Annotated in this window: 75 protein-coding genes, 8 tRNA genes, 1 other RNA gene and 1 pseudogene; 62 read left to right on the forward strand and 23 right to left on the reverse strand. The window is 32.5% G+C overall.

Features of this window, described 5'->3' with window-relative positions; all coding sequences use genetic code 11:
• The 3 genes and pseudogenes from QZU90_RS03715 to QZU90_RS03725 all read left to right on the forward strand — a co-directional run.
• A pseudogene (locus QZU90_RS03715) lies at window positions 1–150 on the forward strand (coenzyme F420 hydrogenase subunit beta); the annotation flags it as partial.
• Window positions 151–447: 297 nt separating this feature from the next.
• On the forward strand, window positions 448–4,575 hold the full coding sequence (locus QZU90_RS03720; RefSeq protein WP_296855623.1) for a right-handed parallel beta-helix repeat-containing protein: 4,128 nt from the start codon (window positions 448–450) through the stop codon (window positions 4,573–4,575).
• Between the two features lie 286 nt (window positions 4,576–4,861).
• Window positions 4,862–9,223, forward strand: a complete 4,362-nt coding sequence (locus tag QZU90_RS03725; RefSeq protein WP_296855625.1) for an Ig-like domain repeat protein — start codon at window positions 4,862–4,864, stop codon at window positions 9,221–9,223.
• A gap of 317 nt (window positions 9,224–9,540) precedes the next feature.
• Here QZU90_RS03725 and map read toward each other — a convergent pair whose 3' ends face one another.
• Window positions 9,541–10,470, reverse strand: a complete 930-nt coding sequence (map, locus tag QZU90_RS03730; protein ID WP_296855627.1) for a type II methionyl aminopeptidase — start codon at window positions 10,468–10,470, stop codon at window positions 9,541–9,543.
• A gap of 248 nt (window positions 10,471–10,718) precedes the next feature.
• Between map and QZU90_RS03735 the strand changes: the two genes are divergently transcribed.
• The 8 genes from QZU90_RS03735 (at window position 10,719) to rnpB (ending at window position 22,013) form a co-directional block, all read left to right on the forward strand.
• Window positions 10,719–11,120: a hypothetical protein gene (locus tag QZU90_RS03735; protein ID WP_296855628.1), complete on the forward strand. Its 402-nt coding sequence runs from the start codon at window positions 10,719–10,721 to the stop codon at window positions 11,118–11,120.
• An 80-nt stretch (window positions 11,121–11,200) separates the two neighbouring features.
• Entirely contained in the window at window positions 11,201–11,719 is a 519-nt protein-coding gene (locus tag QZU90_RS03740) for a hypothetical protein (RefSeq protein WP_296855630.1), read from the forward strand.
• Between the two features lie 160 nt (window positions 11,720–11,879).
• Window positions 11,880–11,954, forward strand: a tRNA-Met gene (locus QZU90_RS03745).
• A 337-nt stretch (window positions 11,955–12,291) separates the two neighbouring features.
• The gene (locus QZU90_RS03750; protein WP_296855632.1) at window positions 12,292–15,753 is read left to right on the forward strand and encodes a right-handed parallel beta-helix repeat-containing protein; all 3,462 of its coding nucleotides are present in this window, start codon (window positions 12,292–12,294) and stop codon (window positions 15,751–15,753) included.
• 339 nt (window positions 15,754–16,092) lie between these two features.
• Window positions 16,093–20,214, forward strand: coding sequence for an Ig-like domain-containing protein (locus QZU90_RS03755; RefSeq protein WP_296855633.1), 4,122 nt, complete (start codon window positions 16,093–16,095; stop codon window positions 20,212–20,214).
• 95 nt (window positions 20,215–20,309) lie between these two features.
• A complete protein-coding gene (locus tag QZU90_RS03760; RefSeq protein WP_296855634.1) occupies window positions 20,310–21,053 on the forward strand; it encodes a MotA/TolQ/ExbB proton channel family protein in 744 nt (247 codons plus the stop codon).
• Between the two features lie 182 nt (window positions 21,054–21,235).
• Window positions 21,236–21,586, forward strand: a complete 351-nt coding sequence (locus QZU90_RS03765) for a DUF2149 domain-containing protein (RefSeq protein ID WP_295608361.1) — start codon at window positions 21,236–21,238, stop codon at window positions 21,584–21,586.
• A 146-nt stretch (window positions 21,587–21,732) separates the two neighbouring features.
• Window positions 21,733–22,013, forward strand: an RNA gene (rnpB, locus tag QZU90_RS03770) — RNase P RNA component.
• 47 nt (window positions 22,014–22,060) lie between these two features.
• On the opposite strand, the gene QZU90_RS03775 is transcribed toward rnpB, so the two are convergent.
• From QZU90_RS03775 to QZU90_RS03795, 5 genes are all read right to left on the reverse strand, one after another.
• Complete coding sequence (locus QZU90_RS03775; protein ID WP_296855636.1) at window positions 22,061–23,272, reverse strand: aminotransferase class I/II-fold pyridoxal phosphate-dependent enzyme; 1,212 nt, start codon at window positions 23,270–23,272, stop codon at window positions 22,061–22,063.
• Between the two features lie 17 nt (window positions 23,273–23,289).
• Window positions 23,290–24,075 (reverse strand): 6-carboxyhexanoate--CoA ligase, encoded by a 786-nt coding sequence (locus QZU90_RS03780; RefSeq protein WP_296855638.1) that lies wholly within the window; start codon window positions 24,073–24,075, stop codon window positions 23,290–23,292.
• Between the two features lie 368 nt (window positions 24,076–24,443).
• Window positions 24,444–25,607, reverse strand: a complete 1,164-nt coding sequence (dnaJ, locus tag QZU90_RS03785) for a molecular chaperone DnaJ (RefSeq protein WP_296855639.1) — start codon at window positions 25,605–25,607, stop codon at window positions 24,444–24,446.
• 498 nt (window positions 25,608–26,105) lie between these two features.
• Window positions 26,106–28,004, reverse strand: coding sequence for a molecular chaperone DnaK (dnaK, locus tag QZU90_RS03790; protein ID WP_296855641.1), 1,899 nt, complete (start codon window positions 28,002–28,004; stop codon window positions 26,106–26,108).
• A gap of 192 nt (window positions 28,005–28,196) precedes the next feature.
• A complete protein-coding gene (locus tag QZU90_RS03795) occupies window positions 28,197–28,832 on the reverse strand; it encodes a nucleotide exchange factor GrpE (RefSeq protein ID WP_296855643.1) in 636 nt (211 codons plus the stop codon).
• Window positions 28,833–29,470: 638 nt separating this feature from the next.
• Here QZU90_RS03795 and QZU90_RS03800 point away from each other — a divergent pair.
• On the forward strand, window positions 29,471–29,980 hold the full coding sequence (locus QZU90_RS03800) for an ArsR family transcriptional regulator (RefSeq protein WP_296855645.1): 510 nt from the start codon (window positions 29,471–29,473) through the stop codon (window positions 29,978–29,980).
• A 226-nt stretch (window positions 29,981–30,206) separates the two neighbouring features.
• Here the strand turns inward: QZU90_RS03800 and hypF are convergent, their stop codons facing one another.
• Window positions 30,207–32,603 (reverse strand): carbamoyltransferase HypF, encoded by a 2,397-nt coding sequence (gene hypF, locus QZU90_RS03805; protein ID WP_296855646.1) that lies wholly within the window; start codon window positions 32,601–32,603, stop codon window positions 30,207–30,209.
• A gap of 239 nt (window positions 32,604–32,842) precedes the next feature.
• Between hypF and larB the strand changes: the two genes are divergently transcribed.
• A complete protein-coding gene (gene larB / locus QZU90_RS03810; RefSeq protein WP_296855648.1) occupies window positions 32,843–33,673 on the forward strand; it encodes a nickel pincer cofactor biosynthesis protein LarB in 831 nt (276 codons plus the stop codon).
• Between the two features lie 118 nt (window positions 33,674–33,791).
• Entirely contained in the window at window positions 33,792–34,424 is a 633-nt protein-coding gene (locus tag QZU90_RS03815) for a GNAT family N-acetyltransferase (protein ID WP_296855649.1), read from the forward strand.
• Window positions 34,425–34,518: 94 nt separating this feature from the next.
• Here QZU90_RS03815 and hisE read toward each other — a convergent pair whose 3' ends face one another.
• The 4 genes from hisE to QZU90_RS03835 form a co-directional block, all read right to left on the reverse strand.
• Entirely contained in the window at window positions 34,519–34,809 is a 291-nt protein-coding gene (hisE, locus tag QZU90_RS03820; protein WP_295608690.1) for a phosphoribosyl-ATP diphosphatase, read from the reverse strand.
• 19 nt (window positions 34,810–34,828) lie between these two features.
• The gene (locus QZU90_RS03825; protein WP_295608692.1) at window positions 34,829–35,635 is read right to left on the reverse strand and encodes a CBS domain-containing protein; all 807 of its coding nucleotides are present in this window, start codon (window positions 35,633–35,635) and stop codon (window positions 34,829–34,831) included.
• A gap of 59 nt (window positions 35,636–35,694) precedes the next feature.
• Window positions 35,695–37,050 carry an Asp-tRNA(Asn)/Glu-tRNA(Gln) amidotransferase subunit GatB gene (gene gatB / locus QZU90_RS03830; RefSeq protein WP_296855652.1) on the reverse strand — a complete coding sequence of 452 codons (1,356 nt, stop codon included), beginning with the start codon at window positions 37,048–37,050 and terminating at the stop codon, window positions 35,695–35,697.
• A gap of 257 nt (window positions 37,051–37,307) precedes the next feature.
• Window positions 37,308–38,303, reverse strand: a complete 996-nt coding sequence (locus QZU90_RS03835; RefSeq protein WP_296855653.1) for a radical SAM protein — start codon at window positions 38,301–38,303, stop codon at window positions 37,308–37,310.
• Between the two features lie 245 nt (window positions 38,304–38,548).
• Here QZU90_RS03835 and QZU90_RS03840 point away from each other — a divergent pair.
• From QZU90_RS03840 to QZU90_RS03880, 9 genes are all read left to right on the forward strand, one after another.
• A tRNA-Asn gene (locus tag QZU90_RS03840) sits at window positions 38,549–38,621 on the forward strand.
• Window positions 38,622–38,626: 5 nt separating this feature from the next.
• Window positions 38,627–38,700, forward strand: a tRNA-Ile gene (locus QZU90_RS03845).
• Window positions 38,701–38,735: 35 nt separating this feature from the next.
• A tRNA-Glu gene (locus QZU90_RS03850) sits at window positions 38,736–38,810 on the forward strand.
• 48 nt (window positions 38,811–38,858) lie between these two features.
• Window positions 38,859–38,941 (forward strand) — tRNA-Leu (locus QZU90_RS03855).
• A 46-nt stretch (window positions 38,942–38,987) separates the two neighbouring features.
• A tRNA-His gene (locus QZU90_RS03860) sits at window positions 38,988–39,063 on the forward strand.
• A gap of 282 nt (window positions 39,064–39,345) precedes the next feature.
• Window positions 39,346–39,753, forward strand: coding sequence for a Holliday junction resolvase Hjc (hjc, locus tag QZU90_RS03865; protein ID WP_296855655.1), 408 nt, complete (start codon window positions 39,346–39,348; stop codon window positions 39,751–39,753).
• Between the two features lie 144 nt (window positions 39,754–39,897).
• Window positions 39,898–39,969, forward strand: a tRNA-Cys gene (locus tag QZU90_RS03870).
• Between the two features lie 38 nt (window positions 39,970–40,007).
• Window positions 40,008–40,163 (forward strand) — tRNA-Trp (locus QZU90_RS03875).
• Window positions 40,164–40,410: 247 nt separating this feature from the next.
• Window positions 40,411–41,058 carry an MBL fold metallo-hydrolase gene (locus QZU90_RS03880; protein ID WP_394350200.1) on the forward strand — a complete coding sequence of 216 codons (648 nt, stop codon included), beginning with the start codon at window positions 40,411–40,413 and terminating at the stop codon, window positions 41,056–41,058.
• A gap of 93 nt (window positions 41,059–41,151) precedes the next feature.
• Here QZU90_RS03880 and QZU90_RS03885 read toward each other — a convergent pair whose 3' ends face one another.
• Together QZU90_RS03885 and QZU90_RS03890 are read right to left on the reverse strand one after the other, a co-directional pair.
• Window positions 41,152–41,826, reverse strand: coding sequence for a TrkA family potassium uptake protein (locus QZU90_RS03885; protein WP_296855656.1), 675 nt, complete (start codon window positions 41,824–41,826; stop codon window positions 41,152–41,154).
• A 255-nt stretch (window positions 41,827–42,081) separates the two neighbouring features.
• On the reverse strand, window positions 42,082–43,560 hold the full coding sequence (locus QZU90_RS03890) for a TrkH family potassium uptake protein (protein ID WP_296855658.1): 1,479 nt from the start codon (window positions 43,558–43,560) through the stop codon (window positions 42,082–42,084).
• Window positions 43,561–43,819: 259 nt separating this feature from the next.
• Between QZU90_RS03890 and QZU90_RS03895 the strand changes: the two genes are divergently transcribed.
• Window positions 43,820–45,037, forward strand: a complete 1,218-nt coding sequence (locus tag QZU90_RS03895) for a UPF0104 family protein (RefSeq protein WP_296855659.1) — start codon at window positions 43,820–43,822, stop codon at window positions 45,035–45,037.
• 77 nt (window positions 45,038–45,114) lie between these two features.
• Here QZU90_RS03895 and QZU90_RS03900 read toward each other — a convergent pair whose 3' ends face one another.
• The gene (locus QZU90_RS03900; protein WP_296855660.1) at window positions 45,115–45,504 is read right to left on the reverse strand and encodes a hypothetical protein; all 390 of its coding nucleotides are present in this window, start codon (window positions 45,502–45,504) and stop codon (window positions 45,115–45,117) included.
• Between the two features lie 244 nt (window positions 45,505–45,748).
• On the opposite strand from QZU90_RS03900, the gene fhcD reads away from it, so the two are divergent.
• Together fhcD and QZU90_RS03910 are read left to right on the forward strand one after the other, a co-directional pair.
• Window positions 45,749–46,642 (forward strand): formylmethanofuran--tetrahydromethanopterin N-formyltransferase, encoded by an 894-nt coding sequence (gene fhcD / locus QZU90_RS03905; protein ID WP_296855662.1) that lies wholly within the window; start codon window positions 45,749–45,751, stop codon window positions 46,640–46,642.
• Between the two features lie 186 nt (window positions 46,643–46,828).
• Window positions 46,829–47,401 (forward strand): transglutaminase family protein, encoded by a 573-nt coding sequence (locus QZU90_RS03910; RefSeq protein WP_295608495.1) that lies wholly within the window; start codon window positions 46,829–46,831, stop codon window positions 47,399–47,401.
• A gap of 32 nt (window positions 47,402–47,433) precedes the next feature.
• Here the strand turns inward: QZU90_RS03910 and QZU90_RS03915 are convergent, their stop codons facing one another.
• A complete protein-coding gene (locus QZU90_RS03915) occupies window positions 47,434–48,564 on the reverse strand; it encodes an NAD-binding protein (RefSeq protein WP_295608493.1) in 1,131 nt (376 codons plus the stop codon).
• A 227-nt stretch (window positions 48,565–48,791) separates the two neighbouring features.
• Here QZU90_RS03915 and QZU90_RS03920 point away from each other — a divergent pair, with 227 nt between their 5' ends.
• Window positions 48,792–50,363: an NAD(P)H-hydrate dehydratase gene (locus tag QZU90_RS03920; RefSeq protein WP_295608491.1), complete on the forward strand. Its 1,572-nt coding sequence runs from the start codon at window positions 48,792–48,794 to the stop codon at window positions 50,361–50,363.
• A gap of 93 nt (window positions 50,364–50,456) precedes the next feature.
• Entirely contained in the window at window positions 50,457–51,164 is a 708-nt protein-coding gene (gene sfsA / locus QZU90_RS03925) for a DNA/RNA nuclease SfsA (RefSeq protein ID WP_296855663.1), read from the forward strand.
• Window positions 51,165–51,560: 396 nt separating this feature from the next.
• Here the strand turns inward: sfsA and QZU90_RS03930 are convergent, their stop codons facing one another.
• Window positions 51,561–52,736: an argininosuccinate synthase gene (locus QZU90_RS03930; protein ID WP_296855665.1), complete on the reverse strand. Its 1,176-nt coding sequence runs from the start codon at window positions 52,734–52,736 to the stop codon at window positions 51,561–51,563.
• Window positions 52,737–52,992: 256 nt separating this feature from the next.
• On the opposite strand from QZU90_RS03930, the gene QZU90_RS03935 reads away from it, so the two are divergent.
• The 21 genes from QZU90_RS03935 to QZU90_RS04035 all read left to right on the forward strand — a co-directional run bounded on the left by QZU90_RS03935 (window position 52,993) and on the right by QZU90_RS04035 (window position 66,918).
• Entirely contained in the window at window positions 52,993–53,742 is a 750-nt protein-coding gene (locus QZU90_RS03935; RefSeq protein WP_295608484.1) for a succinylglutamate desuccinylase/aspartoacylase family protein, read from the forward strand.
• A 254-nt stretch (window positions 53,743–53,996) separates the two neighbouring features.
• Complete coding sequence (locus tag QZU90_RS03940; RefSeq protein ID WP_394350201.1) at window positions 53,997–54,695, forward strand: metal-dependent hydrolase; 699 nt, start codon at window positions 53,997–53,999, stop codon at window positions 54,693–54,695.
• 376 nt (window positions 54,696–55,071) lie between these two features.
• The gene (locus QZU90_RS03945) at window positions 55,072–55,386 is read left to right on the forward strand and encodes a Na+/H+ antiporter subunit E (RefSeq protein WP_292786605.1); all 315 of its coding nucleotides are present in this window, start codon (window positions 55,072–55,074) and stop codon (window positions 55,384–55,386) included.
• Between the two features lie 121 nt (window positions 55,387–55,507).
• A complete protein-coding gene (locus QZU90_RS03950; protein WP_296855667.1) occupies window positions 55,508–55,768 on the forward strand; it encodes a monovalent cation/H+ antiporter complex subunit F in 261 nt (86 codons plus the stop codon).
• Window positions 55,769–56,218, forward strand: coding sequence for a cation:proton antiporter (locus QZU90_RS03955; protein ID WP_295608476.1), 450 nt, complete (start codon window positions 55,769–55,771; stop codon window positions 56,216–56,218).
• A complete protein-coding gene (locus QZU90_RS03960) occupies window positions 56,211–56,444 on the forward strand; it encodes a DUF4040 domain-containing protein (RefSeq protein WP_394349909.1) in 234 nt (77 codons plus the stop codon). Before QZU90_RS03955 ends, QZU90_RS03960 begins: the two co-directional genes overlap by 8 nt.
• A gap of 2 nt (window positions 56,445–56,446) precedes the next feature.
• Complete coding sequence (locus tag QZU90_RS03965; RefSeq protein WP_295608474.1) at window positions 56,447–56,812, forward strand: cation:proton antiporter subunit C; 366 nt, start codon at window positions 56,447–56,449, stop codon at window positions 56,810–56,812.
• The gene (gene ehbF, locus QZU90_RS03970; protein WP_295608472.1) at window positions 56,809–58,290 is read left to right on the forward strand and encodes an energy conserving hydrogenase EhbF; all 1,482 of its coding nucleotides are present in this window, start codon (window positions 56,809–56,811) and stop codon (window positions 58,288–58,290) included. The genes QZU90_RS03965 and ehbF overlap by 4 nt, the downstream gene beginning before the upstream one ends.
• Window positions 58,290–58,625 (forward strand): energy-converting hydrogenase B subunit G EhbG, encoded by a 336-nt coding sequence (locus QZU90_RS03975; protein WP_295608469.1) that lies wholly within the window; start codon window positions 58,290–58,292, stop codon window positions 58,623–58,625. Before ehbF ends, QZU90_RS03975 begins: the two co-directional genes overlap by 1 nt.
• Window positions 58,618–58,935, forward strand: a complete 318-nt coding sequence (locus QZU90_RS03980; protein ID WP_295608467.1) for an EhbH — start codon at window positions 58,618–58,620, stop codon at window positions 58,933–58,935. Before QZU90_RS03975 ends, QZU90_RS03980 begins: the two co-directional genes overlap by 8 nt.
• Complete coding sequence (locus QZU90_RS03985) at window positions 58,932–59,444, forward strand: MnhB domain-containing protein (RefSeq protein ID WP_295608465.1); 513 nt, start codon at window positions 58,932–58,934, stop codon at window positions 59,442–59,444. Before QZU90_RS03980 ends, QZU90_RS03985 begins: the two co-directional genes overlap by 4 nt.
• Window positions 59,441–59,716: an energy-converting hydrogenase B subunit J gene (locus QZU90_RS03990; RefSeq protein ID WP_295608463.1), complete on the forward strand. Its 276-nt coding sequence runs from the start codon at window positions 59,441–59,443 to the stop codon at window positions 59,714–59,716. Before QZU90_RS03985 ends, QZU90_RS03990 begins: the two co-directional genes overlap by 4 nt.
• Window positions 59,717–59,750: 34 nt before the next feature.
• Window positions 59,751–61,199, forward strand: coding sequence for a 4Fe-4S binding protein (locus tag QZU90_RS03995; RefSeq protein ID WP_295608461.1), 1,449 nt, complete (start codon window positions 59,751–59,753; stop codon window positions 61,197–61,199).
• A 13-nt stretch (window positions 61,200–61,212) separates the two neighbouring features.
• On the forward strand, window positions 61,213–61,875 hold the full coding sequence (locus QZU90_RS04000; protein ID WP_295608499.1) for a 4Fe-4S binding protein: 663 nt from the start codon (window positions 61,213–61,215) through the stop codon (window positions 61,873–61,875).
• A complete protein-coding gene (locus QZU90_RS04005) occupies window positions 61,876–62,322 on the forward strand; it encodes an NADH-quinone oxidoreductase subunit B family protein (RefSeq protein ID WP_292786582.1) in 447 nt (148 codons plus the stop codon).
• A gap of 50 nt (window positions 62,323–62,372) precedes the next feature.
• Window positions 62,373–63,548 (forward strand): nickel-dependent hydrogenase large subunit, encoded by a 1,176-nt coding sequence (locus QZU90_RS04010; RefSeq protein WP_296855670.1) that lies wholly within the window; start codon window positions 62,373–62,375, stop codon window positions 63,546–63,548.
• Window positions 63,549–63,604: 56 nt separating this feature from the next.
• Window positions 63,605–64,603, forward strand: coding sequence for a respiratory chain complex I subunit 1 family protein (locus tag QZU90_RS04015; protein WP_295608455.1), 999 nt, complete (start codon window positions 63,605–63,607; stop codon window positions 64,601–64,603).
• Between the two features lie 21 nt (window positions 64,604–64,624).
• The gene (ehbP, locus tag QZU90_RS04020; RefSeq protein WP_295608453.1) at window positions 64,625–64,888 is read left to right on the forward strand and encodes an energy-converting hydrogenase B subunit EhbP; all 264 of its coding nucleotides are present in this window, start codon (window positions 64,625–64,627) and stop codon (window positions 64,886–64,888) included.
• Window positions 64,889–65,070: 182 nt separating this feature from the next.
• Window positions 65,071–65,730: a DUF5612 domain-containing protein gene (locus QZU90_RS04025; protein ID WP_296855673.1), complete on the forward strand. Its 660-nt coding sequence runs from the start codon at window positions 65,071–65,073 to the stop codon at window positions 65,728–65,730.
• Between the two features lie 154 nt (window positions 65,731–65,884).
• Window positions 65,885–66,598 (forward strand): AzlC family ABC transporter permease, encoded by a 714-nt coding sequence (locus QZU90_RS04030; RefSeq protein WP_295605944.1) that lies wholly within the window; start codon window positions 65,885–65,887, stop codon window positions 66,596–66,598.
• On the forward strand, window positions 66,595–66,918 hold the full coding sequence (locus tag QZU90_RS04035; protein ID WP_295605946.1) for an AzlD domain-containing protein: 324 nt from the start codon (window positions 66,595–66,597) through the stop codon (window positions 66,916–66,918). The genes QZU90_RS04030 and QZU90_RS04035 overlap by 4 nt, the downstream gene beginning before the upstream one ends.
• A 55-nt stretch (window positions 66,919–66,973) precedes the next feature.
• Here the strand turns inward: QZU90_RS04035 and QZU90_RS04040 are convergent, their stop codons facing one another.
• A complete protein-coding gene (locus QZU90_RS04040) occupies window positions 66,974–67,855 on the reverse strand; it encodes a Dna2/Cas4 domain-containing protein (protein ID WP_295605948.1) in 882 nt (293 codons plus the stop codon).
• Between the two features lie 512 nt (window positions 67,856–68,367).
• Between QZU90_RS04040 and QZU90_RS04045 the strand changes: the two genes are divergently transcribed.
• The gene (locus QZU90_RS04045; protein ID WP_296855677.1) at window positions 68,368–68,952 is read left to right on the forward strand and encodes a GNAT family N-acetyltransferase; all 585 of its coding nucleotides are present in this window, start codon (window positions 68,368–68,370) and stop codon (window positions 68,950–68,952) included.
• Here QZU90_RS04045 and QZU90_RS04050 read toward each other — a convergent pair.
• Both QZU90_RS04050 and QZU90_RS04055 read right to left on the reverse strand, forming a co-directional pair.
• On the reverse strand, window positions 68,944–69,084 hold the full coding sequence (locus tag QZU90_RS04050; protein ID WP_295605952.1) for a hypothetical protein: 141 nt from the start codon (window positions 69,082–69,084) through the stop codon (window positions 68,944–68,946). The two genes, QZU90_RS04045 and QZU90_RS04050, sit on opposite strands and share 9 nt — an antisense overlap.
• A 156-nt stretch (window positions 69,085–69,240) precedes the next feature.
• Entirely contained in the window at window positions 69,241–70,353 is a 1,113-nt protein-coding gene (locus QZU90_RS04055) for a DNA polymerase subunit beta (protein ID WP_295605953.1), read from the reverse strand.
• Between the two features lie 588 nt (window positions 70,354–70,941).
• Here QZU90_RS04055 and QZU90_RS04060 point away from each other — a divergent pair.
• The 6 genes from QZU90_RS04060 (at window position 70,942) to coaBC (ending at window position 76,963) form a co-directional block, all read left to right on the forward strand.
• A complete protein-coding gene (locus QZU90_RS04060; RefSeq protein WP_296855680.1) occupies window positions 70,942–71,859 on the forward strand; it encodes a CBS domain-containing protein in 918 nt (305 codons plus the stop codon).
• A 344-nt stretch (window positions 71,860–72,203) separates the two neighbouring features.
• Window positions 72,204–73,022, forward strand: a complete 819-nt coding sequence (locus tag QZU90_RS04065; RefSeq protein WP_296855682.1) for an HPP family protein — start codon at window positions 72,204–72,206, stop codon at window positions 73,020–73,022.
• A gap of 253 nt (window positions 73,023–73,275) precedes the next feature.
• Window positions 73,276–74,103 carry a prephenate dehydratase gene (pheA, locus tag QZU90_RS04070; protein WP_295605959.1) on the forward strand — a complete coding sequence of 276 codons (828 nt, stop codon included), beginning with the start codon at window positions 73,276–73,278 and terminating at the stop codon, window positions 74,101–74,103.
• A gap of 214 nt (window positions 74,104–74,317) precedes the next feature.
• Window positions 74,318–75,067: a hypothetical protein gene (locus QZU90_RS04075; RefSeq protein ID WP_295605961.1), complete on the forward strand. Its 750-nt coding sequence runs from the start codon at window positions 74,318–74,320 to the stop codon at window positions 75,065–75,067.
• Window positions 75,068–75,108: 41 nt separating this feature from the next.
• On the forward strand, window positions 75,109–75,657 hold the full coding sequence (locus QZU90_RS04080) for a PsbP-related protein (protein ID WP_296855685.1): 549 nt from the start codon (window positions 75,109–75,111) through the stop codon (window positions 75,655–75,657).
• A gap of 121 nt (window positions 75,658–75,778) precedes the next feature.
• Window positions 75,779–76,963, forward strand: coding sequence for a bifunctional phosphopantothenoylcysteine decarboxylase/phosphopantothenate--cysteine ligase CoaBC (gene coaBC / locus QZU90_RS04085; protein ID WP_295605965.1), 1,185 nt, complete (start codon window positions 75,779–75,781; stop codon window positions 76,961–76,963).
• Between the two features lie 950 nt (window positions 76,964–77,913).
• Here coaBC and QZU90_RS04090 read toward each other — a convergent pair.
• Both QZU90_RS04090 and QZU90_RS04095 read right to left on the reverse strand, forming a co-directional pair.
• Window positions 77,914–78,558 (reverse strand): fibrillarin-like rRNA/tRNA 2'-O-methyltransferase, encoded by a 645-nt coding sequence (locus QZU90_RS04090; RefSeq protein WP_296855687.1) that lies wholly within the window; start codon window positions 78,556–78,558, stop codon window positions 77,914–77,916.
• Window positions 78,559–78,653: 95 nt separating this feature from the next.
• A complete protein-coding gene (locus tag QZU90_RS04095; protein WP_296855689.1) occupies window positions 78,654–79,883 on the reverse strand; it encodes an NOP5/NOP56 family protein in 1,230 nt (409 codons plus the stop codon).
• A 268-nt stretch (window positions 79,884–80,151) separates the two neighbouring features.
• Between QZU90_RS04095 and QZU90_RS04100 the strand changes: the two genes are divergently transcribed.
• The 6 genes from QZU90_RS04100 to QZU90_RS04125 all read left to right on the forward strand — a co-directional run bounded on the left by QZU90_RS04100 (window position 80,152) and on the right by QZU90_RS04125 (window position 86,089).
• Entirely contained in the window at window positions 80,152–81,063 is a 912-nt protein-coding gene (locus tag QZU90_RS04100; protein WP_295605970.1) for a dihydroorotate dehydrogenase, read from the forward strand.
• A gap of 17 nt (window positions 81,064–81,080) precedes the next feature.
• On the forward strand, window positions 81,081–81,890 hold the full coding sequence (locus QZU90_RS04105; RefSeq protein ID WP_295605972.1) for a dihydroorotate dehydrogenase electron transfer subunit: 810 nt from the start codon (window positions 81,081–81,083) through the stop codon (window positions 81,888–81,890).
• Window positions 81,891–81,955: 65 nt separating this feature from the next.
• Complete coding sequence (locus QZU90_RS04110) at window positions 81,956–83,020, forward strand: AI-2E family transporter (RefSeq protein WP_295605974.1); 1,065 nt, start codon at window positions 81,956–81,958, stop codon at window positions 83,018–83,020.
• Between the two features lie 45 nt (window positions 83,021–83,065).
• On the forward strand, window positions 83,066–84,994 hold the full coding sequence (locus tag QZU90_RS04115) for a DNA-directed DNA polymerase (RefSeq protein ID WP_295605976.1): 1,929 nt from the start codon (window positions 83,066–83,068) through the stop codon (window positions 84,992–84,994).
• A 221-nt stretch (window positions 84,995–85,215) separates the two neighbouring features.
• Window positions 85,216–85,602 (forward strand): putative zinc-binding protein, encoded by a 387-nt coding sequence (locus tag QZU90_RS04120; RefSeq protein WP_295605978.1) that lies wholly within the window; start codon window positions 85,216–85,218, stop codon window positions 85,600–85,602.
• 94 nt (window positions 85,603–85,696) lie between these two features.
• Window positions 85,697–86,089, forward strand: a complete 393-nt coding sequence (locus QZU90_RS04125; RefSeq protein ID WP_295605980.1) for a hypothetical protein — start codon at window positions 85,697–85,699, stop codon at window positions 86,087–86,089.
• Window positions 86,090–86,632: 543 nt separating this feature from the next.
• Here the strand turns inward: QZU90_RS04125 and comC are convergent.
• A complete protein-coding gene (gene comC, locus QZU90_RS04130; protein WP_296855693.1) occupies window positions 86,633–87,661 on the reverse strand; it encodes an L-sulfolactate dehydrogenase in 1,029 nt (342 codons plus the stop codon).
• A 165-nt stretch (window positions 87,662–87,826) separates the two neighbouring features.
• The coding region (locus QZU90_RS04135) for an AIR synthase-related protein (RefSeq protein ID WP_296855695.1) at window positions 87,827–88,067 on the reverse strand (241 nt) is incomplete at its 5' end.

Genomic DNA, 88,067 nt, shown 5'->3' on the forward strand with positions numbered 1-88,067 from the left:
GCTGTTGAAGCTGGAGTAATCGAAACCAAACCAATGGATGATGTAAAACCTGGTTTAGAATTACTCGAAAAATTAGCTAACGGTAAGAAAGACAAAGGTAGAAAAGAAATCGAAAGAAGAGTCAACATGGGACTTCCAAGTCCTTTCTAAACTCTTCCAAACTTTTAGAAAAAGTTTGATCAAAATTATTTCAATTTTGATACAAATTTTTTCTTTTTTCTTTTTACTTTTTTTTAGGAATTTTTTATTTGTTCGTATTATTTTTAACTATTTTTATTATCTATTTATTAACTATTTTTTACTATCTTTCATATTTTCTATTTTTATAATCAACATTTTCCAATCTAATCAAATAATTAATATATAATAAAATAAAAAACTTAATATATAATTAATAAATTTTATTTGTTAAAAAATAAATTTTAATTTATATTGTTTGGTGAAATTATGAAAAGATTAAGTAAGTTTTGTGTATTATCAATTATTCTAATAATTTTAAGCATTTCTGCTGTAAGTGCTTCAGATGTGGATAATGATAATATTCAATCTTCTATTGATGATATTGGCATTCAAGAAATGCCTATTGAAGAGGTCTCTTCAAATGAAGAAATATCAGATCAATCAGAAGGTTCTAATTTTTACCAAGCATCTAATGAAAATGAAGAAGATAATCTGGCTGTTCTTGATGGGATAAATAATGACAAGTTTCAAAATAATGTCTTATCTGCAGGATCTAGTGGAAATGTACATAAGGTGACTCCTTCCACTTATTCAAAATATTTCAAAAATGGTTTTGTGGATACAACTATTGTCAAGTCTGGAGACATTATAGATTTATCTGGAAATTTCAATAAGGTGAATTTCACATTTACAATTCCTTGTTCAATAACAAGCAGTTCAAAGAATGCTTATCTTAATAATTGTGTAGTCCAATATTTGGACGTTAACTCTTCAATGTACTCAAATGTTTCCAATTTAAGGTTTACTGTAGATATTGAAAAGCATCCATCTGTTTATGTCGTTCGTTCAAGCCATATAAACATTTTTAACTGTAATGCCTATTCAACAGGAGCAAACAGTAATCCAACCCTTTTGGTAGGCTCCACCTATTGCAACATACATGACAATATCTTCGAAACAACATTCACTGGATATATGAATATGTCATGGAAACGTGCAGGAATCTTGCTTGGAGAGTCTCACTACAACAACATTTATAACAATGATGTTACTATAAAGGATTCAAATGGAATATATCTAACAACTTATGGTTGGGAAAAATCCAATTACAATAACATATATAACAATACAATCAGATCTTCTGCAATCAGCGAAGAGACTGGCCTTCCTAACCCTTCAGCATGGGCTTATGGTGTCCATATTATGGGAGATTACAATAAGGCAATAAACAATACTATTTATTTAATGTATAGAGGAGTGGATTCAGAAGGAAGCTTTAATGAAATCATTGGCAATAACATTTATAATCTTGCAGGAAGTTATTATGAAGGAAACAATGGTACTGATGGGGGAGAGTATGGAATTCATGCTTCTTATGATAATATAATTATTAATAATACCATTCATGACAGCAAGATAACTGGATCTGCAATTTATGTAACTGTAAATTGTACTGCAATTGGTAATGTAATTAAGAATATAACTGGAGAGCATGCTTTTGAATTTTCAGTTTCAGCTTCAAATACTTTAGTTCATGATAATTTCATCAATATGGCTTCAGGAAATGGAATGTACATTAGAGGGAATATGACTAATGTAACAGTTTCTAATAATGCAATTCACACTCCAGACGGGACTGCTATTTTAATTAAAATGCTGTCAAAAACTAAAATTCCAGACCATATCTATTTAGTGAATAATCAAATTTTTGATTTTAAAAATGCAGCAATTAACTTTGCAGAAATTGAATCTAAGTCAAATATAACTGCATTTAACAATTCAATAGTAATAACTAATGACACATTCTTCGTTCCTTTTGACAATCAAGGTGTCTTGAAAAATCTTAAAGGCATCGATTATATTTTATTTAAAGGAACTTTTGATAATTTGGCAGTTGATTCAATTACAATAGGTCAAAACATATCCATTTTAGGCGAAGATGCTCAAATAATGGATATTCCTTTCGTTATAGGTTCTTCAAACCTTAAAATTGAAAATATTTCCGTAATCATTGAAAAAGATATCAATGGATTCATTTTTGATAATGTTGAAAACATTAGTTTTATAAATAACAGAATTACTGTCGATTCTCTAAATTATGCATTAGTATTGAATAATTCAAAGATTAATATGGTGGATAATTTCATTATTATCAATGAATATAATCCTGCCATTTTAAATGATAATGGAAGTTATATTTTATATGGTGAAAATATCATTAGAACATTAGCAGATATGGATATAGAGTCACTAAATGATTCAATCTTAAAAATCACTGTTTATATAGTAAGTGATGAAAATTACAATTCAATTTTCAATTCCGCAGGAACTTTCCATGATGATTTTGACATAGCTATTGGAGACACTTTAAAGATTGGAAATTTAACAAATAAAACCATTAGGATTGATATTCCATTAATCATTTCATCATATAAGGATTCTGTAATAACTAATTCCACTATAATTCTTGAAGATATGGCAACAAACACCAATATATCTGATTTAAGGTTTAAATTGGAGAATAATTGTCTTAAAAAAGACTTTTCATTTATTATAATCAAAGATGGAGTAAGCAATTTAATCATAGAAAATAATCGTTTTGATGTTTCCGATATTTCAGGGGATGCAAGTTTATCCTCTATTAAGATTATAGGTGCAGATGAAAGCGCTGGAAATATAAGATTATTGAATAATGTTTTTAATCTAAATGCTGATTTAAATTCCATTTCAGTTATTTCTGCCCTTAATGAAGGATTAAACAATTATGAAGACATTACAGATGCTTTAACTGTTTTGAATAATAATATTTCCATAACAAATAATCGTGAAGATGGGCTAATTTATGGAATCAATCTAGTAAATAGCAAAAATCCAAAAATCAATTCCAATGATATTGCTGTAAGTGGAGACACTGCATTTGGACTTTATTTTAATAAAGTGTCAAATTTCAATATTGCAGACAATACAATATATGAAAACAATGCTTTAGTAAGCATTAGCCATTCCAACAATCCTACAAAGGATATCCAAAATGCAATTGATGCTGCAAAAGAGGGAGACATCATTTATTTAGGTAATGGTCTTTATTCAATCAAAGATTCTATGATTGTAAATAAGTCAATTAGCATAGTTGGCGGAGTATTGCTTGATAATATTGATTCAAGCTCTAACCAATTAGTCTCAAGCGATAATCCTTTATTTGTCATATCCGGCAAAAATACAGTGGATTTGATTAACATGACTGTAATATTGGACAATAATGATTTATTCATCCTATCATTAATGAAAAATTCCACAAATCCTACGGATCTTAATATTCCAATTGTCAATATCATAAACAACACTTTCCTGAAGAACAATGATGCTGTTGGAGAAGATTCCCTTTATCTTGCAAAGGTAATTTCAGAAAGGCCATTGCTTGAGTCTTTAAATAATATTTATCTTGAAAACAATAATCTGATTGATGATATGAATCAAGTCAAGTATTATACATTCAATGATTCCCAATCCAATGAGGTTAATTTCAATAATGGAGTGAAAACTTTTATATTACCTGCCCATTTGGTTTGTAATGCTTTGGATAAGGATATTTATGGAAACAGGTTTGGGTATTTTGAAGTGGAATTAATGGATGAAAATGCAAATAGATTGTTCAATAAATTCATTTACATTTCTTACAATAATGCGATTTATAACTTAACCACAGATTCAAATGGAAAGGTTAAACTTCCAGTCAATATAAATAGTTATGGAATTTTCAATCTTTTAGTCAGTTTCTTAGGTGATAATGATTATAGTGCATCATTTGCACCAGGAAAAGTAACTGTCAACAAGCAAAAGGCAAGTTTAAGCACTCCAAACAAGTCTTACTATGTCAATGTCAATAAGTATTTGACAGCAACATTTAAGGATATCAATGGAAAATTGATTAAAAATAGAAAGATCAGTTTCATCATAAGCGGCAAAACTTATACTGCTTACACAAATTCAAAGGGAGTTGCTAAGGTTAAAGTAAATGTTAAAGTGGCTAAAACTTATACAGTGACAGTTAAGTTTGGAGGAGATAATGTTTACAGTCCTTTGAGCAAAACCTTAAAGCTTTATGTCAAGAAGGTCCCTACAAAATTGATTGTGAAAAACAAATCTTATAAGAAGTCTAAAAAGATTAAAAAATTAACTGCTACTTTAAAGACAAAAAGTGGAAAGGCTATTGCCAAAAAGAAATTGACTTTTATTGTAAATGGCAAGAAATACACAGCAAAAACAAATAAGAAAGGTGTCGCAACTGTGAAAGTTAAGGTATCCAAGAAGAAAACTTATAAATTCACAGTTAAGTTTGCTGGAGATGGCACTTATTTAAAGACCACTAAAAAGGCTAAACTTAAAATAAAATAGTTTTATTAGATTATTTCTTTTTTAAATTTTCTTTGTTCTTCTTTTTAATTTCTTTATTTTCTTATTATTTTATCTTTATAATTTTTAAACTAATATCTATTTTTAATTTTTTTTTATTTTTATTTCAAATATATTTTATATTTTATAAATTATAATAGAAAACCTTTTTAATAATTATATAGATATATATTAATAATCAAAATTTATCACGTATTTTGATTATTTTGTAAAAGAATTTTTAGAAAATTATTATATGTATTACGAATTTATGAAGAGGTTTTATATTATGAAGCTTAGTAAATTCACAGTCGTTTTAGCTATTTTATTGGTTTCAATATTAGCTATTGGGGCTGTAAGTGCAGAGTCTGTAGACGATGCTGGAATTGTCGCTGTCGCAGATGGTGACATTCAGGAATCTGTCGACGTTACAGACTCTGCCGATGATTTAAGTACTGCAAATACTGCAGATGAGACTGTTGAAGATGCAGGCGGTGCTGTTCTAGGTGACGAACCACAAAGCTATGATCTTGATGATGATAGTTATTCTACTTATTTCAATGAGGATGGTACTGCTACTGCTGCTTTAAGTGCTGATGGTGATTATACTTTGAATGTTGGCACTTTGAATAATAAGGATATTAAGATTACTTCCGGTTCTCAAATCAATATTATCGGTAAGGAAGGTGCAGGTTTCATTAATAATGGTACTATTACCATTGGTGATGGTACTGGTAAGGCTGGTTCTATTACTATTTCCGGTTTAACTTTCACTAACTTCAATAAAGATGGTATTGCTGTAAATCAATTATCAAGTGATATTACCATTAATAACAATAAGTTTGATTTGACTTATGATGATACTTATGGACTAATGGATTATTCCTCTCCTATGGCTATTGTAGCATATGGTTATGTTGATGATGTAGAAATTACCAATAACAACATAAAAATGGTCACTGCTGCTGGTTATAATTATGGTATTGATTTTAATAAATGGCTTCCGGATTATAGTAAAGGAATGGGAAATGCTGAACACTTATTTGTAGCTAATAATGATATTAACATTACTTCTACTGCAAGTTTTGGTATGGTAGAAGCATTTTATATTGATACAGTAGCTAATTCAGTTTTCAAAAACAACACTATTAATACCTATTCTGGCCCAGGGGTAGTGAATTATGCTATAGCTGTTGCCGATTCTTGTGGATATGATATAATGAGTCATTACTTTGATGATGAATATGTAGGGGGCGATTCTCCTTATAACATCACCATAATAGATAACAACATTAACATAGAATCTGGTGATATGGCGTATGGTATAACTGTTATTAGTTGGTCAAATACAGATATTTGGTTCGAAGAAATTATAAAAGATATTGTCATTTCCAATAATGATTTAACAATCAATTCTCAAACTGGTGCTATCGGTATAGGTGCTCAAAGTTCTGATGTAAAAATAACTGATAACAAGGTAACTATTAATGCACATGCTGATGCACAAGTAACAGCTAATCCTGATCCAGTATTTGGTGATGACAGCAATGCAATTACAATACTCAATTTTAATGAAGTCTTAGGTTATTACTACAACACTACTGTTACAGACAATATAATTACCACTAATGTTCCAGCTATTTTCATAGACAAAACTAAAGGAAATGGATATTATAGTCCTGAACCTATAGTAATTGAAGACAACACTGTAACCTACACTGGTGCTGTTGAATACACTATTGATGATGACCATTATTTCTTGTTCTTTAATGATGACGGTACTTCTACTGATTTATTAAACCCTGAAGGAAATTATGCTTTAAAGTTAGGTAATTTAACTAATAAGGTTATTAAAATCCTAACAGGTTCTAATATTAATGTCACCGGTGTTGAAGGTGATTCTTTAACTAATTCCACAATAATCATTGGTGATGGTGCAGGTAGTGCAAGTGGAGTAATCGTTAAAGATTTAGTAATTGTAAACATCAATAAAGATGGAATTGTTGTAAATGATGAATCTAAAGACATAACTGTTGATAACAATAACTTGAATTTAACTTATGATAGTACTTATTCAGGTTCTCCAATGGCTATTGTAATATATGGACATTCTGAAGACATAGCAGTAACTAATAATGTAATAAATATGGAAACTGCAGCTACATATAATTATGGTATTGATGTATCCATATATGGTCCAGGTTATGTTCCAGGCAGTGCTAATGCTAAAAATTTAGTCATATCTGACAATACTGTTAATATGCATACAACTTCTGCTACCGGTATGGGTGAAGCTATCTATTTAGATACCCTAACTAATTCAATAGTAGAAAATAATAATATTTATGTTAAAACTGAGAACGATGCTGCAAATTATGGTATTGCTCTTGCTGATTCAAGTAATTGGTTAGGAGATGGAGTCACTGCTCCATATAATGTAACCATTAGAAAAAATACAGTATATTTAGATTCTAATGATATGGCTAATGGTATTAGTGTAATAAGTGCAAAAGCATTCGAAGGTTCAAGAAACTTTGTTATTGCAGATAATGATGTAACAGTTAATTCTGCAAAAGGAGCTCATGGTATTGCAACCTACACTCCTGATGTTGAAATTAGTGGTAACACTGTAACTGTCTTCGCTAACCCTGATGTTGAAAATAATGCTTATTGTAGTAATTATTTAGGTAATCATAGTGCTGCAATTTTTATAAACAATGTTGATCCTAATTCAAATAACATTGTAAAAGACAATGAAATCTACACTACTGTTGATAAAATTAATTACACTAATGTAGAAGATGAACAATTAAAGCCAGTTATTGAAGATAATACTGAACAATCAAGTTACATAATTGATGATGATACTTATTCCACTTACTTCAATGATGATGGAACCATTAAAGATGATGCTCCTATAAGTGCAGGAGATGCTCTTTTATTAGGTGATTTATCCAATAAAAATTTCGTTATTGACACTGGATTAACCATTAAGGGAATCCCTGGTAAAAAATTAGTAAACAGTAAAATCAAACTTGTTGCAGGTGCTGATGGTTCTGTAATTGATGGTTTAACCATTGAATATCCTGAACTTAAATATGGTGCTATTACTCTTGAAGAAGTCAATAATGTAGAAATAACTAATAATAAAATTATTGTTCCTAGCACTACTCAAACTGTATATGGTATTGCTATTAATTCTGGAACTAACGGATGTAATAACATTTCTATAAACAACAACCATATCAATATCACAGGTAGTAAATATGTTTATGGTATAGACATTTGGCAGGATTATAGCCTTGAAAATAAACACAACAATATCATGATCTTTGAAAACGAATTTTTCGTTACCGGTACTGGCGGAAAAATGACTGAAGGTATTTTCGTATCCAATTGTAATGATGTAATAATTGATGGAAACGATATTACTGCTACTTGTGATGGCCCTGCTTATGGTATTGGTACTAACTATTTATTTAATGCAGCAATTGCAAATAACCACATTACTGTTGGTTCAGATAATATGGCTTATGGTATTACTGCAACTACTTCAGGTAGTGATTTAATAATTCGTGCAAACGAGATTGATGTTGTAGGTGTTGGTGCAGTAGGTGTTGGTATTAATAATCAAACTGGAGCAATTATTGAAGATAACACTATCTCCATTGATGGTGGAAATTACACTACAATAACTGTTTCAGATAGTTTAGGAACTGCAAATGCAGGTATTTTAGTTGGAGAAGGAAATACTGATGTAAAAACCTCAGGAAATGATGTCTCTGAAAAAACTCCACTTAGATCAGACACTGCTATTGAAGCAAATAATATCACTGTCACCGCAGCTCCTAGTGGAAACGGTAGCTTTGAAATTACTTTAAGAACTGCTGGTGGAATGCCATTAGCAAATCAAGTTGTAAAAGTAGTATTCAACAATCAAATGTATGAATTAACCACTGATGCTAAAGGTGTTGCTTTATTACCATTTGCTCTCAATAAAGGTGGAACCTACAATGTAGAAGTTTTCTACTTAGGTGATGATGACTACAGAGGATCAGATGCTAGTGCAAAAATTACCATTAATAAGATTGCAACTAAAACCACTGCATCCGCAAAAACTTACCTTGCTACTGCAAAAACCAAATCTTTCACTGCAACCTTGAAAGATGCAAACGGCAATATCCTTGCTAACAAGAAAGTTACTTTCACTGTAAACGGTAAAACTTACACTGCAACCACTAATGCTAAAGGTGTTGCAACTGTTAAATTAGCTTTAACTGCTGCAAAAACCTATACTGTAACCATTAAGTTTGCAGGTGACAGTGTTTACGCTGCATCAACTGTTTCAGCTAAAGTAAAACTTAACAAGGAGAAAACCAAAATAACTGCTCCTACTAAGACTTTCAAACGTACTGCAAAAACCAAAAAAGTTGTAATTACTCTTAAGAACTCTAAAGGTAAAGCTGTTGCTAAGAAGAAAATTACCTTAACTGTTAATAAGAAAAAATACACTGTAAAAACCAACTCAAAAGGTAAAGCAACCTTTAAAGTTAAATTAACTAAAAAAGGAACCTTTAAGTACACAGTTAAATTTGCAGGTGACACTCAATACAAAGCAGTTAAAAAGACTGGTAAAATTAAAATAAAATAAGTTTGTTTATTTTATCTAGTGTTTGAGCTTATGCTCAAATCCTAGATCTTTTTTTATTTTTTTTTTAAATCATATCTCGATTCTATTTTTGACTATTTTTAAAAAAGATTTTTTTTAATTTTTATAGGTATATATTATTTTTAAAATTTAAATTAATTTTTAAAAAAGATTTTTTTTAATTTTTATAGGTATCTATTATTTTTAAAATTTAAATTAATTTTTAAAAAAGATTTTTATGATTACGTGTAATTAATTTTAAAAAAAGAGTAAAGTAAAAAAATTAATTTAATATATGATAAAATTGAAAAAAAAGAAATTTAAAGTGTGGTAATATTACAACCATCACTTTCAACAATCAAGGTATGCTCTTTTTGTGATACCCATGCACCTGTTCTTTCCTTAAGTGCAGCATATGGATAAATTGCCATAGCATCCCCTAATTGCTTAAGGCCTGAGTTCACTCTATGTTCATTGAAGTTTTCTGTAAGCCAGCGTCCACTAAATGGCAAGTAATGATAATTCTTTTCAATATGTTGAAGCATCCTTTGAGTATTTTTCATCCTAAATGGTTTTGACTGTAAAAATGAAAAGATATATGCATAAGGGCAGTCATTTACGATACCTTCACCATTTGTTGCAAAAGGTTCGATTGCTACAGCTTGTCCCTCTTCAAGAATTGTCGGATCATTGTTGTCATAATTAGGCACTGAAATACCTGCATGCAAGTTCCAGTGTTCAAGGCTATGACCTGAAAGGTTTCTCACTGGATTGAGATTGTACTCCGCAATTGCCTCTTCAACTGCTCTTCCAACATCACAAACCTTCACTCCTGCTCTTACAGTGCTGATTGCAGCTTCAAGTCCTGCTGCAGATGCGTCAATGATTCTTTGGTTGAGCTCTAATGTCTCTTCATCAAATAGCTCTTCGAGATTGTCTCCAGGAACCATTATTGTAACAGCGGAATCTGCAATGTAACCATTAACTTCAGCTCCAAGGTCAAGCTTTACCAAGTCCCCTGTAACCATTTTGTTGGTGTCTCCTGCAGGAGATGTGTAATGTGCAGTGATCTCGTTTATTGAAACGTTGCAAGGAAATGCAATCCCTGCACCTGACTTTAGTATTTCACTTTCCACAAATTCCACAAGATCGAGAATCGGCAGACCGTTTTGAATCATTTTTGAAGCGTCTGATCTTACTTTTGACACGATTTTTCCAGCTTCTTCATAAGATTTGATTTCATCAACCATATTATCACTTTGGTTTTAAGTATATTTTTTAATTTATTTTTTAATTTCTTTAGTATTAGTTAATCATAAGATGTCAGTATATTCATAAATTTTTAAACATTTTTATAAAAATTTTTATATACTCTTAATTATATAATATACTTATTCTTATTTAAATATCTTTAATTTATATTTGAATAATTTTTAATGTTAATCGGTTTTAATGATTTTTTAAAATATGATTTATATGATGTTATGGAGGAAAAAATATGGCTGCTGAACTTATTCCGGATCAAATATTTATGCTTATTTTAGTAATTATATTGGCTGTTGTTGTTATCATTGTTGTAAGCCAATGGAAAAAGGTAAGTCAATCCAATAATACTTTAAAATTAATGGAAAAAGAAATTGAGCTTAAGAAAATAGCTATGGTTGAAAAGGATTTAGAGAACAAACGCATTATGGAAAATCCAATTCAATTGCCTGCTGAACAACAAGAACAGCTCACTCAAATCAGAGATTCCACTGCTGAAGTCATGAGCAATGTAGGATACTTGCATAGTGAAATCAATGAACGTTTAGCTCGTCTTGAAGCTCAAACCGAACTTAAAAAGCTTGAAAAAATGCTTAAGGAAATTGAAGAAAAAGAGAAAAAACTTAACAAAAAATAGATTTTCAGTTTCTATCATCTTACTGATTTAATTTGTTTAGGTTTTTTAGAGATGAATAATTCTTATAATGAGGTTTTATTATGGATATTATTGAATTATTAGCTGTCATTATTTTAGTCGCTGCTATAGTGTTTTTAGTGTACTATTACATTAAAACAGCAAACGATGGAAATATTGACATTAAGGAAATTCTTAAATTTTCACCTAAGGACAATAACGTTAGCAATCTTGTTGATGAAGATATTCAAGAGAAGAAATCCATGGGTGATAAGATTAAATATACCTTTAAGGACATTGATAAATCCTATGCTAACACTACAGATGCATTTTCAAAAAGATTGGATTCATTCTTGGATGAAAGAAGTGAGGAATTGATTGAAAGCTGGTCTTTAGTAACCACTGATGATTTATCCTCCTTAGAAGAAAGGTATACCACTGCTTGTGACAGCATTGAAGCTTTAGAGAAAAGGTTCAGTGAGTTCACCAATGCAACCGATGCTAAAATCGAAGATCTTGATAAACGTCTCAAAGCTTTAGAAGATGCAGAAAAAGATTTAGAGGAAGCAGAAGAAGTTGCAGTTGAAGCTGAAAAAGAATAAATTTTATTCTTTTTTTAATTTTTTTTATTTTAAAGACTAATTATCATATATTTATTGCTATTTAGGAGAGGGGAGCTCTTTCCCTTTCTTATGCAAATATTTATATATGATGGTGTCTAATATTATAATGTTAAAGGAACTTATCCTTGTGTATTCGTTTAGCAGGGTGGGGTAGTCTGGTGATCCCGCGGGGCTCATAACCCCGAGAGCCCTAGTTCAAATCTAGGCCCTGCTATTTTTTATGGAACAGTAATATAACATTGTTATATAACCCTATTTTTTTAATTTTGATAGAAACGATTGTTTTGCTTTCCAATCTTTCATTTCCACTTTTGAACTGCTTTTTTTGTTTTTATATTTTCATTACTAAATGGGATATATTTATAAATATTAACAATAATAAATTAATAATGTATTAAATATATTTTCAAATATATTTTATATTTTATAAAGAAACTTTAATTGAAAAATATTTATGAAAGATTGACTTTAACTTAGTTTAAAAACTTTTATCTAGGTTTTAGTCATATGAAAATAGTTGTTGAAAAAAAGAAAATTACTGGAGGTGTTTGATGAGAAGTAAAAGAATAATCGGTTTTAGTTTACTGTTCGTTATGGTTTTTCTTTTAATCGGATTAAACACTGCTTGCGCATCAAATATCGATGATTTGGATTATAATTTATCAGATAGCTTGGAATCCAGTCCAGTTTCCAATGCTATAGATCTTGATAATGATGGGGCTTCAGATGCTTCTGAATCCAATTCCATATCCGATTCAATCGATGAAAGCAGCATATCCAATATGGATGATTCCATTGAAGAAATATCAAATGAGAATTCACAATCAGAATCCAAGATTGGAGATGGTGAAAAGTCAATACACACTATAACCGAAGACAATTATTCAAGTTATTTTGATTCTGATGGTAATTTAATCAATTCATTGGTGAAAGCTAATGATACTATTAATTTGTCCGGTAATTTTTCTAATAAGAAATTTATAATAAATATTCCTTTGACAATTACAAGTACAGAAAACAATGCAATATTGAAGAATTCTCCAATATACTACTATAATGTATCAAATGAGAATTTTGCATATGATGCAATCGTTTCAAACTTGAAAATTGAATCAGACCTTCCAGACATATCTGCAGTTTGGGTAATTGGATCTAAAAATATCAAGATCTTGAATAATGATATTTTCACTACAGGACATAACGGCTATCCTATTTCCCTTGATGGCTTCACCTATAACTGTATTGTAGAAAATAACATCATCAAGACAGTTGTTCCGGTAAACACAGCAATAGACTCATCAGAAGTCAATCATGATGAAGAGAATTCTGGAGACAACAGCAGTTGGCAGCATTCCGGTATTAGCTTAAGGGATGCACATGGGAATTCAATTGTTAACAATGACATCACAGTTGAAAATTCCTATGGGGTATACCTTTGTTATGGTACTTCAACATCAAGCAACAACATCATAGCAAACAATACCATTAGAGCGACTTCTGAAACTCCTTCATTCTGGTCCTACGGTGTTTATATAACTGGAAACTATAACCACATAGAGAACAATACCATTATACGCATGTACCGTGGAATCCATTCAAGCTATGCTCATAACTATATCATAGGAAACAAGATTTATGACATAAACGGTCTTGATGAGAATAACGGTATCGGTGGAGACTATGGTATTTACGGTGGTAATGACACCTTGATTGCAAATAACTCCATTTACAATGCAGATGTGATTGGTGCAGGTATTCTTGTAGGTTCCAACAGTGACGTTTACGGAAACTATATCCAAATAAACAGCAGTGGAGACGGTATTAGAATAGGGGATGTTGAAGGCGGTCACAATTCAAGGGTTCACAACAATACAATAGACTTCTTATCAGGTGCTGGAATAAGCATTAAGGGAACTCCTCAAGATACTGAAGTCTATGACAACATTGTTAACTCGTTATCCAATATTGGTGCAAACCAAGGTTCCGGATTAGGAATTGGTATCTTATCCATTTACCAATCAAGATCCAGCAGACCATATAACATTTCCATTTACAATAACACTATCTACACTTCAAATGACTATGCAATAAACATTGCACAGTCATCTACTGAAAGTTGGTTATGTGAAAACAATCACATTGGAGATAGGCTTATCATCTATCCTATTGCAATTGACTATTCACCTGAATGGGGAGATGGTACCGTTTATCAGGTAACTGAAGAGAACTACAATACCTATTTCGATTCAAACGGCAAGTTGAGAGACATTGTTAAGGATGGAGATGTATTGGTATTCAGCGGCAGCTTTTCACCTAAAGGCAAGATTGTCTTGAACAAGATTGTCAGCCTTATTGGTGACAATGCATTTTTAAGGGATACCACTATCTTTGTCAATACCTCAAACTGTAAGGTTCAAGACTTCAATATCGTAAACAATGGTACTGATGACAGCAATTGCAATCTATGGGGAATTTATGTTTATGAAGCTGATAATGAAGTGATTACAGGAAACAATATCACAATATGGGATAAGAATACATCTTATGGAATTTACCTTTGCGACTCCTATAACAATACAGTTGCAAACAACAGCATAAGATGTCAAGGGGACAATTTGGTATTTGCTCTCTTGACTTATGAGACATACAATACCCTCTTTGAAAACAATACCATTTTAGCTATTGGAACAAGTGAATTGTATCCTTATTATGAAACCATATGTATAGATGGAGTTCGCAGTATTTCAGAGCTTTCCAAAACATATGGTGTGATATTGGACTTCTCAAGCGACAATCAATTCATTCACAATGACATTGAGGTCACTTCCACTGTAGAAGGTTTCCAAGTACCTTATAACCCTTCTGTAAATATTCTAATTGGTCTTTACATTTACTATGATTCCAATAGAAACAATATCAGTGAAAACAATGTATACATTCATGGACATGATCCATTCCTTTATGGAATGGGTTCATCTGGGGATGATACAAGTAAATCCGTGACTTATGCATGTGAAAACATTTTTAGCAGGAACAATATTACAATTGAAGCTGATTACTTTGCTATGGGTATGATTTTAAGACACAACTCTCAGGATACTCTTGTTGAAGAGAACTACTTCCAGCTTGATTCTAATAATTATACTTATGGTATAACCTTAGAGATATCCGATGGTGCTAAAATCTTGAACAATACTCTAAACAGTACCAGTAAGGCAGGTATTTATGCTATAGAGGGGTATGCGACAAGCAATAATGACATAAGTTACAATAAGATTTATTCAGATGGCAGTTTCAGTACCATTGCCCTTTATGCATCCAATCATAATAACATTACCTATAACCTTATTAGAGCCCGTGGAAATGAATCTCAAGACCCAGCACAAGGTCCTGAGCATCCGGATTCTGTAGACTTATTCAATACTGGAATTTCATTGCAAATGTATACCAATGATACTCGCATATCACATAATGACATTCTGCATGAAGACGCTCCCTTTGCAATTGATGTTGATGAAACAGTCACTGAAACGGTAATCAATGACAATATATTGTCTTCTAAAGATGCTGGAGGAACCGATGCAATTAATGATAAATCTGGCAAGGCTAAAATTCACGGCAACACCGGATCCAAATATAATCCTAATGGAGAAGGTTCCAATGGTGGGTCTCGACCTTCCAATTCAGACAATTCTCAAGGCAATGGCGGAAATAACCTTATCCATACAAATGGGACTTCATCATATTCTGGAAATTCAGATTCCTCTGGTTCAAGTGCTTTAGGTCAAATTGATTTAGGTTTGCTCGCTAATTCATTATCTTCTATTGGTGATGGAACTGGTGATGCGGGAGGCAGTGAATCTGGCGATTTGTCTGACCTTTTAGCTAGTGAAATATCAGAGATTTCCGCTAAAACATTATCAGGTATTTATGTTCCTATTGCAGCATTGATTCTTGTATTGGTTTTCTGTTTCGCATTCTTGGGCGTAAGAGACGAAGATGATGAGGAATAAAATTTCATTAGCAGGATAAATAAATCCTATTTATTTATTCTTATTTTTTCTTTATTAGGAAATACCTGGCAAAAATTAATATTTTAAATTATTAAAGTTTCTATTTTTATTTTATTTTTTTTATTATTCATATTCGATTAGTTAAATTTATATTATTATAATTTAATAAATATAAATGTATAAAATTAGTTTTATATTTATTAAATTATATTTTATTTTTTTATCAAGTTTGATTTATTATTTAAAAAAAACTTATTTAAATGAAATATAATTTAGTAATTTATTATTTTAATCTAATATGTTAAATGATTTATTTTATAAATCGAGGTGTTTAAACATATGAATTCTAATAAATTTATTCCAATGTTGGGATTATTGATTCTATTGATATTAGCTATTGGATCTGTAAGTGCAAGTGAGGTAGATTCAGATTCAATAATAGGGGATAGTGATGCTAATATTGATTTAACTGCTGAAACGGCAATTAATGAAATTGATGATTCCAGTATTGATGATGAAGTAAATACTGGGGGCATCATTGCTAATGATAATGAAAGCATTAGCGATAATGTAGGAAGTATTGATGGTGTTGAAAGTGGGGTAGGTGTGGAAAACCGTCTAGGTGCTAGCGCTGATAATGAAATTCTTGCATCTACTATACAATTTACAGAAAGCAAATATTCCACTTACTTTAATTCAAATGGAAATATCATCGCTGGAAAACTAAAAGCTGGAGACACTTTAGACTTTTCAGGAAAGTTCACAGATAAAATGTTTATAATCAATATTCCTTTGATTATAACCAGTACAAAAGGCACAGCACAGTTTACCAATTGTGGATTTAGCTTTATAAATGGTTCAAGTGGTTCAAGCATTTCCAATTTAAAAATGAACAATTCTGTTGCTGACAGACCACTTATTGCAGCATCTGATGTAAGTGATATGGAAATTTATAATAATGACCTATTTGCTTCCGGTAGGGGCTCTCATCCTATGGCCTTTTCAAGAGTAAATAGATTGCATATTTATAGAAACACTCTCCAAACCACTGGTTATGTACAGGGTTGGGGACATCCATCCGCTATGGTCTTAAATAATGCAGGGTCTTGTAATATCACACAAAATACAGTAATAACCAATGATTCAAATGGTATTTATTTCAGTGGATATACTGCAAATACTGGAATGGGTGCTGGAGGAGATGCAGCAAGTTATTCTAATTACATTGTAAATAATACAGTTTCTTCCATTAGACCTCTACCTTCATCATTTGTTTATGCTATTCAAGTGATGAGTAGTTATAATTTTATTATTAACAATACAATTTATAATGTATATAGAGGAATTTCCACTACTGGTTCCAATAATCAAATAATCGGAAATAACATATCAGGAATACATGGAGCTTATTATAGTCAGACTACAGTAGAGCAAGGTGGGGAAGCTGCAATAATTTCAGGTTCAAATTCCATAGTCAAAGAAAACATTATTAGTAACTGTCTTTTCAGTCCAGATATAAAAGGGGCTGCTATAAATGTCAATAAGAATTCTCTTGTAAGTGGTAATGTTATTCAAAATTGTTCTGGTATGGGTATCGTATTAACTGGGGGCAATATTACTCTCAATGGTAATAATTTAAATGTCACAGGATATGGGTTATTAGCTGAAGGAAACATTGCTAATGTTGAAATGGAGTTAAATGTCATAGATTCCAGTGATCAACATTCAATTCATTTGGCAAGAACTTCAAGAAATGATTTCCCTCATGACTTTATCATCCAAAACAACACTCTTTACAGTAATGCGGAAGAAGCTATTTATATGGATGATGTGTGTACAAATATATTGAGAGGTAACAATATTATCATTGGTGAGTCTGGAAGTCATATAGTTGATGAAAATAATACCCATATAATTAATGAAAAGAATTTTTATAATTATTTTTCACTTACAGGTTCATTCAATAAAAGAGTTAATGAAGATGACACTATAATATTTGTAGGTAACTTTTCAAGTAAAGGAAAATTAAATATTAATAAAAAAGTCATTATTCAAGGTGTAAATGCAGTATTTGAAGATACAACATTCCTTATTTCAGAAGTTGATGGTTTAATTTTTGAAAACATTAACATTACAAACCCTAATAAAAAACTATCTGATCGCTTATGGGGTATTCAAATAAGCAAATCTAATAATGTAACTATTAAAGATTGTAATATTTCCATTTACGATCCTTATTCAGCATTTGCAGTTTATGTATTGGATTCCAATGATTGCAAAGTAATCAATAACAGTTTAGAAGCAAAAGGTGATTACTTCACAGTAGCTTTATTCTCATTTAATTCCACCAATCTTTTGATTGATGGAAATTCCATCAAAACCATTGGTCCTGGTGAAACTTACCTTTGCAACAACAGAAGCTGTTTAAACATTTTGGTTCAAGGTGTAACAATCTGTCCAGATGGAACCATTATCTGCCCAGATGGAACAACATATAGTCCTGGCGATTATGAGGTTTGCACTGACGGCACAATCATTTGTCCGGATGGAACAACTATCTGCACTGATGGAACTACTATTTGTGCTGATGGTACTCAAATTTGTGCAGACGGAACCATGATTTGTGCTGATGGTACTCAAATCTGTACCGATGGAACCATTATCTGTGCAGATGGAACACAATATGCTCCTGGACAATACACTACCTGTGCTGATGGTTCAATAATTTGTCCAGATGGAAAAGTAATTTGTATTAATGGAACTATATATTCTCCAGAAGAATGCGAAAATCTCACAAATGGTGAAATCCGTTGCCCTGATGGCACTGTCCTTTGTCCAGACGGAACTGTTTTATGCACTGATGGATCTACTATCTGTCCTGATGGAAGAACAATTTGCGCTGATGGAACCATTATCTGTGCAGACAGGTATAAAATTTGCACTAATGGTTCAATAATTTGTCCTGATGGAACAACAATTGCTTCTGGTGATTACAATAATGAAAGTGGCGTAATTACCCTTCCAGATAATACTGTCATTTATGAAAATGGAACTGTTATTTGCTCTGACGGCACAGTAATCTGTCCTGATGGCACTGGTGGCTCAGGATTATTGGATGGAGTTATTCCAGGAACCCATATGATTTCTGGCCTATTTAGAACATATGGTGCTTTATTTGTACATTCATCTAATATCAATTTCATAAACAATAATGTTAATGTAAGCTCAACCCTTGATCCTTTCTATAAGTTAAATGAGTCTTGCAACACTATTGCAGGAGTATTCATTCATTATGGAGGATTCAACAATACTATTGCAAACAATAACATTACACTTGTTTCAAATGACCCAGTCATTTATGCTATAGGTATTGTTGGTGCAAGTTCAAACAGCACTGCAATTGGTTCTAAAAACAATTCCTTCATTGACAATAATGTTTTCATCAAAGGACCATACCATGGTGTTGGAATCTATTTAGGAAATAAAGCGATCAATTCAACATTTGCAAACAGTTTTGTAATCTCTGCAGTCAATGTGCATGAAATCGTAAACCGCACCCTTGTGGAAAATGATGAGAACGTTATTGATGGAAATACATTTGAGATAATCCCTCCTCATCATACTGCTTTAACTGTTTCAAGTGCTTCATATAAATGGAATAATGGAAATAAATACGTTTCAATTACCCTTAAGGACATTAATGGTACATTGATTCCTAACCAAAGCATAGTTATAACAGTTGATGGCAAGAATTACACTGGCGTTACTGATGCAAATGGTGTAGCTAAAATCAAGGTTACAATAAGCAAAGTTGGTGCTTTTGACGTTGTTGCATACTTCAATGGCGAAGGAAACTACATTGCTTCAACCAGCAAAGGAAAACTCACTTTAACCAAAGACAGCACAAGCTTGACTTCAGCTAGCAAGACTTATACAGTCACTACCACTTCAAAAACCATCGCAGTGACCTTAAAGGGTGGAAGTGGAAATGTAATTGCAAATAGAAAAGTCACAGCAACAGTAAATGGAAAGACCTACACTGCAACAACCAATTCAAAAGGTGTAGCTACTTTCAAATTGACTTTAAAAACAGTAAAAACTTTTACTGTATCACTTAAGTTTGCAGGAGACAGCTATTACACAGCTAGCACCAAATCCATAAAAGTTAAGGTAACCAAAACAAAAACCAAATTGACTGTTCCTAAAAAGACCTATAAAAGGACTGCAAAAGTCAAGAAATTAACTGCAACCTTAAAGGATCAAACAGGAAAGGTCATCAAATCCAAAAAGGTTACTTTCACTGTCAACGGCAAGAAATACACTGCAAAAACCAATAAGAAAGGTGTAGCTACTGTAAAGGTTAAACTCTCTAGAAAGAAAACCTATAAGGTTACAGTTAAATTTGCTGGTGACAAGACTTACTATGCAGTTAAAAAGACAGGTAAAGTTGTAATAAAATAGATTCAAATCAATTTAGGAAGGCAGCTGCCTTTCTAAATGATTTTTTATTTCAAATTTAAATATTTTTTTAATTATTTTATTTTTATGGTGATTTAATGATAAATATTGGAAATGCTTTGATTTTTGCAGATGAAGCTGCCTTTCAGGGATCAAATAATGGCTTGTTTGCATTTTTCTCAAATACTAATGGTACTGGATTTCCTATACTGGATAGTTCATTGACTGCTATTACTCAGGCATTACAGATACCTGTAATCATTCTTTTAATAGCATTTTTAGTATTCGCTGTATATACTTTAGGAAAGCTTCTATCAGAACACCTTTCTCGTAAGAAAGTACCTGTTAGTTTAATCAAAGAAATGATTTACTCAATCTATGATGCGGAGTCTGCTGAAGATATTAAAAATGTGGTTAATAATGCAGATATTCAAAAGTCTCAAAAGAAGATCTTATCTGTACTGGCAGAGTCAGAGCATCTTGGTAAAAAGTCAAGGGAAACCCTAGCTCGTAGATTGATAGATAATGAAGAGGATAAGATTGCACAGAACCTCAACAAGACTGACATTGTCACTAAGATTGGTCCAACCCTTGGATTGATGGGTACTTTAATCCCTATGGGTCCAGGTCTTGCAGCATTAGGTACCGGTGATGTAACCACACTTGCAAGTGCGATTACAATTGCATTCAATACAACAGTTATTGGTATTGGAGCTGGTGCTATTGCATACTTTGCATCTAAATTAAGACGTAGATGGTTTGGTGAATACCTTGCTAACTTGGATGCATTGATGGATGCGATTTTAGATAATATTGACAAGAGAGATGAGAGACTTAAATAGTCACTGAAGTGATTGAAAATTATACAATATAATTTTGAAAACAATAATTTTTCTTAATTGTTTTTAGAAAACAAGCTTTTATATTGTATACAATATATTTAAAAAATTTTACAATAGATTAGAATTCATATGGTTTAAAATTTGAAAATTTAATAAGGATTTCATATATTTTGGTGATTGTTATGGCTCGTCGTCGAGGAAAAGGACGTTTTGACAGTGAGGAAGAAGACCCTATGGCAGGAACAGCTAACCTTGTAGATGCAATGTTGGTTATAGCTGTAGGCTTGCTTGTATTCTTAGTGCTTGCTTGGAATATGCAAAGCGTTTTATTCAATGACCAATTGACTCAGGAACAGAAGGAAAAGGTCATGGAAGCCATGAATCAGGAAGTGACTGAGGTTCAAGAGGGACAGATATTAAATGAAACTCCAGATACAAGCAATCAGACTGGACAAGGCTATACTGAGATGGGTAAGGTTTATAAGGATCCATCTACGGGTAAGTTGATTATGGTTCAGAATAAGACTAATTAACCTTTCTTCTTTTTTTATTTTTTTAATATTTTTTTTAATATTTTTTATTTTATATTTTGACTTTTTTTATTCATTATATTTTATTTTAATAGCTATTGATTTTTTAATTCATTATTTATACTAGAAGAAATAAATTAATTTTAATGGTAAGCCGAAGACAGCTGCTGGTTTTATAACTAGGGAAACTCCGCACATCATATAGACTGTAAAGTTGAAAGACTTATGCTGAGAAGTATGACTCTGGAGCAGAAACGACACGGCCTTTGATGGATGACAATGATGCTTGACTGATGGACATTAAAGGAATCGGTGAAACGGCCAATCTACAGGATGCAAGAACAAATATGCTGATGACCTCTAAGGGAAGCAGAGTAGTTCGCTAAGATGAATGCTGTATAAAACAGAATGTGGGTTACTCTCGGCAGACCATTACCCTTCTATTATTTTTATTTCTTTTTTTATTTTGATCTTATTTTATCTATTATTTAGGTCATTCCAAAGTTCAATTATTTTTTGAGCGATGTATTCTATTTCTTCTTTTGTATGGGTAGCTATAACAGTTAATCTTAATCTGCTCATATCTTTAGGAACTGATGGTGGTCTGATGGATGATACTAAAATTCCCTCTTTTTCTAGCTTCTTAGAGAACCTGTTTGCCAAATCAGCAGGGCCTATGATGATTGGTATGATTGGTGTTTCTCCATCCACCACATTTAATCCTGAATCATTAAGGAGTTTTCTCATAAGGCCTGTATTTTCATTTAAATTGGATAAATATTCTTCACTATTCTCTTTCAATAAGTTTAAGGCAGCATTTGCACTAGCTATTGTAGCTGGAGAAAGTGCTGTTGAGAATATGAAAGGTCTTGATTTGTTTATAAGATAATCTATGTAGACTTGCTTTCCACAAACGAATCCTCCTTCTGATGCAAGTGCCTTGCTTAAGGTTCCTATTTGCAAATCAACAGATTCAGTTAAGTCAATTCCAGTCTTGTCCTTATAGTATTCAACTGTTCCTTTTCCAGTTTTACCGATTACTCCAGTTGCATGTGCCTCATCGATTATAAGAGTGCAGCTGTATTTATTAGCTATTTCTACAAGCTCTGGAAGCGGAGCAATGTCTCCGTCCATGCTGAATACTCCATCGCTTACAATAAAGAGATTTCCATCATTATTTGATTCAATCTCATCTAAAATAAGATTCTCAAGGTCTTTTGTATCCTTATGTTTGTAGACTCTGACTTTAGCTTTAGAGATTCTTGTTCCATCTATAATGCTTGCATGATTCAATTGATCAGAGAATATGACATCATTTTCTTTTGTAAGAGCATAAATTACTCCTAGATTAGTCATATATCCTGTATTAAAAATAAGTGTAGATTCAACGTTTTTAAACTCTGAGATATTGTTTTCAAGCTCTCTTGCCTCAAAAGAAGCCCCTGTAGTTAGTCTTGAACCAGTTGAACCGGTTCCATATTCATTAGCTTCCATTGATGCCTTAATGACTTGTGGATGATGGGTTAATCCTAAGTAATTATTGGTTCCAAAGACAAGATATTCCTTATTATTCTTGTCAATTGCTTTAGTTGAGCTAATAAATCTTAAATCATCTACTGTTCTTGTAAGATCATTGTTTTCAAGTTCTTCCAATTCTTTTTGAAGTTCCTTTTCAAGTTTTTGATTCATTTTTTCAGCTCTTTAGGTTATTCAATTAAAACGACTTGTTTTTCCAAGTAATCTATTAAATCATCCAATGTATAATCATCATCCAATAGGTTTGTATCCACAAAGAAGATTCTTCCCCCTATTGTATTTCCTTTATCTTTCATGAGAGATATTCTGTTATAAGTTGTTTCATTAGAGATGTATCCTGTTAGATAGTTTGGATCATCAGACCAGCATAGTTCAGCTATTATTCCCTTGCAGCTTGTAACCTTTGAAGCAAGAACCAATGCCTCATTAAAGTGTATTCCAGGAATGTCCTCTTCATTGACATCATTTGCAGGATTGATCTTATCAATCTTATCATATTCAAAATTATCTGCAAAACCCATTCCTGTAGCTCTAACGCCTCTTGAGCCTCTATCATCCAGTCTATTTCCATTATCCTTATCTATGAGTATTGCTCCATGCATGCTGTCTTGAAGCTTTAAGAGAGAGTCAATTCCATTTTCAATAGCTATTTCTTCCACATCGCTTTCTTTAAGAAGTTCTTTAGCTAATTCCAATCCTTCCTCTTTTGATTTCACATCAAATTCCTTTATTGATAATTGAGGAATGTAAACAATGTCTTCTTCATTCACTTTTTGAATTTTTATATTGATAAAGTCTACACTGCCTTTTTCATGATTTAGAGCCCTTTGATACATTCTGATTATTTCATCCTCAATCTCATCCTCTCTTAAAATACGTTCAGCACCGGATATATGTTTTCCTCCCTTTTCATGAGGGCCACCTTTTGAAGAACGCATTTTTATATTGTACAACATATTTTCGCCTAGATTTATAATAATTTTTATCTTGCAGTTTACTATAATTTATTTGTTTTTCATCCAATATTAAGTTTTTATAAATTTGATTTTTTGCATAGATTTTTTATTCAATTTAATTAATTTTAGATACATTTAAAATAAGGCTTCACCGAATTAAGTATAATCTAATTAATCATAAATATATTTAAATTGAATTATTTTTTAAAAAATATATTTTAAATTAATAGTATCTACATAGGTTAATATAAATTTTTAATTTTAGTTAAATTTTAAAAAAATATCTAAGTTCAAAATAAGAAAAATAAGAAAAATAATAGAAATTAGAAAAAATTTTAAAAAAAGAAAATAAGAAAAAAAGGAATTATTTAAGGATTGTTTATAGCATCTTTTACCTTGTCAAAGATTCCCTTTTTATAGACTTTAATTTCGTCGCCACTGATTTCTCCAAATTGAATCAAGAGTTTTTTCTGTTCTTTGGAGAGCTTTTGTGGAACAACCACTGTAATGTTTACATAAAGGTTACCTTTTCCTGCACGTCTCATGTAAGGCATACCTTGATCCCTTAATCTGAATGTGGTTCCGCTTTGGGTTCCAGGTGGAATCTTAAGCTCGACTTCCCCATTGATTGTTGGAATGTCTACAGTGTCACCTAAACTTGCTTGGACGAAACTGATTTGCTTTTCATAGTAGAGGTTTGCACCATCCCTTTCAAAGTATTCGTGTCTTTTAATGTAAATCTCAACGTAAAGATCTCCATTTCCACCGCCAACATCTCCAACATTACCTTCACCGGAGACTCTTAAGCGGTTTCCATTTTCAACACCTGCTGGGATTTTGATGTTAAGGGTTTTGCTTTCCTTAATGGTTCCTCTACCTTTACAGTTGTGACATGGCTCCTTGATGATTTTACCGGTACCATTACATTCGCCACATTGCACTACATTCATCACTTGTCCAAATAGGCTTTGTCTGATTTGTTTTCTTTGACCGGTACCTCCACAGACAGGACAGGTTTCAACTTCACTTCCAGGTTCCGCTTTTGAACCTTCACAGACTGGGCAGAATACATCGTGTCTTACAGTGACTTCCTTATCAGCACCATTAGCTGCTTCCTCTAAGGTGATTTCGACTTCAGTGTAGATGTCGCTTCCTCTTCTTGGACCTGTACTGCGAGACCTTGATCTTCCAGTACCAAATCCGAATAAGTCGAAGATGTCTTCTATTCCGCCTCCTCCAAATCCTTGGAAGATGTCTTCAAAGTTTACATTTCTAAAGATATCCTCGTTAGAGAAGCCTTCCATACCTGCATGACCGAATTGGTCATATCTTTGTCTTTTCTCTTCATCAGATAAAACAGCATAAGCTTCACTGATTTCCTTGAATTTTTCAGTAGCTTCCTCTTTCTTATCATCTTCCACAACGTCAGGATGGTATTTTCTAGCTAATTTACGATAAGCCTTTTTAATCTCTTTCTCATCAGCGGTTTTGTCCACTCCGAGAACTTCATAATAGTCACGCTTCTCTGCCATTTCGTCACCTATAAACATTAATTGTAATTGATTATTTAAGAATTCATGATTTTTTTTAATGAGTCATATTATTTTAAAAATAGTATTGAACTATTAATTAAAATTTAATTAAATTACCTAATCATTACTTAATCAGCAATTTTTCTCAGTAATTTTTTCTTAAAATAAAATAATTTAATTAAATTTTAACTAATGATAAGTTACTAAATTAATTATTAGTTAATTTTAATATTTAAACTTAATTTAATTTGCACTAGTTTTTGATTCTTTCATTTATTCTCAATATAATAATTTTTTAATAAAAAGAATTCTTTAGACATTAAAAGGTTGTAAGTGGCTAAGAAAAATCAAGGAGGAATGTCTAAAAGAATTCAATTTATTATTTCTATTTTTTGAGAGGTTATAAGTAAATATGACAAATCAAAAAATAAATAGATTAAAAGTTATTATTAAAATATTTTAATAATTTTTTTAATCTACTGCTAATTTTGATTCAAATTATTTTTTCTCTTCGAATTCAGCATCAATAGTGCCGTCATCGTCATCTTGTGGGCCTGCTCCTGCGTTAGGATCAGCACCAGTTGCTCCAGCTGCACCTTGTGCTGCTTGTTGAGCTGCTGCAGCTTCTTGGTAGATTCTAGCACCGATGTCTTGAACTACTTTGGTAAGTTCATCGGTTTTCTCTTTGATTGCTACAATGTCATCTCCGCTGATTAATTCTCTAAGTTCTGCAACTAATTTTTCAATGTTGGATCTTTCGTCATCAGAGACTTTGTCTTTGATTTCTTCCTCATTGATGGTTTTTTCTGCAGTGTAGATCATTGAGTCCGCATTGTTTCTAACTTCAATTTCCTCTTGTTTCTTCTTGTCTGCTTCAGCGTTCATTTCAGCTTCTTTAACTGCTTTTTCGATTTCTTCATCAGTCAATTTGGTAGAAGAAGTGATGGTAATGGATTGTTCCTTACCGGTTCCTTTGTCTTGTGCGGTAACATTGATAATACCATTTGCATCGATATCGAAGGTTACTTCAATTTGAGGCATTCCTCTTGGTGCAGGAGGTATTCCTACTAATTGGAATCTTCCAAGAGTGGTGTTGTCTGCTGCCATTTTTCTTTCTCCTTGAACTACGTGAATGTCTACAGAAGGTTGGTTGTCAGCTGCAGTTGAGAAGATTTGAGATTTTTTAGCAGGAATTGTAGTGTTTCTTTCAATAAGGGTAGTTGATACTCCACCTAAGGTTTCAATACCTAAGGATAATGGGGTAACGTCTAAGAGAACTAAGTCTTTAATTTCTCCAGCGAGTACTCCACCTTGGATAGCTGCACCCATTGCTACACATTCCATTGGGTCAATTCCTCTTTCTACAGGTTTGCCAATGAAGTTTTCCACGAATTTTTGTACGATTGGCATTCTGGTAGGTCCACCAACAAGGATGATTTTGTCAATGTCATTTTTGGTCATTTTTGCATCATCTAATGCTTGTTTGATAGGTTGACCACATTTGTTTACGATAGGATCTACTAATTCTTCTAATTTTGCTCTGGTTAAATTGTTGATTAAGTTGTGAGGTTTACCGTCAGCACCCATGCAAATGAATGGTAAGTTTACTTCACTTGTTAAGGTAGTGGACAATTCGATTTTTGCTTTTTCAGCTGCTTCTCTTAATCTTTGAACTGCTTGGTCATCGTTCATTAAGTCAATTCCGGTTTCAGCTTTGAATTCACTTGCTAAGTAGTTCATTAAAGCATTGTCCATGTCGGTACCACCGAGTTGGGTGTCCCCACTAGTGGATTGTACTTCAAATACTCCTCCACCAAATTCCATAATGGTTACGTCTAAGGTACCTCCACCTAAATCGAATACTAAAATGTTAACGTCATCATCGTCATCTTGCTTGTCGATACCATAAGCTAAACTTGCTGCAGTTGGTTCGTTTACAAGTCTTACTACATCAAGACCTGCAATGGTTCCTGCGTCTTTGGTTGCAGTTCTTTGGTTGTCGTCAAAGTAAGCAGGTACGGTAATAACTGCCTTTTCAATAGGTTCTCCTAAGAAGGATTCTGCATCTTTTTTAATCTTTTGCAAGATTTTTGCAGAGATTTCTTGTGGAGTGTATTGTTTGCCTTGGATAGTTACTTTGTAATCGGTACCCATTTTTCTTTTGATTGCACTGATGGTGTTTTCTGGGTTAGTTACAGCTTGTCTTCTTGCTGGTTCACCAACTAATTGTTGACCGTCTTCAGTGAATGCAACATAACTTGGGAATGCTTTACCGTATTGGCTTGCACCTTCTGCACTTGGAATAACGGTAGGTTTACCACCGACGAGTACAGATGCTGCAGAGTTACTAGTACCTAAGTCAATTCCAATAATTTTTTCTTTTTTAGTATCAGACATAGTTTTCACCTTTACATTTTGTTTTTTAATAAAAGTTATTTTGATTTTTTTTAATTTTCAAATATTTCAATCGTTTAAGATATTTTTAAGTTTTTAAAATATTTGATAATAAAAATTATTTTAATTTTTATTTTTTTAAAATAATTTATAAATATGAATTTTAATTTTTATAATAATTTTTTATCATTGTTTTTATTCTTCTTTTTTAGCTTTTTTGCAAACTCTTACTTTAGAGTATTTGATTACCTTATCCTTTAAGGTGTATCCTTTCATAAGTTCATCAACGATTTCGTTGTTTTCATGATCTGGACTGTCTACAGTAAGCAAAGCTTCATGCTTGAATGGGTCGAACTTTTCTCCTACTGCAGGAATCTCTTCAACACCCTCTTTTTCTAAAGCATTTTTCATTTTGGAATAAATTAATTCTAAACCTTCTCTAAGTTCCTCTTCATTGCTTGAGTTTTCAAGAGCCCTTTCCATATCTTCATAGATATCAAGGAATTTAACAATAAGGCCTTCATTTGCATATCTTATTAAGTCCTGTTTTTGTTTTTCTCCTTGTTTTCTAAAGTTATCAAAGTCTGCTTGAAGTCTTTGAATATGGGATTTTAGCTCTATGATTTCTTCATCTTTCCTCTCAAGGTCTTTGTTTAATTTATCTAATTCGCCGTCTTCACTTTCATCATCTTTTGATGGTTTTTCTTTGCCATCTTCTTGTGAAGACTCATCTTTAGATTCAGAAGGGCTTTCTTCTTTATCCTGAAGTTTGGATTGATCTTCCTCATCAATTTCTTCTTCAGTTTTTTTAGTTTCATTTTTCTTAGCCATTTCTTCACCTTTTATGAATTTATCATAAAGTATTATAATTAGAGAAAGAGAGCGATAAGCTCCTTTAATATTTTGACTTTAATCAAAGAATTCTAGATTTGTTTTCTATCATATGGGTTAATAGAAAAGTGTTTTATGATTTTTAGATTTAGGGTGTGGACTTAAATCTAAAAAAATCTTTGTTTATAGTGTGATTTTTTTAAGAGGATTTTTGAAATGTTCTTTGATTTGTGTTTATCCAGTTTGTTATTATTTGTTAGAATTTTATAGGTTTCTTATAATAACTTTTTGAGTTTAGGCTATTTATCAAGTGAACTTTGATTTTTTGATTTGTTTAAGCTCTATTTTTAATAAATAACCATCGGATTTAGATTTTATTTTGTCAATTTATATTAAAGTAACAAAATGTTATCTTTCTCTATACTTATTATAGTAACAAAATGTTATATAAAGATTTCGGTTTTTAGTAACAAAAAGTTAATATAATACTTATGTCCATATTTTAGTATAGGGAGATTAATATGAAAATATTAATTTGAATCAAGTATAGGAATATCAATATAAAGAAAATCAATTTTAAATAATATCAATTAAATTCAATATATTATTTACTTTTTTAAAATGGTGGAGGTCAAATTATGGAACAAAACCAAAATCAATATGACGATGTTGATATGGAAGCGATTCTTGATGTTATGGGATGTAAGACTAGACGTGATATCATGGATCTCTTAAGGGAAGAGCCAAGATTTGTTAGTGAAATATCTCAAGAGCTCCAAATAGGTCAGAAAGCTATCATTGAGCATTTAAGGGCTATGGAAGATGTCGGTATTTTAACATCTTCAACAAAAAAAGTGGTTAGAGGTCGTCCACGTAAGTATTATGATATGCCAAATGATGTGAATGTGCATATTACAATTACTAAAAACTCATTCAATGTATCTTTTTCTGAAGATTTATTAAATCCTCATAATGATATCAAACAATTGCCTTCTGGTGATGAGTGGTCTAAATTATTGGATATTGAAAAGAGAATAGATCAAGGTCATACAGAAGCTATTGAAGAATTGAAAGCTCAAATACGTTTATATGACAACTTGAAAGAAAGAGCAGAATACATTTTAGAAAGAACTTATAATAGATATTAGATATTAAAAAAATATATTATATAATTATTTTTATTATATAATTATTTTATGAAGAATATTAATAATATAATATTGTTATCTTTTTATTCTCTTTCCATTTTTCTTTCACTTTTTTTATAAAAAAATAGATTTAATAATAAATAATAGATTTAATAATAAAAAATAGAATTATAAATAATAATAATATTATTATAATTTATTTTATCTTATTTTCATCAGCTTATTTTCAAAGATTCTTTAAGTTTACTCCTGCAACTATCGCTTGTCCTAGTGATACTGATCCGTCTCCAGGACAAGAGTTGATGTGTTGAACAAATTCAAATCCTTCTTTTTCCACATATTCTTTAATATGTGCTGTTATTGCTTCGTTATAGAACACTCCACCAGTTGCACCAATTGTTTTGATTCCCTTTTCCTTAGCTGATTCTACAGCAAGCTTTGCAAGTCCAATGCTAACAGCCTTTTGCCCTGCAACAGCTATCTTATTAAGGTTTTCTCCCTCTTCAATCTTGTCTACAACATATCTCATTATTGCTGTAGTGTCAAGAATCATTCTTTTTCCATTTTCATCTTTGTATTCCTTGATGATTATTGGGAAATCTTCTAAAGTATCCTCTTCATTGTAATCATATGCATATGATTCCAATTTCATTGAAGCTTCACCTTCATAGCTACGTTTATCACATATATGGAGTGCAGTAGAAACAGAATCAAGAACTCTTCCGGTACTTGTATTAATTCCAACATTGAGATTGGTTTCCAATTGCCTGAACAAGCTTTTTATTTCAATTGCCCCATGCTGGAATGAGTCTATGTAATTAATGTTCAATAGTTCATTTACATATTCTTCAGTGTACTTTTCACTTTCGTAGTCACTGTTAGGATTAGACAATATGGCAGCCATCATTCTCACAGGATATTTGGTACATAAGTCTCCACCAGGCATCTTCTGAGGCATTAGGGAAGCTGTTCTTTCATATTCCTTAATGTTTGTGTATAATATTTCCCCTCCCCATGAGTTGCCGTCTCCACCATATCCTACTCCATCAGCAGCTATGATAATCATTTCATTGTTTTGGCCATTTGTGTAATGGTCATTCAACAGTGAAATTCCATGAGCATGATGGTGTTGAACTGGTATCAATGGGCAATTGTATTCCTCAGCATATTCCTTTGCAAGTTTTGTTGTGAAGAATTGTGGATGCAAATCGCATGCTATTGCATCGAAACTGTCAGTTTTTGTAATCCTCATCATATGCTTGATTGCTTCTTGCAGGAATTCATAGGTTCTGTACTTGTTTGTATTTCCGATATGTTGTGATACATATGCTTTTGAATTCTTAAGGATTGTAAATGTAACATCAAGTTCCGGTCCAAGTGCAAGAATGTTGAGATTGTCGAATTCAGGATTAAGATTGGTGTATTTTCCTTTTAAGTCATAAGGCTCTGGAGTGTATCCTCTTGATCTTCTTATGAACGCAAGCTCATTGTTTCTGAATCTTGCTACAGAATCATCGCATCTGTTCAATATCCTTCTGTTGTGAATGAGGTAATAGTCAGCTATTGTGTCGAGGTTCTTGAGTATTTCCTCATTTGTAATCATCATTGGCTCTCCAGGAACATTTGCTGAAGTCATTATGTAAGCTGGAGTTTCTGTATGATTGAATAGTAAATGATGCAATGGAGCATATGGCAACATCACTCCAATGTTATGCAATCCTGGTGAAACTGACTTTGCAAAATCATAGCTTTCACTCTTCTTGAGGATTACAATAGGTCTTTCTTTTGACAATAATGTTTCCTCTTCAGCATCTGATACAATCGCATATCCTTTAACGGTTTCAATGTCTGGACTCATAACTGCAAATGCCTGATTTTCTCTTCCTAACCTTTCCCTTAGAAGGTTTACAGTGTCCTCAAGCATTACATTTGCCACTAAGTGTGTTCCTCCAATTCCCTTGATTGCAAATATCTTTCCTTCATCGAGGAGTTTTGCGGTTTCTTCCAATGGGTCTTCGCAATCAACCTTAACTGGAGTTTGATCATCATTCTTATACAATTCCAAAGATGGTCCACAAACTTCACAACAGCTTGCTTCTGCATGGTAACGTCTGTCTAATGGGTTTTTGTATTCCACCTCACATTCATCACATAATGGGAAGTCATCCATAGTGGTCTTATCCCTATCATATGGAACGTTTTCAATTACTGTAAAACGAGGTCCGCAATCGGTGCATGCATTGAATGGATAATTGTATCTTCTGTTGTTTGGATCGTTTATCTCTTCCAAGCACTTATCGCAGATTGCCAAATCTGGCGGAATGACGGATGTTCCAGAGAAACTGTCTGAACTTTCCTTGATTGTAAAATCAGCATATTTTTCGTCATCTGAAAGCTCTTCAGTTTCCAGATTGTTTATTTTAGCTATTGGCGGAAGCTCATTTTGAAGTTTGAATATGAAATCAGCTATTTTATCATCTGAACCTTGGATGATTATCTCAACTACATTTCCCAAGTTTCTGACATAACCTGCCAGTTCCAATTCAGTAGCTATCCTATATACGAAGGGTCTGAATCCTACTCCTTGCACAATCCCTTCAACCAATACCTTTTCTGTTTTCATGGTCACCATCTAAAATAAAATCATAAATAAAAATTAATAATCATAAAAAATATCATAATTAATATTCATAAAAAATATCATAATTAATATTCATAAAAAATATCATAATAAATAATCAATATAATAATTATATATTATAGTAATTATAAATCTTTTTAATATAATATTTTCGATTGAGATTAAGATTTAATAAAATTTTAAAAATCTATTTCAATAAATTTTATAATGTTTGTGATAAAATGAAGGAAATTCTTAAAAGTCTTGCTGAAGGTAAAATTTCAATTGAAGAATGTGATACTCTTTTAAAGGCTGAAAGCATTCGCCAATTAGATGATGTGGCTCAAATTGATACTTCTAGAATGGATAGGACCGGTTTTCCAGAAGCTATTTTGGCAGATAGTAAGGATTATGATGATTTGCTAACCATCATTAAAAGATTTTTTGAAAAACAGGAATCTGATAGTGATTCAATTGAATTGAAAAACAATATTATCATTACAAGATTATCTAAAGAAAGGTATGAATCATTGGAAAAGGATTTGGATTATCTTTTTGAAAAGGGAATTAAGTTTGATTACAATAAGAGAGCTAAAATTCTGATAATCTATAAGGATTCTTTAGTTGACTTCAATCCGGAATATGGCAAGGTAGGGCTTTTGACTGCAGGAACCTCTGACATTCCAATCGCTGAGGAAGCAAAGGTTATTGTTGAACAGGGAGGATGTGAAGTCATTAGTTCCTATGATATCGGTGTTGCAGGGATTCATAGGTTATTCCCACAGATTGCACATATGGTTGAAGAGGATGTCTGTGCATTCATTGTTTGTGCAGGAATGGAAGGGGCATTGCCTTCTGTAGTTGCAGGATTGGTGGATGTTCCAGTCATTGCGGTTCCAACATCTGTAGGTTATGGAATCGGTGCAGATGGAAAGGCGGCATTGTATTCAATGTTGCAGTCTTGTGCTCCCGGATTGTCAGTTGTCAATATTGACAATGGGTTCGGTGCAGGAGTTTGTGCTTTGACCATTGCTAAGAATATTGCTAAAAAGGTAAGAATGTCTAAAGAATAGGTATTTTTATTTTATATTACTTTATATTATTTTATATTATTTTTTATCAATTTTGATTATTTTCAATTGTATTATTTTAATATTTTAATTAAATTAATTTTTTATATTGGTGTTTATATTGATTTTTAGAGATTTCAATCCGGAAATTCATGATGTTTATAAAGTGGCTGAATTAATCTATGATGTTGATTATAGAACATTCAAGCATGTTTTCAAATCAAAGGAAGAAGGTGTGGAAGCCATTAAAAACAGATTGCTTTTGATTGATTTTGCAAAAGATGCTGAAGCGGATGAAAATGATTTGTTCTATGTCTTCTTTGATGATGAAGACACAGAGGAAAAGGAAATTATTGGAATGTTCAATGGTGGGAAAGGAGTTCAGCATTCTCTTTTCGGAGATATAAAAAATCAATTCAAAACTCTTAAGTTTTCTGAAGCATTAGGTCTTTCCAAAGTATCTTTCATGGATAATTTCGTTTTGGTTGATGTTGAGGATGATGACTTCTACATTTGTGAATTGGCCATTTGCTCTAATCAAAGGGGAAAAGGTTATGGGACAGAAGCATTGGATCAATTGATTCAACTTGCAAAGGATTTGGATTGCAAAAGAGTGGTTTTGGATGCGGACTTTAGAAATGATGGTGCATTCAGGTTATACAGTTCCAAAGGATTTAAAATATTCAATAGAAAATCATTTGGTGTTCCTGGTAAAAAAAGAGGGATGCGGAATATGGAGCTAATTCTCAAATAGCTATTTGGCTATTATTTTTTTATTTTTTAATTTTATTCGTAATTATTCAAACTAATTATTCTTTCATAAAAAAAGAAGATGATTATTGAAAGAATTATTTTCTCCTTCTTTCAAATTCTTCTAGAATTTCATCAAATTCCACTCTTTTGTATGCTAAAAGGAGCAATGTATGAAATATTAAGTCAACAGATTCATAAACTAAATTCTCATCATTTTTAGAAGCGATGAGAGTTTCTCCACACTCTTCAGCTATTTTTTCAAGGATCTTGTCCTCTGCCTTTTTATCGCTGTTTTTCATAATATTGGAGGTGTATGAGTCTATTGGGTTGTCTCTACGACTTTCCAATACTTCATAAACATCTCTTAAAATCTTGTCATCTACCATCAATTCACTTCCAATATGATTAGTGTTTTTGTTGTGTATTTTTAATTGTTTCAGTTAGTGCAATCAATGGATGTTGATCGTCATCAATGATGGTTATGTCATTAAATGAATTTAATCCTTGCTTTTCAGCGGTTTTTTCCATACCTAACTTAATGTCCTTATGAAAATCCACGACATAGGAATCAATCTTATCCAATCCTAATTTTACAGAAGCCACTGCTCTGTGGTGTCCGTCCACTAAAATGTATCTTTCTCCACTTTTCACTACAATGGTTGGTTCAGCCAATCCTTTTTCAAGTTCATAGGTTCTTCCTTGCAATTCATCAGCGTAAACCCTATCCTGTGTAGGTCTAATTTTCTCTACAGGGACTTGCTCTCTTGTCAATGTTGTTTCAATGTCATAGAGCTTTTCCATGGTTTCCTTAAATGCATTGACTTTAGTTGGAGTTGACCTTTCAATATGTGACCTTACAATATCTGTGTTGGTCATGATTCCTTTTACATGTCTTTCCTTATCAACGACTGGAAGTCTTGAAATACCATGTCTGAACATAACTCTTGATGCATCGTTAATATGCATATCCTCTCTTGCAACGATTACATCTGTAGACATTATTCCGCTTACTTGATCAGTTACCCAATCCTTTAGCAATAAGTCGTAAGCGGTAATTATTCCAACGATTTGTCCGCTTTCATCAACAACAGGATAACCGTCGTGCTTTGTTTGTTTCATTAATTTAATAACATCATTATTGAGAGTATCATATTTTACTGTAAATACGTCTTTTGTCATATAGTCTCTTACTGTTGCCTTTTCTGTATCCATATTCACCCTCCTATATTGTAATTAAATTTTGATAATATAAAGAAAAAATTGAAGAATGTTTATTCTTCAAGCAATTCTTTTAAGATGTTTACAGTTTCTCTTGGGTCAGCTTTTCCTTTGGTTAATCTCATTACTTGACCCATCAAGAAGTTCAATGCACCTTTTTCACCATTGTGGTAATCATCTACAGCTTTAGGGTTTTCTTCAACTGCTTGTTTAGCTGCAGCTTGAACTTCATCATCTTTAACTACACCAATCAATCCTAACTCTTCAGCTATTTGTTTTGGAGTTTGCTTGTTGTTTGGCATTTGTTCAATGATTCTTTGACCTGCTTTGGTAGTGATTTCCTTATTCAATAGCATATTCAAGAATTCAATCAAGTCATCTGCCAAGATTCCACTTTCTGCAAAGTCAAGTTTATTGTAAGTCAATACCCTTTTAAGTTCGTCTCTCATCCATTTAGCTGCGAATTTAGGGTCAACTTCTTTAGCCACTTCTTCGTAGCATTGAGCCAAATCAAGTTCTGAGGTAAGCACTTTTGCAGATTCCTCATCGATTCCATATTCACTAACGAATCTTTTCACTTTGTTGTGTGGTGCTTCAGGCATCACATCAAGAACCTTGTTGATTTGGTCGTCACTGATTTTCATTGGTGGCAAATCAGGATCTGGGATGAATCTGTAGTCATCTGCATTTTCCTTATCTCTCATTGAAACGGTAATCATTTGTGATTCTAAGAAAGCTCTGGTTTCCTGTTTGACTTCACGACCTCTTTTTAAGAGGTTTTTCTGTCTGATCACTTCAAAGTTCAAAGCTTTGTATGCACCTTTAATGGAGTTGATGTTTTTCATTTCCACTCTGTTTCCACCATTGATTGAAACGTTTACATCTGCTCTCATGGTACCTTCTCCACGAGCTCCTCCACTGTATTCCAATACTCTGATAAGCTCTTTCAAGAAGTTACGTGCTTCTTCCGGTGAGTGCATATCAGGTTCAGTTACAATCTCGATAAGTGGAATTCCAGAACGGTTGAAGTCTACAATACCTCTATCCGGTTTGTATTGTCCAGGATCCTCTTCCATGTGAATTTCTCTGATTCTTACACCATTCAATTCACCTTCGTAACCTATAGGAACAGAAGTTTTCTGATATCCGCAAGGCAAGTCAGGATAATCGTAGTGTTTTCTCATGAAATAAGTAAAGTTTTTATCAATTTTACAGTTAAGCATCAATGAAATCATTAAAGCGTTTTCAATTGCTTTTTCATTGGTTGGAAATGGTTTAGCACCTGGTTGGTTTAAACATACTGGGCAAACGTTGGTGTTTGCTGGTGCTTCTTGATAGTTTGTTGGACAGTTACAGAATAACTTTGAATCGGTTTCAAGTTGTACGTGAATCTCAAGTCCACACATCATATTTACGTCTATATTAATCCCTCCAAGGATTTTTAAATATTATGTTAATTGTTTTTTTAATTAAATAAGAATAAGTAGTTAATAGAAATAAGCAGTTAACTTAATAAAAGTTATTTAAAAGTTATGTTAATTAACTATAAATTCATATTATGTTAATTTATGTACTATTATATTTATAAAGATTTTCTTTATATAAAATATTATAATAAAAATTAGATTTTAAAAGTATTAAAAATAAGAATTATATAATTTGTTTATTATTTAAATTTATTTTTCAAGGAATCCTTAATGTATCTTTTTATGTATTGATCCAATTCTGGGTTGATTTCACTTTTTTCAGGACCTAATTTGCTTTTATCTGTAAATGTTCCCTTGAGAGTTCTTCCAGTCCATTTAACTTCTTCTTCAACTCTTTTACCATATTTGGTTCCAAACATTTTAAAGAGTGGGAACTTAGTGATTCCATTAGCTCCACTTAAGATAAGGATTCCTATATTCGCTAAGTTGTCAGTCCATGTTCCACAGATGATTTCCAAATCCGGAAATTCAAGTCTTATTGTAGAGACTACTTTAGCGTAGTATAATGATGCCGGTTGGGAACTGTTTACATACTCAGTTTCTGGATGAGGATTTAAGGAATAAAAGATCACTCTATCTATTTTATGTTCTCTGATGTAGTCCTTAAGGTATTCTATATCTTCAAAGCTTTCTCCAAGGCCTAAAATTATTGTAATTGCTTTTTTGAATCCTAAATCGCCTGCCTTATCCAACATATCACCGATTTGGTCCAATGGCTTGCTTGGGCAAACGGTCTTTTGAAATTCTGGATTTGCAGCTTCAACAGCACCAGTGATTCCTTTTATCTCAGAGCCATATTCCTCCAATTCAGAAGTGATTCCAGTGTTTAGCCAAACACCATCTCCAGTGATCGTGTGTATGTTTTCAGCTATTGACTTGATTTCTGCAGTTGTGAATGATTTATATCCTCCAGATAGGAATTCTATATTCCAGCCAAGCCTGCTGCACATTTCAGCTTCTGCCAATATATTGTTCACTCTGCGCTTTGCTTTAGTCGGATCCTTGATTTTGTTTTTTTGAGTGCTCATATAGCAGAATTTGCAGTCTCCCTTATCACACCACCATGATAAAAAAACAGCTCTTTCTAAGCTTATTTCATTATATCCCTTTTTTAAGCTAAGATTATTTGCTTTGGTGATCAATTCAAGTGTTTTAATGCTGTTTATATCATTCATGGTTTCGCCTTTTCTTTTTTGCTTTTGTATTTCTTGTTTGTCCTTCTTGTCTTTAATATTTATATTTATTCTTATATATTAAATTTATATATTAAAATTTGTAAATAATGAATATGGTAAGGAATATAATATTTTTCTAGATTATTTTTATAGAAACATTTATATACTATGTTAATCAACATAATATTACTGTATTATTCAGTATGTATTTTTTAAAACTATGATTTGCAAGCATGGGTTGTTTTGCCGTCGTAGCTCAGTAGGTAGAGCGTTCGGCTGTTAACCGATTGGTCACAGGTTCGAGCCCTGTCGACGGCGCTTATGGGCCCATAGCTTAGCCAGGTAGAGCGCTCGGCTCATAACCGGGATGTCATGGGTTCGAATCCCATTGGGCCCATTGTATAATCTAGTTTTATTGCATTCGTATTTTTTGCTCCGATGGTGTAGTCCGGCCAATCATTTCGGCCTTTCGAGCCGAAGACTCGGGTTCGAATCCCGGTCGGAGCATTTTTTATATTTGAAAGATATTTGGGAATCTCCTTCCCTCTCTTAGTAGCGGGGGTGTCCGAGCGGCCAAAGGAGACAGGCTTAGGACCTGTTGACGCAGGTCTACCAGGGTTCGAATCCCTGCTCCCGCATATTCTTTAATTTTTTTAGTTTTTATTCCTATTATGGTATTCGTTTGCCGGGGTAGGGTAGGCGGTCATCCTACGGGACTGTGGATCCTGTGACTCGGGTTCAAATCTCGGCCCCGGCCCCATTTTTAAACTTTTTTATTATTTTAACTCTTTTTAAACTACTTTTTCATTGATTATTTTACTTGTTAAAAAGTTTATTTGTTCCAATTTATTTCGTATATTACTTTTCAAATGCTCTAACTGCTTTTATTTATATCTAAAGAAATAAACTAAATATAATTAGGTTACATTTTAATTAGATTTCATTTTAATTAGATAATATTTTAATTAGATTAGATTTTAATTAGATTACATTTTAATTAGATTATAATTAATTTAGGTTACATTTTTAAGTGGGTTTTAATATGGCTAAAAAAGGTTCAGCTGAGGAAAGAGATTTAGTTCATAAATTATGGGATAGGGATTTTGCAGCTATGAGAGCTCCAGCATCTGGTGGTGCTACTAAAAAGCCATTGCCTGATGTTATAGCAGGAAATGGTAAAATTTACTTAGCTATTGAAGTGAAGACAACTACTAAAGATAAGATATATGTTGATCATCCTCAAATTGATGCTTTAATTGAGTTTTCAGAGATTTTTGGTGCAGATCCATACCTTGGTGTTAAATTTAAATATACAAAATGGTTTTTCTTATCTCCTGATTTAATTGAGAAAACTAGAAATGGTAATTATAAGGTAGAAAAGAACTACTGTTTGGAAAAGGCATATGAGATTGATGAAATCTGTGGCTTTGACAAGCAAGTCAAATTTTAATATTCATTAAACATTCTATTCTCATTTTTCTCTTTTTCATTTTTCTATTTTCATTATTTCAAAAATTCTTATTTTATTTTTTTATTTCATCAATAAGTTTATATATTATTAAAACATACTTTATAATACTGTATTATTATTTATGCCAAGATAGCTTAGAGGCGAAGCGGTTGGCTGCAGACCAATTACACGGGAGTTCAAATCTCTCTCTTGGCTTTAGGTTAACATATTGCATATGTTAATCTATTAAGTATGGGGTTATGGTGTAACCTGGCATCATCTGGGACTCCAGTTGTCTTTGAAGAAATACGCGTAGTCTGATGATCAGTATACATTGGTTATGTGATGACCAATTGGAGTACTGAGGCAAGAGAAATCCTAGGATCGGGGTTCAAATCCCTGTGACCCCATTTTTACTTAATTTTACTATTTTTATAAACTATTTTTACTTAATTTTTTACTATTTTTAATAAACTATTTTTATAAACTATTTTTACTTAGATTTTTTCAGTTTTAAGATATTTTATAGTCTATTTTAGGTAATTTTTTCATTATTTTTTATTCTTTTTCTTATTTTTCAGTGTATTTTAGGTAAGTTTATTTACTATTTCTTAAAGAATATCTAATAGATTTTAAATTAATTTTTTAAGTGATATTATGGATAAAATCAATAATGTTTATTGTATTGAAGGAGTTATGGCCGATTCCAATTCCTATTTGATTGATAGCACCGATTCTGATTCTGAATATAATTACATTTTAGTGGATGCTGGAACCGGACAGAGCAATTCAAACTTATTTTCAAAAATCAAGGAGATAGGCATTGAGCCTGAGGATATAGAATTGATTGTAAACACTCATTGCCACTACGACCATGTTGGTGGAAATGACTTTTTCCCAAATGCAAAAATAGCTATTCATAAGATTGATGCTATTGCACTCAGAGATCCTGAAAGCGAATTGACCGTTTCCTCATTGTTCGGTTCAATTGTCAGAAGGCATGATGTGGATATTGAACTTGAAGAAGGGGATAAAATAGCTAATTTTGAAGTTATAAACACTCCTGGGCATACAAAAGGTGGGATATCATTGTATGATGGTGAGATTCTCATAAGTGGAGATACCATTTTTGCAAATGGTGGAGTAGGCCGTATGGATATTGGTGGAGACCCTAATGACATGAGGGAGTCATTAATGCGTTTAAAGGAGTTGGATGTTGAATATTTGCTTCCAGGACATGGTCCTTGGGTAAAAAATGGAAATCAGCATATTGAAATGTCTTGCATGATGATGGGAATAAGATAATAATTATTTTATTCCTTTTTTATTGAAAAAATAATTAGTTTTAATATTTACGAATGAATAGTTCATTCATAAAAAAATAGTGGGATTGGGGATTTAAAATCCGAATAATCCTCCAGCGCCCATAAATTTCTTTTCAGCTTTTTCAAAGGCATTCCTTTTTACAAGAATTGAAATCTTATCTCCGTTGCTTAATATGTCATCCGGTTGAGGAATTTCCAATTCGTGATTGTCATTATTCTTAGAAATGATAATGTAATCCTTGGTAGGAGAGAATTCAGAAACTTTCTTTCCAAAAACCTTTGGATTTTTAATGGTCATATCTAAAATCTCTGCATTACCTGCACCAAATGCCATTAAGTCAGCTACATTTGGTCTAGTAATAACTTTCTCGAGGAATCCTGCTGCAGTTCTTTCAGGACTGATTACCTTATCAATTCCAACTTTCTTAAATGCCTCTTCGTGGTCAGGGTTACTTACTCTTGCAATGATTTTTCCATCAGTGTATTCCTTGACAAGAATACAGGATAATAAGTTTGATTCATCATTACCGGTAGTTGCTACAAAAACATCTGCCTCTTCAATATTCGCTTCTTCCAATGTTTTTGTATCGGTTCCATTACCACAAATGACCATTGCATCCAATTCCTCTGAAGCATGATCACATAAGTCATCATTGCTTTCAATAATTGTTACATCATAACCATGAATGATTAAACGGTCTGCAAGGGAAAGCCCTACACGACCTCCGCCCATAATCACAATATACATAACAAACACCTAAAAACTTTTTTTACGAATAAAAAATTCTATATTTTCTATAATCATTAATTTATAATATAAAATATTTGTAATTATAATTTGTTGTAATTTTCAAAAATTTTTATGAAAATTAACATATTGTTTTAATATCTAAATTTATATTTATAAATCTTTCGTAAAGTTAGTTTTTATTTATTAAAACAATAAAAAATAGCATTTTTTAGGCGATATTTCAACGAATTTTTTAGGGAATAGAATGGTTTTTTATTCAATTGATCCATTTCTCTTTCTGTTCTTAATTCTTCTCTTTGGATTTATTAATCCGCTGATGGTTCTAAAGACCACTAAGACAGGAATGATTTCTAATCTGCCAATCCACATTAAGAAAATCAAGGTCAGTTTCACTGGCATTGGCAATCCACCAAATACAATTCCAGTACTCAATCCGTTATTGCTTTGAATGGAAATAACGTCAAATAATGCTGTAAATGGATCATATCCATAGAGAGTCATTATTATCCACCCACATACCAAGAACATTAGGAATATCACTATATATGCAGATGCCTCTTTTATCTCCCTTTCATTGATTTTCTTTCCTCCAATTCTTGTACTGACTACTCTCCCTTCTGGTGAAACAAGGTTGGTGATAGTTAAGTTCATTCCTTTAAGTACGGTAATTACCCTAATAAGCTTTAAACCACCTCCAGTAGATCCAGAAGAACCACCAATAAGCATTAAAACCATTAAAACAATAAGTGAAGCGCTGCTCCATCTTGCAAGTTCATAAGGAGGAACTACATTTGCACCGGTAGTTGTGATTGCAGAAACAATGGTGAACAATTCCTCGATAGGCACCATTTTATTTGTAACTAAAATGAATGCGCTTGCAATAAGAATCAAGCAAATAAGCAATTGGAATTGCACATCCTTTAAGACAGATTTTCCTTTAGTCTTGACAATCTTATAGTGGATGGAGAAGCTTGTTGCGCCTAAAATCATTAAAGCCATAGTGATTATGTAAACCAAGCTGTTTTGATAGAATCCTACATTTGCGTTTTTAATTGACATTCCTCCAGTGGAAATGCTGGTAAATGTAAGATTTATTGCATCGAATATTGGAAGTCCTGCCAAAATAAAGAGGATTATTCCTGCAGCGGTGTAAATCAAGTAAATTTCCAAAGCTTTTCTTAAGGTATTTGCAATGTTCGGCTTGATCTTTTCCTCTCTTGCCTCTGATTTGTATAATCTTGATGCAGCAGTACCTGCTCTGATTAGAATTCCGATAAATATGATTACAATTCCCAATCCGCCTATCCATTGTTCCAAACTTCTCAAGAATAAGATGGATTTAGGTAAAATTTCAACGTTTACAAAAAAAGTCATTCCACTACCTGTCCATGCAGACATGTTTTCAAAAAGCGCATCGACAAAGGGGATATCTAATGAAAGGGTCATGATTGAAGCTCCAATCATTGAAGCCCATAGCCATGCAAAGGAAGATATCAGCATTCCATGTTTCAGTCTAAGCTTGTTGTAATTCTTGAATTTTTTAGTAAAAGCAGTTCCTAAAAGGAATGAAATAAAACAAGGAATGAAAAAGGCGCTAACTTTAATGTACTCTCCGTAGATTAATGCAACTAGAATAGGGGCTAATAAAACGATACCTAATCCTTGCATTATGTATCCTAAATAATGGAGCACTACCAATAAATCAGCTTTAGAAATATATTTCCTTTTCATACAAATATTGATTATACTTTTGTATATTTAAATATTATTATAGGTTAGTTTTTATATATTCAAACTATGCTAGGTTAAGATATGTTTTGGGGCTTATTTTTGTTTTGTTAGTTTTTATATATTCAAACTATACTAAGTTAAATATATAATTTTAAATAAAAGATTTATTAAATATTTTATTATTGAGATAATTTTTTTCATTGAATAACATGATTTTTTTTAAAATCATCTCACTTATTAGAAAACAGTAGCTGATAAAATGAAAAACAAGAAAGTCCTTATATTCTTATTATTTGGTTTGGTGATAATGGTTGTTATGCTGTACTTCATTGGTATAGATGAGGTCATTGAAGCACTTAAACTATCTAATTTATGGCTTGTCTTATTAGCTATTGTTATACAGATCTTTACTTATTTTTTATACACATGGAGATGGAATATCATCAACAAGACAGCTAATATGGATTTGGGAATAAAAAAATCACTCCCTATGGTTTTAGTTAGTTTGGCGGTAAACAACATCACTCCAAGCGGTCGTGGTGGTGGAGAACCTGTAAGGGCTTATCTTTTGGCAAAAGAGGGGCATTTTAAATTTGAAGACACTTTTGCTACTGTTATTGCAGATAGGGCTTTAGACACATTTCCATTTGTCATACTCGCTATCTTAACAATTATAGGAATAATCTTAACTTTTTCATTGGATATTAAATTGATTGCTTTTTTAGTGATTTGTGTCACTCTAATCACTGCAGCGGTTATTCTATTGATTTATGTTTGCATCAATGAGGCTTTTGGAGTAAAGCTCACTTCATGGATCATTAAAATCGTTCGCAGATTATATAAGAAATTCAATGAAGGTACTGAGCAAAGAATTATTGAGGCAGTTAAAGTCTTCCAAGCTAGAATGAATGCATTGCTTAGAGATAGAACCATCTTATATCATGCTCTCCCATTATCCTTTGTCATTTGGATTTTTGAAATATTGAGGGTTTATGTAGTCTTTTTAGCGTTTGGTGCCAATGTCAGTCCAATCATCATTGGTGAAGTCTTTATTTTAGCATCATTTGTAGGTATGATACCACTTCTTCCTGGTGGTCTCGGTGCAGTAGATGGTATAATGATTCTCTTCTATGCAACCGCAGGTATTACCGCTTCCATAAGTGCAGCGGCAACTGTTGTTGAAAGACTGATTTCATTTTGGATGACAACATTTGTAGGATTGATATTCCTTACAATGTTTGGAACAAGTGTTTTAGATAAGGCATTTGCACTTGCTGGATCGAATAAGGATGATGAAAAAGATACGAAATCCATTGAAGAATCATCTGAGGAAAATGAGATAATTGATGATGCTGATTCTAATGAAGATAAAGCTCATCTTGAAGTCTTGGAAGGTGAAGAATCAGAGGAAGAAGCTGTTCTTGAAGTTTTGGACGATAAAGAAAAAGAAGTTTTAGAAGAAAAAGTTCAAAACTAAAAATCAATTTAATAAAAAAAGTTTTTAGAGCTAAATATTAGCTCTATTTTTTAATAATTTTACTATTTTTTAAAAGTTTAATTAGGGATTACAGTAACATTATTCTCATAAGTGCATCCTTGATATTTTCCATCACCTGCATATGTAAAATCACCATACCAGTTCTCATTAGGTGCATCCTGCAGATATTCGGCATTTTCAATAAAGAATTCACCGTTTTCATCCGTTTGTGCGGCCACCAATGTTCCCATTTGATATCCTGGCTTATGATATGTAATTGTTTTATTTGCTACTGCTTGACCATAGGAATCAATCAATGCTCCCTTAAATGATCCCCCTTCTTCAATTTCAGTAGCATTCACTATCATGAATGTAGCCACATCATTGTTGAACTGGAACCAAAAGACACCAGCGCATATTGCAAATGCAACCAGTAGAATTAAAAAATAATAGCTTTGTTTTTCCATTTAGACACCTTAATTTTAGTTTTAACATTATAATTAAATTATAATCAATTACTATATTAGAAAATATTTTAAATAAAGTTTACTTTTTATTTAAGAAATGTTTGCAATCAAATAGGAAACTTTATTTTAATGAATTAATATATATTTAATTATTAGTATAAATTAGATAACTTAATTTTTTTAAATTAATCTCGAGATTTTAATTTATTCTAATTCAATATTTAAATATTTAAATGGTGAAAAAATGGAAATTAACGGTGTAGAAATTAAAGATACTTACGCAGAAGGTTTCGGAATTAAAGTAACTAGAATCTTAGTAACTGCAGCAACTCCAAGACTTGCAAAAATCGCAGCAACTGAAGCAACCGGTTACGGAACTTCTGTAATTGGATGTCCTGCTGAAGCAGGTATTGACTGTTTTGTACCAGCTGAATGTACTCCTGACGGAAGACCTGGTTACGCAATCATGATTTGTCAAGGTGGTAAAAAAGCACTCGATCACGAATTAATGGAAAGAATCGGTATGTGTGTATTAACCGCTCCTACTGCAGCTGCATTCAACTTACTTGAATCTGAAGAAACCTTAAAAACCGGTAACAAACTCAAATTCTTCGGTGACGGTTACGAAAAAGAATGCTGCATTGACGGCAGAAAAATACACTCCATTCCAATCATGTCTGGTGACTTCTTAGTAGAATCCGAATTCGGTTACAAAGATGGTGTAGCTGGAGGAAACTTCTTCATTTTAGCTAAAGATGTAATGGCTGGAGTAAAAGCAGCACAATTAGCTGTAAAAGCAATTTCCCACGTACCTGGTACTATTACCCCATTCCCTGGTGGTATGGTTGCTTCCGGTTCCAAAGTAGGTTCCAACAAATATTCCAAATTCTTAAATGCATCCACTAACGAAAAAATGTGTGTAACCTTAAAAGACCAAGTAGACTCTGACATCAGACCAGATGCAGACGGTGTATTTGAAATCGTTATTGACGGTGTAGATGAAGAATCTGTAAAAGCAGCTATGAAAGCTGGTATTATGGCAGCTTGTACTGTTGATGGTGTACTTGAAATTAGTGCAGGTAACTTCGACGGTAAGTTAGGTGCTTACATCATGAAATTACACGAATTATTCGAATAATTCTGTAATTTATTAAAATTTAATTTAATTAGTACATTAGCTTAAGATGATGTATTAATATTTTGAGATAATTTTATTATCTCTTCTTTTTTTATTTTTTTATTTTTTTTATCCTGTCTATGTTATCTATTTTTTAACGAAATTTTTTGAAATTGCATTATAATTATTGGGTAGAGGAATGTCTGAATGAAGGAATATTTACTGGAGACAAAAAGCATTGATTATATGAATCCACATATTCAAGAAAAGGTTCAAAAATTAAAAGATCAATCATGTGATGATGCAGATTATATTAAAAGAGCTTTTATCTTTGTCAGAGATGAAATTCCACACTCATGGGATATACAAACAAATATAGTTTCAAGGACAGCCAGTGATGCATTAATAAATAAGACAGGTATATGCTGGGCAAAATCATGTCTTCTTGCAGCACTTCTTAGAGCAAATGGAATTCCATCCGGAATCAGTTATCAACTCCTTACAATAGCTGAGGATGATAGTTTAGGTCATATTGTTCATGCCTTGAATACAGTCTATATTGAAGATTCAAATAAGTGGATTAGGCTTGATGCCCGTGGAAACGTTGGAAATGGTGGTATTGAGTTTAGTTTAGACAAAGATTACTTGGCTTTCTCACCTAGAAGCGAATTTGGAGAAATCGATTATAACTACAATAATCCTGATTTGGATGAAAGACTAGTTAATAAACTTGAAGAAACTGATAATCTAATGGAAATGAAAATAGATTTTGAGTTTTAATTAGTTGAGATTTTAAAAAAAGAGTTTAGAGTTTACTCTTTAAATTGTTTAGTAAACTCATTTATTTCATCAAAGCTTAAATTAACTCCTAAAACAATTCCCTCATTTTCAAGTTCTTTAATTGCCATATTTAAAAAGAATTGATCAGGTCCGGATACCCAATGGGAATGAACTTCATTTACAGTGTTGTAAATAGTTTCCAAGGATTCTCGAACATTTTTATTTGAATTTATTTTTTCAATGAAGGCATCCTCTTCACTTTCATCTAAAACACCAATGGTTCTTGAAACAGGGGTCTTGATTCCATGGAGATGGTATTCAATATTTTCAAGATGACAGTTGTATTTTCTAAGGATATCCAATTCCTTTGCAACAAAATCGACTCCATGCTTTTCAGTGATATGGATTAAATTAGGTTGTACAGCAGCAAAGTAGATGTCAGTTCCTCCACTTGATTCAGGGGAGATAACCTTATTTGCACCGGCATGCTTTAATCTTTTAATGCTTTCCTTTTTGCTTGCCCTTGAAACGATCCATGCATCATTATACAATTCCCTTGTTGTAAGGACGATAAATAGATTATCAACATCACTGCCAGTTGCAACTATCACACCTAATGATTTGTCTATATTAAGTTTTTTAAGTGTCTTGTCTTCAGTAGCATTTCCATTAAGCAAGATTACATTTTCATTCTCTTCAATATCCTCTAATTTTTCCTCATTTTTTTCAATAATGATTACTTTTTGGTTTCTTTTCATTAATTCTTCATAAACTGCAGTACCTACTCGTCCAAATCCACATAATATATAGTGATTTTGTATGTCTGCTAATTTCCTTTCCATAATTCTTCCACTCCTCATATCTTGAAGGTTTTGTGTAACTGAACTAATGATAAATGTAACGATATAAGCTAGAATCCCGACTCCTGATAGTGCCAATGTAACAGAAAAGATCTTTTGCAAGGGAGTTATTGGGAAAATGTCTCCATATCCTACTGTAGCAAGGGTTATTATAGTGTAATATATTGAATCGTATATGTCCAATTCCATAATGTACATGGATCCTAAAATTCCATATAATAATATAATAACAATAATGAGCACTGCATAAATTCCTGTTCTGTCTCTTCTAGAATAATTGTATATGATTTTTATGCCTTTCATTATTAGCCCTCATTCGGATTCCAGTTTTTATTTTTTTAAAAAGTTCTTTTTTATGAATTTTATGTTCTGGCTTATGGCACAGATTTTTTTAATTTTCTTTAATTTTTCAGTTATTGTCCTTATATTTAATTATTAGTTTGATTATATAATATAATGTTTATGTAATTTTTTTAAAATTGTTCTAATTTTTATAGGAATTTTTTTTAAATGATTAAAAAGGTGAAACAATGGATCCAATTGATATGATGACAACAGATTATAATTGTGAGTATTTGGGGCTTTCTCGTTTGTGCTTAATGGAGAATGCTGGAAAATCATTATCAGATGAGGTGGCAACCCTTTCAACTTTCAAGTTTTCAAAACCTGTTAAGATTCTAATATTTACAGGTTCTGGAGGAAACGGAGGAGACGGTTTTGTAGCTGCAAGGCATTTGTTGAATAGGGGATTTGAAGTGGAAGTCTACTGCTTGAATGCTCTAGAGGAGATTAAGTCTGATGATGCATTGATCAATCTTGAGATTCTCATGAACATGGAACCAAGGGTTTCACGATTGTCTGTTGATTTCATTAAGGATTCCAGTGATTTGGATAAACTTGATTTTGACTCAAATAGTGAATATATTGTGCTTGATTGTCTTCTTGGAACTGGAATCAAAGGAAAACTTAGAACAAAGGTTAGAAAAACAGTAGAATTGATTAATGCAATTAATGGTTTGAAAGTGGCAGTGGATGCTCCTTCAGGTTTGGATCCATTAACTGGGGAGATATCCGACATTGCTGTTGAAGCTGATTATACTGTAAGTTTTCATAAGATCAAGACTGGCGTCAAATTGGCAGGTGAGGAAAAGACTGGTGGAGTAATCACCTGCGATATTGGAATTCCAATTGAAGCTGAACTATTCGTTGAAGGTGGAGACTTACTCAGATTAAAGAATAGGTCTAAAGACTCCCATAAAGGCAATAACGGTAAGGTCTTGATTGTTGGGGGAAGCAAGGATTATTATGGTGCCCCTGCAATCTCAGCAAAGGCAGCTATTGCAACAGGTGCAGATTTGACTTATATTTGCACTCCTCAAAACGCTGCTCTTGCCATAAAGGCAATATCTGAAGACTTTATTGTAAAAGAGGCAAAAGGTGATTGCCTGTCTTTGGATGATTTAGATGACATTTTGGAACTTGCCTCAAAAGTTGATGCAGTGTTATTAGGTCCAGGTTCAAGTCAAAATGAGGAAACAGGCAAGCTATTCAATGTATTGGCAATGAAGATTGACAAGCCATTGGTATTGGATGCAGATGCATTGAAATTAGTTGATTTAAGTCTTGTTTCCAAAAAGGAGGACTTGATTCTCACACCTCATTTATCTGAATTCAAGTCATTCTTTAAAAACGTTTCAAAAGATGATTTGAATAATCTTGAGAAATTTGTCAAATTGGAAGACAAGGAGAATTTGGACTTTAGAAAAGTCAACGATAAGATTGATGCCATTCATAAGATTATAAAAAGTATTGAAGGTTCCGTTATATTGAAAGGAAAATATGATTTCATTTTCAATGGAAATAGGTTGAAGATTAACAGAACAGGCAATCCTGGAATGACCGTTGGCGGAACTGGAGATGCATTGGCAGGAATTGCCTTAAGTTTACTCTCTCAAGGATTAAGTAGTTTTGATGCAGCGCTTCTTGCTCCATATCTTAATGGAAAAGCTGGAGATTTGGCTTATGAAGCTCAAGGATATGGTTTCGGAGCACAGGACTTGACACAGTATTTAGGTGCTGTTATGAATGGTTTAATTGAATAATTAAATTATATTTTTATAGGGTAATTAATGAATAATAAAATTATTCTTTTTTATTCTTTTTTTAATTTTATTTTTTTTTTTTCAAGTGATTAAATGACTGATTTAGTAAAAGCTATTTTTAGAAACCGGGAGAATAGATTCATCGCTGAAGTGGAGATTGATGGAGAAATAGTTAGGGCTCACTTGCCGAATACAGGCAGATGCAAGGAGCTATTGATTGATGGCGTAACTGTTTATCTTAAGCCAAGCGACAATCCAAACAGAAAGACAAAATATTCTCTTCATTTGATTGAAAACAATGGAGCACTTGTTGCAATGTATTCTCAACAGGCTAGCAAGATTGTCATAGATGCCATCTTGAATGGAAAAGTCAAGGAATTGTCCGGATACGATATTGTAGGGTCTGAAAAGACTATCGGCAATTCAAGAATTGATATCTATTTGGCTAATTTGGATGAGAATGATAATCCAATAGATGAAACCTATGTTGAAGTTAAATCAGTTACTTTAATAAAAGATGGAATTGCACAGTTTCCGGATGCCCCTACTGAAAGAGGCAGAAAACATTTGGAAGAGCTTATTTCACTTAAAAAAGAAGGGATTCGTTCAGTTGTATTTTTCTTGATTGAGCATCCAAACGGAAACAGCTTTAGGCCTAATTGGGAAAATGATCCAGAATTTTCTCAAACTTTGAAAAAGGCATACCATGAAGGTGTGGAAATTCTTGTCTATAAAACAGAAAACACCTTGGAAAAAATAGAGTTGGTCGGAAATTCAATAAACTTTAATTTAGAAAAATAAACTTGATTTGACAAACCTTTTAATATAAAAATCGCTAATTTTGCTTTAAATTTAAAAATAACAAAAAATAGTTTAATAAAAAGTGAGAATAATATGCAAAGGTTTAATTTTTAAAAAAAACATATGTAAAGGGGGTGATATGTAATTGAGTACATATTATTCTCGGATAAATATTTATTTTTTTTTATTTATAAAGTTTTTGCATAATGCTGATTTTCATCTTTTTAATTTTCATTGAAAAATTTATAAATGATATATTATTTCATAAATTTATTGAATTTATTTCAGATATTTAAAAAAAATAGCTTATTTTTGTTTATAAATTAAAAATATCACTTTTATAGGTTAAGTCTTTAAAAAACTCTAAAAAAAGAAATAAGAAAATAGATAAATAAATTATCTATTTAATTTTTGATAGTTAGCAGCTTGGAGGCCGTGGTACTTGATCATCCCTTCGATTTCTCTTTGGTCTGTTTCCTTGTCTTCAAAGGTGATTTGTTCAATGCTGTGTAAGCTGAAAGGTGATTTTCTGCTTAATGGCTGAATGGAACCTTTGAATAATTTCATTACAACTTCACCGCTAACTCTTCTTTGCATATGGTCGAAAGCTTGGTCGAGGTCTTCTCTTAAAGGCTCTTGCCATAATGCTTCGTAAACTAAATCAGCATATAATGTGCTCATGTAATCTGCAAATCTTAATTCATCTACAGTCAATACCAATTGCTCTAAAGCTCTGTGAGCAGCAATCAATAATTTAGCACCTGGAACTTCGTAGGTTTCTCTACTTTTAAGACCAATCATTCTGTTTTCGATGATGTCAACTCTACCTACACCGTTTTCACCAGCAATTTCATTTGCCTTGTTGATAAGGTCTACAAGTCCCATCATTTCTCCATTGATAGCTACTGGAACACCTTCTTCAAATTCAATGCTTACTTTGGTAGGGGTGTCTTTAGCATCTTCAGCAGATTTGGTCCATTCATAGATTTCTTCAGGTGGCTCGTTTGCAGGGTCTTCAAGCACATCCCCTTCAATAGCTCTTCCCCAAAGGTTTTCATCAATACTGTAGATCTTATCATAGGATAAGTTAAGGCCATGCTCTTTAGCATAAGCAACTTCTTCTGTTCTTGTTAAGTTCATTTCTCTGATTGGAGCAATGATCTTAAAGTCAGACATTGATCTGATGATGGCTTCAAATCTGAATTGGTCATTTCCTTTACCGGTACATCCGTGTGCAATTGCAGTTGCACCTTCTTTTTCTGCAATTTCAATGATTTTCATTGCGATTAAAGGTCTTGCAAGTGCAGTGCTTAATGGGTATCCTTCATATTCTGCATTTGCCTTGATTCCTCTTGCAATGTATTCATTAGCAAATTCATCTTTTGCATCAATGATATAATGTTTGCCTGTATTGATCTTGTCTGCAGAATTTTGGGATTTTTGCAATTCCTCTGCAGGTTGACCAACATCAACACATGCAGTCACTACTTCATAATTATATTCCTCTTCTAATAATTTAACACATACAGTGGTGTCTAATCCTCCACTGAATGCAAGAACGACTTTTTCCATATTATCACTTTTTCATTAGTAAATTAATTAATTTTAATTTTAAATTTCATAATTAATATGTAATTCATTATAATTTAAGTTTAAATTATACTTTAACTTTTGTTTTTTATAATATATAGTTTTTAAGTTTAAATAAAATAAAAAATAAATAATTTATTGATTTAGAATACTTATTTTTAAAGATAAAATTAATTGTAGATTAAAGATAAATTAAAGTTATTTTTAAAGATTAAATACTTTTTTAAAAGGCGATTTGATGGATGATTTAAATAGAAACGATTTGGAATTGGAGATTATTTCTTCTGAAAGCGGAGGATTCATATCCGCTAACAGAAACATATTCAATAACATTGAATTGTCAGACAATTCTAAATTTATCATAAATCAAGCCATTAAGGGAACTCCTATGCTTAAGATTGGATATGGGCCTACTAAAGTCATGCTTGTTGCAGGAGTTCATGGGAATGAATTGGCTCCTCAAATTGCTGCTTTGAACTTGATAGATCATATTTATGATTTGGATTTAAATGGAAAGTTGAATGGCACTGTTTATGCCATACCATTTGCATCCCCAAAGAGCACTATGGAAAATTCAAGGTATCTTGATGGAATTGACTTGAATAGGTCTGCTCATTTGCCTCATACAGTTACAAATATAATTCTAAAAAAGGCTAAGGATTTGGAAGTTTCTGCTATAGGCGATTTCCATTCATCTGCACCTAATTCCAATCCAGGTAAAGAAGGAATCTTTTGCACAAAGGTCCCTTGCTCCAAAAGCTATTTCATAGCAGAGCATATTTCCGAAAGGGTAGGTTCTGAAAAGATATTATACCCAAGTGCAGGTGTTCCATTCAAAGGGGCTCTTGAAGATGAGGCGAATCTGATTCAAATTCCCGCAATAACCTGTGAAGTATTGTCAGCTATTGGATATTCTAATGAGAAAATCTGTAAAAGGTCCTATTTGCAGATGAAAGCATTTTTAGAATACTTTGGAATAATCGATTAATTCATCCAAATAATCTATTTAACATATTTAATCTAATTTAACAATTTTAACATATTTTAATCTAATTTTAACAATTTTAACATATCCTACTTTTTTTTTTACTGTAAACTATTTATCATTATTACTTCTCAAATGCTCTCATTTAGTTTATATTAGCTTAAAATCAAATATTTAATATACATACTTGTCTGGAGTGTTTAGAGTATGTTAACTAAATAGGATGTGTTAGTATTTCCTCTTATAAAGGCCATACAATATTTGCATTTATTCTTTCTCTATTCATGTTTTATGATCCTTTGGCTATTGCATTAGCGGTAATCTCAGCAAATATTCCAGACTTTGACCATGAGTTCAAAAGGAATCATGTTCTAACAATCATAGCTCTTGGAGCATTGATTTCATTGTTTCTGTATTTTCTGGGATTGCCTTACTATTTAGGCATTGTGATTATTTTGCTTGGAGGCATGTTCTTGGTTTCAAGCCATAGAGGATTTACCCATTCTATTTTAGGCGCATTTCTCATAACTGTTTTCCTATCACTGTTTCTCTTTTTTGGAATGGGATTGTCTTCCTATGATTTGGATTTAAACAATTCAAGAAACCTAATGATATTATTGATATTGATAATTGCATTGGCATTGCTGTTTCTCAATAAAAGGTTATCTCCTATATTTTTAGTGGCAATTGCCATTTTGGTGGTATCCGTAAATATGGGATTCATTCATCCCTTAAAAATCAACTTGACATTGATTGCATTTTCAATATTCTTTGGCTTATGCAGTCATATTGTATTGGACTCTTTCACCCCTTCTGGAGTAAAGGCGTTCAGTCCATTTAGAGACAAGGAATACCATAAGAAATTTGGTGTTTTACTATTTTTGATTTTAATAGGGATGTTTATTTTATTGTTTCCTAACAAGCTATTGTTTTACCTTAATTTTTTATCTCTTTAATTCCTTCTTTTTCAATAAATTTCTCACTGATTTTCACTTATTTTTTAATATTTTTTTTATACTTAGTATTACTATCGCGGTTTATCCATTAATTTCCATGAAAATTATAAAAAGATTTATAATAAATAATCATGATAAATAATAGTGTTTATAATATATTAAAAAAATTAATTTTTTTACTATCATTATATATAATTTATATGGTGCTTTTATTGCATATTTTTCTGCGCAGGATTTTGTCATAAAAGTGTCATGAATATTTATGATAATTTATCATGATTTGTTATGATTTGTTAAAAAATTTTAACTAATTTTCTACAAATTTTTGACATATTGTAAATATTGTTATAATTTAAAACATTATGGGGTTATTTTAATGTTTTTAAGTAGAATTTATTATGCGATTGCTTATTTAGTGGTTCTTATTTTAGAGATTATCAAATCTACAATAGATATGGCTTTAAGAGTCTTCAAGACTGATGGATTTGAGCCAATTGTGATTGATATTGATACTGAACTAAAAAGACCAATATCCCAAACAATTTTGGCCAACAGCATTACCTTGACTCCTGGAACATTGTCTGTAGACTTGGATAGCGAAAATCAAGTCATAAAGGTTGCAGTCATTGCTCCAAGGGATGTTAAGGACATTATTCCATTTGAACCTTATATCAAGGGAATGCTAGAATAATTTCTAAAAATTCATTTTAATAATTAATCCAAATTTTAAAATGATAAAAATGTAAAATAAGCGGTTTAATTTTCAAATTTATGTTTATTGTGTAAATTTATAATCATAGAATGTGATGATAATGGATATTTTATTGATTTCTGAGTGTTTTTTAATAGTTGCATTGATTGTATTTCTAATTGCAACATTGAGGATTATTACATATAAATCTACATCTATGGGACTTATAGGTACTTCTTCATTCACTTTAGCACTTACTTTGCTACTTATAGCAGTCGGTACAATATTTAATATCGGGTTTTTCAAGGATATTGCTCTAGCATTGCTTCTATTAGGCATTGTTGGAACAATAGCTTATGCAGCAGTTATGAGGAGGGCATAAATGATGTTTGGAATTGATCCTGGTATAATCAATATGATTCAATCAATCTTGCTTGTCATTTCTGCACTTCTGATATTGATTGCAGTAGTAGGTGTTTTAAGAATTGATAGAAACTTAGATAATGTAGTATACGCTAGAATTCATATTTTAGGTATTGTTGACGTTGCAGGAATAATAGCATTCCTTGCTTTAGGTCAGCCTTTATTTGCCCTAATTTATTTATTCCTAGCGCCATTATTGGCTCATGCATTAGCTAATGCTTATTTCCATAGTGAAGATACTCTTAATAATCCAGTACTTAATCCAAATCTTGAAGAGACTTCTGATAAGGAAGAAAATGAAGATGAAACTGATTTGATTGAGGAAGTGATTCTTGAAGATAATTTGGATATGAGTGATGATTCAAGTGAAGAATTAGATGAAAAAAGTGAGGATGATGGCAATGATTGAATATATAGTAATTTTTGTTGCAGTTTTAAGCGCTATTATCGCACTTTTACAAAATGACTTGCTTAAGGCAGCTATTTTAACTGGTATTTCTGGTTTTTGTGTAGCGTTCTTATTCCAGATTTTGCTTGCTCCTGATGTAGCTTTAACACAAGCTATTGTAGAGGGAGCTATTGTGCCAGTATTTATCGCATTAGCTGTTTTAAAAACTAGAAGGGAGGAGGCATAGTTATGATGGATGTTCAATTGGCTTCTTTATTCGCTTCTGGTGCATTTATAATTATTGGACTATTTGCAGCAATCTTCATTGATAATCTAATCAAAAAGATTATTGGTATTGCTTTCATTGAGGAAGGGGTTAACCTATTCCTGATCTGCTTAGGATTTAAAGCAGGTGGAGTCGTGCCTATCTTCTTGCCAGGCATGACTGCAGACTGGTTTGCAGCAAATGCAGCTTATCCTTTGCCTCAAGCATTAGTTCTTACAAGTATTGTAATTGGTGCAAGTACTTTAGCAGTGATGTTGGCTTTGGCTATGGTTTTATACAGAAAGCATGGAACCTTAAGCGTATCTGAAATGATGGGGGATGAAAAATGAATTATCTAATTCCTTTAATGGTTGTCATTCCAATATTAGCTGCTTTAATCGTAAACATATTTGGTGGAAAGGACAAAACAGTTAAGGCCATTTCAATTGTTGTGGCTATTGCAATTCCTGTAATTGCAATCATTGCAGCTGTCGGCATCCAATACTTCGGTGGTCACGACCCAGCCCTTCTTGCAAGCTCACTTCCATCAAACTTGGTCGGCACTCTTGTGGCAAGCTACAATACTGGTATTGTTTATGTCTTTGAAAATATTGAAAGGATTTTCATATTCCTGATGGGCATCGTTGCATTCTTGGCAGTATTGACATACTTCTCTGAGAAAAAGGAAGTGTCCGGCCCTTATTTATACCTTATCTTTATGGGTATAGCATCTGTAACTGCATTGATGTTATCTAACGATATTTTCAATATGTATGTTTTCTTTGAAATTACAGCTTTAACCCAAGTGGGTATCATTATAGCTTCAAGCACTGAAGACAATTATGAAATCGCATTGAAATACCTTATTTTAGGTGCAATAGGCGGACCAATGCTATTGTTAGGTATTGGATTCATACTTGGAACAATTGGTTCAGTAAACATCAATGATATTATATTTGCAATAAGCAACAACTATGTAAACCCTTATGCTCCAAGTTTAGTGATTGGTTTTGCATTGATATTGTTTGGATGGTTATATTCAGCAGGATTGCCTCCATTCCACACTATCAAATCAGCTGTTTACTCAAAAGCAAGACCTAACGGATCTGCAATACTTCAAGGATTTTCAGTATTGTGCATGCTTGCATTTGGTATTGCAATGTATAAGATATTCGCATATATCCCTTACTTCAATACAGCAATAATCGTATTTGCTATTCTTGCAATGGCTTTAAGCATTGCAATGTCTGCAATGGAGGTAGACTTTAGAAGAATGATAGCATTCCTTGCAGTAGGGGAACTTGGTTTCATTGCATTAGGTTTTGGTATAGGAACACAATATTCAATTGCAGCGGCATTGTTCCAGGCAGCAAATGAAATTGTCATAACTGCATTATTATTTATCGGATTCGGTACTGTCTACTACCTTACAAAAACATCCGATACAAGAAAGTTAGGTGGATTGATTGCAGTTGATTCAAAGATGGCAATAATGGTATTGCTTGGAGGATTCGCTTTAGCAGGTGTTCCACCATTCAACGGTTTCCAAAGTAAATTGATGCTTGTGCAAGCTGCATTGGATGCAGGATACACTGAACTTGCAGTACTTGCAATCATTGTAAGTGTAGTGATATTCTTTACCTTCGTTAAAGCATTCCATACAGTATACTTGCAGCCTAAGCCAAAAGACTTGAAATTTGCTCATGAGAAGATTCCAAAGGCTACTGTTTTCTCTGTAGCTGTATTGCTTATAATCTGTTTGGCTTTAGGTATTTTCCCAAATATAGTAACTGATGTATTCATTCCATTTGCAGGAGGATTGATCTAATGGCTTTATATCAAAAATTCCTAGACTCAATAAAAGGACTTAAGTCAAGCTTATCTAAAGACCCTACAACTATGGACAATGTTTCAGGTGCAATAGCTGCAGAATTCCTGATATTCGTTTCATTGATACTTGCAGCATTATTGCTAAGGCATGTCAGTGTAGTTGCTTCAATTGTTGTAGTGATTTTAGTTGCAATTTTATTCTTTACAAACATGCCTCTTGCAGGAAAGATAAAATCCGAGCAATCAGATTCCTTGGAAAAAATGACATTCTATGTTGTGGTGGTTCTTGGAATTTTAGTTGCAGTAATTTATTGGGGGTTAAGATATGTCTGATAAAATTACTAGTGTTAGATCACTCATTATGGCATTGGCAGCAATCCTTTTTGCATCAACCTTGTTCGATGCAATCTATGGATTCAAGAACTTGATTCAACCTGGAATCAGCTTGGTTTACAATGCTATCGGAACACAGCTTGCTCCAAACATGGTTACACTTGTTGTATTCGATTGGAGAGCTTTTGATACTTTAGGAGAATCATTGATTCTAGTGACTGCAGTGCTTGTTGTATTGCTTGTCTTTGGTAAAGGAAAGATTTTAGACAAGAACATTAATGCTGATATGAATGAAGGAGATGATGAATGATGGTTGAAGGAAAAAAATCTCCAAACTGGAATAAGAATGACAGCAGCCCTATATTGAAGATAATGACTCTACCAATAGCCATTATCATGATTGCTTTAGGTATCATGACCATTTTAGGAGGACATATAACTCCTGGTGGAGGTTTCCAAGGTGGAGCAATGATTGCAGGAGCAATCATTTTCTGTGTCATTGTTTATGGTGTAGACGGCACTCCATTGAAATTGTCTCATAGGTTCATTTCCACTTTAGAATCAATCGGTGCATTGGCTTATGTCTTGCTTGGTTTGGCAGGACTTGCATTAACCGGTTCATACCTTTACAATGTAGGTGGAAACCTTTATGGACAAGTGCCTCAAGCTATTGCAACATTATTCTCATATCCGGATTTGACCCATGCAGGAATCGTCCCTTACTTGAACATTGCAGTTGGACTCAAGGTTCTTGTAGGTTTAAGCGCAGTGGTAATTGCATTTTCACAATTTAAGAAATTAGCGGAGGAAGAGGAATGAGTATCGCTAATATTGTAATCGGACCGATTATCATTGCAATCATATTTGGATTCATTGTTGGCTCAAGGGTTCACTTGAATCTGGACAATAGCTTTAAGTTTACAGCAAGTGGAATTTTAGCCCTTATAATTGGTGCTCTGATAATGTCTTATGGATTAGGCCAATTCCCTGTTTATAATGATGTGCCAATTGCAACCACATTTTTGGGAGCTGTCATTGGCGTATTGATAGGCAGTGCATTACTAGGAGGACGAGCGAAAGGAGATCATTAGATAATGGTCTTACTTATTATTTAGGAGAAGAATCATGTATTTAACAACTAATAAGTGTGATGGACAAGGGGATTGTATAAGAAATTGTCCAAGTGAAGCAATACGCTTTGTTGATAATAAGGCTTTTAGCTGTATGTGTTGTGGTGCTTGTTTCGAAGCTTGTCCGAATCATGCTATATTCAAGAATAAATACGGAGGATATGTGGTTGATAGGGCAAAATGTAATGGTTGTGGTGTTTGCCAGTTCACTTGCCCTATAGAAAGCATTCATCTTGATGATGGTATAGTTAAAGGTATATGTTCACGCTGTGGCGTTTGTGAGGATGTCTGTACTAAAAAGGCAAGAGTTGATACTGATAACCTTGTTCTAGACAAGCAGAAAGTCTTGCTTAATTCATTGAAAATGGTTGCAAACACAGTTGGATTCGGTGCAGGAGTCAAGAAGATAGAGAGCATGAAGCTTCCTGTAAAATCCGACAAGACCGCAGATAGGATTTGCATCAGCACAGACAGCGAGAAATGTGTGAAATGTGGAAGATGTGCTTACTACTGTCCTACCAGATCAATTGAAGTGATTATCCAGGATGAAGGATACTGTGTAGGCTGTAAGGTATGTGAAGATGTCTGTCCTACAGGTGCATTGAAAGACGGCGAGTATGATAAGAGCATTTGTACCTTGTGCTTGGCTTGTGTTGAAAACTGTATCAATGAGGCATTATGCGTAGATGACTTTAAGATTAAAAGAAGCATTAAGGATGACACCTTGTATTCAAATGTTGAAGGAAGCATTGTAAGTTGCCTCAATTGCGGTTTATGTAAAGAGACATTTGATAGCCCAGCACTCAAAAGAGATGAAAATGCATTGAGATATGACCCTTCACTTGATGAAGATACTGAAGAGAATAAGGCTAAACGTCTTGAAGCGATTTACAACTGTCCTGTTTCATCATTAACAGAAAGTGAAGACAATAAGCTCTTTGGATACTGCGTATCCTGTGGAAAATGTGTAAATGAATGTAAGGAAGATGCAAGAAACTTCCAAGTAATCTCTTGGGATGGAGAAGTTAATGATGACTGCATTTCATGCGGTATTTGTGCTGAACTTTGTCCAGAAGATGCAATAACCCTTCAAAGAGGGGCAATCAATGTTGATTTGGATAAATGTATCATGTGTGAAACCTGTGCAATTCACTGTCCTAAGGACGCAATTCCAAAAACAACAAGCGTCAAGTATGAAATCTCTGGAGGATTCAATTACATTGACGATAACTTGTGTGTAAAATGCGGATTATGTAAGGACATTTGTCCAGAGGAAGCTATTTATACAGTTGAAATTCCAAGTGATGAAGTCAATCTCGGAACAAAGAACAAGAATCTTAAATTCGTTGTCGATGACGATAAATGTATTTACTGTGGAGCATGTATGAATATCTGCCCATCTAAGTCATTTATTTTCGAAAGAGAGTTTGAAAGGGTGAATTAGGAGTTTGGTAATTATGAAAGATGTATTGAAGATTATGCTTAATGGAGCTTACACTAATTTCAAAAGAATTCTCTTTGCTGCAGACAGAGTGACTGACATGGAACTCCGTAATGCCATCTTGACAGGAACAGTTGAGCCTGACAAGAAGGTGGATGAGGAAGCATGTATCGGTTGCGGAGGTTGTGCAAATGTCTGTCCAACCGGTGCAGTTACAATGAAACCTCTGCAAAACCCTGTAAAGCTTAAGGAAGGATGGGTGAAAACCGAAGTTCCAGAACTTGATCCTTTAAAATGTGTAGTTTGCTACTGGTGTCACGATTTCTGTCCAATCTATTCATTCTTTGAAGAGGCAGGAACCATTCACCCTGGAAATGTCGGTGAGATCAATGTTGACACAAGTGAACTCTTAGAGGAACCTATCAAGATATCCCATGACAAGATTGCATTCATTGCACAATACTTGTCCGACAGGTCATTACTCTCTGAAAATATTGTTCAAGAGGATGAGAAAATTGAAAATGTTGGTGTAGCTCTTGATAAGGTATCCAAGATAAAGGACATTCAAGATAACATTAATGAAAAGTATGAGAAAGATGTTCAACGAAGCTCTGAATTCAATGAAGAGGTTTCAGATGCTAAAATTGATGAAGTTTCTGAAGATGAGGGAGGTGAATAGATGAGTCTTAAAACACTTTCAAGGTCAAAAGCAATCCATATTATGCTTGTTTATACTGGTGGATGCAATGGCTGTGATATTGAAATTGTAAATGCAGTTTTATCTCCTAAATTTGATATAGAGCAATATGGTGTCTTTTTAACATGGAACCCTCGTGAAGCGGACATTCTTGTTGTAACAGGGCCTGTCACTCATGATAATAGAAAGCCATTGGAGGATATCTATAATGCCATTCCAAATCCAAAGCTTGTTGTTGCAGCAGGTGCTTGTGCAGTGATGGGTGGTGTCTATAAGAATTGTTATGGAGACATTCCTTCAGAGGAAATTGAAGGGCCTGTTGAAAATGTGATTCCTGTGGATGCTAAGATTCCAGGATGTGCTGTAAGACCTCAGGATGTATTGGCAGGAGTAGTTGCATCTTTGCCGCATTTATTGAATGCGGACTAATAGGTGGATTTAAGAGATTATTTTTATTTATTCATTAAAGGGATGATGAAATGGAAGAAAAGAAAGCTAAAAAGCAGGAAATCATAGAAACTGAGATTCAAATGGGTACAGTTCACCCTGCTGCTTTAGAACCTTATAGGGTTAGATTTTTCGTAGAAGATGAGATCATTAAGGATGCGGAAATCACAATTGGTGTAAATCACAGAGGTATTGAGCGTATTATGGAAGGTCTTCCAGTTGAAAAGGCAAATATGCTTACAGAAAAGATTTGTGGTATCTGTTCAAACTCACATACATGGAACTCTGTAAGAACTGCTGAGAAAGGTCTTGGTGTTGAAGTGCCTGACAGAGCGGTTTATATTCGTGTAATCGTTGGAGAGCTTGAAAGATTGCACAGTCACTTATTGTACTTAGGTCACGGTTGCGAAACCTTGGCTCATGAGACATTCTCCATGAGAGTGTTCTACATTAGGGAAACCATTATGGACCTTTTAGGAATGATTGGAGGAAACCGTGTTCAATACGGATGTTCCATCATCGGTGGTGTAAGGCCAAGATGTGAATTGGATGACAATAGAATCCGCAGAATATTGGATGGAATGGACTTGGTTGAAAAGAACGTTGCAGACTTTGCAGAAAGGTTCGTTAATGATTCAATCGTATTGTCAAGGATTACAGGCACAGGTTACATTCCACAGGAACAGGCTCTTAAGTTAGCTGTAACCGGTCCTACATTACGTGCTACCGGTGTTAAAAGGGACTTGAGAACAGACATGTATGAGTATGATAACTTCGATTATGACATTATCACTCAAGATACCTGTGATGTTAAGGCTCAGCTTCTTATGAGAGTCTTTGAAATATTTGAAGCAATCAAGATCATTCGTCAAGCAATCAGAGACTTGCCTGAAGGAAAGATTACTGACAGGTCTTGGGAAATGGTGGATACCGGCTTGATTGAAAGCTATATTGAAGTTCCAAGGGGAACATTGTATCACTCCTATGCCATTGAGGATGGAAGAGTTCGCCATAGTATTATTAGGACTCCTTCAATGAGTAATATTGGAGCTATGCAATACGCTTGCATTGACAATCATATCACTGATGGTCAATTATGCATTGTACAGTGTGATCCATGCTTTACCTGTTCTGATAGGGCAATAGAGGTTTATGATACAAACAATAACAAGTTGGATAAATCAATTTTGAAATCCAATATTCATTAGGAAATTTAATTTATTTATGATTAACATTTATTAAAAATTATTATGAGGAAAGAGAAATGGCTTATGAAATATCACTTATTTCAATTTTAGAGGTTATCCTAACACTTATCATAGCATTGTTCATAGGTGTTTTGATTCCTGGAATTGAAAGGAAATATGTTCAAGCAAGGATTCAACAAAGAATCGGGCCTCCAGTTACAAGTCCGGGGCTATGGGCATCAATAAAGTTCCTGTTCAAGGAGAACATAAAACCTAATTCTCCAGCACCAGGATTGTATAAGGCAATGCCTATTCTTTGTTTCATTGTAGTATTGGCAGTATTTCTAGCATTGATGCCTCAAAACTATCAATTCATGGCATTTGCTAGCTTGATTGCTATTGTTGGATTTTTAAAAGTAGAAGAAATCGCTTATGTTTTAATGGGTTCCTTATCCAAATCCGTTATGAGCATTAACTTAAGGTTCCCAGACCATGCAAAAGGTGCTGCAAGACCAGATTTGCTTGTATCATCCATTGAAGATATCAGTTCAAACAGATCACTTAGGATGATCATCTTCGGTTCATTCCCATTGTATTTGGCTTTATTCATACCTGCAGCTTTATCCAAAAGCATTTTCTTGGCAGACATTGTAGCTTATCAGCAAGCTAACGGACCGTTTTTATTCACTTTAGCAGGTATTATCGGAACTGTAGTCTTCTTTATAGGATACATGATTCTATTGAACGAATATCCGTTCTCCTACATCAAGGCTAAATCAGACGTAATTGAAGGGCCATATATGGAACTTGCTTCCAAATACAGAACTTTTGTTTACTTAACCAGAGGATTTTTGATATTTACTTTAGGATTGATGTACTGTGTACTGTTCTTAGGTGTTGCACCAGAACTGTTCTCACTTAAATTCATTGTGTGCATTATAGTATCATTGTTGCTTCCGGTTATTATGGCAATCGTCAGTGCATTCTCCCCAATATTTACCAACAGACAGTTATATCCTACAATATTGGTGACTTCTGCACTTGGAGTATTGGCTATGGTCATTGCATTATTCTAAATTTTAACGTGGTGATTTTATATGAAATTTGTAATCAGACCTTATCATATGATGAGTCTTGGAGGATACATTGTGGAATATGATTTCCCTTACAGGGATTTGATTATTGTCAATGAAACCACTGAAGAGATTAAGTTTGAGATTCCGGTGTTTGATGGATCTTACATTGAAGAGTATGAAAAGTTAGGTCTTAAGGTCATTCCTGTCAGTGAACATGACAGCTATTTAAACTTATATAAGAAAGCGCATGCTGAATTGGATGCGTTAAAAGCTAAATTGGATTAATTGGGGATAAACTTCATAATTTTCCTCATAAATAGAAGTCTTTAAAAAAAAATTTTTATCTCCAATTAACCTTTTTAGATTTTTGAAAATAGTGTCTTGATTATTCTATTTTCAATTAATCTTTTTTGGATTTTTGATAATCTTTAAATAATTGAATATTTTAAGTATTATTAGGTAATATTATGAATAGTATTTCTTTAACAATTACAACTAAAGAAGAGAAAGGAGTTCTTGATGAGATAACAGACATTCTTTCAAGTCATGGAATCAACATTTCATATGTTCATCTATACGTAAAGGATGATGTTGGAACATTGAATCTAGAGCTTGATCATGTTGAGAAACTCGATGAATTAATCGAAGACTTAGAGTCTAAGGACTTTATTTTAGACATTGAAATTCACGGTTCCTTAAATGACATTTTCGGTAAAAGGGTTCTTATTTTCGGTGGCGGAGCTCAAGTATCTCAAGTTGCAGTTGGGGCCATTACAGAGGCAGATAGGCATAATATACGTGGAGAACGTATAAGTGTGGATACTATTCCTTTAGTTGGTGAAGAGAATATTGCAGAGGCAGTTGATGCCGTAAACAGATTGCCTCGTGTTGGTGTGCTTGTCCTTGCAGGGTCCCTGATGGGCGGTAAGATCACTGAAACTGTAAGAAAGTTAAAGGAAAAGCATGAGGACTTGATTGTCATCACTTTGAACATGCCTGGAAGTGTAACAGATGAAGCTGATTTGATTGTTACAGATCCGATTCAGGCTGGTGTAATGGCAGTTATGGCAGTTGCAAGCACTGCAGTATTTGATGTAAAGAGATTAGCAAAGAATAATAAGTTCTAATCATTTTCATTATTCTTTTTTAACATAATATTTATTAGTCTATTTGACTAATATTATTCTATACTTTTATTTTTTGATATTTTATCAGGAATTCTTATTTTTTATTATATTTTATTTTATGGATGTGTTTTGAATTACTAGAAAAGAAAAGTTTGTGCATGGTTTAAGGTTAGGTATCCCAATCACATTTGGATATATTCCAATGGGAATTGGATATGCAGCTTTAGCTATTAAGGCGGGTCTCACTCCATTTGAGACAGTTTCAATGTCTGTTCTTATTTATGCAGGTGCTGGACAGATCATGATAGCGACCATGTTGGCTCAAGGGGCAACTCTTTTCAATATTGTCTTGACTTCATTTGTGCTCAATTTCAGATATTTTGTAATGAACACATGCATTTACAACAAGGTTGATGACGCTTCCCTTGCCGTTAGAATACCTTCGTCACACCTTGCTGTTGATGAAGCCTTTGCAATGTTCATGCTAATGGAAGAGTCTTCCATATGGACTTATATTGGTCTTGCAGGGATTGCATGGCTGTCTTGGATTTTTGGAGCAATCATTGGTGTTATAGTCTTGAATGTGCTTCCTATAATTGTTGCAAACAGTTTCAATATTTCCTTATATGCTTTATTTGTGGCACTATTGGTTCCTGCAGTTAAGGAAAGCAAGGAATTGGCTATTTTAGTTGTAATAACCGCTATCTTAAATGTTGTATTGCAGTTTTTCATTGGAAATTGGTCATTGATTATAGCTATTCTTTTAGGTGCTCTCATTGGAATGTATATAGTTGATGATGATACTGTTTTAGGTGATGCCTATAAGGCAGCTGATGAGAATTGCAGTAATAAGGAGGTACAACAATGAATATTACTTTACTCATTATTCTTTGTGCACTTGTTACCTTCATTCCAAGGGTAATTCCAGCAATATTTATGGAAAGATTGAATTTCTCTCCAAAATTCGAGAAATTCCTGAATCTGATTCCATATACTGCACTTGCTGCACTTATTTGTCCTGGTGTGTTGACTGTAGACCCTAACTTATGGTACATAGGTCTTATTGGAGCGGTAATTGCAGGTGGACTCGCATGGAAAAAGGTACCTCTTGGAGCTATTGTTATTTTAACTGTGATAGTTTTAGTTGCAGTTTACTTAATTGTGCCGTTTTTCCCAGTTTTAATTTAATTCTTTTATTTTTTTAAAGAATTCTTTTTTTACTTTTTTAATTTTATTTCATTTTTTAGCTATTATCACATAGCTCCTTATATTCACAGTTTTCACACTTTTTCAAGCCAGTTTTTACTGTAGGTATTTCACCATTTTCAACTATCTTGTTTACACTGGTCAAGACTTTAAAAAAACTTTTTCTTGCATCTGTGTCTATTATCACAGCTCTTCTATCAGCTATTTTCAAGTAATCAATGTATGCCACTGTAACATATGTGTTGAATTCCTGTTCTATTAGAAGCGCATTAGCTATTGCTTCCATGAAATCACCATCCCAAACCCCATTTATCGGAGGATTTGATGATTTCAGTGATATTGGGAAGTAATTTCCCTTTTCTACTTCAATTTTATCTATAACTCCAATCAAGTCTAAACCGATATCTCTTATTAGATAGTTATACATGCTGGTTGGGAAAAACAGGTTTTGGATTTCGCCACCATCCTTATCAAGAACTTTCATGGATTGGGCAACTTTTAGAGAAAGTATTTTGATATTTAAGTTTATTTCATTGATCAGTTCTTTTTTTATTTCATTTAGATTATTGCTATCTTTCTCTTTCTCTTTCTTTTCTTCATCAATGAATTCTATCTCTTCATCCTTTTTCAAGTTGCTTTCATCTATATCTTCTTTATCATTTATCTCTTCGATAATTTCAAATGTAGTTTTAACCTGATTGCTTATTCCAATTGAAAGTCTCTTTTCTATTTCATTCTCATCCATGTCCTTCTTAATGTGTCTTAAGTTTTTATGAAGAATGTCTTGTATGTCTATTCTAAGATCTTTTAATGTTTTTGAGATAAAATAATCCTCTTCCACATCTTCATCAATGTTGCTTTGGAAATATAATTTCAAAGGACAGAACATATAACTTTTGATTGTAGATACACTTATCATATTTTTAACTCCATATTATTCTGTGGATTAGTCTTTGTTTTTCATATAATAAATAATATGCAGTTATTTTTGATTATAATTTGTTAAAAATAGTTTATTTTATAAAATAATTATAATTTTTTATTTTTATTAGAATTTAATAGTTTTTAATCAATTTTTGTATTAAGTTGAAAAATTGATTTTAGCTTGTAATTTTTTCTGTATTTTAATTACAAAAACGATTAATTAAAATGATGGTTGTTAATTGATCACTATTAATTTTAATTCATTTTTTAAAAATAGTTTAATTTATATTAAAATTATAAAAATAGTTTTGAATGTAGGAGGATAATTTAGTTAAAAATAGTATTTTTTTTAAAAATTTAAAAAAAATAATTGGTTTTTCTTATTATCACTAAAGCTTTTTTTGATTATTTTAAAATCACAGTTGTGTTTTTGCACAATTTCGCATTATGAAAATCTTTTTAATTTTTGAAATTTAACTATCTATTGTAAAATTAATCAGTGATTTTATGGATATTGAATATATTAAGGAGAATTATCGATTCGAAACACTTGGCACGAAACATGATTTATCTGAGTTTAAGTGTGCATCAGATGATTTAAATGATTTCTTAAAAAATGATGCATTATCCCAGCAAAATAGCAAATTAAACATAACAAAACTAGTAATGTGTGATGATTTAGTTGTTGCTTATGTTTCTCTATTGACAGACACTATACTTTTAAAGGATATTCGTGATGAAGATATTAAACAAGATATTAAAGACCAATTATCCTTAAATTCAAAAAAGAGAAAACTTCCTGCAATTAAAATTGGTCGATTGGCTGTGGATGAGAAATATTCTGGGAAAGGACTGGGATCAGAAATATTGATGAGTGTCCTATTCAATATTAAAAACATTGCTGAAAATAGTGTGGGATTGAGATTTGTTACAGTGGAGGGTTATGCAACCGCATATAATTTTTATGCAAATCATAATTTCATTAATCTAAAAAAAGATGATGAAAAGTTAAAAGAAAAATTAGATATCATAATAGAACGAAATCCGGAAGAGACATTCTATTTATATTTGGATTTAAGAGTTCTAGAATGATACCTTTCTAGCGGCATCATACCTCTTTTTAAATTCTTTATCTTTTTCGGTAAGAGGTTCAACCATTTTGTTTAAAAAATCAGATGCTTCTTTACCATATAATGTAGGAGTATCTCCAATTGGCTTTGCCATGTTTTTCACCTCTTTTAATTAGTACAGTTAGTATGTCTCTTATTATTTAAATAACTGTTGTTTTAATGGGTTATATGGGGTTTACTATTTATTAAACAATCTAATTTGGCTTATTTTTTTATTTTTAGTTATTTGGAATTTTATTTATTATATGTTCTAAACAGGACTTTCTCTTAATTTAATATACTCATTTAAGGATTCTCTAGTAGTTCCAACAAGAATTCTATACTTTTCAAACTCTCCATTTTTAAGAACCTTTTCTATTTTTCCTCTTGCGACTACTTCTTCTCCATCAACCACTTCTCCAGCATATGTGTGTGTTAGAGATGCTAATTCTGAGATTTCAATATCAGGTCCTTCAAGGATTTCAACATCTTCTATTGTATATACTGCAGGATTGTCAAAAGCTCCTAATGCACTCTTTATTGTGCAGTTAACTTTCGCAAATCCTTCTGGTTCGTATACGGTATCTCCCCAGGTGCCTTCAATCTCATCATAGTTTCTGGTAGCCAGAATGTCGAATAAGGTTTCTCTAATGAGTCCTCTATTGCTTTTACGTTCCTCATACCAAGCGAACTCTTCTTTAGTTAGAGAGTCGTCTTTTATTCTCTTATCATATACGAAGTCCCAGAAATCATCATTGATTCTGTTTAATGTGATTGATTTGTCTAATTCGTCTATGAAAACAGCTTTGTCCTTGTTATCCTTGTATGCCTTGATTGCATTTCTATGGTTTTCAAGTCCGTAAACTACAAAGTCAAGATCAGAAGTTCCTGCCTTTTGAAGTCCTGGCAAGATTGATCCTGAGATTCCAAGGTCATCATAGCTGATATCTGCTACGTAATGGAAAAAGTCTGATAAGTCAAATAATTTGCTTAAGAGTTCCTCTTTATAGTCAAGTTCTTCACCATTTGCCACTTTAGTGTTGATTTCGTCATAATAGGTTTCTCTAAGACCTTTCAATCTTTCTTCCGGCTTGATGATTCTTTCAACCTTATCTATAGGAACTCCCATCATTTCAACGTTTGTAACGTCACAGAAGTATAAGTAATCTGGGTGATTTTCTCTTAGGTATGCATAAGCTTCTTCAGATCCAACTTTGGAATATCTGATTCCGTCCTTTTCCCTGTCTCCGTTTTCATCTGGAATGTATCTTAAAAAGCAGATAATCCTATCTTCAGGGTGAATGTAATTGGTTGAAGCAAATAATAATCCATCTGTACTAATAATGAAATCTCTTGTTCTAACAGTTTTTTCGATTTTGTTCATTTCAATCACTAATTTTGATTTAATAAGCATTATTTATAATATAGTATTTACTATATTCCCTTATTATTAATTAAGTTTTATATTTTTATTTTTTCTATTTTTTAAGCTAAATTTTCAATAGTTTTTAATTTAATAAAATAAAAGTTGATAATTTTTTGAGTTAATTTTTCAATACTTTTTAAGTTAATAAAAATTAAATCGATAATAATATTAACTATCAAAACCTAACTAATATTGTAGTTAGTTCTATGTCATTTTTTCAAATTTTGTATTTGAATTTCTAGAAAGCTTTTAGCAATAAAAAGCTTGAATGAAGGAAATAATGGCATACGTGAACTTCCAACAAATCCATAATTTCAAAAATAGATTATGAATCGTTAATTATTGTAACGGCTTAATTATAGACTTTATTTCTATATTGTTAAATTGGATGTGAATCTAAAAGTTTTTTAGACTCTTATGAATATAACAAAAAGCAATTGGATTTGTCATCTGGTTAATGGTATTTCCCAGAGTTCTATAACTTGATTGTTATGATATGATTTGTAATTTAGACCTGGAAGAATTATTAAATCCGGAGGTGTCGATATGAAAGACAAAAACACTAAAAACTTGAGAAAATCTATGAATCGTGGTTCTGTTGAACATGAAACAAAAGTAGCTGATAATGAGGGCGAAATCATGACTCTCGCTAAAAAAGATGTCATTAGCATCCCTCCAACCAAGACCATTAAGGAAGCTGCTGAAATGATGATAGAACATGGATTCAGAAGATTACCAGTAACCCATCCTGGCTCAAATAAACTTTTGGGTATTGTAACTGCTATGGATATTCTTGACTTCCTTGGTGGAGGAAGCAAATTTGATATAATAGAAAAGAAACATGATGACAACTTCTTGGCAGCAATCAATGATCATGTTAAAGAGATTATGACAAGAGATGTTATTTCTATAAGTCCTAAATTTTCTATTAGAGAAAGTGTCGATTTAATGACCGAAAACGGCATTGGATCCTTACCTATTGTAGATAAAGAAGATAAATTAGTGGGAATAGTCACTGAAAGAGACTTCGCATTAGCACTTGCAGGTTCATTGACTAATGAGACTGTAGGTGATATCATGATTAAGGATGTTATCACTACCACTCCTGGAACTCCTATTGAAAGCTGTTCCAAAATTATGGTAAGAAATAACTTAAGAAGAATTCCTGTTGTTGAAGAAGATAAATTAATAGGAATTGTTACTTCAACTGATATCTTAAGATTCTTTGGTGATAAAGAAATGTTTGCTTCTATGACCTCTAATAGTGGTTTAGATGTTTTAAAAAGAAAAATTTCTGAAATCATTAAACCAAACATATTAGTAACTGAATCTACTGTTAGATTAGGAGACTTATGTGAATTATTAGCTGAAAAGAACATTGGTGGTGTTCCTGTAGTTGATGATGATCAACTTGTAGGAATCGTCACTGAAAGAGATATTTTAAATACAGTTCTTAAAGAATAATTAGATTTATTTCTAATTGGATTATTAAGTAATTCCTAAAAAATAATTAGATTTATTTCTAATTGGATTATTTAGCAATTCCTAAAAAATAATTAGATTTATTTCTAATTGGATTATTAAGCAATTCCTTAAAAATAATCCATTTATTTCTTTAAGATTTTGTGGTTGCTCTTCTTTGTGAAGACCAATCAGGTAGCTATTGTTGAACTTTTAAGAGATAGCTATTGGTAGGTTAGTTTATATCTTTGATTAGATACGCTATAGATTATTGCAATCCAAATTGAATCGATTCATTTGGATTCTTTCTAATAGCTATTTCATTGGATTTTATCGTTGGTGTTATTATGAAAATCAAAAATATAATGTCTGAAAATGTGGTATCTATTGATAAGAATTTAAACATATGTGATTGTCTAAGAGTGATGTATAAGGATAACTTATCTAGAATACCAGTCACTAGTACCAATGAAAATAAAAAAGTTTTAGTCGGAATTATCTCAGAAAAAGATATAGCTAATAAGTTAGGCTCCGCTAAATATGGTAATATGGCTCCTTCACATTTCCACGTATCCACTGTAATGGTCAAAGACTTGATCACAGTAGATGAGGATGATGATGTGACTGAAGTGGCAAAAATCTTGATTGACAAGAATATTGGTGCCATTCCAGTTTTATCTGATGGTGAAATGGTTGGAATCGTAACTAAATCTGATTTCATATATTTATGCAAAGCTAAAGCATATGAAAAGATTTCAGTTAAGGATATTATGACAACAGATATTATTTCAATATCTGCAGATGATCGTTTAGTTCACGCAAGAAAAGTTATAATGGACTCAGGTGTCGGACGTTTATTACTTACTGAAGACAATGAGCTTGCAGGAATTATTACTTCAAAAGACATTGCAAAAGCATTTGTTTCATTCAGGAAACACACTCCTGACAAGTATCAATCCTCTCAAATCAAAGAGTTGATTGCAGGAGATTACATGTCTGCAAATGTGGAAACAATCTCACAATATGCAACAGTTCCACAGCTTGCTGATGCAATGTTGGAAACTGGTTATAATGGTTACCCTGTAGTTGATGATGAAGATCAAATTATAGGAATTGTAACTCAATCAGATTTGCTAAAATTGATTTATGAAATGGAAACCCAATAGAGACTGTTTCAAGATTGATTTTGGTTTTAAGCATAAGTTTTCTTATGCTTTATTTTTCTTTTTTCTATTTTTTATTTAAATTTTAATTAATTGTTCTTATTTTTCTATTTTGTACTATTTTTATGCATTATTTTGAATTTACTTAGGTTATTTAAGTTTTTTTACCATATTGCTTTTTATACTATGATTAATATATAAAAAATAGTAAATAAATATCATTTTTAAATTAAAATTATTTAACTGGAGTTTTATTATGATAAATGATAAAGTTGCATTTTTAGGACCTCAAGGAACATTCTCTCACGAAGCTGCATCATTGGTCAGTGACAATTTGATTTCCTACTGTTCAATACAGCAGGTGATGGGTGCTGTAGAAAGAGGGGAATGCGTATGCGGTATTGTACCGATTGAAAATTCTATTGAAGGTCCAGTTAGCTTGACTTTAGATTCCTTGATTCATAATTTTGACTTGAAGATCAAAAACGAGATTGTCATTCCAATCAACCATAATTTATTGGCTGCTAAGGAAATGACTGTAGATGAAGTGGAAAATGTCTATTCACATTCACAGGCTTTAGGCCAATGCCAGCCTTATTTGGAAAGGCATGGAATCACTGCTCATTATACATTAAGCACTGCTGCAGCTGCTAAAAGGGTTGCAGAAACCGGTGAAGATGCAGCTATTGGAACATTAAAGGCAGCGGAACTCTATGGATTGAAGGTTATTGATACAAACATTCAAGAGAATTTCAACAATGAAACCCGTTTTGTTGTTTTGGATAATGAGGATTCTCCAATCACTGGAAATGACAAGACTTCAATTTCATTTTCATTGTTTGAGGATAAGCCAGGGGGACTTTACGAACTTTTAGCTCTATTTGCAGAAAATGATGTAAACTTGACTAAAATTGAATCCAGACCTTCTAAAGAGGGATTAGGTCATTATATATTTTTCATAGATCTTGAAGGGCATAGATTGGATGATGATATAGGACGTATTTTAAAGCATTTAGAGGAAAACACTTCATTCTTTAAGATTTTAGGTTCTTATCCTGTATTTAGTGAAGATTTATTCAAATAATCTTCTATTAAATCTATTTTTATCCATTAGAATTTTTTTAAACTTCAATAATTTTTCAATATTTTTCTATTTTTTAACTTGCATTTAGTATAATTTATTAAATATAAACTTCATATATTAATAATATATAAATACATAAATATATAAAATGAAAAAAGTTTGATATTTTTAATGTATAATATTTATTTATTCAATCGATATAAGGAGTAAAAGTATGAATCCAGATAGAAAGAAACTTATGCAGATTTTAGATAATCTTCAAAGAGATTATGAAGCTGGTTTGATTTCTGAAGAGAAATACCTTTATTTATCTGACCAGTATAGGCATAAGATTGAAACTATTGAAGTTAGTGATAGAATTCGTGCGATGCAAGGAAAAGAAGAAACTCCTTCCTCAATCAGATCAAGACATGATGATTCTCAGAAGTATCGGGAAGAAAAGGAAAAGTTAGTTAGAAAATACATTCATAATCCTGAGACTTATACAGTATCAAAAAAAGAAGAGGAGTCTTCAACTACCAGTCCATGGTATATTGCATTGGCAGTTGTATTTTTGCTTGTGGCATTCGGTGCTGGAATTACTTTTGGAATGTCCAGCATAGGTTTAGATGGGGATGTTGGAAATATGCTATCTGCTAGTGCAACTATTAATGACACTGCTTTTCCTGAAGTCAAGGTAAACAAGTCTCTCAGTTACAATTATACAAAATCTTACTCAAATACCACTAAATATGGTTCTTCAGATGATGATTCAAGTTCTGATTCCTCAAGTTCCTCATCAGATAGTAGCTCAAGTTCTAGTTCTTCCAGTTCCTCAGGTTCTGGTGGCAGTTCTAGTAGTAGTTCTGGTGGTGGTTCTTCTAGTGGAGGATCTTCTGGCGGTTCTTCAGGAGGAGGTTCATCTGGTGGTGGCTCTTCTGGAGGTGGCTCTTCAGGTGGTAGTTCTGGAGGAACTGACGAGTAAATTTATTGATGGTGCTACTATTATTTTTTTGGAGTTATAATATGAAAAAAATTATTGGTATCGGATTAGTATTAATTATATTGATTGTAGGTGTTTCATTTTTCATAAATAATCCTATAGGTAATAATGATGGAGATGACCTTTCACAGCAATCAGTGGATTATTCAGAAAATGGAATATCATTATCAATGCCTGGGAATTGGGTTTCTGCAAAATCCAACTCTAATGAAACAGTTTTAGCGGTTGCAGACCCTGATGCAAAGGATTCCTCAGGTTTTAATAGTATTAATGTGAATATTGAAAAGAAATCAAATGCAAGATCCCTACAATCTGAATTCACTTCCAATTACAATACATTGGCTCGTAATTCTGATTTTAATATTTTATACATGGGTAATGTTTCATTCAATGGTGCAGCTGCTATGGAAGCGGATTACACTTCTGTAGCAAACAATCAAACAAAACAGCATAAAGCTATTTGGGTTCAAAAGGGATCTGATATTTATGTTATCTTATGTTCTGCACCGGAATCTGAATTCAATAATATGGTAGGTACTTTTGATTTCATTATCAATAGTGTTAAATTATAATAGTGATTTTTATAAATAAATTCACTATTTTTATTTTTTTAGATATTATTATATAAGATTCTAAATTTTTATTTAGATTTTAGGTAATTATTACAAGATTTTAAATTTTTGAAGTGATTTTATGGAAATTGTTTTATGCGTTACTGGCAGTATTGCAGCAACCGAAACCATTAAGTTAGCAAGGGAATTTAGAAGGCAAGGCCATTCTGTTAAGGCATTCATGACTACAGAAGCTACTAAAATTATCCATCCAAATGCTTTAGAGTTTGCTACTGGCCAAGAAGTTGTATTGGAATTGACTGGAAAGATAGAGCATGTGAAATACTCTCAACAAGATTTGATTTTAGTTGCTCCAGCTACTGCAAATACCATTTCCAAATTTGCATATAAGATTTCTGACAATCCTGTTAACACCCTTTTGATAACTGCTCAAGGGCATGACGCCCCTATTGTCTTCGTTCCTTCAATGCATGATTCAATGTATGATGCAGTAAGTGAAAATGTTGAAAAGCTAAAAGGAGAAGGAATTAAGTTTGTCAATCCTCGCATTGATGAAGGAAAAGCCAAATTCCCAGCTATTGAAGATATAGTCCTTGAATCTGTAAGGGCGGTCAATTTGGATAGGGTAAATAAGGGCATTGCAGATGATGAAGTGTCTAATATTGCAGGTAAAAACATATTGATCAGTTTAGGGGGAACCTTTGAGGAAATCGATCCTATAAGAGGAATTTCCAATAGGTCTTCTGGAAGAATGGGTTTGGAATTGGCTAAGGAGGCATTCATCAGAGGCGCTAATTTAACTGTTTTAGCTGCACATCATGAAGTTTCAATTCCAAAGGCATTTAATATAGTTGATGCAGAATCCACTACACTTATGAATGAGAAAATAGATGAGTTGATTCCTGATTTTGATATTTTCATAGCTACCGCAGCTGTTTCTGACTTTACTCCAATCAGCAAGGAAGATTCCAAAATATCTTCATCCTACAATTTATCTTTAGAATTTGAGCCTGTTGCAAAAATCATACAAAGAATCAAAAAGATCAATGAAGACATATTCTTGATTGGATTCAAGGCGGAATACAACATTTCAGAAGAGAAAATGATTGATTGTGCTAAGACTCAAATGAGAGAAGCAGGAACTGATTTGGTTGTAGCAAATGATGTTTCCCATGATGGATGCGAATTTGGATCTGAAACCAATGAGGTAATCCTTGTAAGTGATGAAGTCAAAAAGGTTTCATTAAATTCCAAAAAAGAAATCTCCAAATCCATATTTGATGAGATCTCTAAAAAATTGAATTAATTTCAGACTTTAAAAGTTTGATTCAATTTTTCTTTTTCTCATTGCTATTTTTATTTTAATTTTTTATTTTTCAATTCTATTTTTTTTGGATGATCATATTCTCATTATTTTTTATTCGTTATATAATTTTTTTCTCATATTCTTCCTTGTTTTTCTATAAAAAATTTAAATATTTTTTCTTTATTTTTTTTAATAGGATATTGTGCTCTTATTTAGATAATAATTAAAAAAAGTATTACTTCTTTATAAAAATTAGTAGTTCTTTCTTATTTTTGAAAATAAAGAAAAATTAGAAATATTTTTTAAAATTTTGATAAAAATTTAGTAAAAAAGAGTTAAAAATAGTTTATTTTGCAAAAAAAGTTCAATCCTCTAAGCTATTTAATTATGGAGTGTTTTTTATGAGTGAATTAACCTAGAGGATATTTTTATGAACTCTTTTTTTATTGCATTAGCAAATATATATTTGTAATATTCTTATATAAAAAGCTTTCAGTAGTAATACTTTTTTGAGATTGTTCGTTATTATGCTAAATTCTTATTTTTACTTAAAATTACTAATAATTATGTTAATTTATTCTTAGATTAATTTTTAAAATTGTATTAGTTTTATTTCTTATTTTCAGTAAATTTTAATCTATTTTTTTTAAAAAATCTAATGTATATTTCTCTTTTGAAATCAAATTTTTTGAAAAAAGTAATACTTATAAAATAAGGGTTTTTAGAGCTTAGAATTGATATCTATTCTTTTAAATTTCTTGAAATATCTTTATATAAAATATATGTTTTATTTTTTTGATGATTCTTTATATTTTTTGATAAAAATAATTATCTGAAAAGCTAAATTTTTATTTTATAATTTCAATAACAAAATGGTGGTTTCAGATTAAAATAGCAGTTATGTATGGTTTTTGAAAAATGTTTTTTATCAAAAATGAATATATGTTCTTTTAAAAAGATTTCTCCACAAGAAAAGCTATATGGTCCTTTTCATAAGGTTCTAATTTAATCTTTTCCAAAATGGAATAACCATTCTCTTTTATTTTTTTAGCTTCATCCTTGAATATTTTTTTAGGCTTTTGAATAACATCAATGCTTCTTGCTTTTATGGTAATAAGCCCTTGTCCATCTTCCTTTAGGAATAAATCCATATTGTCCATGAAGAGTTCGCTCTGTTTTTCCTGAGCCACATCACAGTAAACCAAGTCTGCTTTTTCCACTTTGTTCAAGTAATATTTAGGTTTGGTAGCATCTGCAAGGAGAGGCACGATATTGTTTCTTTTTTGTGATAATCTGACCAGTTTTTTCATGCTAACTGGTGAAAACTCTACAGCATAGATTAAGCCTTCATCGCAAATGTCAGATATGTGTGAAACAGTTGTTCCTGTGGAAGCGCCTAAGTATAATACTTTAGAATAATTGTTCAAGTCGAGCCTTTCCAATCCATTCAATAATGCTGTCGCTAATTTGGATCTTCTTGGATTCCAGATTCTGTACTCTTCATCTCCCTCTTGGATAAGTCTTTCATCATAGACTTTAATCCCTGGACGTAAGTTTCTGGTAGCTATTTCACCATCTTTGTAAAATATGTTCATTTTTTCACATCTTTATATGAATTTGATAATTTGGAATTTTAGATTTTTAGATTTTTAATATTGGAAAATTTAGGTTGCAATCAAAAGTCAATTGCTTATTTTCTTCTTTTCTTTTTATTCTTCTTGTTTTTCTTGCTTCCTTTATATTTCTTGCTTTTTCCTTTCCCTTTGTCCTTTTCGGCCTTTCTTTCCTTTGCCCTTTTTTGGCTTGTCTTTTTAGGGAATGGATTTTCCTTTTCGATTTGCTCAACTTTTTTAAGATAATCTTCAGCAATGCTTGGGTCATACTCTCCAGAGAACACATCCTTTCTCACAGCGAGTGTAATCTTCAAAGCTAAGTTTCTAGCTATTTTTCCTCTGTTCCACCATTTAGCGCCACGAACGCTTGGGTGTTGGAAGATCAATCCATGTTTTGGAGGACGTTCTCCAGTTTTCAAATGTCTGAATATTGCCTTTTCAGCACCCATTATTTGAATAACACTTGCTGGATAAGTTGCTAATCTTTTAATGCTTCCGATATGTGCAATTAATTTGGCGCCTAATGTGGACCCCAATAAGTCTCTTAAGTTTGGAGCAATAGATTCCATTTTAGAATCGATATAATTTTCAAGTTCCTTTCTTGACTTTTGAAGTGAATAGATGGATTCTGCAAAACTCTTTAACATGGCCAAATCGGATTCTTCAATGTCAGCACCTGTGCTTTCTTCAATTTCTTCACTGAAATGCTCATTGAAGTTTTCCAAAATATCCTCTCTGTTTTCACTTTCAGCAATTAGCTTTATGTAAGTCTCATTATTGCTTATTGTATCCATTTCAGGGAAATAGATTGTGTACCAGTCACGAATACGTTCAACCAATTTGCTGATTGATTCATCAATGTCATCTACAGAGTTAATTGCTTGGATCAATAGCTTGTCCTCTTCCTGTGAAGATTTTTTGATTTTGTGGATTGCAAGCTTTTCATAAATCTGAATGATTTCATCCTGACTTTTTGAAAATCCTATTTCTTCAAAGACATTTTCAATATTGTTTCTTAAGTGTTCTCCACCTTTATTAGGAGTTTTCACTTCAATATTTCCATAATTTTCAAGTTCCTTGTATTGGGATTTCCTTTTGGTGGTTTCTATAATGATCTTATCTCCACTCTCTGAATTCAATTTCATTCCATTAATGAGTTCGATCTCTTCGTTTAATATCTCATTTTCCTCTATTTTAATGAGATTGGAAACCACTTCATCTTCTTTGAATAATTTATAATCAGCAATTTGAAGGTCTTCATCAAATGCAATAAATCCTGCAATACATTGTGTTATATAAAATTCCATAATCTTATTTTAATTTTTTTATCTAATATATTTTACATTATTTTAGATAATTTTTCCCCATTTTTGTAAAATTTTAAAAAATTTTCCTTTATTTTTCACTTTCAAATCAAATAATTATATATCATATAGTTTTCATATATTAAAATAGTATAAAATTATATTATAATTATAAAAATAATTATGAAAAATTATATTTATAATTAAAAGATTAAAACTTAATAATTTTAAGATCATATTTCAGATTTCATGTTTTTATTGGAGGTTATTCATGTTAAAAACTAAGTTATGTGGTGTCAGGTTAAAGAATCCATTGATGCTTGCAGCAGGAGTATTGGGGAGCCATGCATCTTCCCTTAATTGGATTTTAAAATCTGGTGCTGGTGCAGTTGTATCCAAATCATTTTCAAAGGAACCTAATGATGGTTATAAGAATCCCACTACAGTTGCTGTAGAGGGAGGAATCATTAATGCTATTGGTCTTTCAAGTCCTGGAGTTGAAGCTTTCATCGATGAATTGGAAAGGGTTGATCGCATAAAGGGCAAGTCAATCGCTTCAATTTATGGTGCAACTCCTGATGAGTTCGCATATGTTGCAGGAAAGGTAGAGGACTTGGTGGATATGATTGAATTGAATGTGTCCTGTCCTCATGCAATGGAAGGTTATGGTGCATCCATTGGACAAAACCCTGAATTGACTAAAAATGTTGTAAAGGCAGTCAAGGATGCTGTTGATGTGCCTATTCTTGCAAAATTGACTCCAAATGTAACTGACATTTCAGAAATTGCAGTTGCAGCTGAAGAAGCTGGAGCAGATGGATTGACATTGATCAATTCCTTAGGTCCTGGAATGAAAATTGATATTGTAACTGGAAATCCAATACTTGCAAACAAGTTTGGTGGAATGAGTGGGCCTGCAATTAAGCCAATAGCTGTTCGTTGCGTTTATGATGCATTTGCCGCAACTGACATTCCAATTGTTGGTGTTGGTGGAATACGCAATTATGCTGATGTTATAGAGTTCCTCTATGCAGGTGCAAGTGCTGTTCAAATCGGAACTTCAATCATGTATGAAGGTCCTGAAATATTCGGAAGGATTACAAGTGATTTGGAAGAGTTTATAGAGGAAAGTGAATTTGATTCAATTAATGATATGGTGGGCTTTGCTCATAAGGAGCCATAGTTTTAGTGGGTGATAGAATGAATGTACCTCAAGTTTTAGAGATTAAAAAGATTATAGAAGAGACTCCTACAATCAAGACTTTCATTTTTGATTGGACTATGGTTGGTGAAAATATTCCAACTCCTGGTCAATTTGTAATGGTTTGGAATTTCAAGGATGAAAAGCCAATGTCCATTTCCTACATCGATGTCGGCAAGGGCGAGCTTGGAATAACAGTTAAAAAAGTTGGAGAGTTTACTGAAAACTTGCATACACTTAAGGAAGGTGACAAGTTAGGTCTTAGAGGTCCGTATGGAAACGGGTTTGACACCGATTTAAAGGGCATGAGAGTTTTAGCTATTGGTGGTGGAGTTGGAATGGCTCCTATAGCTTCATTCACTGAAGCTGCATTGAAAAATAAGGCTCAAGTGGATGTTGTTTGTGCAGCACAAACCAAGGATGAGCTATTGTTCGATGAACGTTTAAAAGCTAAAGGTGCAAAGGTTTATACTTGCACTGATGACGGATCATGTGGGTTTAAAGGATTCGCAACTCATAGGGTATTGCAATTGATTGAGCATAAGGAGTATGACTGGGCTGTTGTATGTGGTCCTGAAGTTATGATGAGACCATTGTATGGTAGCTTAGAATCCAATATGATTGAAGGTGAATACTCTATGGAACGTTATATGAAATGCGCTATAGGTGTTTGCGGTCAATGCTGTGTAGACAATACCGGTTGGAGAATATGTGCTGAAGGGCCTGTTTTCTCATCTGATCAGGTTTCTGAAATCGTTGAGTTCGGTAAATTCCATAGAACTGCATCTGGAATGAAAGAGTATTTCTAAATCAATTAACGTTTCAATATTATTTAATTTAAAAAAATATTAACAATAATTTATTTAATGATAACATGTTTAATCTTAGTGAAAGCAAATATGGCCTACATATAATGATTATAATAATTTTCTTATTATTGTCATTATTTACAGTCATGCCGGTATTGAATATGATTTTGCTTGGAGCAATGATTGCTTATGGTATCACACCAGTTGCCAATAGGATTCAATCAAAAATCAAGATCACTTCAATTTCAATATTCCTGGCGATAATAGTGGTAATCATTCCATTGATACTATTGTTCATATACGTATTTTGGGAAACAGCAGTTTTTGCGAATATGTTTTTCGCTTCCCATAATCTTTCTGTAAGTTCCGGGATTGATTTGAATTTGGCTATTAACACATTTGTCCAAGCATTGCCTGTGGAACTTCAAGGATTAGTTAAACCTTACTTAGGGCTATTGACTAGTGGAGTGCATGAAGCCTTAACTTACATATTCAATTATGCCATAAGGTTCATAAGGAATTTTTCAGATGTGCTGGTTCAATTGTTTGTCCTAATCTGTTCCATTTATTATTTCACTCGTGATGGCGATAAGGTTATGGAATATATTTTCGTATTCATTCCAAAAGAGCATAGGGCTTTCTTTGAAAGAACCTTGGATGATGTTGCAAATGTTCTAAAATCCATCTTCTATGGTCATTTCCTGACAGCTATTGTTATCGGTGTTATGGGAGGTATAGGTTATTATCTCTTAGGATATAAGTTTGCATTGTTTTTAGGAATCATTACAGGTATTGCACAGCTGATTCCTATCTTCGGTCCATGGATAGTTTATTGGGCATTGGCAATCTATGCATTCTTTGTTGCTGGAGACATAGTTCAAGGAATCCTTACAATATTATGGGGATTCGTATTAAGCTTGAGTGATATGTACATTCGTCCAATGCTTGCAAGCAATTATGCTGACATGCCTTCCTTAATCCTTTTGGTTGGATTTATGGCGGGACCTTATGTATTTGGAATTGTTGGTTTCATATTGGGTCCTTTGATTTTGGGAATTGCATATGCAGTTATCAAGTCCCTTAAGGAAGAGTTGGAAAAGGATAAATTAGAGAGAGAAATTGGAAAATAATGAATCTGATAATTATTAATTATTATAAAAAATTAGGTCGATAGGATGGTAAAAAGAAATATTGTTCTTTTAGACATTGATTATATCACTCATGATGAAAAGCCCGTCGTGAGATTATTCGGTAAGGTGAAGGGAGAAAAATCCAATGACTTGATTGCATTGGATGACAGTTTTGTCCCTTATTTGTATATTTTGCCTGTAAATGATATTGATGAATGTATGAAGGATTTAGTAGAACTTGAAAAGGAAGAGGAATTGGAGTTTACAAAAATTGAAAAAGTCCTTAAAAAGGATTTCCAAGTTCCTACCGAATTCATTAAAATCAGCTTTAACCATCCTCAAGATGTTCCTAAATACAGAGACAAGATTTGGGATTTGGACTCTGTAAAACAGCTTAGGGAACATGACATTCCATTCTATAGAAGATATCTTATTGACAATGGTTTGGTTCCTATGGCTGAATTGGAGTTAGAAGGGGAAATTATTGACTCATTTGAAACCATAGACAGTGATAATGATTCCCTTGAAATCCTTAAATTGAATGAAGCTCCTAAAACTGCAAACACTGATTTCCAAGAGTTCAGGATGATGAGCTTTGACTTGGAAGTTAGAAACCCTCATGGAATGCCTAATCCTGATGAGGATGAAATAATCATGATTGGAATCGACAGCAATGTAGGAGTTAGAAAAGTCATTTCCACTAAAGGTGATGAGTTTGAGCATGACCCTGAAATGTACTTTATAGAAAAGGTTGACTCTGAAAAGGAAATGATCGAATCTTTCATCAAGACTGTCAAGGAAAACAATATTGACATTATCATAGGGTATAACTCTGATGTCTTTGACTTCCCTTACCTTAAGGATAGAGCAAAGATATGGGGCCTTGATTTGGATTTAGGTGTTGATGGATCAAGCATCAAGTTCATTAGAAGAGGCTACAATAATGCAGCTACATTCAAAGGACTTCTTCATGTTGACTTGTACTTGGTAATGAGAAGATACATGTCTCTTGACAGATACACTTTAGAGAGAGTATACTTTGAGTTCTTTGGAGAGGAAAAGATAGATGTTCCTGGAGACAGGATTTATGAATTCTGGGACAATGGAGGCAAGGAACTTAAGAACCTGTTCAAGTATTCCTTGGATGATGTCGTATCCACATTGAAGATTGCTCAGGAAACATTGCCTTTGAATTTGGAACTTACCCGTATAGTAGGACAGCCTTTTGTTGATGTAACCCGTATGGCAACCGGTCAACAAGCTGAGTGGTATTTGGTTAGAAAAGCTTATGAAGTTGATGAGGTTGTGCCGAATAAGCCTAACATGACTATGAAAAACATCAAGGAGAGAGGCAGCAACTCCGGAGGTTATGTGAAAGAGCCAGAAATTGGTTTGCATGAGAATTTGGTTCAGTTCGACTTCAAGAGTCTGTACCCTACTTTAATCATTTCAAAAAACATTTCTCCAGATGTTTTGGTACATGACAATTCATCTTATAATGCCAAATTTGAAGACTTTGAAGATTATGAAACTGGCTATGATGAAATAGATAATCTTAAGGAAGAGGAAATCTCTTCTGCGATAGATGATGATGAGGAATATTATATTTCACCAGAACACTTCTTCAAGTTCAAGAAAGAGCCTCAAGGATTTATTCCTTCAGCTTTAGAGGATATTCTTAATGAAAGGTTTGCTGTTAAGAATAGGATGAAGGCAACTGATGATCCAATCCTGAAAAAGAGTTTGGATGTTCAGCAGCAAGCATTGAAACGTTTGGCAAATACAATGTATGGAGTTTATGGATTCTTGAGATTCCGTTGGTATTCATTTGAATGTGCCCAATCAATTACTGCTTGGGGACGTCAGCATATTAAAAAGGCAATGAAAGAAGCGGAAGATTATGGTTTCAAGGCAATTTATGCAGATACTGATGGTTTCTATGCAAAGTATGTGCCTGAAATGAAAAAGGAATAGAAATTTAAATTTTATCAAAATAAAAATTATATTAAATCTATTAAAATTTTATTAAATCTATAAAAATTTATTAAATTTATTAAAAATTTATAATCTATTAAAATTTTATTAAATCTATAAAAATTATATTAAATTTATTAAAATTTTATATAATTTCTATTAAAAATTAAAAATCACATTTATTGAATAATTAATTATAATAATTTAAAGGAAGTATGATTATGGAAGAGAAAATTGCTTTGGCAGCATGTAGCGGTATGAGTCCTAACGGTTTGGTTGCAAGAGTTGCAGTTCATGACTTAGCTATTGATGATGTGGAAATCTTATCCATTTGTATGGGTTCAACTTCTGCAAATGTCACTGGCTTTAAAAGAATGCTTGACAAATATCCTATTTTAGCTATTAATGGCTGTGAAGGAAACTGTGTTGGAAAAATACTAGAGCAAAAGGGTATTGAAATTGTCGATGAACTTAATGTTGGAGACATTTTAGCTGAAACTGAGCATAAGGCAAATGATGCTGCAAGATTGGATGAAGAAGGGGAAATCTGTGTTTCAATAGTGAAGGAAGTTATTGAAAACAAGATCAAAGAAATTGAATTAGAATAATTTTTATAATTTTCTTAATTTGATTTTAGATAATTTCTTAATTATTTTAGATAATTTTCTTATTCATTTCCTAATATTTCTAAAAGGTGATTTTATGGTAAAGCCAGTCAAGATTCATGATAATAATTTATGGGATAAGTTTGTCAGTGACAGTGAGCAATATTTTGCAGTTTTAAGCCCTGGAACCAAAGTTGCATTCTTTGTTGGTGAGACTGACAAGAATTTCCTCCTCATTGAAAGAACAGAAGGAGCTATTGATTCCAAATTCAATGTAAACAGTTCACTTAATATGATGGAAACAGATTTGTTCTTTACAATTGCTGAAGATGATGCATCTGAACTTTTGGATGATGCAAGCAAACTTTCAAATTTCATTAAGGAAGGCAAGTTAGGAATATTCTGTTTAGTTGATGATGTGGTCATGGCAGAAAAAGGGCTTGATAAATTATTGAATAATTTAGGATTTGCACCATCTTGTGCAATTTAATTTTTTTAATTTTTTATTAAAAAATTTATTTTCTATTTTTTTTAATATTTTTTTTAATAATTTTTGAAATTTTAATTTTTCATTTTTTTCAAAAATTTCAATTTCTATTTTTCAAAAAAATAATTTTTTCATTTTTTCACTATTTTGTTATTTCTCATCTGTGTGATGTAGATTATTAATTATCAAAATTTACAATATACTTCATTCTTTCAGTATTTTAAAAATATGATTAATTATTTTAATACTTTTTTATCTAAACTCTATTTTAATGAACTTTCATTCTTAAAATTTTCATAGTTCATTGAAAGTTAGAATTTTAGTCTTATTTTCATAAAAATTTCTTAAAAAAAATCAACGAAAAATGAAATTTGAATTTTAATTTTTTTCAAAAATAATTCAATTTTAAAAATTTATAAAATTTATAAAATTTGAAATTGTAAAATTAGTATCAGTAAAAAAATAAGATTAATAAAAATAGTGAAAAATAAAAATAGTAAAATAAAAGTAGAAGAGTAAAATAGTAAAAAAGAAAAAAAGTTAGATTTATTCAGTTAAGTAACTGTTTAAATCTATATTTTCAGCATCACAGATTTCTTTTAAGGTTTCATAGAGTTTTCCATCTATTTCTAAACCATTCTTCTCATTTTCAGCAATTCTTTTTACTTCGAGATCTCCTGGGATGAAAGTGTTTCCGGATTCTCTGATTTCTGTGACGAATTCTTCCACTTGCTCTTTGAATGCGTCAATTGAAACGAATTTTTCAGGATTGATTGCAACAAACAAGTCTCCTTTGTTACAGTCTTCCTTATAGTCTCCTGCAGTACCGGTTACTTTAGTACCAAATGCAGCGTTTACTAAAGGGCCTGTCATAATTTCAATCATAAAGCTTAAAGCGTATCCCTTAACTCCACCGAATGGAAGGATAGAACCTTCTAATGCAGCTTCAGGATCAGTGGTTGGATTTCCATCCTTGTCAATTGCAGTGTTTGGAGGGATTTCCTCACCTTTTCTTTTAGCTTCCAATAATTTTCCTCTTGCGCTTACAGAAGTTGCCATATCTACAGCAATATAAGTTTCAGAAGGGATACCAATAGCTATTGGGTTAGTTCCAAGAATAGCTTTTTTACCACCTAAAGGAGCTACTCCAGGTTCAGTGTTACAAATTACAATACCAATCATGTCATTTCTAATAGCTAAGTCAGAGTAATAACCGGTTATTCCAAAGTGGTTTGAGTTGAATGTACCAACTGCAGCAATACCAGTTTCCTTTGCCTTATTGATTGCCATCATCATTGCTTCATGTGCAATGTATTGTCCGAATAAGCTTTTTCCATCAATGAGTGCAATGGAATCCTCATCTTTGACAATTTCATAATCTCCTTTGGTTTCAATGAAACCGTTATTGATTCCTCTAATGTATTGTGGGAATCTTCCAAGTCCATGTGAAGTGAAACCTTTTAAATCAGAGTCTAAAGTTGCTTCAGTAATGATCTTTGCATGATCTTCTTGCACTCCAATGTTGATTAAGATTTCATTTACAAGTTTTCTTTCATTTTCAACACTAATTCTCATATTTTCCCTCCTTAATGATTGGCATTTGTTGAAATATCTTTGTAATTATTAATTTATTTATAATTAATTTCTAATTTATTTCTAAATTATTTTTAATTTATTTTTAAAATTATTATTGGAATTTTATGTATTTTTATTTTCTTTTTTGTTCTTTTTTGCATTGAATTAATATTCAATTACAGTTCCTTCAAATGTTTTTACAGTAATCTTTTCTTCAGCAGTTACTGTTCCTACAATTTGTGCTTCAATGTTTTCATTCAATGCTTCTACAACAGCATCTGCTTCTTCTGGGCTTGCAATGACACAAAATCCTACACCCATATTGAAAACCTTATACATTTCCTCTAAAGGAACTCCTTGTTCATAAATCAATTTAAAGATGTCTTGTGGTTCTGGATAATCGGTA

It is taken from the genome of uncultured Methanobrevibacter sp., assembly GCF_902784195.1.
In the GTDB taxonomy this organism is placed as follows: Archaea; Methanobacteriota; Methanobacteria; order Methanobacteriales; family Methanobacteriaceae; genus Methanobrevibacter.

What these genes read in the sequence shown, in the direction of transcription:
- QZU90_RS03720 (WP_296855623.1), top strand. Translation starts at nt 448, where the DNA reads ATGAAAAGATTAAGTAAGTTTTGTGTATTATCAATTATTCTAATAATT.
- QZU90_RS03725 (WP_296855625.1), top strand. Translation starts at nt 4,862, where the DNA reads ATGAAGCTTAGTAAATTCACAGTCGTTTTAGCTATTTTATTGGTTTCA.
- map (WP_296855627.1), bottom strand. Translation starts at nt 10,470, where the DNA reads ATGGTTGATGAAATCAAATCTTATGAAGAAGCTGGAAAAATCGTGTCA.
- QZU90_RS03735 (WP_296855628.1), top strand. Translation starts at nt 10,719, where the DNA reads ATGGCTGCTGAACTTATTCCGGATCAAATATTTATGCTTATTTTAGTA.
- QZU90_RS03740 (WP_296855630.1), top strand. Translation starts at nt 11,201, where the DNA reads ATGGATATTATTGAATTATTAGCTGTCATTATTTTAGTCGCTGCTATA.
- QZU90_RS03750 (WP_296855632.1), top strand. Translation starts at nt 12,292, where the DNA reads ATGAGAAGTAAAAGAATAATCGGTTTTAGTTTACTGTTCGTTATGGTT.
- QZU90_RS03755 (WP_296855633.1), top strand. Translation starts at nt 16,093, where the DNA reads ATGAATTCTAATAAATTTATTCCAATGTTGGGATTATTGATTCTATTG.
- QZU90_RS03760 (WP_296855634.1), top strand. Translation starts at nt 20,310, where the DNA reads ATGATAAATATTGGAAATGCTTTGATTTTTGCAGATGAAGCTGCCTTT.
- QZU90_RS03765 (WP_295608361.1), top strand. Translation starts at nt 21,236, where the DNA reads ATGGCTCGTCGTCGAGGAAAAGGACGTTTTGACAGTGAGGAAGAAGAC.
- QZU90_RS03775 (WP_296855636.1), bottom strand. Translation starts at nt 23,272, where the DNA reads ATGAATCAAAAACTTGAAAAGGAACTTCAAAAAGAATTGGAAGAACTT.
- QZU90_RS03780 (WP_296855638.1), bottom strand. Translation starts at nt 24,075, where the DNA reads ATGTTGTACAATATAAAAATGCGTTCTTCAAAAGGTGGCCCTCATGAA.
- dnaJ (WP_296855639.1), bottom strand. Translation starts at nt 25,607, where the DNA reads ATGGCAGAGAAGCGTGACTATTATGAAGTTCTCGGAGTGGACAAAACC.
- dnaK (WP_296855641.1), bottom strand. Translation starts at nt 28,004, where the DNA reads ATGTCTGATACTAAAAAAGAAAAAATTATTGGAATTGACTTAGGTACT.
- QZU90_RS03795 (WP_296855643.1), bottom strand. Translation starts at nt 28,832, where the DNA reads ATGGCTAAGAAAAATGAAACTAAAAAAACTGAAGAAGAAATTGATGAG.
- QZU90_RS03800 (WP_296855645.1), top strand. Translation starts at nt 29,471, where the DNA reads ATGGAACAAAACCAAAATCAATATGACGATGTTGATATGGAAGCGATT.
- hypF (WP_296855646.1), bottom strand. Translation starts at nt 32,603, where the DNA reads ATGAAAACAGAAAAGGTATTGGTTGAAGGGATTGTGCAAGGAGTAGGA.
- larB (WP_296855648.1), top strand. Translation starts at nt 32,843, where the DNA reads ATGAAGGAAATTCTTAAAAGTCTTGCTGAAGGTAAAATTTCAATTGAA.
- hisE (WP_295608690.1), bottom strand. Translation starts at nt 34,809, where the DNA reads ATGGTAGATGACAAGATTTTAAGAGATGTTTATGAAGTATTGGAAAGT.
- QZU90_RS03825 (WP_295608692.1), bottom strand. Translation starts at nt 35,635, where the DNA reads ATGGATACAGAAAAGGCAACAGTAAGAGACTATATGACAAAAGACGTA.
- gatB (WP_296855652.1), bottom strand. Translation starts at nt 37,050, where the DNA reads ATGATGTGTGGACTTGAGATTCACGTACAACTTGAAACCGATTCAAAG.
- QZU90_RS03835 (WP_296855653.1), bottom strand. Translation starts at nt 38,303, where the DNA reads ATGAATGATATAAACAGCATTAAAACACTTGAATTGATCACCAAAGCA.
- hjc (WP_296855655.1), top strand. Translation starts at nt 39,346, where the DNA reads ATGGCTAAAAAAGGTTCAGCTGAGGAAAGAGATTTAGTTCATAAATTA.
- QZU90_RS03880 (WP_394350200.1), top strand. Translation starts at nt 40,411, where the DNA reads ATGGATAAAATCAATAATGTTTATTGTATTGAAGGAGTTATGGCCGAT.
- QZU90_RS03885 (WP_296855656.1), bottom strand. Translation starts at nt 41,826, where the DNA reads ATGTATATTGTGATTATGGGCGGAGGTCGTGTAGGGCTTTCCCTTGCA.
- QZU90_RS03890 (WP_296855658.1), bottom strand. Translation starts at nt 43,560, where the DNA reads ATGAAAAGGAAATATATTTCTAAAGCTGATTTATTGGTAGTGCTCCAT.
- QZU90_RS03895 (WP_296855659.1), top strand. Translation starts at nt 43,820, where the DNA reads ATGAAAAACAAGAAAGTCCTTATATTCTTATTATTTGGTTTGGTGATA.
- QZU90_RS03900 (WP_296855660.1), bottom strand. Translation starts at nt 45,504, where the DNA reads ATGGAAAAACAAAGCTATTATTTTTTAATTCTACTGGTTGCATTTGCA.
- fhcD (WP_296855662.1), top strand. Translation starts at nt 45,749, where the DNA reads ATGGAAATTAACGGTGTAGAAATTAAAGATACTTACGCAGAAGGTTTC.
- QZU90_RS03910 (WP_295608495.1), top strand. Translation starts at nt 46,829, where the DNA reads ATGAAGGAATATTTACTGGAGACAAAAAGCATTGATTATATGAATCCA.
- QZU90_RS03915 (WP_295608493.1), bottom strand. Translation starts at nt 48,564, where the DNA reads ATGAAAGGCATAAAAATCATATACAATTATTCTAGAAGAGACAGAACA.
- QZU90_RS03920 (WP_295608491.1), top strand. Translation starts at nt 48,792, where the DNA reads ATGGATCCAATTGATATGATGACAACAGATTATAATTGTGAGTATTTG.
- sfsA (WP_296855663.1), top strand. Translation starts at nt 50,457, where the DNA reads ATGACTGATTTAGTAAAAGCTATTTTTAGAAACCGGGAGAATAGATTC.
- QZU90_RS03930 (WP_296855665.1), bottom strand. Translation starts at nt 52,736, where the DNA reads ATGGAAAAAGTCGTTCTTGCATTCAGTGGAGGATTAGACACCACTGTA.
- QZU90_RS03935 (WP_295608484.1), top strand. Translation starts at nt 52,993, where the DNA reads ATGGATGATTTAAATAGAAACGATTTGGAATTGGAGATTATTTCTTCT.
- QZU90_RS03945 (WP_292786605.1), top strand. Translation starts at nt 55,072, where the DNA reads ATGTTTTTAAGTAGAATTTATTATGCGATTGCTTATTTAGTGGTTCTT.
- QZU90_RS03950 (WP_296855667.1), top strand. Translation starts at nt 55,508, where the DNA reads ATGGATATTTTATTGATTTCTGAGTGTTTTTTAATAGTTGCATTGATT.
- QZU90_RS03955 (WP_295608476.1), top strand. Translation starts at nt 55,769, where the DNA reads ATGATGTTTGGAATTGATCCTGGTATAATCAATATGATTCAATCAATC.
- QZU90_RS03960 (WP_394349909.1), top strand. Translation starts at nt 56,211, where the DNA reads ATGATTGAATATATAGTAATTTTTGTTGCAGTTTTAAGCGCTATTATC.
- QZU90_RS03965 (WP_295608474.1), top strand. Translation starts at nt 56,447, where the DNA reads ATGATGGATGTTCAATTGGCTTCTTTATTCGCTTCTGGTGCATTTATA.
- ehbF (WP_295608472.1), top strand. Translation starts at nt 56,809, where the DNA reads ATGAATTATCTAATTCCTTTAATGGTTGTCATTCCAATATTAGCTGCT.
- QZU90_RS03975 (WP_295608469.1), top strand. Translation starts at nt 58,290, where the DNA reads ATGGCTTTATATCAAAAATTCCTAGACTCAATAAAAGGACTTAAGTCA.
- QZU90_RS03980 (WP_295608467.1), top strand. Translation starts at nt 58,618, where the DNA reads ATGTCTGATAAAATTACTAGTGTTAGATCACTCATTATGGCATTGGCA.
- QZU90_RS03985 (WP_295608465.1), top strand. Translation starts at nt 58,932, where the DNA reads ATGATGGTTGAAGGAAAAAAATCTCCAAACTGGAATAAGAATGACAGC.
- QZU90_RS03990 (WP_295608463.1), top strand. Translation starts at nt 59,441, where the DNA reads ATGAGTATCGCTAATATTGTAATCGGACCGATTATCATTGCAATCATA.
- QZU90_RS03995 (WP_295608461.1), top strand. Translation starts at nt 59,751, where the DNA reads ATGTATTTAACAACTAATAAGTGTGATGGACAAGGGGATTGTATAAGA.
- QZU90_RS04000 (WP_295608499.1), top strand. Translation starts at nt 61,213, where the DNA reads ATGAAAGATGTATTGAAGATTATGCTTAATGGAGCTTACACTAATTTC.
- QZU90_RS04005 (WP_292786582.1), top strand. Translation starts at nt 61,876, where the DNA reads ATGAGTCTTAAAACACTTTCAAGGTCAAAAGCAATCCATATTATGCTT.
- QZU90_RS04010 (WP_296855670.1), top strand. Translation starts at nt 62,373, where the DNA reads ATGGAAGAAAAGAAAGCTAAAAAGCAGGAAATCATAGAAACTGAGATT.
- QZU90_RS04015 (WP_295608455.1), top strand. Translation starts at nt 63,605, where the DNA reads ATGGCTTATGAAATATCACTTATTTCAATTTTAGAGGTTATCCTAACA.
- ehbP (WP_295608453.1), top strand. Translation starts at nt 64,625, where the DNA reads ATGAAATTTGTAATCAGACCTTATCATATGATGAGTCTTGGAGGATAC.
- QZU90_RS04025 (WP_296855673.1), top strand. Translation starts at nt 65,071, where the DNA reads ATGAATAGTATTTCTTTAACAATTACAACTAAAGAAGAGAAAGGAGTT.
- QZU90_RS04035 (WP_295605946.1), top strand. Translation starts at nt 66,595, where the DNA reads ATGAATATTACTTTACTCATTATTCTTTGTGCACTTGTTACCTTCATT.
- QZU90_RS04040 (WP_295605948.1), bottom strand. Translation starts at nt 67,855, where the DNA reads ATGATAAGTGTATCTACAATCAAAAGTTATATGTTCTGTCCTTTGAAA.
- QZU90_RS04045 (WP_296855677.1), top strand. Translation starts at nt 68,368, where the DNA reads ATGGATATTGAATATATTAAGGAGAATTATCGATTCGAAACACTTGGC.
- QZU90_RS04050 (WP_295605952.1), bottom strand. Translation starts at nt 69,084, where the DNA reads ATGGCAAAGCCAATTGGAGATACTCCTACATTATATGGTAAAGAAGCA.
- QZU90_RS04055 (WP_295605953.1), bottom strand. Translation starts at nt 70,353, where the DNA reads ATGAACAAAATCGAAAAAACTGTTAGAACAAGAGATTTCATTATTAGT.
- QZU90_RS04060 (WP_296855680.1), top strand. Translation starts at nt 70,942, where the DNA reads ATGAAAGACAAAAACACTAAAAACTTGAGAAAATCTATGAATCGTGGT.
- QZU90_RS04065 (WP_296855682.1), top strand. Translation starts at nt 72,204, where the DNA reads ATGAAAATCAAAAATATAATGTCTGAAAATGTGGTATCTATTGATAAG.
- pheA (WP_295605959.1), top strand. Translation starts at nt 73,276, where the DNA reads ATGATAAATGATAAAGTTGCATTTTTAGGACCTCAAGGAACATTCTCT.
- QZU90_RS04075 (WP_295605961.1), top strand. Translation starts at nt 74,318, where the DNA reads ATGAATCCAGATAGAAAGAAACTTATGCAGATTTTAGATAATCTTCAA.
- QZU90_RS04080 (WP_296855685.1), top strand. Translation starts at nt 75,109, where the DNA reads ATGAAAAAAATTATTGGTATCGGATTAGTATTAATTATATTGATTGTA.
- coaBC (WP_295605965.1), top strand. Translation starts at nt 75,779, where the DNA reads ATGGAAATTGTTTTATGCGTTACTGGCAGTATTGCAGCAACCGAAACC.
- QZU90_RS04090 (WP_296855687.1), bottom strand. Translation starts at nt 78,558, where the DNA reads ATGAACATATTTTACAAAGATGGTGAAATAGCTACCAGAAACTTACGT.
- QZU90_RS04095 (WP_296855689.1), bottom strand. Translation starts at nt 79,883, where the DNA reads ATGGAATTTTATATAACACAATGTATTGCAGGATTTATTGCATTTGAT.
- QZU90_RS04100 (WP_295605970.1), top strand. Translation starts at nt 80,152, where the DNA reads ATGTTAAAAACTAAGTTATGTGGTGTCAGGTTAAAGAATCCATTGATG.
- QZU90_RS04105 (WP_295605972.1), top strand. Translation starts at nt 81,081, where the DNA reads ATGAATGTACCTCAAGTTTTAGAGATTAAAAAGATTATAGAAGAGACT.
- QZU90_RS04110 (WP_295605974.1), top strand. Translation starts at nt 81,956, where the DNA reads ATGTTTAATCTTAGTGAAAGCAAATATGGCCTACATATAATGATTATA.
- QZU90_RS04115 (WP_295605976.1), top strand. Translation starts at nt 83,066, where the DNA reads ATGGTAAAAAGAAATATTGTTCTTTTAGACATTGATTATATCACTCAT.
- QZU90_RS04120 (WP_295605978.1), top strand. Translation starts at nt 85,216, where the DNA reads ATGGAAGAGAAAATTGCTTTGGCAGCATGTAGCGGTATGAGTCCTAAC.
- QZU90_RS04125 (WP_295605980.1), top strand. Translation starts at nt 85,697, where the DNA reads ATGGTAAAGCCAGTCAAGATTCATGATAATAATTTATGGGATAAGTTT.
- comC (WP_296855693.1), bottom strand. Translation starts at nt 87,661, where the DNA reads ATGAGAATTAGTGTTGAAAATGAAAGAAAACTTGTAAATGAAATCTTA.